The sequence below is a fragment of the Bacillus sp. TH30 genome (assembly GCF_016650875.1).
In the GTDB taxonomy this organism is placed as follows: Bacteria; Bacillota; Bacilli; order Bacillales; family Bacillaceae_G; genus Bacillus_A; species Bacillus_A mycoides.
The window spans coordinates 4,469,260-4,584,602 of record NZ_JAEKEY010000002.1; the positions used below are offsets into that span (position 1 = coordinate 4,469,260).

Annotated in this window: 105 protein-coding genes and 16 pseudogenes (2 of these 121 only partly in view); 85 read left to right on the top strand and 36 right to left on the bottom strand. The window is 34.5% G+C overall.

Annotation, left to right across the window (positions count from 1 at the left end):
* From ltaE to JFU20_RS25145, 5 genes and pseudogenes are all read left to right on the top strand, one after another.
* Nucleotides 1–28 carry the final stretch of a low-specificity L-threonine aldolase gene (gene ltaE / locus JFU20_RS25130; RefSeq protein ID WP_002014149.1) on the top strand. It extends 1,028 nt beyond the left edge of the window, so only the last 28 of its 1,056 coding nucleotides appear in the window; the start codon falls outside the window, past its left edge; its stop codon occupies nt 26–28.
* 66 nt (nt 29–94) lie between these two features.
* Nucleotides 95–829, top strand: coding sequence for a 4'-phosphopantetheinyl transferase family protein (locus JFU20_RS25135; protein ID WP_242488155.1), 735 nt, complete (start codon nt 95–97; stop codon nt 827–829).
* A gap of 100 nt (nt 830–929) precedes the next feature.
* Nucleotides 930–1,091 (top strand): annotated as a pseudogene (locus JFU20_RS30230) (acyl carrier protein); the annotation flags it as partial.
* Nucleotides 1,092–1,281: 190 nt separating this feature from the next.
* Nucleotides 1,282–2,022: a transporter substrate-binding domain-containing protein gene (locus JFU20_RS25140; RefSeq protein WP_002165303.1), complete on the top strand. Its 741-nt coding sequence runs from the start codon at nt 1,282–1,284 to the stop codon at nt 2,020–2,022.
* Between the two features lie 75 nt (nt 2,023–2,097).
* Complete coding sequence (locus tag JFU20_RS25145) at nt 2,098–3,006, top strand: VOC family protein (RefSeq protein ID WP_002014152.1); 909 nt, start codon at nt 2,098–2,100, stop codon at nt 3,004–3,006.
* A 200-nt stretch (nt 3,007–3,206) separates the two neighbouring features.
* Here the strand turns inward: JFU20_RS25145 and JFU20_RS25150 are convergent, their stop codons facing one another.
* The gene (locus tag JFU20_RS25150; RefSeq protein WP_002014154.1) at nt 3,207–3,725 is read right to left on the bottom strand and encodes a GNAT family N-acetyltransferase; all 519 of its coding nucleotides are present in this window, start codon (nt 3,723–3,725) and stop codon (nt 3,207–3,209) included.
* Between the two features lie 312 nt (nt 3,726–4,037).
* Here JFU20_RS25150 and JFU20_RS25155 point away from each other — a divergent pair, with 312 nt between their 5' ends.
* The gene (locus tag JFU20_RS25155; RefSeq protein WP_002165304.1) at nt 4,038–4,715 is read left to right on the top strand and encodes an MgtC/SapB family protein; all 678 of its coding nucleotides are present in this window, start codon (nt 4,038–4,040) and stop codon (nt 4,713–4,715) included.
* Between the two features lie 203 nt (nt 4,716–4,918).
* Nucleotides 4,919–7,834 (top strand): collagenase ColA, encoded by a 2,916-nt coding sequence (gene colA / locus JFU20_RS25160; protein WP_002165307.1) that lies wholly within the window; start codon nt 4,919–4,921, stop codon nt 7,832–7,834.
* Nucleotides 7,835–7,869: 35 nt separating this feature from the next.
* Here colA and JFU20_RS25165 read toward each other — a convergent pair whose 3' ends face one another.
* Complete coding sequence (locus JFU20_RS25165; RefSeq protein ID WP_002014160.1) at nt 7,870–8,373, bottom strand: GNAT family N-acetyltransferase; 504 nt, start codon at nt 8,371–8,373, stop codon at nt 7,870–7,872.
* A gap of 254 nt (nt 8,374–8,627) precedes the next feature.
* Here JFU20_RS25165 and JFU20_RS25170 point away from each other — a divergent pair, with 254 nt between their 5' ends.
* From JFU20_RS25170 to JFU20_RS25200, 7 genes and pseudogenes are all read left to right on the top strand, one after another.
* Nucleotides 8,628–9,026: a DUF2871 family protein gene (locus JFU20_RS25170; protein ID WP_002014161.1), complete on the top strand. Its 399-nt coding sequence runs from the start codon at nt 8,628–8,630 to the stop codon at nt 9,024–9,026.
* 135 nt (nt 9,027–9,161) lie between these two features.
* On the top strand, nt 9,162–10,553 hold the full coding sequence (locus tag JFU20_RS25175; RefSeq protein WP_201038997.1) for an FAD-binding oxidoreductase: 1,392 nt from the start codon (nt 9,162–9,164) through the stop codon (nt 10,551–10,553).
* A gap of 6 nt (nt 10,554–10,559) precedes the next feature.
* On the top strand, nt 10,560–10,907 hold the full coding sequence (locus tag JFU20_RS25180; RefSeq protein ID WP_000415340.1) for a DUF4260 domain-containing protein: 348 nt from the start codon (nt 10,560–10,562) through the stop codon (nt 10,905–10,907).
* A 24-nt stretch (nt 10,908–10,931) separates the two neighbouring features.
* Nucleotides 10,932–11,468: a GrpB family protein gene (locus tag JFU20_RS25185; protein ID WP_002165309.1), complete on the top strand. Its 537-nt coding sequence runs from the start codon at nt 10,932–10,934 to the stop codon at nt 11,466–11,468.
* Between the two features lie 187 nt (nt 11,469–11,655).
* Nucleotides 11,656–12,261 (top strand): FMN-binding negative transcriptional regulator, encoded by a 606-nt coding sequence (locus tag JFU20_RS25190; RefSeq protein ID WP_002014171.1) that lies wholly within the window; start codon nt 11,656–11,658, stop codon nt 12,259–12,261.
* A gap of 245 nt (nt 12,262–12,506) precedes the next feature.
* Nucleotides 12,507–13,618, top strand: a pseudogene (locus JFU20_RS25195) (response regulator aspartate phosphatase).
* Nucleotides 13,618–13,809, top strand: a complete 192-nt coding sequence (locus JFU20_RS25200; protein ID WP_002165311.1) for a Phr family secreted Rap phosphatase inhibitor — start codon at nt 13,618–13,620, stop codon at nt 13,807–13,809. Before JFU20_RS25195 ends, JFU20_RS25200 begins: the two are co-directional and overlap by 1 nt.
* A 733-nt stretch (nt 13,810–14,542) precedes the next feature.
* Here the strand turns inward: JFU20_RS25200 and JFU20_RS25205 are convergent.
* A pseudogene (locus tag JFU20_RS25205) lies at nt 14,543–16,008 on the bottom strand (protein adenylyltransferase SelO).
* A 177-nt stretch (nt 16,009–16,185) separates the two neighbouring features.
* Nucleotides 16,186–16,371 (bottom strand): annotated as a pseudogene (locus JFU20_RS25210) (zinc-binding dehydrogenase); the annotation flags it as partial.
* Nucleotides 16,372–16,773: 402 nt separating this feature from the next.
* Here JFU20_RS25210 and JFU20_RS25215 point away from each other — a divergent pair.
* Nucleotides 16,774–17,133, top strand: coding sequence for a hypothetical protein (locus JFU20_RS25215; protein ID WP_002014181.1), 360 nt, complete (start codon nt 16,774–16,776; stop codon nt 17,131–17,133).
* A 55-nt stretch (nt 17,134–17,188) separates the two neighbouring features.
* On the opposite strand, the pseudogene JFU20_RS30235 reads toward JFU20_RS25215, so the two are convergent.
* A pseudogene (locus JFU20_RS30235) lies at nt 17,189–17,525 on the bottom strand (YdcF family protein); the annotation flags it as partial.
* Between JFU20_RS30235 and JFU20_RS25220 the strand changes: the two are divergent.
* Nucleotides 17,518–17,760, top strand: a pseudogene (locus JFU20_RS25220) (hypothetical protein); the annotation flags it as partial. The pseudogenes JFU20_RS30235 and JFU20_RS25220 overlap by 8 nt on opposite strands.
* Nucleotides 17,761–17,854: 94 nt before the next feature.
* Here the strand turns inward: JFU20_RS25220 and JFU20_RS25225 are convergent.
* Entirely contained in the window at nt 17,855–18,085 is a 231-nt protein-coding gene (locus JFU20_RS25225; protein WP_002165313.1) for a hypothetical protein, read from the bottom strand.
* Between the two features lie 261 nt (nt 18,086–18,346).
* Here JFU20_RS25225 and JFU20_RS25230 point away from each other — a divergent pair, with 261 nt between their 5' ends.
* The 6 genes and pseudogenes from JFU20_RS25230 to JFU20_RS25255 all read left to right on the top strand — a co-directional run bounded on the left by JFU20_RS25230 (nt 18,347) and on the right by JFU20_RS25255 (nt 24,857).
* Nucleotides 18,347–19,474 (top strand): serine hydrolase domain-containing protein, encoded by a 1,128-nt coding sequence (locus tag JFU20_RS25230; protein ID WP_002014186.1) that lies wholly within the window; start codon nt 18,347–18,349, stop codon nt 19,472–19,474.
* A gap of 285 nt (nt 19,475–19,759) precedes the next feature.
* Nucleotides 19,760–20,923, top strand: coding sequence for an agmatine deiminase family protein (locus JFU20_RS25235; RefSeq protein WP_002014187.1), 1,164 nt, complete (start codon nt 19,760–19,762; stop codon nt 20,921–20,923).
* Nucleotides 20,924–21,099: 176 nt separating this feature from the next.
* Nucleotides 21,100–21,519, top strand: coding sequence for a phosphate-starvation-inducible protein PsiE (gene psiE, locus JFU20_RS25240; RefSeq protein ID WP_002165314.1), 420 nt, complete (start codon nt 21,100–21,102; stop codon nt 21,517–21,519).
* Nucleotides 21,520–21,697: 178 nt separating this feature from the next.
* Nucleotides 21,698–22,630 (top strand): bestrophin family protein, encoded by a 933-nt coding sequence (locus JFU20_RS25245; RefSeq protein WP_201039001.1) that lies wholly within the window; start codon nt 21,698–21,700, stop codon nt 22,628–22,630.
* A 394-nt stretch (nt 22,631–23,024) separates the two neighbouring features.
* Nucleotides 23,025–24,001, top strand: a pseudogene (locus JFU20_RS25250) (agmatine deiminase family protein).
* 40 nt (nt 24,002–24,041) lie between these two features.
* Nucleotides 24,042–24,857 (top strand): MerR family transcriptional regulator, encoded by an 816-nt coding sequence (locus JFU20_RS25255; RefSeq protein WP_002146419.1) that lies wholly within the window; start codon nt 24,042–24,044, stop codon nt 24,855–24,857.
* A 326-nt stretch (nt 24,858–25,183) separates the two neighbouring features.
* Here JFU20_RS25255 and JFU20_RS25260 read toward each other — a convergent pair whose 3' ends face one another.
* The 3 genes from JFU20_RS25260 to JFU20_RS25265 form a co-directional block, all read right to left on the bottom strand.
* The gene (locus tag JFU20_RS25260) at nt 25,184–26,086 is read right to left on the bottom strand and encodes a hypothetical protein (RefSeq protein WP_201039003.1); all 903 of its coding nucleotides are present in this window, start codon (nt 26,084–26,086) and stop codon (nt 25,184–25,186) included.
* A gap of 174 nt (nt 26,087–26,260) precedes the next feature.
* The gene (locus JFU20_RS30465; protein ID WP_002146421.1) at nt 26,261–26,395 is read right to left on the bottom strand and encodes a hypothetical protein; all 135 of its coding nucleotides are present in this window, start codon (nt 26,393–26,395) and stop codon (nt 26,261–26,263) included.
* A gap of 24 nt (nt 26,396–26,419) precedes the next feature.
* Entirely contained in the window at nt 26,420–27,151 is a 732-nt protein-coding gene (locus JFU20_RS25265) for a V-type ATP synthase subunit I domain-containing protein (protein ID WP_002146422.1), read from the bottom strand.
* A gap of 428 nt (nt 27,152–27,579) precedes the next feature.
* Here JFU20_RS25265 and JFU20_RS25270 point away from each other — a divergent pair.
* Nucleotides 27,580–28,296, top strand: a pseudogene (locus JFU20_RS25270) (amidohydrolase family protein); the annotation flags it as partial.
* A 108-nt stretch (nt 28,297–28,404) separates the two neighbouring features.
* Nucleotides 28,405–29,451 (top strand): agmatine deiminase family protein, encoded by a 1,047-nt coding sequence (locus tag JFU20_RS25275; RefSeq protein ID WP_201039005.1) that lies wholly within the window; start codon nt 28,405–28,407, stop codon nt 29,449–29,451.
* A 48-nt stretch (nt 29,452–29,499) separates the two neighbouring features.
* Here the strand turns inward: JFU20_RS25275 and pepF are convergent, their stop codons facing one another.
* Nucleotides 29,500–31,287: an oligoendopeptidase F gene (gene pepF, locus JFU20_RS25280; protein ID WP_002165319.1), complete on the bottom strand. Its 1,788-nt coding sequence runs from the start codon at nt 31,285–31,287 to the stop codon at nt 29,500–29,502.
* A gap of 118 nt (nt 31,288–31,405) precedes the next feature.
* Nucleotides 31,406–32,197, bottom strand: coding sequence for an arylamine N-acetyltransferase family protein (locus tag JFU20_RS25285; protein WP_002014195.1), 792 nt, complete (start codon nt 32,195–32,197; stop codon nt 31,406–31,408).
* Nucleotides 32,198–32,413: 216 nt separating this feature from the next.
* Here JFU20_RS25285 and amyS point away from each other — a divergent pair, with 216 nt between their 5' ends.
* The 5 genes from amyS to JFU20_RS25310 all read left to right on the top strand — a co-directional run bounded on the left by amyS (nt 32,414) and on the right by JFU20_RS25310 (nt 38,290).
* On the top strand, nt 32,414–33,955 hold the full coding sequence (gene amyS / locus JFU20_RS25290; RefSeq protein WP_002165320.1) for an alpha-amylase: 1,542 nt from the start codon (nt 32,414–32,416) through the stop codon (nt 33,953–33,955).
* A 533-nt stretch (nt 33,956–34,488) separates the two neighbouring features.
* A complete protein-coding gene (locus JFU20_RS25295) occupies nt 34,489–36,390 on the top strand; it encodes an endonuclease MutS2 (protein ID WP_002014197.1) in 1,902 nt (633 codons plus the stop codon).
* A 6-nt stretch (nt 36,391–36,396) separates the two neighbouring features.
* Nucleotides 36,397–36,921, top strand: a complete 525-nt coding sequence (locus JFU20_RS25300) for a GNAT family N-acetyltransferase (RefSeq protein ID WP_002014199.1) — start codon at nt 36,397–36,399, stop codon at nt 36,919–36,921.
* Nucleotides 36,922–37,081: 160 nt separating this feature from the next.
* Entirely contained in the window at nt 37,082–37,792 is a 711-nt protein-coding gene (locus JFU20_RS25305; RefSeq protein WP_033710044.1) for a histidine phosphatase family protein, read from the top strand.
* 45 nt (nt 37,793–37,837) lie between these two features.
* Complete coding sequence (locus tag JFU20_RS25310; protein ID WP_002014201.1) at nt 37,838–38,290, top strand: hypothetical protein; 453 nt, start codon at nt 37,838–37,840, stop codon at nt 38,288–38,290.
* A gap of 76 nt (nt 38,291–38,366) precedes the next feature.
* Here JFU20_RS25310 and JFU20_RS25315 read toward each other — a convergent pair whose 3' ends face one another.
* Nucleotides 38,367–39,332, bottom strand: coding sequence for a quinone oxidoreductase family protein (locus tag JFU20_RS25315; RefSeq protein ID WP_002165322.1), 966 nt, complete (start codon nt 39,330–39,332; stop codon nt 38,367–38,369).
* 122 nt (nt 39,333–39,454) lie between these two features.
* Between JFU20_RS25315 and JFU20_RS25320 the strand changes: the two genes are divergently transcribed.
* On the top strand, nt 39,455–40,342 hold the full coding sequence (locus JFU20_RS25320) for a LysR family transcriptional regulator (protein WP_002014203.1): 888 nt from the start codon (nt 39,455–39,457) through the stop codon (nt 40,340–40,342).
* 287 nt (nt 40,343–40,629) lie between these two features.
* Here the strand turns inward: JFU20_RS25320 and JFU20_RS25325 are convergent, their stop codons facing one another.
* Nucleotides 40,630–41,118, bottom strand: coding sequence for a DinB family protein (locus JFU20_RS25325; RefSeq protein WP_002014204.1), 489 nt, complete (start codon nt 41,116–41,118; stop codon nt 40,630–40,632).
* A gap of 202 nt (nt 41,119–41,320) precedes the next feature.
* Between JFU20_RS25325 and JFU20_RS25330 the strand changes: the two genes are divergently transcribed.
* Together JFU20_RS25330 and JFU20_RS25335 are read left to right on the top strand one after the other, a co-directional pair.
* Nucleotides 41,321–41,776: a DinB family protein gene (locus tag JFU20_RS25330; RefSeq protein ID WP_002014205.1), complete on the top strand. Its 456-nt coding sequence runs from the start codon at nt 41,321–41,323 to the stop codon at nt 41,774–41,776.
* Between the two features lie 278 nt (nt 41,777–42,054).
* A pseudogene (locus JFU20_RS25335) lies at nt 42,055–43,091 on the top strand (DUF4003 domain-containing protein).
* Between the two features lie 122 nt (nt 43,092–43,213).
* Here the strand turns inward: JFU20_RS25335 and JFU20_RS25340 are convergent.
* On the bottom strand, nt 43,214–43,978 hold the full coding sequence (locus tag JFU20_RS25340) for a DUF817 domain-containing protein (protein WP_201039240.1): 765 nt from the start codon (nt 43,976–43,978) through the stop codon (nt 43,214–43,216).
* A gap of 276 nt (nt 43,979–44,254) precedes the next feature.
* On the opposite strand from JFU20_RS25340, the gene JFU20_RS25345 reads away from it, so the two are divergent.
* The 6 genes from JFU20_RS25345 to JFU20_RS25370 all read left to right on the top strand — a co-directional run bounded on the left by JFU20_RS25345 (nt 44,255) and on the right by JFU20_RS25370 (nt 50,084).
* Nucleotides 44,255–45,289, top strand: coding sequence for a FecCD family ABC transporter permease (locus tag JFU20_RS25345; protein ID WP_002128403.1), 1,035 nt, complete (start codon nt 44,255–44,257; stop codon nt 45,287–45,289).
* Nucleotides 45,290–46,306 (top strand): FecCD family ABC transporter permease, encoded by a 1,017-nt coding sequence (locus tag JFU20_RS25350; RefSeq protein ID WP_002014212.1) that lies wholly within the window; start codon nt 45,290–45,292, stop codon nt 46,304–46,306.
* Between the two features lie 21 nt (nt 46,307–46,327).
* The gene (locus tag JFU20_RS25355) at nt 46,328–47,236 is read left to right on the top strand and encodes an iron-hydroxamate ABC transporter substrate-binding protein (RefSeq protein ID WP_002014213.1); all 909 of its coding nucleotides are present in this window, start codon (nt 46,328–46,330) and stop codon (nt 47,234–47,236) included.
* Nucleotides 47,237–47,614: 378 nt separating this feature from the next.
* Nucleotides 47,615–48,166, top strand: coding sequence for a GNAT family N-acetyltransferase (locus tag JFU20_RS25360; RefSeq protein ID WP_002014218.1), 552 nt, complete (start codon nt 47,615–47,617; stop codon nt 48,164–48,166).
* A 374-nt stretch (nt 48,167–48,540) separates the two neighbouring features.
* Complete coding sequence (locus JFU20_RS25365; protein WP_002165324.1) at nt 48,541–49,698, top strand: RNA-guided endonuclease InsQ/TnpB family protein; 1,158 nt, start codon at nt 48,541–48,543, stop codon at nt 49,696–49,698.
* Between the two features lie 158 nt (nt 49,699–49,856).
* Nucleotides 49,857–50,084 (top strand): coiled-coil domain-containing protein, encoded by a 228-nt coding sequence (locus JFU20_RS25370; protein ID WP_001047525.1) that lies wholly within the window; start codon nt 49,857–49,859, stop codon nt 50,082–50,084.
* Nucleotides 50,085–50,155: 71 nt separating this feature from the next.
* On the opposite strand, the gene JFU20_RS25375 is transcribed toward JFU20_RS25370, so the two are convergent.
* Nucleotides 50,156–51,481 (bottom strand): ArsB/NhaD family transporter, encoded by a 1,326-nt coding sequence (locus JFU20_RS25375; RefSeq protein ID WP_002014220.1) that lies wholly within the window; start codon nt 51,479–51,481, stop codon nt 50,156–50,158.
* Between the two features lie 416 nt (nt 51,482–51,897).
* Between JFU20_RS25375 and JFU20_RS25380 the strand changes: the two genes are divergently transcribed.
* Together JFU20_RS25380 and bshB2 are read left to right on the top strand one after the other, a co-directional pair.
* Nucleotides 51,898–52,248 (top strand): YojF family protein, encoded by a 351-nt coding sequence (locus tag JFU20_RS25380; protein WP_000407039.1) that lies wholly within the window; start codon nt 51,898–51,900, stop codon nt 52,246–52,248.
* Between the two features lie 15 nt (nt 52,249–52,263).
* The gene (bshB2, locus tag JFU20_RS25385) at nt 52,264–52,926 is read left to right on the top strand and encodes a bacillithiol biosynthesis deacetylase BshB2 (protein WP_000439465.1); all 663 of its coding nucleotides are present in this window, start codon (nt 52,264–52,266) and stop codon (nt 52,924–52,926) included.
* A gap of 227 nt (nt 52,927–53,153) precedes the next feature.
* Here the strand turns inward: bshB2 and JFU20_RS25390 are convergent, their stop codons facing one another.
* A complete protein-coding gene (locus tag JFU20_RS25390; RefSeq protein WP_002014145.1) occupies nt 53,154–53,582 on the bottom strand; it encodes a cytidine deaminase in 429 nt (142 codons plus the stop codon).
* Nucleotides 53,583–53,687: 105 nt separating this feature from the next.
* The gene (locus JFU20_RS25395) at nt 53,688–54,239 is read right to left on the bottom strand and encodes a DUF5823 family protein (protein WP_002014144.1); all 552 of its coding nucleotides are present in this window, start codon (nt 54,237–54,239) and stop codon (nt 53,688–53,690) included.
* Between the two features lie 365 nt (nt 54,240–54,604).
* On the opposite strand from JFU20_RS25395, the gene JFU20_RS25400 reads away from it, so the two are divergent.
* From JFU20_RS25400 to JFU20_RS25410, 3 genes are all read left to right on the top strand, one after another.
* On the top strand, nt 54,605–55,804 hold the full coding sequence (locus JFU20_RS25400) for a multidrug effflux MFS transporter (RefSeq protein ID WP_002165325.1): 1,200 nt from the start codon (nt 54,605–54,607) through the stop codon (nt 55,802–55,804).
* A gap of 115 nt (nt 55,805–55,919) precedes the next feature.
* Nucleotides 55,920–56,852 (top strand): GNAT family N-acetyltransferase, encoded by a 933-nt coding sequence (locus JFU20_RS25405; protein ID WP_201039007.1) that lies wholly within the window; start codon nt 55,920–55,922, stop codon nt 56,850–56,852.
* A 518-nt stretch (nt 56,853–57,370) separates the two neighbouring features.
* Nucleotides 57,371–58,762, top strand: coding sequence for an amino acid permease (locus JFU20_RS25410; RefSeq protein WP_201039009.1), 1,392 nt, complete (start codon nt 57,371–57,373; stop codon nt 58,760–58,762).
* A gap of 48 nt (nt 58,763–58,810) precedes the next feature.
* Here JFU20_RS25410 and JFU20_RS25415 read toward each other — a convergent pair whose 3' ends face one another.
* On the bottom strand, nt 58,811–59,830 hold the full coding sequence (locus tag JFU20_RS25415) for a zinc-binding alcohol dehydrogenase family protein (protein WP_002165327.1): 1,020 nt from the start codon (nt 59,828–59,830) through the stop codon (nt 58,811–58,813).
* Nucleotides 59,831–60,137: 307 nt separating this feature from the next.
* On the opposite strand from JFU20_RS25415, the gene JFU20_RS25420 reads away from it, so the two are divergent.
* The 4 genes from JFU20_RS25420 to aiiA all read left to right on the top strand — a co-directional run bounded on the left by JFU20_RS25420 (nt 60,138) and on the right by aiiA (nt 63,054).
* Nucleotides 60,138–60,467, top strand: coding sequence for a PadR family transcriptional regulator (locus tag JFU20_RS25420; RefSeq protein WP_002165328.1), 330 nt, complete (start codon nt 60,138–60,140; stop codon nt 60,465–60,467).
* Nucleotides 60,454–61,017 carry an HAAS signaling domain-containing protein gene (locus JFU20_RS25425; protein WP_002014137.1) on the top strand — a complete coding sequence of 188 codons (564 nt, stop codon included), beginning with the start codon at nt 60,454–60,456 and terminating at the stop codon, nt 61,015–61,017. The genes JFU20_RS25420 and JFU20_RS25425 overlap by 14 nt, the downstream gene beginning before the upstream one ends.
* Nucleotides 61,007–61,879: a DUF4097 family beta strand repeat-containing protein gene (locus tag JFU20_RS25430; RefSeq protein ID WP_002165329.1), complete on the top strand. Its 873-nt coding sequence runs from the start codon at nt 61,007–61,009 to the stop codon at nt 61,877–61,879. The genes JFU20_RS25425 and JFU20_RS25430 overlap by 11 nt, the downstream gene beginning before the upstream one ends.
* A 422-nt stretch (nt 61,880–62,301) precedes the next feature.
* A complete protein-coding gene (gene aiiA, locus JFU20_RS25435; RefSeq protein ID WP_002066390.1) occupies nt 62,302–63,054 on the top strand; it encodes a quorum-quenching N-acyl homoserine lactonase AiiA in 753 nt (250 codons plus the stop codon).
* Between the two features lie 41 nt (nt 63,055–63,095).
* On the opposite strand, the gene JFU20_RS25440 is transcribed toward aiiA, so the two are convergent.
* From JFU20_RS25440 to JFU20_RS25450, 3 genes are all read right to left on the bottom strand, one after another.
* Entirely contained in the window at nt 63,096–63,575 is a 480-nt protein-coding gene (locus JFU20_RS25440; protein WP_002014130.1) for a hypothetical protein, read from the bottom strand.
* A gap of 104 nt (nt 63,576–63,679) precedes the next feature.
* Nucleotides 63,680–64,144, bottom strand: coding sequence for a DMT family transporter (locus JFU20_RS25445; RefSeq protein WP_002014128.1), 465 nt, complete (start codon nt 64,142–64,144; stop codon nt 63,680–63,682).
* Nucleotides 64,145–64,157: 13 nt separating this feature from the next.
* Complete coding sequence (locus JFU20_RS25450; RefSeq protein WP_002014126.1) at nt 64,158–64,580, bottom strand: DMT family transporter; 423 nt, start codon at nt 64,578–64,580, stop codon at nt 64,158–64,160.
* 135 nt (nt 64,581–64,715) lie between these two features.
* Between JFU20_RS25450 and yeiL the strand changes: the two genes are divergently transcribed.
* The 5 genes and pseudogenes from yeiL to JFU20_RS25470 all read left to right on the top strand — a co-directional run bounded on the left by yeiL (nt 64,716) and on the right by JFU20_RS25470 (nt 67,706).
* Nucleotides 64,716–65,408: a transcriptional regulator YeiL gene (gene yeiL / locus JFU20_RS25455; RefSeq protein ID WP_012261335.1), complete on the top strand. Its 693-nt coding sequence runs from the start codon at nt 64,716–64,718 to the stop codon at nt 65,406–65,408.
* A 13-nt stretch (nt 65,409–65,421) separates the two neighbouring features.
* Complete coding sequence (locus tag JFU20_RS25460) at nt 65,422–65,775, top strand: glyoxalase superfamily protein (RefSeq protein ID WP_002014124.1); 354 nt, start codon at nt 65,422–65,424, stop codon at nt 65,773–65,775.
* Between the two features lie 42 nt (nt 65,776–65,817).
* Nucleotides 65,818–65,995, top strand: a pseudogene (locus tag JFU20_RS30610) (metallophosphoesterase family protein); the annotation flags it as partial.
* Nucleotides 65,996–66,126: 131 nt separating this feature from the next.
* Nucleotides 66,127–67,161 (top strand): flavin-containing monooxygenase, encoded by a 1,035-nt coding sequence (locus JFU20_RS25465; RefSeq protein WP_002014120.1) that lies wholly within the window; start codon nt 66,127–66,129, stop codon nt 67,159–67,161.
* A 296-nt stretch (nt 67,162–67,457) separates the two neighbouring features.
* Nucleotides 67,458–67,706 (top strand): hypothetical protein, encoded by a 249-nt coding sequence (locus tag JFU20_RS25470; protein ID WP_002087603.1) that lies wholly within the window; start codon nt 67,458–67,460, stop codon nt 67,704–67,706.
* Nucleotides 67,707–67,754: 48 nt separating this feature from the next.
* On the opposite strand, the gene JFU20_RS25475 is transcribed toward JFU20_RS25470, so the two are convergent.
* Both JFU20_RS25475 and JFU20_RS25480 read right to left on the bottom strand, forming a co-directional pair.
* Nucleotides 67,755–68,792 carry a serine hydrolase domain-containing protein gene (locus tag JFU20_RS25475; RefSeq protein WP_002014118.1) on the bottom strand — a complete coding sequence of 346 codons (1,038 nt, stop codon included), beginning with the start codon at nt 68,790–68,792 and terminating at the stop codon, nt 67,755–67,757.
* Between the two features lie 109 nt (nt 68,793–68,901).
* On the bottom strand, nt 68,902–69,105 hold the full coding sequence (locus JFU20_RS25480) for a hypothetical protein (RefSeq protein ID WP_002165333.1): 204 nt from the start codon (nt 69,103–69,105) through the stop codon (nt 68,902–68,904).
* A gap of 280 nt (nt 69,106–69,385) precedes the next feature.
* Here JFU20_RS25480 and JFU20_RS25485 point away from each other — a divergent pair, with 280 nt between their 5' ends.
* Entirely contained in the window at nt 69,386–69,667 is a 282-nt protein-coding gene (locus tag JFU20_RS25485) for a hypothetical protein (protein WP_002165334.1), read from the top strand.
* Between the two features lie 29 nt (nt 69,668–69,696).
* On the opposite strand, the gene JFU20_RS25490 is transcribed toward JFU20_RS25485, so the two are convergent.
* Nucleotides 69,697–69,987: a DUF3784 domain-containing protein gene (locus tag JFU20_RS25490; protein ID WP_002014114.1), complete on the bottom strand. Its 291-nt coding sequence runs from the start codon at nt 69,985–69,987 to the stop codon at nt 69,697–69,699.
* Nucleotides 69,988–70,205: 218 nt separating this feature from the next.
* Here JFU20_RS25490 and bla2 point away from each other — a divergent pair, with 218 nt between their 5' ends.
* The 8 genes and pseudogenes from bla2 to JFU20_RS25525 all read left to right on the top strand — a co-directional run bounded on the left by bla2 (nt 70,206) and on the right by JFU20_RS25525 (nt 78,488).
* The gene (gene bla2, locus JFU20_RS25495; protein ID WP_002014112.1) at nt 70,206–70,979 is read left to right on the top strand and encodes a BcII family subclass B1 metallo-beta-lactamase; all 774 of its coding nucleotides are present in this window, start codon (nt 70,206–70,208) and stop codon (nt 70,977–70,979) included.
* Between the two features lie 736 nt (nt 70,980–71,715).
* On the top strand, nt 71,716–73,002 hold the full coding sequence (hcp, locus tag JFU20_RS25500) for a hydroxylamine reductase (RefSeq protein ID WP_002165336.1): 1,287 nt from the start codon (nt 71,716–71,718) through the stop codon (nt 73,000–73,002).
* A gap of 583 nt (nt 73,003–73,585) precedes the next feature.
* Nucleotides 73,586–73,906 carry a PadR family transcriptional regulator gene (locus JFU20_RS25505; RefSeq protein WP_002165337.1) on the top strand — a complete coding sequence of 107 codons (321 nt, stop codon included), beginning with the start codon at nt 73,586–73,588 and terminating at the stop codon, nt 73,904–73,906.
* Between the two features lie 75 nt (nt 73,907–73,981).
* Nucleotides 73,982–74,323 carry a DUF1048 domain-containing protein gene (locus JFU20_RS25510; RefSeq protein ID WP_002014108.1) on the top strand — a complete coding sequence of 114 codons (342 nt, stop codon included), beginning with the start codon at nt 73,982–73,984 and terminating at the stop codon, nt 74,321–74,323.
* A 168-nt stretch (nt 74,324–74,491) separates the two neighbouring features.
* Nucleotides 74,492–75,253, top strand: coding sequence for an ABC transporter ATP-binding protein (locus JFU20_RS25515; RefSeq protein ID WP_201039011.1), 762 nt, complete (start codon nt 74,492–74,494; stop codon nt 75,251–75,253).
* Complete coding sequence (locus JFU20_RS25520) at nt 75,254–76,003, top strand: ABC transporter permease (protein WP_002014105.1); 750 nt, start codon at nt 75,254–75,256, stop codon at nt 76,001–76,003. It abuts the gene before it with no gap.
* Nucleotides 76,004–76,884: 881 nt separating this feature from the next.
* Nucleotides 76,885–77,021, top strand: a pseudogene (locus tag JFU20_RS30240) (L-serine ammonia-lyase, iron-sulfur-dependent, subunit alpha); the annotation flags it as partial.
* A gap of 147 nt (nt 77,022–77,168) precedes the next feature.
* Entirely contained in the window at nt 77,169–78,488 is a 1,320-nt protein-coding gene (locus tag JFU20_RS25525) for an aromatic amino acid transport family protein (RefSeq protein WP_002014103.1), read from the top strand.
* A gap of 281 nt (nt 78,489–78,769) precedes the next feature.
* Here JFU20_RS25525 and JFU20_RS25530 read toward each other — a convergent pair whose 3' ends face one another.
* Entirely contained in the window at nt 78,770–79,732 is a 963-nt protein-coding gene (locus tag JFU20_RS25530) for a helix-turn-helix transcriptional regulator (protein ID WP_002014102.1), read from the bottom strand.
* A gap of 110 nt (nt 79,733–79,842) precedes the next feature.
* Here JFU20_RS25530 and JFU20_RS25535 point away from each other — a divergent pair, with 110 nt between their 5' ends.
* Nucleotides 79,843–80,322, top strand: coding sequence for a GyrI-like domain-containing protein (locus JFU20_RS25535; RefSeq protein WP_002014101.1), 480 nt, complete (start codon nt 79,843–79,845; stop codon nt 80,320–80,322).
* Nucleotides 80,309–80,818: a hypothetical protein gene (locus tag JFU20_RS25540; RefSeq protein ID WP_033710047.1), complete on the top strand. Its 510-nt coding sequence runs from the start codon at nt 80,309–80,311 to the stop codon at nt 80,816–80,818. Before JFU20_RS25535 ends, JFU20_RS25540 begins: the two co-directional genes overlap by 14 nt.
* A 367-nt stretch (nt 80,819–81,185) precedes the next feature.
* Here the strand turns inward: JFU20_RS25540 and JFU20_RS25545 are convergent, their stop codons facing one another.
* Nucleotides 81,186–81,767: a TetR/AcrR family transcriptional regulator gene (locus tag JFU20_RS25545; protein WP_002014099.1), complete on the bottom strand. Its 582-nt coding sequence runs from the start codon at nt 81,765–81,767 to the stop codon at nt 81,186–81,188.
* Nucleotides 81,768–82,043: 276 nt separating this feature from the next.
* Here JFU20_RS25545 and JFU20_RS25550 point away from each other — a divergent pair, with 276 nt between their 5' ends.
* From JFU20_RS25550 to JFU20_RS25560, 3 genes are all read left to right on the top strand, one after another.
* A complete protein-coding gene (locus tag JFU20_RS25550; protein WP_002165338.1) occupies nt 82,044–83,303 on the top strand; it encodes an MFS transporter in 1,260 nt (419 codons plus the stop codon).
* 100 nt (nt 83,304–83,403) lie between these two features.
* Entirely contained in the window at nt 83,404–84,477 is a 1,074-nt protein-coding gene (locus JFU20_RS25555; protein ID WP_002014095.1) for an LLM class flavin-dependent oxidoreductase, read from the top strand.
* 51 nt (nt 84,478–84,528) lie between these two features.
* Nucleotides 84,529–85,467 (top strand): alpha/beta hydrolase, encoded by a 939-nt coding sequence (locus JFU20_RS25560; RefSeq protein WP_002014094.1) that lies wholly within the window; start codon nt 84,529–84,531, stop codon nt 85,465–85,467.
* A 1,047-nt stretch (nt 85,468–86,514) separates the two neighbouring features.
* Here the strand turns inward: JFU20_RS25560 and JFU20_RS25565 are convergent.
* Nucleotides 86,515–87,273, bottom strand: a complete 759-nt coding sequence (locus tag JFU20_RS25565) for an NAD-dependent epimerase/dehydratase family protein (RefSeq protein ID WP_002014092.1) — start codon at nt 87,271–87,273, stop codon at nt 86,515–86,517.
* A gap of 142 nt (nt 87,274–87,415) precedes the next feature.
* Between JFU20_RS25565 and JFU20_RS25570 the strand changes: the two genes are divergently transcribed.
* From JFU20_RS25570 to JFU20_RS25615, 10 genes and pseudogenes are all read left to right on the top strand, one after another.
* Nucleotides 87,416–88,303, top strand: coding sequence for a LysR family transcriptional regulator (locus JFU20_RS25570; RefSeq protein WP_002165339.1), 888 nt, complete (start codon nt 87,416–87,418; stop codon nt 88,301–88,303).
* A gap of 147 nt (nt 88,304–88,450) precedes the next feature.
* A pseudogene (locus JFU20_RS25575) lies at nt 88,451–88,696 on the top strand (GNAT family N-acetyltransferase); the annotation flags it as partial.
* A gap of 386 nt (nt 88,697–89,082) precedes the next feature.
* Entirely contained in the window at nt 89,083–89,757 is a 675-nt protein-coding gene (locus JFU20_RS25580) for a response regulator transcription factor (protein WP_001142154.1), read from the top strand.
* Nucleotides 89,754–91,121, top strand: a complete 1,368-nt coding sequence (locus JFU20_RS25585) for a sensor histidine kinase (protein WP_002165340.1) — start codon at nt 89,754–89,756, stop codon at nt 91,119–91,121. The genes JFU20_RS25580 and JFU20_RS25585 overlap by 4 nt, the downstream gene beginning before the upstream one ends.
* Nucleotides 91,122–91,303: 182 nt before the next feature.
* On the top strand, nt 91,304–92,284 hold the full coding sequence (locus JFU20_RS25590) for an alpha/beta hydrolase (RefSeq protein ID WP_002165341.1): 981 nt from the start codon (nt 91,304–91,306) through the stop codon (nt 92,282–92,284).
* A gap of 263 nt (nt 92,285–92,547) precedes the next feature.
* Nucleotides 92,548–92,673, top strand: coding sequence for a YjcZ family sporulation protein (locus JFU20_RS29865; protein WP_078205574.1), 126 nt, complete (start codon nt 92,548–92,550; stop codon nt 92,671–92,673).
* Nucleotides 92,674–93,443: 770 nt separating this feature from the next.
* Nucleotides 93,444–94,190 (top strand): CPBP family intramembrane glutamic endopeptidase, encoded by a 747-nt coding sequence (locus JFU20_RS25600; protein ID WP_002165342.1) that lies wholly within the window; start codon nt 93,444–93,446, stop codon nt 94,188–94,190.
* A gap of 406 nt (nt 94,191–94,596) precedes the next feature.
* Nucleotides 94,597–95,127, top strand: coding sequence for an RNA polymerase sigma factor SigX (locus JFU20_RS25605; protein ID WP_002016748.1), 531 nt, complete (start codon nt 94,597–94,599; stop codon nt 95,125–95,127).
* A gap of 3 nt (nt 95,128–95,130) precedes the next feature.
* Nucleotides 95,131–96,108: a DUF4179 domain-containing protein gene (locus JFU20_RS25610; RefSeq protein ID WP_002016750.1), complete on the top strand. Its 978-nt coding sequence runs from the start codon at nt 95,131–95,133 to the stop codon at nt 96,106–96,108.
* A 798-nt stretch (nt 96,109–96,906) separates the two neighbouring features.
* Nucleotides 96,907–97,344 (top strand): NUDIX hydrolase, encoded by a 438-nt coding sequence (locus JFU20_RS25615; protein WP_002016751.1) that lies wholly within the window; start codon nt 96,907–96,909, stop codon nt 97,342–97,344.
* 780 nt (nt 97,345–98,124) lie between these two features.
* Here JFU20_RS25615 and JFU20_RS25620 read toward each other — a convergent pair.
* On the bottom strand, nt 98,125–98,757 hold the full coding sequence (locus JFU20_RS25620; RefSeq protein WP_002016752.1) for a lysozyme family protein: 633 nt from the start codon (nt 98,755–98,757) through the stop codon (nt 98,125–98,127).
* Nucleotides 98,758–100,209: 1,452 nt separating this feature from the next.
* Here JFU20_RS25620 and JFU20_RS25625 point away from each other — a divergent pair.
* Nucleotides 100,210–100,404 (top strand): hypothetical protein, encoded by a 195-nt coding sequence (locus JFU20_RS25625; RefSeq protein WP_201039251.1) that lies wholly within the window; start codon nt 100,210–100,212, stop codon nt 100,402–100,404.
* Here the strand turns inward: JFU20_RS25625 and JFU20_RS25630 are convergent.
* On the bottom strand, nt 100,396–101,070 hold the full coding sequence (locus JFU20_RS25630) for a hypothetical protein (RefSeq protein WP_002016753.1): 675 nt from the start codon (nt 101,068–101,070) through the stop codon (nt 100,396–100,398). The genes JFU20_RS25625 and JFU20_RS25630 overlap by 9 nt on opposite strands.
* A 477-nt stretch (nt 101,071–101,547) precedes the next feature.
* Between JFU20_RS25630 and JFU20_RS25635 the strand changes: the two genes are divergently transcribed.
* Nucleotides 101,548–101,712 carry a hypothetical protein gene (locus JFU20_RS25635; protein ID WP_033710158.1) on the top strand — a complete coding sequence of 55 codons (165 nt, stop codon included), beginning with the start codon at nt 101,548–101,550 and terminating at the stop codon, nt 101,710–101,712.
* A gap of 22 nt (nt 101,713–101,734) precedes the next feature.
* Nucleotides 101,735–101,857, top strand: a pseudogene (locus JFU20_RS25640) (IS3 family transposase); the annotation flags it as partial.
* A 94-nt stretch (nt 101,858–101,951) separates the two neighbouring features.
* On the opposite strand, the gene JFU20_RS25645 reads toward JFU20_RS25640, so the two are convergent.
* Nucleotides 101,952–102,248: a hypothetical protein gene (locus JFU20_RS25645; protein ID WP_002165346.1), complete on the bottom strand. Its 297-nt coding sequence runs from the start codon at nt 102,246–102,248 to the stop codon at nt 101,952–101,954.
* Between the two features lie 1,104 nt (nt 102,249–103,352).
* Between JFU20_RS25645 and JFU20_RS25650 the strand changes: the two genes are divergently transcribed.
* Entirely contained in the window at nt 103,353–103,946 is a 594-nt protein-coding gene (locus JFU20_RS25650; protein ID WP_002165347.1) for a TasA family protein, read from the top strand.
* Between the two features lie 833 nt (nt 103,947–104,779).
* Here JFU20_RS25650 and splB read toward each other — a convergent pair.
* From splB to JFU20_RS30245, 3 genes are all read right to left on the bottom strand, one after another.
* Nucleotides 104,780–105,808, bottom strand: a complete 1,029-nt coding sequence (gene splB / locus JFU20_RS25655) for a spore photoproduct lyase (RefSeq protein WP_002165348.1) — start codon at nt 105,806–105,808, stop codon at nt 104,780–104,782.
* Nucleotides 105,805–106,068 (bottom strand): transcriptional regulator SplA, encoded by a 264-nt coding sequence (locus tag JFU20_RS25660; RefSeq protein ID WP_002014081.1) that lies wholly within the window; start codon nt 106,066–106,068, stop codon nt 105,805–105,807. The genes splB and JFU20_RS25660 overlap by 4 nt, the downstream gene beginning before the upstream one ends.
* Nucleotides 106,069–106,242: 174 nt before the next feature.
* Nucleotides 106,243–106,416, bottom strand: coding sequence for a hypothetical protein (locus JFU20_RS30245; protein ID WP_000354585.1), 174 nt, complete (start codon nt 106,414–106,416; stop codon nt 106,243–106,245).
* 272 nt (nt 106,417–106,688) lie between these two features.
* Here JFU20_RS30245 and JFU20_RS25670 point away from each other — a divergent pair, with 272 nt between their 5' ends.
* Entirely contained in the window at nt 106,689–107,051 is a 363-nt protein-coding gene (locus JFU20_RS25670; RefSeq protein ID WP_002014080.1) for a carboxymuconolactone decarboxylase family protein, read from the top strand.
* 311 nt (nt 107,052–107,362) lie between these two features.
* On the opposite strand, the pseudogene hfq reads toward JFU20_RS25670, so the two are convergent.
* Nucleotides 107,363–107,551: pseudogene (gene hfq / locus JFU20_RS25675) on the bottom strand (RNA chaperone Hfq).
* 1,120 nt (nt 107,552–108,671) lie between these two features.
* Between hfq and JFU20_RS25680 the strand changes: the two are divergent.
* A pseudogene (locus tag JFU20_RS25680) lies at nt 108,672–109,390 on the top strand (IS6 family transposase).
* 129 nt (nt 109,391–109,519) lie between these two features.
* Here the strand turns inward: JFU20_RS25680 and JFU20_RS25685 are convergent.
* Nucleotides 109,520–111,529 (bottom strand): serine hydrolase domain-containing protein, encoded by a 2,010-nt coding sequence (locus JFU20_RS25685; RefSeq protein ID WP_201039013.1) that lies wholly within the window; start codon nt 111,527–111,529, stop codon nt 109,520–109,522.
* 284 nt (nt 111,530–111,813) lie between these two features.
* Between JFU20_RS25685 and JFU20_RS25690 the strand changes: the two genes are divergently transcribed.
* The 3 genes and pseudogenes from JFU20_RS25690 to JFU20_RS25700 form a co-directional block, all read left to right on the top strand.
* Complete coding sequence (locus JFU20_RS25690; RefSeq protein WP_002014076.1) at nt 111,814–112,404, top strand: sensor domain-containing protein; 591 nt, start codon at nt 111,814–111,816, stop codon at nt 112,402–112,404.
* A 4-nt stretch (nt 112,405–112,408) separates the two neighbouring features.
* Nucleotides 112,409–114,199 (top strand): helix-turn-helix transcriptional regulator, encoded by a 1,791-nt coding sequence (locus tag JFU20_RS25695; RefSeq protein WP_201039015.1) that lies wholly within the window; start codon nt 112,409–112,411, stop codon nt 114,197–114,199.
* A gap of 359 nt (nt 114,200–114,558) precedes the next feature.
* A pseudogene (locus JFU20_RS25700) lies at nt 114,559–114,685 on the top strand (IS6 family transposase); the annotation flags it as partial.
* 146 nt (nt 114,686–114,831) lie between these two features.
* On the opposite strand, the gene JFU20_RS25705 reads toward JFU20_RS25700, so the two are convergent.
* Nucleotides 114,832–115,343, bottom strand: partial view of an ATP-binding protein gene (locus tag JFU20_RS25705; protein ID WP_002014074.1) — the 3' end only. 745 nt of this gene lie beyond the right edge of the window; 512 of the gene's 1,257 nt are visible here — the last part of the coding sequence; its start codon lies beyond the right edge, outside the window; the stop codon is at nt 114,832–114,834.

Sequence of the window (115,343 nt, forward strand, 5' to 3'; positions counted from 1 at the left end):
GCAAGATAACAATATTTTAAATAGATAAAGATTATTTAGGTTCCTAATGAATCAGAATAGCCAATTAAATAAGAAGATAGAAAAAGAGGATTTTATGAAAAAATTATTGCTAAATGAAAAAATCTTTTTAGAGGATAAAAATGTTTTCATATTTATTATTTCAATTCCAATTGAAATAGGGATAGATGAATTAAAGCAATACACCTATATACTGGATTCCGAAGAAGTAAAACAATTTAATAAATATAAGATAGAAAAAAAACAGATAGAATTTTTAATAGGTAGAATTTTATTGAAAGGTATTTTAGGAAAGGTTTTCAAAAAAAATGCAAGAGAAATCTCTTTCTCTAAAAACAAGTATGGGAAGCTTTATTTAAGTAACCAACCTCATGGTTTAAATTTTAACTTGTCACATACAGATGGTAAATTAGTATGTGGCATAACAAGGGTAGGGCGTTTAGGTATTGATGTTGAAAACACAGAAATAGATTATCTTGAATTAATGGAAATGTTTTTTTTACCAAAAGAGATTTCTTACGTAAACTCTCAAAGTGATTTTAAGAATAGAAAGAATCTATTCTATCAAATATTTACAAGAAAAGAAGCGTATATGAAGCTTATTGGTAAAGGATTCTCATTATCACCGTTTACATTTACAGTTCCGTTATGCAAAGATGTCAATCCAAATGAAGATATACTATATTATTCCTTTAATCCCTCCGCAGGCTATATGTTGTCTGTCGCAGTAGAAAAAATAGATAAAAATCAAGAAGTTATTTTCAATAAAAATTACCTTCAGATTGAGCAATTGATTCCATTGATAGTATAAAAAATTAATTAGTTAAAATAAGTGTGCTTAACTAGGAATCATGACGCAAAAATAATGATATATTTTAACACAAAAAAACGATGATGCATTCTATCAATATGTACAACTATTTGATGAAGGAATTCTTGCTTTTTTTGTACAGTATCTTTACTTAGTAGAATTCCAAGAACGTTTAGATATTGAAGAATCTATTTCTGATTTTAATTGCGATGAGTGGTTAACACCAAATATAATTATTAAGAAGTTGAGAGGTATGCGATAAAAAATAGGGATTCAGATAAGAAAAGTTTCTTAAACTGTATAATAGAAAGACCTTATTCATAATAACAGCACCAATTAAGTATGAAGGAATCAAAATCAGTAAGGGCGACAGAATCGCGCAATGCTTCCTAGTGCCAGTGAACGATCTATCGGGTTCGGAAAGAGGCGTTGGTGAGTTTGGGAGTACGGGAGTGAAGTGCCGGCTTTTTGTGTACGGTTTATTAGAAATAGTAATTTTGATGGCGTATTGTTTGTATGTGCAAAAAAATATGGATTTAATTCTTAGTTTTCTTATCGAGAGAGATGGAGGGACTGGCCCCATGAAATCTCAGCAACAGGCTAAAAAAGCTGGATATAAAGTAGAATGGAATGTTTCTGATTTTGAAGGATTATTCGGTTTATTAGATTCAGGCCGTATTGATACGATTGCAAATGAATTATCCGTTTCTCCGGAAAGAAAAAAGAAATATGACTTTTCGATCCCGTATGTGTATTCGGGTTCTGTTTTTGCGGTGAAGAAAAATAATAATACAATTAAATCGCTAGAGGATCTAAAAGGAAAGACTGTAGGTGTTGGACTTGGTACAGCAGGAGAGCAAGAGTTAAAAGCTTTAAATAAAAATAATGCTTTTACGATTAAAACGTACTCAGAGGACCCAACGGCGGAATTGAACGAAGTAGGATTCGGACGCGTCGATGCTTATTATAATGATAAAGTTCAAGTGGAAACAACAATAACAAAGGCGAAACTAGATAATGTCAAAGTTGGATTTGGCCCACTTGAATGGGGAGAGATTGCATTTCCATTTGCAAAAAAGAGTGAAAAGTTAGAAGATATAAACAAGGCGTTAAAAGAATTAGAGCAAGATGGAACATTAAGTGACATATCGAAAAAATGGCTAAAAGTTCATGCTACAAAAAAACAAAATTAAGGTGTATTCGTTGAATGGGCCTATTGCCTATCAACTTACATAAAAAACTAAAGGGAACTGGAGAGGAAGTTATTCATGGTACAAATTCATCCGAAAACACGTATTGGTCATGTTGCATTTAAAGTAAAAGATCTAGAGCGTCAAATTGCTTTTTATGAGAATGTAGTAGGGTTAGAGGTAAGTAAGCAAGAGGGGAATAAAGCATATTTAACAGGAAAAGGTGGTAAGAATACGTTACTTGTTCTTGAGCAGTTGGAAGATGCAGCGCTACAAGAACCGCGTACGACGGGTATATATCACGTTGCCTTTTTAGTTCCGACTCGTGAAGCTTTTGCTTCGGCACTATTTGGTGTTATTCGCAATAAAAAGGTAATTGATAGTCCGGCTGAGCAAGAAGGGCGTTATACATATTCAAATGAAATTTTACCAATTTCAAGGTTTAATAGCGCAAGTGATCATACGTATAGTGAGGCATTTTATTTACAAGACTTAGAGGGTAATGGTATCGAAATATATGCAGACCGTCCGCGTGATCAGTGGGGAGAAGGGCCAGGAGGAAGTACGCCACTAGATTTAAAAGAACTGGCAACGCTCGTTAATTATGAGTTTGATGGATTACCTGCTGACACTGTCGTTGGGCACGTCCATTTACGAATAGCTGATGTAGAAAAGTCACATGAGTTTTATGTAGAAACAGTAGGCTTTGAAGTGCAGCAGCGTGAAGATGATTGCTTATTTATTTCGGCAGGAGGCTATCATCACCATATCGGTGCAAATACGTGGAACGGGGTAAATAATCCACATCCACCAGCACATGCAACTGGACTAAAAGTGTATACGATAGTACTACCGCATAAAGAAGCGTTAGATGAAGTGAAAGAAAGATTAATAGAAAAACAACATGAAATAAATGAAACTTCAAATGGATTTACTGTAGTAGATCCAGGTGGTATTACAGTGCAGTTTGAAATAGAAGCAGTTTAAAGTGAAACTTTAATCAGTGGGGGTTTTGTTCATCCCCCACTGATTATTAGCCTTCACCAATCGGGCGTTTATGGGCAGTTAATCTCCCACCTAACTTCTTTGTTCCAGCTGAATTTTGAGGTGGGAGTTGTACTGCCCGTTAACGCGGGATAAAAGGAGCCAGAAAGTGTTTAATCACTTTCTGGCTTGTTTTTGATTATTTAGAGCTCAATCCAATACCTTCTCACAACATTCCCATCTTCTTCAGTGAAATCATCATCACGGAGACCGCCGTTATGTAAAATCGTTTTCTCTGAAGCGGTATTCACTTCGTCGCAAACGACAAGTGCTTTCGTGATGTTTAATTCTTTCGTTTTTTCTAATGATAACTCTAGTAACTTTGTAGCATAACCTTTTCTTCTTTCAGAAGGGCGAATACCATAACCGATATGGCCTCCAGCATTAAATAAATGCTCCGTCAAACTATGACGAATATTAACAGCTCCTACAATTTTATTTTCATTTGTAACAAGCCAATAAGTAGAATCTGGTACCCAAGTTTCAGGAATATTTATTCCGTTATGTGCGTCGTGTAATTCTTGAATCATTGCCGTGAAATTAGAAGGATTTTTTGAAATAACCCATGGAATCATCGTTTCACCGCTATCTTTCCATTCGTTATAAAAATCTAAGTATTCTTCTTGTAAATCAGTAGTAGGTGTAAGTAAAGAGATGTTCATTGTTAGTAAGCTCCTTTTATTTATGTTTATTTCACAAAAATTATGATATAAAATGAAAGCGTTTCCTGACTTTCTCAACCTCATTTCACGCAACTCATATGCCATTTTTAACTGAAAATAAGTTAGACGTTGAACTTTAAAGTTTTTTTGTATGAGAAGTAGGTTGTTTTATTTATGTTAATATTTAAAATATTAACATAAAATCACTGGGATATTAAATGTATTTTAATAAACTGCTTTTATATCGATGGGTAGATGCATGTGATAATTTTTGTTTTATCTCTCTATAATGAATAAAAGGGGGAAGTGCTCGTGAGCTTACATATTGATTTTATTATACGAATCGGTGTTGCTGGTTTGTTAGGGGCGATAATCGGTATTGAAAGGGAAATTCGCTCAAAAGAAGCTGGATTAAAAACACATTTCCTAGTAGCCGTAGGGAGTGCTTTAATAATGGTCGTTTCGAAATATGCTTTTTCGGATATTGTGTTTGAAGAACATATGGCTCTTGATCCGAGCCGGATTGCAGCGCAAGTTGTTAGTGGAGTTGGATTTTTAGGTGCAGGTACAATCATTATTCAAAAGCAGGCAGTGAAAGGATTAACGACAGCGGCTGGTTTATGGGCTACAGCAGGAATAGGGCTAGCAATTGGAGCAGGTATGTATGTTGTAGGGATTGGAGCGATGATTCTCGTTTTGATTGGTTTAGAGATTGTAAGTCGTATTTTTAAGGTGCAACTTTTATTTCCGCAAAATATAACAGTGCAAATGTGTATAAATAAACACGAAGCGGTACAACAAATAGTAGAGACGCTACGAGTGAAAGGTATTCCAATACTTTCATATGAAGTTGAAGCTTTACAGCAAGATACAGAAATAGTTTATAAGGTAGGAATGCAATTGAAAAATATATCGTCAGAAGAAAAGAATGAATTTATTCAGCATATGCAAACATTGCCGGAAATTACGTTTATAAAGTTAAAATCATAGTGTTGAAATAGAGGATAGATGTAGCAGGAATTTCGCTAGTATCTATCCTTTTTTGACATAAATCACATGTGAAGTCAAGTGTTAATTTCGCTTTGAATGGATACATGTGTGAACGTTCCCTTCTTTTTTCTCAATACAGAATAAATAGTCAGAATAGTAAAATAATGGGGCGGGACACTAAAAAATGTAAGGTAGGGGAGAGCATGAAAGGCTATTCAAAAAAAGTTTTAGTAGGGGTAAGTTTTGCTAGTTTAATGTTAGGGAGTTTTCAAGGAAGCATATTGGCGGAAGATACTAAGGGAGAGCAAGTTTCATATCGAAATGTGCTAAAAATGGAGCCGGTTGGTGTACAACTGCCCGTGGAAGAATTAGCTCATTCATCGAAAGTATTAGAAAGCAAGTCTTTTGAGAAAAGGCTACAATTTGCTGATTTATCGCAAAGACCGCCTGAAGTAAAAAAGGAAAGTAAGCAATTAGCTGTGGCGAAAACTTATACAATTGCTGAATTAAATCAATTAAGTAATCAGCAGTTAGTAGATTTGCTCGTAACTATTAATTGGGAACAAATTACGGGGCTATTTCAGTTTAATAAGGACAGCCTTGCATTCTATCAAAATGATAGTAGGATGCAGGCGATTATTGATAAATTGAAGCAGCAAGGACAAGCTTATACGAAGGATGATTCAAAAGGGATTGAAACGTTAGTAGAGGTATTGCGCTCTGGGTTTTATTTAGGGTTTTATAATGCAGAATTAAGTAAACTTAATGAGCGGAGCTATCATGACAAGTGCTTGCCTGCATTGAAATCGATTTCCCAAAACCAAAATTTCAAACTCGGTACGTTAGAACAAAATAAAGTTGTATCATCATATGGGAAATTAATAGGAAACGCTTCTAGTGATGCGGAAACGATTTCATCAGCTGCGAACATTTTCAAGCAATATAATGATAATCTTTCTACATTTATAGATAATCGTTCAGCAGGTAATGCAGTGTACGATATTATGCAAGGTGTCGATTATGATATTCAATCGTATTTGTACGATACGAATAAAGCACCGAAAGATACAATGTGGTATCAAAAAATAGATAGTTATATTAATGAGTTAAGTAGATTTGCGTTAATGGGAACGATTACAGCGAAAAACGGATGGCTTATTAATAATGGGATCTATTATACAGGTAGACTCGGTATGTTCCATAGTACAGGGACGAAAGGATTGCAAGTTGTAACAGATGCGATGAAAATTTATCCTTATTTAGGGGAGCAATATTTCGTAGCAGCTGAGCAAATTACGACGAATTATGGCGGGAAAGATGCAAATGGTAACGTTGTTAATTTAGATCAAATACGAGAAGATGGGAAGAAAAAGTATTTACCAAAAACGTATACATTTGATGATGGAGCAATTGTTTTAAAAGCTGGAGATAAAGTGACAGAAGAAAAAGTAAAACGGTTATATTGGGCGGCAAAAGAAGTGAAAGCTCAATTCCATCGTACTGTGGAAAGTGATCAGCCTTTAGAAAAAGGGAATGCTGATGATGTATTAACGATGGTTATTTACAATAGCCCAGCTGAATATCAATTTAACCGTCAATTGTACGGATATGAAACGAATAACGGCGGTCTTTATATAGAAGGAACAGGCACGTTCTTTACTTATGAACGTACACCCGAGGAGAGTATTTATAGTTTAGAAGAATTGTTCCGACATGAATTCACGCATTATTTACAAGGTAGATATGAAGTGCCAGGACTTTGGGGACAAGGTAAGATGTATGAGAATGAGAGATTATCTTGGTTTGAAGAAGGAAATGCAGAGTTTTTTGCAGGCGCAACGCGAACGGATAATGTTGTTCCGAGAAAGAGCATTATAGGAGGACTATCTTCGAATCCAGCAGAACGTTATACCGCAGAGCGAACGTTAAATGCAAAGTATGGAACGTGGGATTTCTACAATTATTCCTTTGCTTTACAATCGTATATGTACAATAAGAGATACGATATGTTTGATAAAGTTCATGATCTTATTAGGAAAAATGATGTAACAGCATATGATGCATACCGCTCTGCTTTAAGTAAAGATGCGAATTTAAATAAAGAGTATCAAGACTATATGCAAATGTTAGTAGACAACCGTGAGAAATATAATGTTCCGTTAGTGTCAGATGATTATTTAGCAACTCATGCACCGAAACCAGTTTCAGATATTGCCGCAGAAATTACAGCGGAAGCAAAATTAAGTAATGTATCAGTAAAGAAAAATAAATCACAATTCTTTAATACATTTACACTGCAAGGAACGTATACAGGTACTGCTGCAAAAGGAGAAAATGAAGACTGGAAAACAATTACGCAAAACGTTAATGATACGTTAAAACGTTTAAGTGCAAAAGAATGGACAGGCTATAAAACAGTAACAGCTTACTTCGTGAATTACCGTGTAAATGCATCAGGGCAATTTGAATATGATGTTGTGTTCCACGGTATTAATACAGAAGAAGGTGCAGTGAATAAAGCGCCGGTCGCGGTTATAAATGGTCCGTATAGCGGACATACGAATGAAGCAATCTCGTTTAAAAGCGATGGATCAAAAGATGAAGATGGGAAAATTATTTCTTATAAATGGGAGCTTGGTGATGGTACTGTAAGTAATGAACAAAATCCAACTCACGTTTATACAAAAGAAGGGACGTATACGGCGAAATTAACAGTAACAGACGATAAAGGATTAACTAATACTGCTACAACAAGTGTAACGGTTCAAAAGAAAGAAGAGAACAGTGTAGAAAAAGAGCCAAATAATTCATTCCAAACGGCAAATAAACTGCAGTTAAATCAAGTTTTACGTGCAAGTTTAGGAAACGGGGATACAAGTGATTTCTTTGAAATAAATGTAGAAACTGCGAAAAACCTTCAAATTAATGTAACGAAGGAAAATAATATTGGAGTAAACTGGGTTCTTTATTCAGAAGCAGATTTAAATAATTATGTTACGTATGCACAGCAACAAGGAAATAAATTAGTAGGTAGTTACTATACGTATCCAGGGAAGTATTATTTACATGTATACCAGTATGGTGGTGGAACAGGGAATTATACGGTAGAAGTGAAGTGAAAAAAAGGGTCGCCATTCATGGCGACCCTTTTTTGTTATGCGTTATACCCGAATAATTTTAGATCTTCTCCTGAGTCTGAAATTATTTTTTCGAATCGCAATCCTACTTTTTCTAACAGCGTGCCTGAAGCAACATTATCTATAGAAGTAATTGCTACAATTCGTTTTAGTCCGAGCTTTTGTACACCGTATTCGATTACTGCAGCAGCTGATTCATAGCCGTACCCTTTTGAACGGAATTTTTCTAAAAAAGCAAAGCCGATATCAACATCTTCTAATGAATCTCTTTTAATAAGGCCGCACATACCAATTGGTGTGAGATCTTCTTTTCGTTCAACTAAGTAAAGACCAAAGCCCATTTTATTGTACATATCGACGGGTCCATTTAAGATGTATTTTTTTGCATCTTCTAAGTTTTTAACCCCTTTATCACCAATAAATTGAATCCATGCAGGATCATTTACTAATTCAAGAATAAACGGAGCATCTTTTATATCGAGCCAGCGAAGAGTGAGTCTTTCAGTTTCAAGAACTATCAATCTATTGCACCCCCTTTAAAAGTTATAACAATTAGTATGGATTGTGCGAAATAAAAGTGCAAGTTATTTTAATTGAGAGTTACTGTTCACATAAAGTTCGATTGTTTTGTATAAAAGGATATTTTATAATTAGGATTGATTGTAAAGAGTGAGATACTTATACAATGACTCCTAGGAAACTAGGAGTTTTTACTATATAACTATCATTATTACTAAATATGACACACTACACATTCTACTTAAGGAGGTACATAATGAAGAAATTATATAATGCATCGTTTACTTATTTGATTATCGGTTTATTGTCAGGAATATTTGCTAGGGAGTATGGAAAATATAAAGGGATTTTAGGCTCTACTTTATTAAATCTTTTGCATACGCATACGTTAGTACTTGGCTTTTTCTTCTTTTTAATTGCTTTAGGATTAGCGAAAGTATTCGCGTTTCATGAAGTGAAAGGATTTAATAAATGGTTTGTTTTACATAATATCGCATTAACTTTAATGTTAGGTTCGCTAGCAGCGAGAGGACTTCTTCAACTAAATGGAGCGGACTTTAAAGGGTTAACTTATATTGTAGGGTTCTCTCATTCTCTGATGGCATTTACTTTAGTTTGGTTTATGATTTTATTGAAAAAATCGTCTAAAATATAGTTTTAAAAAAGAACTTGTAGGGAATACTGCAAGTTCTTTTTTTATATAAAACCTCAGGAATCTAACTATTCTGATTATTATGTATAAAAATGGTATAATTAATGCAGAGTAAATAATATAAAAGGAGAGTGCGTAATGGAAATAACAATTGAGCGATTAGTAAATGAATTAAAGGATGTACTTCCTGAAGATCAAGTAGTGGTTAATAAGACAGTAAGAGAGTTACATAGTAAAGATGAATCTTACCATAATAGTAGTTTACCTGATGTAGTTGTTTTTCCAAAAACGCTGGAAGAGGTTAGAGCAATAATGAAAGTAGCGAGTGAGCATAAAAAACCTGTCATTCCATTTGGAGTAGGTTCTAGTTTAGAAGGTCATATAATTCCTTATGAAAAGGGGATTACAGTTGATTTTTCATTAATGAACAAAATACTTGAAATAAGAGAGAAAGATTTTCTTGTGAAAGTACAACCAGGAGTGACTCGTTCTCAGCTCAATAAAGAATTGAAAAAGTACGGTTTGTTTTTTAGTGTAGATCCAGGTGCAGATGCAACGTTAGGAGGCATGGCTGCTACGAATGCGAGCGGAACGACAGCGGTTAAGTATGGTGTAATGCGTGATCAAGTTCGTGATTTAGAAGTGGTGCTTGCTGATGGGCAAGTGATACATACTGGCAATTTAGCGGCGAAGTCATCATCAGGTTATCATTTAAATGGTATTTTCGTAGGATCAGAGGGTACGCTTGGATGCTTTACAGAGCTAACATTAAAAGTATACGGCATACCAGAACATGTTATGGCTGCGAGAGCATCGTTTCCAACTATAAATGATGCGGTAGAAGCTGTTATTAATATACTGCAAGCGGGTATTCCAATTGCGAGAATTGAACTTGTAGATGAATTATCTATGAAACAAGTAAATCATTATAATGAAACAAGTTACAGAGAAGAGCCTACATTGTTTTTAGAGTTTCACGGTAATGAAGCTGGGCTAAAGCAAGACATTGAATTTACGAAGGAAATTGTTTTTGATCATAAATGTAAAGAAGTTGCTTTTGAAACGGAAACTGCGGCGAGAAATAAATTATGGGATGCACGGCATAATCTAGCGTACTCTTACGTGCATAGCTATCCTGGTAAAAAGCTTATGAGTACAGACGTATGTGTACCAATTTCAGAATTAGCGGGTGCAATCCAACATGCGAAAGAGACATTAGATAAAGTAGGTCTTGTTGGTGGTATTCTTGGCCATGTAGGAGACGGGAATTTCCACGTGCTCTTAATGGTTGATCCAAACGATAAAGAAGAAGTGGAAAAAGCGGATGAAATAAATGAAAGTATCGTTTTATATGCTCTTAAACGTGGTGGAACGTGTACGGGAGAACATGGTGTTGGAATCGGAAAACGGAAGTATCAAGAAGAAGAACATGGCGCGGTATTATTGGTAATGGAGAAAATAAAGAAAGCTCTTGATCCGCAAAATATTTTAAATCCGAATAAAATTTTCAAGCTAACAGATAAGGAATGATGAATTTTGGAGAAACGAATTATACACTTTGAAGGATTGGTCGTCTTATTAGCTGCGATTTATATATATGCATTATGTGGATTTAGTTGGTTATTATTTATCGTATTACTTTTTGCACCTGATTTAGCAATGGTGGCGTACGCTATTAACAAACGTGTTGGTGCACAAATTTATAATCTATTTCACACATATATCATATCAATATTACTTGTTTTAATAGGGGTCTATTTAAAGATGGATACAATTTTAATGGTTGGTTTAATATGGACAGCACATATTGGAATGGATCGAATGCTTGGGTATGGATTGAAGTATGAAACTGATTTTAAGGATACGCATATTCAGAGGTTATAAAAGTGATTTGAGAAGGGTGGTCAATTGAAACGATTTATTACTGTTGAGAAATATAATACACAATGGGAAAGTGAATTTTGTAAATTACAGACGTTGATTAATAACGTAATGGGAGAACTCATTTTTTCTATAGAGCACGTTGGGAGTACATCTGTTAAAGGCCTTGCTTCTAAACCGATATTAGATGTCGATGTTGTAATAGAAGATTATGATGTTTTTCCGAAAGTAATAAAGAGGCTTGAACAGATAGGTTATTTTCATCAAGAAGAGTGGAGTTTTAAGGGGAGAGAAGCTTTTGGGAGAAAGGATCAATATGTTCCGAGGGACGGGAAGAATACAATTTGGATGGAACATCATTTATATGTATGCGATAAGAATAGTGAAGAGTTAAGAAGACATGTGGCGTTTCGTGATTACCTTCGTGGAAATCCAAACGTTGTTATTGAATATGGAAAGCTAAAGAAAGAATTAGCAGAAACGGCGGAAAATCGCTTAAGTTATAGCTTAGGCAAAACGGAATTTATTGAAGCTGTATTAGAAAAAGCTATGAAGGATAGTTGAATAGAAGAGTTTGTATCAATACGAAAATAGACTAAGGTGGCAGAAATCATATAATGCCACCTATTGTTTTTGAAGAAGAGGTTTTACTATATGAACTGACCTTATAAAACAATTACAATCTGCCCCTGCCAAATAATAAATCTCGTAAATATAATGAGAAATAAGAAGATAAGAAAAGAGGGAGCTTATGTACATACCAAAACATTTCACTATACAAGATGAAGAGACGAAGTACGAAATTATTGAACAAAATAGCTTTGCAACTTTATTTTCTCAACATAACGGAGCACCGTACGCAACGCATTTACCGTTATTGTTAAATAGGGAAACACTTACTTTATCCGGGCATTTTGCACGTCCAAATGAGCAATGGAAAGATAGTGAAAATCAACAAGTGTTAGCTGTTTTTCAAGGACCACATAGTTACATCTCTCCGTCATGGTATGAAACAAATAAAGCAGTACCAACATGGAACTATGTTGCGGTGCATGTATATGGAGAGTTAGAAATTGTTGAAGATGAACAGGAATTAATAGATTCTCTTCAAGATTTAGTACATAAATATGAAAACTCAAAGAGCACCTACTCACTGAAGGATGTAGATCCGAATTATATGGAAGGATTAAGTAGGGGAATAGTTGGGTTCAAAATAAAGATAAATAATATAGAAGGAAAAGCGAAGTTAAGTCAAAATCATTCTGGGCAAAGACGGAAATTAGTTGTGGAGGAACTTGAGAAAGTTGGTAGTGAGGGGAGTAGGGGGATTGCAGGGTTGATGAATAAGGGTGTTTAAAATAATGGTGGGGTGTGAATACACATTTATAAAGTGTCAATATATTGTATTTATAGATTTTTATAGTGATTTAGACGCTGTATTTATGGGGGGCAATTTTCTTTAGTGTTTTAAAAAATTTACAGCATGTGATTAATTTAATGGATTTAATGTTAAATAAATGTTGAGAAATATTAATGAGATATTTATATCTTAATATCTATTTGTTATTATTTATGTGAGAATATTCAAAAAAGGGGGATCTTATGAACATTCCAGTGAAGGGAAGCGAACAGGTTACAAAGCAACTTAATGAATGGTATCAAGCAATGTTACAACAACAATTGTCAAAAGCAACTAATTTAAAACAAGAAATTGATAAAAATATTGATGTTTTGAAACAAGAATCAAATAAAATGTTGCAAGAACAAAATTTATTATATTATTTCTTACTAGATTTTCGTTATAAAACGCTTGTTGATAGATTTAGTATCACAAAGAGAAGCTTTGACGAAATAGATTCTTTTAAAATTCCGACGGATGGTTTCTTGTCTTATTATTACCATTTTTGTAAAGCGGTATATGCTACTATAATTAAAGATTATAAAGAAGCGAAAAAATATTATGAAAAAGCAGAGTTTTTTTGAAAGACGTTCCAGAAGAAATTGAACAAGCTGAATTTCAATCTAAGTTAGCCTTATTCTATCATAATAATAATGAACCACTTTTAGCTGTTCACTATGCAACTATTTCAAAAGATATCTTCTCTAAACACCAAGGTTATGAAAGTAATACTGCTTCTTGCGAAAATACTATTGGAATGAGTTGTGTATCTCTAAAACAGTTTGAACAGGCCGAGGAACATTTAAATTCTGCATTAAATTTATTACAAAAAAATAATGAAGAAAGATTAATTTCATTCGTGCGGCACAACTTAGGGTGGCTATATGCAAATCAAAACCTTTCTGAATTAGCTATCCGTCACTTATCAGAAGTAACAGAGAAAATACCTAATCATTTCAAAGCTGTTTTTTTACAAGCTAGGGAATATTCTAAGTTAGGTGAAACAAATGTATCTTCTATCCTTATTGAAAAAGGATTGGAACTTTGTTTAGAAGTAGAGAATGAAGAATATACACATCATTTCAATATTTTAAAAGCATTAAATAATAATGTGACTATCGAGGAATTAAAAAGGGTAATTGTTACAGGGATTTCTTATTTCAAAGAAGAGAATCTTTCTTATTATGTAGAAGAATATGCTGAGGTGATGGCAGCTAGGTTATATGAGGTGTGTGATTATAAAACGTCTAGTGAATATTTTTGTTTAAGTCTTGAAGCAAGAAAAACAAATTTAGCTAAAGGGGCGTTAAAATAATGAAGAAACTGAGTTTAATGGTAATGAGTTTAGCTGTTACAGGTATTACAGTTTTTACGATAAATACTACTCCAAAGATTCAACAAACAGCAACCGCAAATACTGTCGTCAATAAGTTACAATCGACTCACGGAGAAGGGTGGTCTCCAACGAGACCTGAGTTAGTATACTTAGAGGGAAGACAACTCTAAAGTATTATTTTAAGAGTGCTAGCTTTAGTTGATATTATTTACTGGCTTGTAAACATTAAAGGTTTACAAGCCAGTTTTTTGTTGTTAGAGCTACCTTCACATTATGTTGAAAGTAATCCGTCATAATTTTAAACTATTGTAATGAATTTTAATAAAAGATTGTTGAGGAATATAGTGAAGATATTGGAACATACAAATTCTCATTAGTTATATTAAAATGGATTCATTCTCTTCTCCTTTATTTTTTATCAACATTTGTACAATAGCTGGATTTTTATATTCGAGAATAGTTGTTCCTTATCGATGTACCTGGATTTAATAAGAAAAAATGAAGATTGAATAGAAGAATTTTAATAGAACAGTTACCAAGTTAACGCATTAGGAAAGAAATAGGTAGGAAGTAAGGAGCTCTCCTTTGTTCGTGACAGCTTGTTTGGTGTATGTATCTTTTTCGCATGGGAGGAAATTGATAGAGGTGATAATATACAACTGTAATCACATAGAATATGCTAACGATATGTAATACATAAAAGAAACGCAAACTAGAGTATTAAATTACGTTTTTTTTTTCACAAGATGGAGAAAAAGTAGAAAAGGTGTTTTTATACGAAAACACCTTTTCTACTTATAATGTTCCTTTATGGAAAATAACGAATTGTGTACTTGAATTTAGTGGGAATTACACTAATAAATAATACAATTAGGAGCAGAAAAACAGTCTTAGTGCTCTAAATCACGTCCCGCAAAAAGTCCTATAAGGACGATTAGTCGGCGCTGGAGGCGTGCAGTAATCCGCTTGTTCTTGAGAATATTCATAAGGATTTGCTAAAGCTTGAAGAAGTTTCTCCATTACGCTATATTCTCCATTTTTAACAGCTGCTTCTAGTGCTTCTTCTACTCTGTGGTTTCGAGGGATGATTACTGGGTTGTTATTTTTCATCAACTTGTAGGCATCATCTTGTGATTCTTTTTGTCTTTCTAACCGAGATTGCCATAGCTCGTACCATTCTTTAAATTCAGGACTTTCAAATAAAGGTGCATTTTCTAATGTAGTGTCAGTTAATGCACGGAATGTATTTGTATAATCTGCTTTATATTTTTCCATTGCTTTTAAAAGTTTCTCAATAAGTGATTGATCTTGCTCTTCATTGCTAAATAGTCCTAATTTCTTCTTCATTCCGAGGAACCAATTGTTTTCGTACTGCACGCTAAACTTCGAAATTTCATCTTGTGCAATCTTTAGCGCTGCTTCTTCATCTTCATGTAGTATCGGTATTAAAGATTCAGCTAAACGTGCGAGATCCCATGCAGCCATATATGGTTGATTTCCATATGCATAACGGCCTTGTGTGTCAATAGAGCTAAATACTGTTCCTTGGTTATAACTATCCATAAAGGCACATGGACCGTAATCAATCGTTTCACCGCTAATCGTTATATTGTCAGTGTTCATTACGCCGTGAATGAAGCCAACGAGCTGCCATTTTGCGATAAGGCTTGCTTGTCTCTTAATGACTTCTTGTAGTAGTGCGACATATGGATTTTCAGTAGATTCAACCTCTGGATAATGTCTTTTTATCGTATAATCAGCTAAAGCTTTGAGATCTTCGATTGAGCCTCGAGCTGCGGCGTATTGGAATGTTCCAACGCGTATATGACTGCTTGCAACTCTAGTTAAAATAGCTCCAGGTAACTTCGTTTCGCGATAGATTGGTTCGCCAGTTGAGACTACTGCTAAACTGCGAGTAGTTGGAATATCAAGCGCGTACATCGCTTCACTAATAATATACTCACGTAGCATTGGACCGAGTGCAGCACGACCATCACCGCGGCGTGAATATGGAGTTGGACCGGAACCTTTCAATTGAATATCAAACCGTTCGCCTGAAGGAGTAATTTGTTCTCCAATTAAAAGGGCACGACCATCTCCTAACATGTTGAAATGACCAAATTGGTGCCCAGCATACGCTTGAGCTAGTGGATGAGCTCCTTCTGGAATAGTATTACCAGCTAAAATGGCGATTTCAGCGTCCTTTTTTAGTTCCTCAGGATTAAAGCCAAGAGATATTGCTAAAGAATTATTTAGTTTAATTAACTCCGGTGAGTGTACAGGAGTTGGGGGATTTCTGTATAAAATGATTGTGGTAATGTAGCATAACTCGTTTCTAAATTCCAACCAGCTTCCTTATTTTTAGTCATTTTATCTCCTCCTTGTTTATTTTTTTATTATGTATTTGTACGTATGTATTCTTTGTAAAATTAGCTAAAAGTATAATATGATATTTCCCCTTGAAATCTATTGTAAGGACTTCATTGCACTATGTCTATTTAACAGCAAATAATAAAACTCCATTTTAAAAAAATGGAGTTTTGTTATTATTTGATTTTTACAATTATCTTTCCTTTTGCTCTTCCAGACTCTGAATATTCCATTGCTTTTTGAGTATCTTCAAAAGGGAAAATGCGATCGATTATAGGTTTGATTTGTCCAGATTCAATATACTTTGCAATTATACGTAATTGATCTCCGCTTGGTTTCATAAACAAAAACGAATATTGAGAAAGAAAATCGAGACGAATCAATTTTTACGTATTGAAAATTATGGAGTATTTATTATGGGTAATAGAAAAATATTTTTATATTGTAATTAATGGAGTTAAAAGGTAGAAAATGATTTAACAATGCGTTGTCTGCGGAGGGTAAAGGGTAGCCATTTAATAATAAAATAAACGGTCGTAACCTTGTATAATTTATAGGGTTACGACCGCTTATAATGTTTTTATTATTTTTGATGTCTACATCAGAGAATAGTTCAAAGTGAAATAGGCCCTTTTTTTTATCCTTTAATACACACATAAATTAAGTGACTTGTAGATGTACTAAAGGATAAAAGTAATTTGGAGCGTAATCTATCTATATGATAATATATTGTTTGTTATATTACACATAAAGGGCTGAGCGTTATGAGAAGAAAAGGTTATTTTATAGACAATGAAAGTAAGCGATTATACAACAATGAAATAGTAGTTTCAAATAAAGTGTATCCTAATAATCCTACGTTAGAAGAACTGCAACAAATGGTTTTTAACGGTGGAATAGAAGAAGTGTTTATATCCCATTATTTTGACGATCAAAAAAGTAATTTAGAGCGTGAATCAATAGATGATGTGAGGGGAGAATGGGATACAAAATATCACTATAATATTTGCCTTACTGATGAACCAGTATCTTTAGAAGATTTCCCAAAAGAGTATCTTTTCTTTGTTGAAATGTGGGGAAATGAAAAAGGAAAAGTGATTTTAGTGTTATTTATGCATCATTAGAATGTTCGGGAAGCCTTTATATTGGCTTCCCGATATTTTTTTATGTTGAAAAATATTATGCAAGATGTCGGTAATATGATACGTATTTTTCTAATCCTTCAATCTCTTTCTCAGGTGGCTCAATACCACCTTTTTGGCCGTAGCAAACATTTCTTAAGTACTCTCCAAAATCATAGAACGACTTTTTTTATTTTCCATCCAATTATATCTATTAATAACAAATTCACCATCAAAGTTTGTATCAAATGTATAAGGAATACAGGCTATGTTTTGGGGTAAATGTTTTTTTATACTCTATATTGCCGGCCGGCTCCTAAACTTTTACATACAAACAGTAAACTATTAATTGTTGTAAAATCAAAACTCTTCTTAGCTTCAATTACATTTGCGATCGGTTGGTTTAGTCTTTTTATGGTCGAAGTTGCTGAGTCTGCAAGTGAGGAATCAGTAGGGATGACAGTGGGTTTTGCGCTTACATTAAATCAAATTGCTATTATCTTTGCACCTGCTTTGTTTGGTTATATAGTAGATGGAAAAGGCTACACATATGCATGGATGGGGATAGCTGCATTACTAAGCGTCTCAGCGGTGAGTTTATGTAAAAGTAAACGAATATTAAAAATGTAAATCTTTTATGAAGAAAATCTAAAGAAATGTCATGGGAGTGACATTTCTTTTTTAATATGCTGTATAATCAATTTAGAAATGAGATTCGTTTTCATTAACGCTCATTTCCTCTTTTGAAATTACCTGTAATTTTAGCCATAATAAGTTGTTTTTCTTTTTCGTTATTTGTCCGATTTATTTTGTTTAAAAATTTTTCAACGTCATTTCCTTTTAAAATCATAATTTGTTTTCCGTAATATTCAATTAAAACTATATTGTTATTTTTTGTTGCTCGATAATGAAACATCATATCATCTAAACGATTGTGCTTATCGGTATTTTTCAAATTAACACCCCCATTCTTGTTAATTTGTAACGAATGTTACATAAAAAATTCAAATTAAAGTTGGATGTATCCGATTGTAAGGTGGAAATTTTGTAAAAAAGAACTACAATAGAGAGTAGTTAAAATTTGAACGTTAGAAAAAGGAATCTAGTTTACTATGAGGAATAATAGAGTAGATAGATTATAAGATATTTAAAAACTAAAAGATATAGAATAGAATGGAAAAGTATAAAGTGAAACTAGATAAAAGAGGGTTCCCATATGTTTAAGAAATGGTTAATCGCTTTCTTTGTTTTTGCTATTTTTTGTGGGAGTGTCGCTGCACTCATACATGCAAATAAAGAAAAGAAATACAGTTTGAAGGCATTTTCAAATTTTGAGGATAAAGTTGGAAATGTTCAACCGAAAGTTGATGCGAATCAGCAAAAACGTTATGATATTGCAGCAACGAAACTCGATCAATATTTAAAAGATAAAGGATTTAACGGAACGGTTCTCGTAACGGATAAAAATAATGTGGTTTTACGAAAAGGCTACGGGTATGCGAATGTAAAAGATAAAGTTTTAACAACGCCAAGAACAAAATATCGCATCGGTTCCATAACGAAAACAGTAGTTGCAATATCTATATTACAGCTAAGAGAAAAAGGGAAATTGAATATTGAAGACAATGTAAATAAGTATATTCCATCGTTTCCAGCAGATAAAAACATTACGTTACGAAATTTGTTAACACATACGTCCGGGTTACCAGATCAGGGACAAGGTAGTGTTGATGCGGCATCACGTTTAAAGTTAGTAACGTGGATTGGAGCGCAAAAGTTGCAATTTCCTGCAGGGACAGGATGGAAATATACAGATTATAATTATATGGTACTTGCGTATATTGTAGAAAAGATATCGAATAAACCGCTTGCTGAATATGTGAAAGAAAACATTTTTACTCCTGTTGAAATGAATGAATCTGGTATGGGTGCAACTCTCCCTGAAGATATTTTCTTAGCAGAAGGTTACACGAAAAAAGATAATGAGTTAATAGCTGCACCCCGCTTAAAAATGAACTGGCTGTATGGTTGTGGTGAAATGTATACGACCGTTGAAGATATGAAAAGATTAGATGAGGCTATTATGGATGGAAAGCTGATTTCTAAACAAAGCTTATCAGATATGTTTACAGTATCACCTGCGAGAAAATATGGATTTAGCTTCTATATTTACCCAGATTATTATCATAACCATGGTGTATTAGCTGGCTGGAACACTTTTAATAATTTTAACTGGGATAAAAGAACGTTTGTAATATTATTCTCTAACGTACAAAATGGTATGAATGATACATTTAATCAAGAGTTTAGGAAATTAGCGAATGATTTAATAGAAGGAAAATAATTATTTAAAAATCGGTATTGATATAAAATTATCAATACCGATTTTTTTATTTAGTGAACAAGCATGTATGAGAGGGGATTAGTATTAGAATAAATTTATGAAGGAAGTTAAATGATATGGATGTTAAATATAGGAAGTGTATTTTGTGAATGTCATCTATTTGTATTGAAATTATGTGATTATCATGCGGAAGAATAATTGGTAATTTTTACATTGATGAAAAAGCTTGAGCTTCACACTATGTTAAGCCTTACAGTATTGTAGACATGAACAGGAGGTTGAAAAATGAAAAAAATAGTAAAGTTTTGTTTAATAGCTACATTATCTACAACGATTATTAGTGGATGTTCTTTTGAAGCGAATAATGAAAATGCCAAAGGGAAAGAGAAAGAGGATAAAAAAGTAGAGGTACAGAAAAACGCTGGGAAATATACGATGCCGGATGAAAAAGATAAACATGAAGGTACATGGCTACAATGGCCTCATGAATACACATATGGTCAAGAGTATAAACAAGAAGTTGAACCTATTTGGATTAAGATGGCAAGTGCTTTAACTGAGGGTGAAAAAGTCCACATTGTTGCATATGATGAGGAAGAGAAAGAGCGAATCAATAAGCTTTTAATAGATAAAGGGCTGAATATGGATAAAGTTGATTTCTTTATCGCTCCTACTGATGATGTGTGGGCAAGAGATAGTGGACCGATTTTTGTTTATGACAATAATAAAAATCTGAAAATATTAGATCCAGCATTTAATGGTTGGGGAAAGAAAACTCCATATAAAAATGATGCCCGTATACGTGAGAATGTTAGTAAACAATTAGGGATTGAAAGAATTGATTGGGGGAAATTTGTCCTTGAAGGTGGCGCAATTGAATTAGACAGCAATGGGACTGCTTTATTAACTCGAAGCGCAGTAACGAATAAAAATAGAAATCCTGATTTATCAGAAGCTGAAATTGAAAAATATATAAGTGACCTTGGGGTGACAAACTTTATTTGGTTAGATGGAGTGCCTAATTTAGATATTACTGATTTTCATATTGATGGATTTGCTAAATTCCATGATAAATCTACAATCGTAACGATGGCAGAAGATGACTTGGCTGAATGGGGCTTGTCAAACAAAGATATGGATAAATTGTTAGATGCAAAAAATGCTTCAGGACAGAAATATAAGTACGAATACTTACCGCTTAGTAAAGATAAAGTTACTTTAGAAGGTGGAAAAACTCTAGATTATAAGGGGTCATATATCAATTATTATGTTGGGAATACAGTTATATTGGTGCCTAACTATAATGATCCAAATGACAAAATCGCAAACGATACGATTCAGAAATTATACCCGGATCGTAAAGTAGTGGGAATTGATGTGAGAGAGCTTTATAAAAATGGCGGAATGATCCATTGTGTGACACAGCAACAACCGATTCAATTGAAGTAATCGATTATAGTTTCGTTATGTTGCTTTATAGACAAAATAGGTGAAATGCTATCTTTACTTATTTTGTCTTGTTTTAACATCTGTAACAAGATAGGAATGTATAATTTTAATGTAACGATAATTAAATAAAAGTATATTGTCATTATTGTTTTATATGGAAAAGGAGAAAAATGTTTGTGTTAAAGAATTTAAAAAGAGTATTTTCGTTTTTCCCTATCGTTCTACAGTACATTATAAATGTAGCTTTGATCTGTTTGGGAATTGTTTTAAGTGTGTTTCTTATGAAAGAAGTCATTCAATTTATACAAGAACTTAAATTAAATAGTGAGGAATCTAGTTATCATTTAATTGATAGCATTGTCGTATTCTTTTTATATTTTGAATTCATCGTAATGATTATAAAGTATTTTCAAATGAACTTTCATTTTCCATTACGTTATTTTATATATATAGGTATTACGGCTATTGTTCGTCTAATTATTATAGACCATGATAGTCCAATGGATTCATTGATATATGCTTGCGCGATTCTTGTATTAATTAGTGCTTTATTCATTGCAAATTCTAAAATAATGCGTCGTGATTTAGAAGAGTGAACGTTTGTTGTTTAAATCAAAAAAGATGTTTTATCTTTTGGTAAAAAGGAGTAACAGTATTGAAAGAAATAATCTTAACCAGTTTTATAATAATAGGGTTTATGATTCTACTATTTAATTGTATACTTTCATAATTTAAAAGAATAAAAGGTTAATAAGGAAAGAGGTTTTTGTAAATATGGTTCATTACAATAATCAAAATAGTTTACATCAAATATTTACATTAAAGGGAACAGTTATAAGAGATATTTTCCCGCAAATTTTATTATATATATGTATTTCAACGATAGTAACTGTGATTAATTATTATTATGTAGAAATAAAAATTAATCAAACTCCTTGGGTAATTGTTGGAGGAGCTTTAGGTCTACTGTTAGTTTTTCGTACTAACACTGCCTATGATAGGTATTGGGAAGGTAGAAAGTTATTTGGCACGGTTGGTGCTTGTACTAGAAATTTAGCAGTTAGTTTTTTATGTCATTGGGAGTCTGAAGGGAAAAAGACGGATCAGGAAAAGCTAAAATTTTTACATTTATTAATTGCTTTTCCAAAGATAGCGAAAGGACATTTGAGAGACGAAAAAGATTTATCCGAAATAAAAGCATTGTTTGATATTTGTTCTGAGAAGGAAAAAGAAATGTTGACTGATTCTATTCATTTACCGATTAGTATAGTTTTTATGTTAAAAACTATACTATCAAAAGGTTTGAAAACGGGTCAAATTCATCCAAATGCAATAATTAATATGGAAGCTGATTTGAATACTCTACTTACGGCTGTGGGTGGATGTGATCGGATCAAAACAACGCCCATTCCTTTTGCATATTTTGCTCATATTAAAATTTTACTGCTCATATTTTGCGGGACTTTATCGATTGGTCTTGTTGATAGTCTTGGATGGTTTACAGTACTTGCAACTACGTTTATAAGTTTTGCATTTATAGGGATTGAAGCAATAGGAGTTGAAATTGAGGATCCATTTGGTCAAGATCCAAACGATCTTCCGCTAGAAGGGATTTGTATAGGGGTAGAAACACATTTATTAAATTTATATAATCAAAACGGTCTGTTCGAAGTAATGGATATGAATCTTGATAAAAAAATCATCTAATCGTTAATTGTGTACGATGATTACATTTTTAATATTGTCATGAAATACTTCATTTTAAAATCTTGTCAAGAGTCAATTTACGGCTTAACGACAGCTTTATCCCGCTATTTGTGGGCAGTAAAGCTCCCAGCTCAAAACCTGGCGGATGCAAGGAAGTTAGGTGGAAGGTAACTGCCCGTAAATGCCCGATTGGTGAGGGCTGATAATCAGTGGGGATGGACAAAACCCCCACTGATTAAAGTTTCACTTTATATTTTTTATATAAATATATAAAATTTCTCCGTGCTATAATCCATTCATGAAAAGTGCACGTTTCAAAAATTGTAATGAAAAGAGAAATAGATGGCTTATTGAAATCAGTTATTCAATCATTATTAAAAGCGAGGTAAATAATATGGAACAACAACATAATGGAATTATTTTTACTGCAATACCAGACGAATCGAATGAATATTATCAACCATTTTATGAAGACATTATTTACTTTAATGAATACTTAAATGAAAAAAATCATTTACCGATCAACTTATATCTTTATCGGTTGAAGAGCAAGACTTTCATACAAGCTTTTTTGAGTATGATGATATTTGGCTAAGAGATGTTGCACCAGTTGTAACAAATCATCTTGTTAAATTTAAATATCGACCAAATTATTTACCAGATGATCAAGGACGATATTTAGATCAACAATTTAATAAATGGTTGAAGAAAAATGACTTTGAGTATGTGAAATCACCATTAATATTGGATGGTGGTAATCTTATTTGGAATAAAAAAGATACCGTTATATTAACAGAACGCATATTTGATGATAACGATGATTGGACAGAAGAGGAAATAATTGAGCAATTAGAGTGGGATTTAGATGTGAGCCGGGTTATTATTATTCCTGCTGAAGAAGGAGATGTACTTGCACACGCAGATGGAATGGTTAAATTTATTGATGAACATACAATGTTTATTAGTGATTTTTTAGGAGATCATGAATTTAGATATAATGTTCAAGAGATTATTCAAGAACAAATGCCAGAAGCTGAATTTATAGTTGTTCCTTCTTCATATACAGAAAAGGGGCAATATGATCAAGAAATAGCATCGGCAAAAGGGTTATATATAAATATGTTAGAAACATGTGATACGATTTACATTCCTAAGTTTGGATTAGCTAAAGATGGGGAAGTTTTACGATATATTCAACAACATACTAAGAAACAAGCTATTCAAATTCATGTAGGAGAAATATCGACAATGGGAGGCGCAATGAATTGTTTAACGTGGTATTGTCCGAGTCATTTGTTGCCTTCGAAAATGAAAAAATTGAGCAATCAGAATGAAGGTTCTTCAATTAGAAAAATTTTTGATTGGTTTTAATAAATAAGCTTATAAGAAAATGTATTCAAGGGGTATTTATATGTATACAATTACTGAATTTTCGCGGATTTGTAAAATGAGTACACGGATGCTAAGGCATTATGACAAAGAGGAGATATTAAAACCAGCATATGTGAATCCGATAAATGGATATAGATATTATGAGCAAGGGCAGCTAGAAATAGCATTGAAAATTAAAAAGCTGAGGGAGTACAAGTTTCCTTTACCGAAAATTAAAGTAATTCTCCAGTCGGCAGATCAAAATTCATTTATTAAACATATGCAAGCGCAAATTATAGAGTTGTCTCATGAGGTGAAACAAAATTTACAGGTTATTTCTGAAATGAATGAAATGGTAAGTATGAATAATGGTTTAAATATTGCTCGTCATAGAAGTTACGATATATTAATTGGCATGAGAAATGAAATAACGGTAATTGCTCAAAGATTACAAATAGATATAGATGATATGGATGATTATTTTTATGACTTATATGAAAAAGTACAAAAAAATAGCTTTCAAATAGTCGGTTCTCCATCCGTAGTTTTTTATGATAAAGAGTATATTCCAAATCACAGTGATATTGAATTAAGAATTCCGGTTATGAATGAAGACAATAAAGGCGTATTACAAGAGTGCGAAATAAAAAAGCTAAATCAGCATCAAATTGTTACTACTATGCATTATGGCAGCTATGACTATATAGGTTATGCTTATATGGCATTAGAAGAGTGGGTGGAAAGTAATGGCTATATAATAGATAGTCACCCATATGAAGTTTATATAAAGGGACCTGAATGTGATTGTTTAGTAGAGGAGTATGTTACACAAATTTGTTTTTTAGTACGAAAATAGAATGAGAATAAGGATTGACATTAACATTATGTCAATCCTTATTCTATATACGAAAGCAATTTATCATAATAAAAAGGTGAAAGAGTATGAAAAGAAAAATCTTACTTATTTGTCTGGTTCTTAGTATGGAAATGATTTCTTCTACAATCAAATCATAACAATTCGTCAGTCTCCGCTAAGACTTTAGAATAAAACACGAGTTGTTTGCAAAAACGCTCTCGTTTAGGTTCTTCTAACGCCGCATACGTTTGTTGAACTTCTTGTGGAGTAACATGTGCGTTTATTGAACGAAGAAAAGACCGCCTATTACAGGCGGTCGAATTTTTTTATTTTTTTACTACTCCGCCAGCGACACCAGATAGAGTCATAGCATCCGCGATTGAATTTACATTTGTTTCTGGGGTTCCATAGAATGCATCTAAAGCCCCGATAAACCAATCAGCATCAACTGTAACTGTGTAGCCATTAGACTTCCAGTTACTAATTAGCCGGTTTGTTAATGTTCGTTTCTCTGCCTCGGATAATTTTAGCCACGCTTCGCCCTTACTATTTGCATCAACAGTTGTAGTCTGAACTCCATTTTGTTTAGGTTGTTGCGCTTCTTGTTGTTCTTGTTCTTTTTTTATTTTAGCTAGTTCTTGTTGTGCTTCTTGTTCAGAAAAGCCGTTTTCAATAGATATTATATTTTTTGTGTCAATGTCAATTTTATATTTATCGTAAGAAATATTGCGAATTTTCACTAATTTATCTTCGCTATATTGTTTTTCTACTTCATATCTACTTCCAAGTTTATCAATGAGATGTTTATTTTTAGAAGTATATTCTGCAGTTGAAACATCAATAAGTATTTTCACATAGTATTGTCCGTTTTCGACAAGCTGTGACGGGGAAATAGTTGTTTGTAATTTACCATCTTTAAATACCTCACTACTTGTAGCGGTATAATTGTATTCATCTGATTTTTTTGAACTGTATACTTTTATGGTTGCTTTTGTAGAAGCAGGAATATTGGTAGTTAAGGATAAATTGAGTTTATTTGTCTCCTTATTATAATCTAACGTATCTAATTGTGCGGATAGTTTTTCTTTTTGTGGTTCAGAGGTAGCATCTTTAACTTTAGTAGATGACTCTGTATTCGATGCCGGTTTATCACCGAATATTACTTTAATAGAGAAACAAAAAATTATAGCTATAAAGACAACTAATATGACGGTTCTAGTTTTAATCAAAACTTCATCTCCTTTTTAAAATTTAAAATACATAATTAACGAATATAATAATATAACGTTTTTGAATTGAAGTAAATATTTCCATGTGTTTTATATAAAGATAGTTAAGTAATAATAATCTGAACTTTAGGCAATATTGAAAATGATTTTATCCAATGTTTTCTTGAAAAAGCCCTATAAAAGAACGTAAGTTCGTATATTATAAGAACTTACGTTCTGTATAATTAGGAGTGATTGAATCATCATTTTCAAATCTACCCCTGTTATAAGAAGTACAGGTATCGTTAAAATTAGTAATTTATGTTTCATTAACAAATAACCCTTCTCTAAAAATTAGCCTTCTACTTTTCTTATTTCGTTTAGTGTCAAACCCATATCATCTATATACCCATACATAGCTTTTAAACTTGAATTAGCCTTTTCATTATCTTTTTCATCTAAACCTACAAATATTTGGTCTATGCATATTTCAATTATTTTCACATCGTCTCTTAGTTGCTCTTGGAAATAATGGTACGCTTTAGGTGGGTCAAGTTCTTTTAACTTCCTAAGTTCTCCCTTGACTACTTCAAATTGTTTCTTTAACTCCACTTGATTTGTTTTTAATGTTTGATCCTTTGCAAATATCGGTTTTGTAGCTTGTAGCTCCCTTGAAAACTGATTAAAAAGTGTCTCCATCTTTTCTTGATACTGTTTTATCGTTATAGGGTTATGAACCTCTGTTATGGTGTCTTTATCTTTACTTTCTCGTTCTTTGATTCCTGGTTCTTTAACTACTTTCTTCTCTAATTCATCTTTTTCTTTGCGTAGTTTATCTACTTCTTTATTTGCGGTCTCTAAAGCCCTTTTATCAGATTCCGCTTCAGCTACTTTTTTCTCTAATTCATCTTTTTCTTTGCGTAGTTTATCTACTTCTTTGTTTACAGTCTCTAAGGCCCTTTTATCAGATTCCGCTTCAGCTACTTGTAAACTATCAGCCTTTTTCCTTTCTGTAACGTCTTTTGAACAACCTACTCCACTAATTAGCAAAATTGGTAATGCTACTGATAACACTTTATGTTTCATTACTAGTCCCCCAATGACTTATTCTTTATCCCGTTTTTTCCTTTGTTGTACCTAGCGCGTTTGCTATACCGCGGTATTTACTTCTGTATTTGATTCCTGATTTTAAAAATAATCTACCCCAAATAACATGATTGATATGACTATGTATACTCTTTTTGAAAATTATTGTAATTAATTAACATATGAAACTATAACATAAATTTTAAAAATAATATATATAAATTTTAAACCTTAGGAGGGATCTAGTAAGAAGAGATATTAAAGAAGAAATGCGTGTATTATCTAAACAAAAAAGTGCTAACAAGTTTGCAAACGAACTTGCTAACACCTATACGGAATAGAAGTAAAATATCGCTGATATGTCGCCTTCAATAATAGTCAAAATCAATTAGAAAGCACTAAATCGAAATGCTTATAAAATTAAATGTGATATTAATAGTACAGCTAAAATATTAGAAAAATATAAGTTTGAGTGGTTTAAAGGAACTCCATATGGTTTGAACTATATCCCAGAAGAAAAAATGAAATGGTGGTTGACTGAACTCAATAAAATTGGTTACGGTGCATTGATTCAAGCGATTGGAGACGGCGGGGTAAGAGAGAGTTTAAATGCAATTGAAGCAGCGAAAAAAGAAGGGGCGAATCAGCCTTATACGCTTACGCATGTGGAAATGGTAGAAGATAGTGATATAAAACGTTTTGCTGAGCTAGGTATTAGCGCTGATTTTCAAGTAGGTCATGATTTTGCAGAAGATCCTAAACAAAGCTGGGCAAGTACGTATTTTTCAGATCAACAGATGAAACGAATTATGCCGTTAGGGAAAATTTGGGGAACGGGCGCGAATGTATCACTTAGTAGTGATTGGGATGTAAACGAACTGAATCCACTTGTGACAATTTCGAATGCATTAAGTATTGATGAGAAAGGCTTGTCTGATGTACATGAAGCTATCGATGCTTATACAATTAAGCCAGCTAAAGCATTAGGTCTTGATAATATTACTGGCTCGATTGAAGTAGGGAAATCAGCGGATATCGTAGTACTAAATGAGGATATTACTAAAATGAGTGTCGATAAGATTCCAAATGCGAAAGTTTTAATGACTGTTTTACAAGGGGAAGTAGTTTATCATAAGGAGAAATAGCGAGTGATCTTATAAAGTTTCCGCAAGTAAAATAAAGATATTTCTGTTGACCTTAACACGATGTCAAAGTTTAAACTGAACTTACATTCAAAGAAGGGGTGAACATGTATGATGAATATACAGAATAGTTTGTTTCATATGCCTGCTGAGTGGGAAAATCATGAGGGGACATGGCTTCAATGGCCTCATGATAGAACTCATAGAGGTGAAGGTTATAGAGCTAAGTTAGATGGTATTTGGGTAGCGATGGCTAAGGAGCTTCATTACGGAGAAAATGTGCATATAGTTGTATTTGATGAGGAAGAAAAAGTACATGTCCAATCGAAGTTAATGGAAGCGAAAGTGAATATGGATAAAATTGATTTCTTAATTCAAGAAACTGATGATATTTGGATAAGAGATAATGGACCGATCTTTGTCAAAGATAAGGAGGGGAGTCTCTGCTTAACACACTGGATTTTTAATGGTTGGGGGGATAAATATCCGTATGAAAATGATGCTGTTATTCCGGCCGAAATAAGTGAAATATATAGCATTCCAAAAGTTGAATCAAGTGTCTGTCTAGAAGGTGGAGGAATAGAGATAAACGGAAATGGAACCTTAATGGCGGCAAAAACTTCTATTATAAATGAAAATCGAAATCCCACACTAAGTCAGGAAGAGATTGAAATGGAGTTAACGAAGTATTTGGGAGTAACGAATTTCATATGGATAACTGGTATTCGCGGTGAGGATAATTATGATGAAGATACGGATTACCATATTGATGGGGCAGCGCGTTTTGTAAATGAAAATACGATTCTTTATGAATATGATCCTTTTGGGGAAGGAGAGTCTTACCTTTTGGAGGCGCAAGAAAAGCATTATCAAGAATTGCGACAAGCGAGAAATATAGATGGAAATCCATTTCAACTCATCCCAGTACCGGTAACAAGAAGTGTTGTAAAAGAAGCAGACTGTAAGGGCTCATATTTGAACTTTTATATTGGAAATGAAGTTGTATTGGTTCCTATATATGGTGATGAACATGATAAGTTAGGACTTCAAATCATTGAAGGGCAGTTTCCAGGAAGAAGGATTGTTGGGATTTATATAAATGAATTGTATGCGTATGGTGGGATGATTCACTGTGTGACGCAGCAGCATTTAGCATAACGTAACCGAAATGAAAAAAGCATGCAGAGTATACACTCTGCATGCTTTTTATAATGCTGAAAACTCTTCAACAAGTTGAGTAAAGCGATTTAATGCACTTTCAATTGGTTCTGGCGTAGTTAAATCAACACCGGCTTTTTTCAGTAGGTTTAATGGATAGTCGGAACTTCCGCCTTTAAGGAATTCGATATAGTTTTTCTGAGCATTTGGATCACCGCTTAATAATTTATCGGCGATTTGAATGGCAGAAGCGAATCCAGTTGCGTATTTGTATACGTAAAATGGACGGTAGAAATGAGGGATTCTAGACCAGCCATATTTTACTTCTTCGTCAAATACGATGGAGTCGCCATTATATTCTCTAAATAAGTTTTCGTAAATTTCACTAAAGACTTTGGCATTTAATGGTTTACCTTGTTCGGCCATTTCATGTGTGATTTTTTCAAATTCTGCAAACATGATTTGTGTAAAGAAAGTACCTTTAAAGCTATCGATAAAGTAGTTAATTAAATGATTACGTACGTTCGTTTCTTTTGCTTCTTTTAATAAATAATGAATTAATAACACTTCATTTACTGTAGAAGCGACTTCTGCAACAAAGATAGTATAGTGTGCAGAAATTCTTGGTTGGTATCCGTGTGAGTAATGCGTATGCATACCGTGCCCGCATTCATGAGTAAGGGTGAAAAGGCTATTTAAATCATCATGATGATTTAAAAGAATGAAAGGATGAACACCGTATACACCAAAATTATAAGCACCAGAACGTTTTCCTGGTGTTTCTCTCACGTCTATATAGCGTTTATCTTTAAAGCTTTTTAATGTTTTGATATATTCTTCACCTAAAGGAGCTAGTGACGCGATCATTATATCAAACGCTTCGTCGTATGGAATGTCTTGTTTTACACCTTTTACTAAATCAACACTCAAGTCGTATTGTCGTAGTTCATCTACATTTAATTTTTCTTTTCTAAGTTCATTATACGTATGTAATGATTGAATGTTTTTTTTCGTTGTCTCAATTAAATTTTCATATACTTCTTTCGGAACCATGTCGCCAAATAATGATTTTTCTAAAGCTGATGGATATTTTCGTAGCTTTGAGACAGTAACATTGTTTTTAATAGCTGCGGACAAAGCAGAAGCGATAGAATTCTTTAATTGAACGTATGGTTTGTAATAAGCTTTATAGGCTTCTTCACGTTTCTCACGATTCTCATCTTCTATTAGCTTTGAATACATTCCACGTGTTAAGTTTACTTTTTCTCCATCATCAGTAGTCACTTCACCAAAAATTATATCTGCATTATTTAACATGCCAAATGTATGCTGCGGGGAGGAGAGTGCTTCACCCATTTGTGATAAAATCTCTTCTTGGTCTTTATTCAAAACGTGTTTTTTATAACGGTATAGCTCAAATAAGTCTTCTTTATAATAGTGTAAGCCTTCGGTTTCTTCTATGTAAGAATGTAATGTGTTTTCATCTACACTAAGTAAGAATGGGGAAAAGAAAGATTTAGCCGCACTTACTTTCACGTGTAATTGTGATACTTTATCGACAAGGGATTGAGCGTCAGTATCGCGTGTATCAAGATCAGATTGTAATCGTGCATAAGCGAACATTAAAGATATTATGCTAGATATTTCTTCACTCTTTGTTAAATAAGCTAATAAACTATTGCCATCGTGAATATTTCCATTAAACTTGTGTAATTCATTCGTTAATACTTCAATTTTATGAAAATCGCTTTCCCAATCTTCAATTGTATGGTAAATATCCGTTAAATCCCATTTTTCTTTATCAGCTACTTGTAGTCGATCTTTAAGTTCAGTCATAATCATTTCCTTTCTAAATATGTAGTTATATTCCTATATAACTATGAAATACAACAAATTGCAAAAAATCCCTGCTGGAAAATGAAAAGCCTTGCCGGAAATGGCGAGGCTTTAAAAGTTATAATGTAATTCCGAATTTTGAATGTAAAAGATTTTTATATTGTGCATCTGTAACATTTTCTTTCGTTTTTTTACCGTTTTTTTCTATTGTCAGACTATCCTTTGTTAAAGATGCATGCCCATCTTCAGTTAGTTTTACAATAAGAGGTGCTTTATTAAATGGTGAGCCCTCATGTTCAACGAAAATTTCTTGTGCTGCATTTGCTTTTTCTTCATCCACTTCTTCTATATAAAATGCATAGCCTAACGTCCAATCATCAGCAGAAGATTGATCCAAAAACTCATTGTTTTTACGCATTTCCAACATGTAGTTTCCTTTTTCGGTCATTTCTTTACGAATACGATAATCTCCTGTAACGGAGTGAATGACTTCACCTGAGAAAGGAACAGGGGAAAGGGGTAAATATGATCCGAAACCTACTTCAATTAAGTAAAGTTCATTATGATGTTGTAAAACAGTTGCGATATGCCCTGAATCTACAGCCCATATAGAATTTGCAGCGTTATAAACTGTTCCTGAAACGAGATGGACATCGAATTTAGAGTCTTTAAGGAAGTAATACATAGCCGGATTCAATTCATAACAAAGGCCGCCACGGTTGTTTATTAAAATTTTTTCTTTTAGATTTTCTTTTGATATTTCTTTAAAGTTGTTTTCGAGAATATTTAAGTTTTCAAAAGGGATAGTTTGTGCCATTGCGTACATAATGTTAGGTAAATCTTCAAATGAAACTTTGTGTTTTTCTTCTATATTTAATCTTGCAAAAAATTGTTTTTGAAAGTCGGTCATAGAAATCCCTCCGTTATGCTTTTATAGATAAATTGTAAACAATTTTGAATCCGATGTGAATTTTAAACTATATGGGGTACTTGTGGAATAGTTGAATTCATATTTTGAAAAATAATGTGAGAGATTAAAAGATTGTTACTTTACTAACTGTAGAACGAATATTATAATAACTTTAACAAATTATGCAAACGTTTTCTTGAAAGGGATGGTGTAAATATGTTGAAAAGGATTACGGTAGTCTGTTTATTGTTTATTTTGCTTTTTCCCAATATATATGAGGGAAATAAGGCAGAAGCAGCAACAGTGAACAATGGAACATTAATGCAGTATTTTGAGTGGTACGCTCCGAATGATGGGAATCATTGGAATCGTTTGCGTTCCGATGCTGAAAGTTTAGCTCATAAAGGAATCACATCTGTATGGATACCACCTGCATATAAAGGGACTTCGCAAAATGATGTAGGGTATGGGGCCTATGATTTATATGATTTAGGGGAGTTCAATCAAAAAGGAACGGTGCGGACGAAATATGGGACAAAAGCACAGTTGAAATCTGCAATTGACGCATTACATAAGCAAAACATCGACGTATACGGTGATGTAGTTATGAATCATAAAGGTGGGGCTGATTATACTGAAACCGTAACAGCTGTTGAGGTAGACCGTAACAATCGAAATATTGAAGTATCAGGTGATTATCAAATTAGTGCATGGACGGGGTTTAATTTTCCAGGGCGCGGAGATGCTTATTCTAATTTCAAATGGAAATGGTATCATTTTGACGGAACGGATTGGGATGAAGGAAGGAAATTAAATCGAATTTATAAATTTAGGGGTGTAGATAAAGCGTGGGATTGGGAAGTGTCTAGCGAAAATGGAAATTATGATTATTTGATGTATGCAGATCTTGATTTTGATCATCCTGATGTTGCGAATGAGATGAAAAATTGGGGAACATGGTATGCGAATGAATTAAATTTAGATGGCTTTCGTTTGGACGCTGTTAAACATATTGATCATGAATATTTACGCGATTGGGTAAATCATGCCAGACAGCAAACGGGGAAAGAAATGTTTACAGTAGCTGAATATTGGCAAAATGATGTTCAGGCTTTAAACAATTATTTAGCGAAAGTCAATTATAATCAATCTGTGTTTGATGCACCGCTTCATTACAATTTTCATTATGCTTCAAAAGGAAATGGGAATTATGATATGAGAAATATTTTAAATGGAACAGTAATGCAAAATCACCCTGCACTCGCAGTTACTCTCGTTGAGAATCATGATTCTCAACCTGGACAGTCATTGGAATCTGTAGTAAGTCCGTGGTTTAAACCGTTGGCATATGCATTTATTTTAACACGTGCAGAGGGCTATCCTTCAGTTTTTTATGGTGATTACTATGGGACAAGCGGAAAGAGTAGTTATGAAATTCCAGCGTTAAAAGATAAAATTGATCCGATTTTGACGGCACGAAAAAACTTTGCATATGGTACGCAGCGTGATTATTTAGACCATCCAGATGTGATTGGCTGGACAAGAGAAGGTGATGGTGTACATGCTAATTCTGGTTTAGCGACATTACTCTCGGACGGACCAGGAGGATCAAAGTGGATGGATGTTGGAAAGAATAACGCTGGGGAAGTATGGTACGATATTACGGGTAATCAAACAAATACTATAACAATTAATAAGGACGGATGGGGGCAGTTCCATGTAAGTGGAGGCTCAGTTTCCATATATGTTCAACAGTAAATTGGTGATGAAAAAGAAGAGGTAGACTGAAATATAAGTTTTCTTCTTCTTTTTTACATTCTGCATAGTTATTAAAGTATGACACCTTTACTTCTTATAAAACATATAGTATGATGATTTCAATAAATTAGATTTCAATGAACATAAAATATAAATTAATGAGAGGTGCTTTTTGTGAGTGCGGTAGGTACTAAATAGGAAAAATTTAATGAAATAAATCGGATAAGACCAGGGGATTTTTATGTACATCATACCCCTAATTTTGTCATGGATTTATTTCGAAACCTATGAAGATACCTACAATACTTTATAAAGCGTGTAATAAGGGGATTGCCATCTGTTTTTTTATGGCTTATTTCCTCATATGTTATTACACTTGCCTTGTAAATGTAAAAGCTGCGGTATCCCCGCAGCTTTTTTGTATATGTTTTTAATGTATAAAAATGGTGATTGAATAATGTAGAATTCATTGGAATCTAATGAGTAGGTATCTTCATTGATGATAGAAATCAATCATAGTGAGGAGAAACAAAATGAATACGATGACTTTTGAAAAGTTACAGTATAACGAATTAATGGAAATAGTGAAATCTTATTGTGTAAGTGGATTAGGTAAGGAATTATTAAATAAATTAGAGCCGAGTACGAGTATAAAAGTAGTGAGAAATCGCTTAAATGAAACGACAGAAGCACGAGCTATAGTAGATGCAGAAGGGCACGTTCCTTTCTTCGGAATTTCTAATATTGCTAGTACAATTCAAAAATTAGAAAAAGGGATGATTTTAGATCCAGCAGAGTTAGTGAGTGTTTCAGACTTTTTACGTGGATGTAGAAAGATTAAAAAATTTATGTTAGATAAAGAATTCTTTGCGCCAGTATTATCTTCGTATGCAAATTCAATGACTGAATTTAAAAGTATTGAAGAGGAAATTAACTTTTCAATTAAAGGAAATAGCATTGATGCAGCGGCTAGTAAAGAGTTAAAACGAATTCGAAATAACATTGATTCTGTAGATGGAAAAATAAAAGAACGTTTAACGAAGTTTTTAAATAGTAGTGCAAATAAGAAATATATTCAGGAATTCTTTATTAGTAAGAAGGACGATAGGTATACGATTCCAATTAAATCTTCTTATAAAAATCAAGTTGCGGGAAGTATTGTTGAAGCATCTGCAAAAGGTTCTACTGTATTTATAGAACCACATACGGTTACAAAGTTAAATGCGGAACTAGCAAGTTTGAAAGCAGAAGAAGCGATGGAAGAGTATCAAATTTTAGCGACATTATCAGGAATGGTATTAGAAAACATTTATCATATAAAAATTAACATGGAATTGATTAGCCAATATGATATGGTATTTGCGAAAGCGAAGTTTAGTAAATCAATCGATGGAATAGAGCCGAAATTAAATGATCATGGCTACATTCATTTAGTGAATTGTAAGCATCCGCTTTTAAGTGGGAAAGTAGTACCATTAAACTTTGAAATCGGTCAAAACTACCGAAGTTTAATTATTACAGGACCAAATGCGGGCGGGAAAACAATTGTGCTAAAAACAATCGGATTGTTAACATTAGCGACAATGTCAGGATTGCACATCGCTGGAGATAAAGAAACGGAAATTGCTATTTTTGAAAATGTGTTTGTAGATATTGGTGATAATCAAAGTATTGAAAACGCACTAAGCACATTTTCATCTCATATGAAAAATCTGTCTGAAATTATGAGGATGTCAAATAATAATACGTTACTACTATTTGACGAAATAGGAAGCGGTACAGAACCGAATGAAGGTGCGGCGCTTGCGATATCTATTTTAGAAGAATTTTACCTTGCGGGATGTATTACAATTGCGAGTACGCATTACGGTGAAATTAAGCGCTTTTCAGAAATGCATGGTGATTTTATGAACGCGGCAATGCAATTTAATAGTGAAACACTAGAGCCACTTTATAAATTAGTTATCGGTAAATCAGGCGAAAGTAATGCACTTTGGATTGCGAATAAAATGAACGTAAAAGAACATGTACTGCAAAGAGCGAAAGAGTATATGGGAAATAAAGAATACGCTATAGAAAAAGTGAATGAAAGTAAAATTAGAAAACCGAAATTCGTACAAGAAAAAAGAGGAAATGACTATGAATATAAAATTGGCGACCGTGTGAATTTGTTAGATCATGATGATTTCGGAATTGTATATAAGGAAAAAGATAATTTCTATAATGTCGTTGTATATTATAACGGTGAATTTATTGAAGTGAATATAAAACGTATGAACTTAGAAGTAGCAGCGAAGGAATTATACCCGGAAGGATACGATTTAAATACACTATTTGCCGATTATACAGAAAGAAAAATGCAGCATGATATAGAGCGCGGATCGAAAAAAGCGCTTCGTAAAATCCAAAAAGAAATAAGGAAGAATAGAGGATAATATAGAATGGTAACGATTAGACAAGAACAACAAAATGATTATAGTAAAACTGAAGAAGTTGTAAAAGCAGCATTTTTAAATGAAGAATTCAGTGATAAAACAGAACATGAACTTGTGAGTCGTATTAGAAAATGTGACGCGTTTATTCCTGAATTATCAATCGTTGCGGTAGATGAAGAAATTGTTGGGCACATTCTGTTATCAAAAATAAAGATAGAACAAGGTGCAACTTCTGTAGAATCATTAGCACTTGCACCAGTTTCAGTAGCACCAAGCCATCAGAAGAAAGGAATTGGTGGAAAGCTTATCACGGCTGCTTTAGAAAAAGCGAAAGAATTAGGATACGGGTCAGTTGTAGTATTAGGGCATCCAGAGTACTATCCGAAATTCGGATTTAAAAAAGCAAGTGAGTGGAATATAAAAGCACCATTTGAAGTGCCTGAAGAAGTGTTTATGGTAATGGAATTAACAGAAAATGCTCTTGAAGGTGTAGAAGGAATTGTACAATATTCGAGTGCTTTTGCTGAGTAGGAGTATCGGTTAAGAAATGTAATCATAAAAGATGCTATCTTTTTGTAGGGATATACAGAAAGATAGCTTTTCTTATTAAGCAAATGCACTTACGTATATTTTGCTCAATGAATAATTAAGGTGGTAAAATTGATATAGAAATGTAAAGGGAGAGAATATGATGAAGAATCGAGAAACAGATAGAAATGAGAATGTAGTTACGTTATATGTTACAAGACACGGAAAAACAATATTAAATACGAATCATCGCGCGCAAGGCTGGGCAGACTCCCCGTTAGTAGAAAAAGGTGTGGAAGTTGCCTCTAATTTAGGAACGGGATTAAAAGATGTTCATTTTATGAATGCATATAGTAGTGATAGCGGCCGAGCGATTGAAACTGCTAATTTAGTATTAAAATATAGTGAGCAATCAAAGTTAAAACTTGAGAAAAGAAAAAAATTACGAGAATTAAATTTTGGTATTTTTGAAGGTGAAAAACTTGAAAATATGTGGGATGTGGTTGGAAAAGCTGCAGGCGTTGCATCACCAGAAGAACTTATGAAGTTCTCTATTCAAGAAGTGATTAATCTTATTAGAGCAGCAGACCCTACGAAACAAGCGGAAGATTGGGAATTATTTTCTACTCGCATAAAAACAGAGATTGATAAAATTAGTGAAGAAGCTGCTAAAAATGGAGGTGGCAACGTTTTAGTTGTCGTTCATGGGCTTTTGATTACTGCCTTAATAGAAATGTTAGACAGTAGTAAAACAAAACTGGGAGTAGAGAATGCAAGTGTAACGAAAGTTGTATATCAAGATGGGGAATATACAGTAGAATCGGTTGGAGATATGAGTTATGTTGCAAAAGGGAAAGAAAGTGTGGAAATTTAACAGGGTGTATTACGATTCCTTTTAGATTTTCAAAATGGGAGAATAATGGATTTTCAAGATTTGATGGAATTTAAAGGATATATATATTTAAACAAATTGTTTGAACCTGAAGAAAATTTATTGAGGGTACTTATTGATAGGTGCAAAGTTAATAAAACTAAGGGACTTATGAAAATTAAAGATGAGGTTGAAATAGAAGCATCATCCATTGATGTTGATGACAATCTGCCAATTGTGCAATTGGATTTTGAATCGTATATTGCTTACTCCGTTACTAATGAATCGTTTACTGTAATGGATGACTACGAAATTTCAGAAGGTAGAATTTTTAGAGTTTACTCAAAATCAAGATATTTGGATTTTGTTAAAGCAGGAACAATTGCTGAATTTATATTTCCTGAAGAGCAGTTCGTTCACTATCAAATTCCTTGTTTGAACCATATCATCGACATTATTTCATATGATGAGCCGAAAATTACTGGAATAAAAAGAAACTAACAAAATTCCATACTAAAAGAGCATCGGAATCGATGCTCTTTTATATGCTTATCTTTTCTTTTTTTTATTGTAAAGATTACGGAATTAATAAAATCTTCCCAGTACTTTTTCGGCTCTCTAATAATTCATGTGCAAGAGCACCATCTTGTAAAGAGAATGTAGTAGGACTCGCGATGTTTAATTTTCTACTAGCAATCCAATCAAATAATTGAGCGGAGCGCTGCTTACGTTCCTCAAAAGTAGTAAGTACATTCCAAAGGTCTCCACCTGTTAAAGTCTTTGAAGTATCCATAAGCATACGTGGATCTACAGGTATAGGATTACCGCCGGCCATTCCGTAAAATACGACAGTACCGCCAATTTTAGTAGCGTTAAAACTTTCCACGAGTGTAGAACCTACTGATTCATACACAACATTTACTCCGGCACCATTAGTCACCTCAAGTACTTTCGTATGCCATGCTTCAGTATATAAAAATACGTGATCAGCACCAGCTAACGTAGCTACTTGTGCTTTTTCTTTTGATGATGTAAGACCGATTACTGTTCCGCCCAGTAGTTTAATCATTTGAACGAGAAGTTGACCAACGCCACCAGCTGCAGCGTGTACTAAAGCTATATCGCCTTGTTTTATTTGATAGCTATCTTTCGTTAAATAATGTGCTGTTAGACCTTGCAATAAGACAGAAGCGGCTGTTTCAAAAGAAATAGAGTCTGGAAGTGTAATTGCTTTTTCAGATGGAACCGCAACTAATTCTGCATTTGAGAATGGAACGTCAGCAAATGCAATGTGGTCTCCGGGATTGATAGTAGTAACGTTAGCTCCTACTTTTTCAACAATACCAGCGCCTTCATAACCTAATATATAAGGCGGGTTACCAGCGAGATGATAATCGCCGCGGCGTCTATAAATATCAGCGAAGTTTAATCCGATTGCTTGCATGCGAACAAGAACTTCATTTGGATTTATGATTGGATCATGTATTTCTTTATATTGTAGTACATCTGGACTTCCAAACTGTTCGAAACAAAGTGTTTTCATATGGAATACCTCCATTTTATTGTTTGTCGATGCTATTTATCATACAATACAAATATCAATAGAAAAAGAGGATTATTTCGATGAAATCAATCGGAAATACCGATTGAAAAGAGGGATGATAAATGGAGATAAAACAATTAATTACATTTAAAGTAGCAGCGGACACTTTGAACTTTACGCAAACTGCGAAGAAATTGAACTTTGCTCAATCGAGTGTAACGGCGCAAATTAAAACGTTAGAGGCTGAGCTCGGTACGCCATTATTTGAAAGATTAGGAAAACGTCTTTTCTTAACTGAAGCAGGCAGGAAGTTTCAACTATATGCTGATAAGATGATTGCACTCAGTAACGAAGCGAAAATGGCTGTGAAAGATGATGAGGAAATAGCGGGTACGTTAATAATCGGTGCACAAGAAAGTCAATGTACATATAGGCTTCCATCTATATTAAAGAAATTTAAAGCACAATTTCCCCAAATAAAGCTTATATTTAAACCTGCACATTCCAATAAAGATACGAAGGAACAATTGATGGAGGGGAAAGTAGATCTTGTATTTATTTTGGACGAATGTAAAACAGAGGATGTTTTACATGTGGAGCCACTTATGAAAGAAGAATTAAAAGTAGTAGCTGCTCCTACGCATCGTTTACTTGAACAACCTTCCGTTTCTACAAAAGATTTAGAAAGCGAAACACTTTTACTAACAGAACTAGGTTGCTCGTATCGGACTTTATTTGAAGAGTTATTCCGTGCGGAAGATGTATACCCAGCAAATAAGATTGAATTTGTTAGTGTCGAGGCAATTAAACAATGCGTTATTGCAGATTTAGGTATAGCTGTGTTACCAGCGATAGTAGTAGAAAAAGATATACGAGAAGGAACGATAAAAGAGTTACATTTAGAAAATACAATCGCTCCGATTTATACGCAAATCGCTTGGCATAAAGATAAATGGATGACATCGCCACTGCAGCAATTTATTGAGGTAACGAGGGAATCTTTTAATTAACAGGTGTTATAGGTGAGGAAGTAATATAATAAACGATTAACTTATTTACGGAAAGAAAGAGCATGTTTTGAAAAATATTAATCAAAACGGGCTCTTTCTTTTTGTGTTTATCCCGCTATTTGTGGGCAGTAAGACTCCCACCTTAAAATTTGGCTGGAGCAAAGAAGTTAGGTGGGAGATCAACTGCCCGTAAACGCCCGATTGGTGAAGGCTAATAATCAGTGGAGGACGAACAAAGCCCTCACTGATTAAAGTTTCACTTTATTAAGTTCAGTTGCAGTAATTAACTAACTAAGGTCTGTGTCAGGAGGAGTGTATCCGAGGTGACGAGCCATTGATACAATTTGACCTTTATGATGAAATTCATGTGTTTCCGTATGAGTTAAAAGCCATAGAGGAGTTGTGCTCCAAGGTTCTTTTTGCCATTTCACTTTATTTGCTATATTTTCGAGCCAACGGTCATTGTATTCATCTAAAAAACGCATTACAACCTCATCGACTAACTTAAATCTAGCACGAGCTTTCTCGACATCTGCATGCTCAATTTCATAATCACTAGCGAATGAAAAATCTGCTCGTTTTTGCTTGAATGCGAATGATCCAAGCCAGTATCGGTAGCAATCAGCTACATGAATATGGGTTTTTAAAATGCTGCCACTTCCGAAATTAGGAACTGTGCTGTGCAATTTTTCTTGTGGGATTTCTTCTAAAAACGAAAATAGAGTTTCTCTTGTAGAGCTAATAAGATTATATTGCTGTTTTAAAACATGTAACATGCAACTACACTCCTCTTTTATTTACTAAACTATTTGTGTAGTAAGTAATTCTATATTTACGAGGGGTGAACCTTTTATTATTTTTACTAAGCATATTAGATGTTTTTCTTAATTGTTTCTGATAGATTAAACAAGGTGAAACTTTAATAAGTTTAACATCCTTAGTTCATAATAAATTGTACATAAAAAAGGAGACGATAAAATGAATAGAATAATTGGTTTAAAACAATTTGAAATAACGCGTGGGGCATTACTTCAATTTATGGAAACGTTAGATGATAAAACTGCGGATACGCAGCCGGAGGGCTTTAACAATACAATTCGCTGGCATATCGGTCACGTGTTAACGGCGGCAGAAACTTTCATGTTTGGAAGAGAATTTAAACAATTACCAACTGAATATCCAGGTATGTTTGGATATGGTTCAAGACCATCTAAATGGAAAACAGAAGGGCCATCATTAGAAGTGTTAACGGTTCAATTAAAAGAACAAGCGAAGCGCATTCAAGAAATTCCAGCAGAAGCATTTGAAAATAAACTTCCAGAGCCATTTTTAGGGTTGGAAACAGTTGGAGAGCTTTACGGTATGATGCTTTATCATGAAGCAGACCATATTGGGCAAATGAAGGCGATGGAACGTATTATTAAGGCTCTTTAGTTTTTGGTAATGTTAAATAATATATAGACAAAAAAGGGTAGATAATTTATTATCTATCTTTTTTGTTGTTGAACTTCTTGAAGGATTAAGGATTATGAACGCTAATCATCGTGATGCTGATGAAGAAGGAAAGAAAACCAACCAATTAGGATAAAGAAACATCCTAAGTTTTATGGTAGTTATTATTTTTTTTGTATTACTTAATAGAAAAATATTGAAAATAATACAGAAGAAAGTATAAGGTTGCAAAATCTGTATGAAATAGGGTATTCCTAAATATGGAATATACGTATAATAAAAGAGAGGAACTAGAAAATGGGGGAATACTATGATTACATTGGAACAAAAGTTGGAGCAATACACACATACATATGCACAGTTAAAGGGAGAACTAAAATGGAAAACGAGTGATTCTCGAACAGGTATGATGATTGCTGCTATGTATGCAGGTAGTGATAAACTGTTTGATCTCGGACGTTTTTTAGAAATTAGTAGTTATATTAAGAATCAGGTAGGGATGTTTTCATACTTAAAGTCTTATCATCGCTTTGTGGTGTCCGCAACATTAGATATTCACTTTACAGATTACAAGGAAGCTTTTCAGAGGCTTTTAGATTTATATGAACAATTGGTCGCTGGTGGCTTTAGCCGGAGTATATTTACTTATCTCGCAGCAGCTGTGCTTTTAACAGAAGAAAATGAACAGCAAGGTACGCACATTCAGCGTTCGATACAAGTATATAAACGCATGAAAAAGGATCATCTCTTTCTTACAGGTACAAATGATTATCCGCTCGCGGTTTTACTAGCAGGACAATCAGAGAATGTAGAAACACTTATGGACCGAGTAGAACGTCTTTATCAGAAACTAGCGAAAGCTGGTTTGCGTAAAGGGAATGATCTTCAATTTTTAAGTCATATTCTTTCACTAAAGAAGGATGTCCGTGAAGAAATATTAGTTGCAAAATGCACAAACATATGGAAGTTATTAAAACAAGAAAAGGTAAAAGTGAAACAGATGCATTATCCAGCTATCGGGCTACTAGCGTTACTTGAGGATGGAGAAAAAGAGATTTATTCTATTAAAGCATTGATTGAAAAATTGCAGGGGGAGAAATTATTCCGTTGGCATACAGATACGAATATTCTTATTGCTATTCAACTGTTTGTAAGTCAGAAAGGTGAGGAGAGTAAAGCTACCAACACAGGTTTACAAACTATGATAGAAGTCCTCATACAAGCACAACAGGCAGCTATGATGGCAACGATTGCCGCTTCATCTGCAGCAACCTCTTCTGCTAGTACTAGTTCATAATGTGCAACTGCTTATGCTCTCGTAAATTATGATGAACCTATAATGCCTTTGATGAGGATGGTTTAAAAAAGGCCCATCACTCTCTAATGAGTGATGGGCTAACTGTTTTTACATAATCAGCATTATCTTTTCGACTGCTTCAAATGTTTGAGTTGTGTAACAATCATAATGCTAATAGCAACGAGTAAAAACCATGAGCTAATTTTGCTTAAGTGAACGAGGCTCCATGTTTCCCGTTGATTTGGATATTGCCATGCTCCGAAGAAGGTAGCGATGTTTTCTGCAATCCAAATAAAGAATCCGATAAGGAAAAATGAGAGTACGAGCGGCATTTTATATGTAACGCCTCGTAATGAAAATTCCACAAATGTGCGAAAGAAAACAATGAATAAAATTAAAGTTAATACCCATCTAAAGTCATATAGAAAATGATGTGTAAAAAAATTAAAGTAAATCATTGCTCCTAGAGGTATTGCAAAAATAGCTTTCGGCCAATGATGCATTTGTAAATGCAATCTTCTCCACGCTTGGCATATGTAACTTGCGACACTCGCATACATAAAACCGCTGTAAAGCGGAACTCCGAAAACTTTTGAATACGCCTTTTCAGGATAGCTCCATGAACCGAAATGTACTTTATATATTTCTAGTAAAAGGCCGATGAGGTGGAAGACAGTAATTACTTTTAGTTCATCTTTTGTTTCAAGACCTGTTTTGTACATAATCCACTGCATAAGAAGACATACGATGAGTATGAAATCATATCGGTACAGCCCTGGAATCGAAATGATTTTTGAAAGAGCAAGTGTTAAAAAAATAACGACAGGGAACAAACAGGATAATGCTTGTTCATAAGTAAAATAGAGTAGTTGTTTTACATAAAACATGTTTTCACCTTCAGGATTATTATTTGAAAAATCAAAATAATAACTTAGTATACTACAAATTTGAAAATAAAACAGTACGTCATTTTGCATGTATTTGGAAGTTTTAGAAGGGAATTGTAATAAGTATTTTGATAGTTTAACAAAGTAAAAAAATAGTTTGCTATTTAAAAAAAGTGGGGATATAATATCTAAATGAAAATGATAATTATTATCAATAATGATTATAAATAAAAAATAATTATAAAAAAGAACTGAATATAAAGGATGAAATGAAACATGTTACATAAGTCTACTGTACATGCTGGCAATAATCGCTGGATACATATTAAGTTCATATGTTTCATGAGCTTAACAATTATATGTTTAATTGGAGCTATATTTTTAGCCGTTGCATTTGGTGCAAAGGATATCCATTTGCAAACTGTGTGGGCAGCGGTTTTTGATTATAATCCGAAATTAACACAGCATCAAATTATTTATGAATTAAGGCTCCCAAGGGTAATTGGCGCAGCAGTTGTAGGAGCTGCTTTTGCAGTCGCTGGAGCTGTTATGCAAGGGGTAACACGAAATCCTTTAGCTGATGCAGGTGTACTCGGAATAAATGCAGGTGCGATGTTTGTAGTAGCACTTAGTTTTGCTTTTTTCCCGCATATGCCGTATTCCTATTTAATGATTGTCTCCTTTATTGGAGCAGTTTTAAGTACAGTACTCATTTTTATTATTGGATCAGCAACATCAGGCGGGCTAACGCCGATGAGGTTAACGATTGCAGGGGCAGTTATGGCCGCGCTTTTACATTCGTTAAGTTCAGGTGTCGCGATTTATTATGACTTAAGCCAAGATTTAGCATTTTGGTATGCTGGTGGTGTTGCGGGGGTTAAGTGGGAACACTTGAAATTTTTAGTGCCTATTATTCTCATAACAATTGTTTTTGCGACAGCGCTAGGGCGATCTATTTCACTCATATCCATGGGGGATGATGTCGCTACAAATTTAGGTGTAAAAACGAACCGAACGAGAATACTCGGGATGATTATGGTAGTGATTCTAGCAGGTGTTTCTGTTTCAGCTGTTGGTTCCATTGGATTTGTAGGATTGGTCATCCCGCACATTGCTAGAAAATTAGTAGGTGTTAATTATCAACTTATTATTCCTATGTCAGCATTATTAGGAGCTATTTTATTAGTTTTAGCTGATTTAGGAGCAAGAACAGTAAATCCTCCTAAAGAACTTGCGATAGGAATTATGGTAGCTCTTGTTGGAGTTCCGTTCTTCCTTTATATAGCACGTAAAGTTGGGAGGGAGTTATAAGTGAAGGATCTTTTTAGCACGGATAAAAAGAGAGCTATTACTGTAACTACAATTTTCGGATGTATAAGTATCGCTGTAATTTTGATTAGCTTAAATACGGGAACGCTGAGCATCGCACCGCTCAAAGTAATTCAAACGCTTTTTGGCTATGGTGATTTTGAGAGTGCAACCGTGCTATACGATTATCGTATGCCAAGAATTATAATCACAATGTTAGCAGGTATTGGCCTTGGGGTTTCCGGTGCGATTTTGCAAGGATTATCTCGGAATGCTCTCGCAGATCCTGGTATTCTTGGATTACACTCGGGTGCATCTTTCGGGATTATTGTATTCGTTACTCTCTTTCATTCTATTAACGAGAGTGCATCGATTTTAATACCGTTATTTACATTTGGCGGAGGAGTGTTAGCTGCATTTCTTATTGTTTTGCTTGCGAGTGATCGGTCGAAAGGTTTACTTCCCATTAGACTTATTCTTGTTGGTATTGCAGTTTCAGCTGGTTTTAGTGCACTTTCGTTATTTTTCTCGCTCAAGTTAAATGATGAGACGTATACATTCGCTTCTAGGTGGTTAGTTGGTAACGTGTGGGGAAGAGATTGGATTCATGTCCTAGCGTTATTACCTTGGATTTTGATACTAACTCCGTACGCATGGCTGAAATCCAAAACGTTAAATGCACTGTCACTAGGTGATAGTGTAGCAGCAGGACTTGGTGTATCTGTTCAAAAAGAACGGTTACTGCTTTTAGCTACAGCGGTAGGATTGTCTTGTGCAAGTGTATCAATGGCAGGGGGAATTGGCTTTATCGGCTTAGTTTCTCCGCATATCGCAAGAAAGTTAGTAGGTAGTACATATCAACATTTCCTTCCGTTAGCTGGCATAATTGGAATGATTATTTTAGTACTCGCGGATACGATAGGGCGATCTTTATTTGAGCCAAACTCTATTCCAGCTGGCGTAGTAGTAGCGGCTTTAGGTGCGCCATATTTTCTTTATTTACTTACAAAAACAAAATAAATACTTCAAAGAGGAGAACATATGAAAAAGAAACTTACTATTTTATTTAGCATTATGTTTATTTTAGTATTATCAGCATGTGGTCAAACGAAATCTAGTGAAGAGGCAACTAAAAAAACTGAAAAAAGTAATGATCCAAAAATTGCTTCTATGTCTATTCATTTAACGAATAACTTACTTGCATTAGGAATTACACCGGTAGGTTCTGTAATTGGTGGAGATTTAAAAGATTTCTTACCTCACGTGAAAGAACAGTTGAAAGATACGAAGAAACTGGGCGTTGTAACAGATCCGAATATGGAAGCATTACTACAATTAAAACCATCTGAAATTTATGTGGATGAAAAATATGCTGGCAAAGATTTAGCGAAATACGAAAAAATTGCAAAAACACATACTTTTAATTTAGATGAAGGTACGTGGAGAGATCATTTAAAAGAAGTAGGTAAACTTGTAAACCGTGAGAAAGAAGCAGATAAATATATTCAAGACTATGAAGAACAATCAAAACGAGTAAAAAGTTTAATAGATAAAGAGTTAGGTAATAACGAAAAAGTAATGGCAATTCGCGTTACTGCAAAAGAATTACGTGTATTTAGTACGAAAAGACCGATGGGACCAATTCTATTCCAAGACTTAGGATTACAACCTGCAAATGGTGTAGAGAAAATTGATGGAAACCGTCCTTTCGAAGTAATTTCACAAGAAGTATTACCTGACTTTGATGCGGATGCTATTTTCGTTGTCGTAAACAGAGACGATAAAGCAAAAGCAGCATTTAAACAACTGCAAGAAACACCAATTTGGAAAGACTTAAAAGCTGTTAAAGGTAAGCACGTATACATTATTAATGATCAACCATGGCTTGACTATTCTGCTTTAGGTAACAAAATGGCAATGGATGAAGCAGAGAAAATGTTTACGAAATAATACAGTTTTGCTATTAGGAAAGGCCCTCTAAATTTGGAGGGTCTTTTTATTGTTGTTATTGTTAGAATAAATGAAAAATTATACAATGAAGTTAATTCAATGCAAGGGAGATGTGCCAATGTCAGCGCTTATTGTAAGTATCCCGTTAAAAAAACAGTTTATGGAACACGGGGATAAAGTGAAACTTTAATCAGTGGGGGTTTTGTTCATCCCCCACTGATTATTAGCCTTCACCAATCGGGCGTTTACGGGCAGTTGATCTCCCACCTGACTTCTTCGCTCCAGCTGAATTTTGAGGTGGGAGTCTTACTGCCCGTTAATGCGGGATAAATAGGCTAGAATTATTGTCCCTGCTATTTAAAAAAGGGGGAGTTTTAGATGACGATGAATCTTTTTCAAAATAAAACTATTAAATTATCAGCTGTTAGAGAAGCAGATGCTGAAGTAATGGCTATGTGGCAAGAGGATAGTGAGTACTTAAGAAATGTAGATACAGACTTGGCATTCCCGCAATCGTTACATGAAATAGCGAGTGATGGGCTATTAAAGGGACGGAAATCGAATAGTGTTTCTTTCATGTTAAGAACAGTTCAAGATGATCGCTTAATTGGTTTTGTTGCAATTCATGGCATAGAGTGGAATAACAGAACAGGTTTATTAGCAATTGGTATAGGAGATACAAAAGATAGGGGAAAAGGATATGGGAAAGAAGCAATACATCTTATTTTAAAGTATGCCTTCTATGAAATGAATTTACACCGCGTCGGTCTGGATGTTATTTCTTATAATAAAGCAGCCATTGCGCTATATAAAAAGATGGGTTTTCAAATGGAAGGTTGTATGAGAGAAGCAGTTCAAAGAGATGGAAAGTGTTTTGATCGAATGATTATGGGGATATTGCGGGATGAATGGATAGAGCTGCAAGATTAAAAGTACATTCCATATTATATATGTAGTATGCAGGAGATATAATGATAATTGGCGAAAATTTACAGCGCACTGATTGGATTTATAAGGGGTATTTAACAGTAAGTTAAAAATCTGGTAATCATAGACATGTGCATTAAAATATAATTATGAAACAATAAAAGTCGAAAGAATTTTTAGAAATGCTTAACGTTTCCGTTAAAACATTGCAAAGATGGGGTAATCAAGTTTTTTTAACTGCTTACGGAAACACAAAAAGAAAATGAAAAATGATCTCCAGAAGAAGAACTTGTTCAAAATTTGCTATCTATCATTCATGTATGTATTCGTAGGATATATGATTGAGAAAATACAAAAATGTCGAGGGATAAAGAGATATGAAAAGAGCATATTTTATAGAGATAAAACCGACAAATGAACAAATAATCAAAATCAATCAAACAATTGGAGTGTGTAGGTACGTTTACAATCTGTATCTCTCCAAAAACAAAGAGATGTATGAATCAGAAGGAAAGTTTTTGAGGGGATATGATTTTTCTAAATGGCTAAACAATGTCTATACAAAAGAATGTAGCCAATGGATTAAAAAGGTATCTAGTAAAGCGGTAAAACAGGCAATTATGAATGGAGATAAAGCTTTTAAAAGATTTTTTAAGGGTTTATCTGGATTTCCGCGTTATAAGAAAAAGAAGAATCAAGATGTGAAATGCTATTTTCCTAAAAACAACAAAACAGATTGGACAGTAGAAAGACATAGGGTAAAAGTCCCAACGATTGGTTGGATGAGGTTAAAAGAATATGGGTATATCCCCAAAAATGCGATTGTAAAAAGTGGAACGATAGGTAAAAGAGCAGGAAGATATTTTGTGTCTGTGCTTTGCGAATTGGAAGAAATAGAAACGAAGCCAACTCTCAATCAAACAGGTGTAGGGATTGATTTAGGGGTGAAGGATTTCGTTATACGTAGCGACGGTATCGTTCATGAAAACATTAACAAAACAATACAAGTAAAAAAGATAGAAAAACGGTTAAAACGTGAGCAACGTTCTTTATCGCGTAAATTTGAAAATATAAAAAAGAGAGGTGAACAATCTGTTACTAACAAAAGAGCGAATATAGATAAAAATATTCTTAGGGTGCAAAAACTACATGGCAGGCTAGCAAATATTCGGTTAGCGTATGTAAAGTCTATTGTAAATGATGTGGTGAAAACCAAGCCAACGTTTATTACAGTGGAAGATTTGAATGTGAAAGGTATGATGAAGAATAAACATCTATCTAAAGCAGTTGCTAAGCAGTGCTTTTATACATTTCAAACATGGTTATTGACGAAATGTGAGGAATATGGAATCGAACTACGTCAAGTAGATACATTCTATCCCTCGTCAAAGTTATGCTCATGTTGCGGTCAAAAGAAAGTAGACTTAAAGCTATCCGACCGAGTATATGAATGTGACTGTGGAAATGTAATAGATAGAGATTTGAACGCGTCAATCAACCTTTTACAAGCAAAAAAATATACAATACTAACGTAAATAGATTGTATATATGTACGGTGGGCTACATCGGAATTTACGCCTGTGGAGTGTTACAGCAAACTGTAGTAGCGAGTTAGTGGCGAGACAGGACACATAGAGGCAGGAATACTCTAAGAATATACATTTGTCTATATTTTTAGTAGCAGTTATGCGAGATGAACTTAGAAAAAAGTAAGCCAGTAAACGAAGAGGTCGCTGAATTAAAAGAATTAATTAAAGAATTGCACGGAAGTGTGCACCAACTTCAAAGTGAAGTGCAGCAACTAAGGCATGAAAGACCGGTTGTTGAAGTGAGAAAAGGTGTTCAACTATCACCAACAATCGTCGGACAAATTGGTGGTATGATTTTAGGTGGATTAGCAATTATAGGTATATTTTGGTGATGAAAAAAGGTTTGTAGCATAGTGCTGCAAACCTTTTGTATTTGATGATATAATTTCGTACACTACAATTTCTACATTAAATAACGTAAATAAATGTAAGCATGTGATAACAATAGCGCAATGATCGTTAAGGGGAAACCGATTTTTAAGAAGTCCATATAAGAGAATCCATGTCCTTCACGTTTTGCAATACCAGCAACGACTACGTTTGCTGATGCTCCAATTAATGTTCCGTTGCCTCCTAGGCAAGCTCCAAGTGATAACGCCCACCATAGTACTTCAATTTGCGGAGAATCGACAGATAGTCCGAGTCCTGTAGCTAAATCTTGAATAAGTGGAATCATCGTTGCGACAAATGGGATGTTATCAATTGTCGCAGATGCGATGCCAGATACCCATAAGATAAGTATAGCAGCGAAACCGATATCGCCATTTGTTACGTCGAGTACTTCTTTTGCGAGTGAAGAAATAAGTCCGATATCAATTAATCCGCCAACGAGAACGAATAGTCCAGCGAAGAAGAAAATTGTTACCCATTCAACGTGGGCAAATACATCTTCAATATCATGTTCTTTCACACCGATTAACATAAGAAGTGTAGCACCTGTCATCGCAATAACGGCAGCGTCTACATGAATAATAGAATGAAGTACAAAGCCTAAAATAGTTAGTCCTAAAATCGTAATGGATTTTAAAAGGAGGCTCTGATCTTTAATATAATCTTTTTCATTTAATGCCATTAGCTTTTCGATTTGCTCAGGCGTTGTTTTTAGTTTGTTGCGATACATGAAGTAAATAATGCCAAGTGTAACGATAGAAATAATGATTACGATTGGAGCTAAGTTTAGTAAAAAGGCATTAAAGTCTAAATGCTTATTAGCTGATCCAATCATAATGTTCGGCGGGTCACCAATTAATGTTGCTGTTCCGCCTATATTTGAAAATAGTACTTCTGAAATTAAATAAGGAACAGGATTTACTTTTAAAATACGTGTAATGGATAGCGTAACAGGTACGATTAATAATACGGTTGTTACGTTGTCCAAAAATGCAGAACCGACAGCGGTTAATAGGGATAGTAATAATAAAATGCGAATTGGTTTTCCGCCAGCTGCTTTTGCTGCTTTTATGGCTACAAATTCAAATACGCCTGATTGACTCGTAATATGTACGAGAATCATCATCCCAATTAAAAGGGTAATCGTTTCCCATTGAATATGCGATGTGAAAGCAGTATGTAAATCTACAATTCCAAAAATAATCATAATAGCAGCACCGAATAGTGCGATTACAGCACGATTCAATTTCTCAGAAATAATAAAACCGTACGTGACTAAAAATACGGCAATTGTAAAATAATATTGCCAATTTGCTACTTCATGTGCTGATTGTTCCAATCATGTCACCTTCTTTAAAGTATGTATTCAATTGTCGAAATGTATCTCGCTGTATTAATACGGGATAAAATATATTGTAGCAAATTCAAAAAAGAAAGAAAACTATTTAACAATGTGAAGGAAAAAATGTGATTTTTACATATCATATAAAGTGAAACTTTAATCAGTGGGGGTTTTTGTTCATCCCCCACTGATTATCAGCCCTCACCAATCGGGCATTTACGGATAGTTGATTTCCCACCTAGCTGACGTGTATTCGCTGGATTTTGGGGTGGGAATCTTACTATCCGTTAATGCGGGATAAAAAATATAAAAAACACAGTGCAAATTATTAGGAAAAGTGGGCGTTGTCCTCTAATATAGAGATAGCAATTTACATTATTTTTGCGTAAAATGGTTTAAAGAGGTGAATTCCGATGGAAATAGTAAAAGATAGTTCTCTTATTCAAAATGAAATTGAACGTTTTGTAAATAAAGATGTATATATTCATTTAGAAACGACGAATGGAGCGTATGCGTCACACTTTAATGAAAAGATGATGACAGTAGGAGCATTCATTCGAAATGCAATTATTCGCTTTGAGCGTGGGAAAATAACTGGAACAAACCCATACCGAGTTGGTTTGAAAATGGATCATGGCTGGGTATATGCAGAAGGCATTACGCACTGGGAAGTAGACGATAAAGAGCGTTTATTACTAGCAGGGCATGATAACCAAGGCCGCTTAGCGGTAGCGCTTGAGCTAAGCTTAACGCCATTTAAGTAAGAAGGAGGGAAACTTATGGAGAGACATGTACTTGTTGTATTTCCGCATCCAGATGATGAAGCATTTGCTGCGGGAGGAACAATTCGCTTATTAACAGATCAAGGAGTACCTGTAACGTACGCATGTGGTACTCTTGGACAAATGGGACGTAACATGGGGAAAAACGTATTCGCTAACCGTGAAACGATTCCAAATATACGTGAAAAAGAATTAAAAGATGCATGTGAAGCGATGGGGATTCAAGATTTAAGAATGCTCGGTTTCCATGATAAAACGTTAGAATTTGAAGATGTTGATTTTGTTGCCGATAAAATCGAAGCGATTATTCAAGAAGTAAATCCATCTCGAATTATTACATTTTATCCAGAACACGGCGTACATCCGGATCATGATGCATTTGGCCGCGCTGTAGTTCGCGCTGTATCACGTATGCCAAAAGAAGAACGTCCAGCCATTCATGCGGTTGCGATTACGAGAAATCGCGAAGCAGTACTCGGTGAACCGGATGTTGTAAATAATATTAGTGAAGTATTTGAACATAAATTAGCTGCACTAGGCGCGCATCGTTCACAAACGGAAGCGATGCTAGAAGAAACGCATGCAAAAATAAAAAACAAAGACGCAGCAACATTAAAATGGCTGCAACTTGAACAGTTTTGGACTTATAAATGGGAGTAGGCTAGAAGGGTATCTTCTAGTAGCTCTTACATATAAAAAGCGCCGTCATTTGTGACGGTGCTTTTTTAGTGAATAACCTTTATTCTCCGCTATTTGCGAGTACCTTCACTTTATCCCGCATTAACGGAGTAAGCCCACCACCTCAAAATTCAGCAAAAGCAAAGAAGGTAGGTGGGGGTGGACTGCACGTAAAAGCCCGATTGGTGAGGGCTGATTAAAGTTTCACTTTATCTCGTACTCCATTCTTTTGCGAATTCATCATGATATGCTTCGCTCCAATGGTATGGCTGCAATTCTTTTAATGGTTTAAAAATGATATCTTGTTTCGAATTTGTAATGGCGCATAGTACTTCTGGTCCCCAATAAAATAAACGTTCTTGGCATACACCACAAGGCGATAATACTTTTAATTCAGAATGCTCATGTTCTCTTGCAAGACAAATAGAATGTGTAACTTTCTTATGAAATTTATGCGCTTCTAAAATTGCACCTGTTTCCATACAAAGTTCTGTTGAAGCGTTTATTACGTCAGGGGCCACACTTGTATAAATGGATCCATCTTCTACACGAATTGCTGCAGCTCCGCCCCAACCATGTGGATATCTTTGGTTAATTAAATTTTTCACTGCATCATATAATTGTTGTTCAATGCTCAATTGTAGTCCTCATTTCTGCTTAATTTTCGATTCAATGACTGTTATTTTTTTAGTAATACCGTTAAAAAAGAATAGACACTCAATTTCAAACTATAAATTCAAGAATTACTTTTCATCTGCATACTTTTCCTCTAAGGCAATTAATAGAGGAATTGATACAGTTACAAGAATGATTAAAGTGGTTATAAAAGATTTAGAAAGAGAAAAAGAACCTTCGATTAAAGGTGATAAAAACTTGAATGAAAGTATACTTGTTATTAAGGAAACTATAAAAAAGCTAAAAAGAGACACATTTTTATTTTTGATAGATGTTTCTATAAAATCTTTAAGACAGCTTATGACGACAAATATAGTTAATATAATAAGAGAAATAAAATAATGTGTTAAATTTGTCATACTAATAGTAGGGTCGTCTATTATGTAAGCAAGTAACTTAGATACTAACATACCTCCAAACAATAAAATAATAAAAGCAAGTAATCCTTCCGATATATATGTGCTGAAATTATCTTTCTTGTTAAAGAGTTTATAGTTTAGAGTAGATTGGATTATTTGAATTAGGAATAGGGTAATAATCCATACATAATATACAAGTGGTAATTCTCCTGAGAATAGAGCAATTAGGAAATTTATTACTGTCCTTAAAATTTCAATCATTACAAAAGTCCTCCTGTTTGTAAGCTTTACGACATTACAAATATGCTAGTCTATCGTGCAATAATTCAATCTATCAATTCAAACTATTCCTAATTATTCCATAAAATAGTGATGGTATCAAGTTATCCTTCTAACAAATCCTCCAAAGCTCAATACTAGAAAAAGAAACGCAATATGTAATATAATTGAAAAAGTATATTTTAAAATCAATGTTAATATTACCCTCCTATAAGTATTAACATACGTAATTGAGGTGTTTTCTTTGTTGTTTTATGATCGAATTTCTATAATGGCCCCTCCTGTTCCATAGCTAAGGAAAGTCTATTCATTTCTGAGATTTTCAAAGTTATAGGAGGGTATTAAAAGTGAAAAAAGTCTCAGTACCATCACTTTGGTTAATGATTATTCTTGTGGCATTTCCACAAATTAGTGAAACAATTTACACACCGTCTTTACCGGATATTTCAAAGGCGTTGCACGTAAGTAATAATGAGGTACAGTTAACGCTTAGTGTTTATTTTGCTGGATTTGCTTTAGGTGTATTTTTTATTGGATGGTTATCAGATATAATTGGTCGTCGCCGGGCGATGTTATTTGGAATTGTAGTATATGGCGCTGGAAGTTTCTTATGCTATATTGCAAATTCTATTGAATTTTTATTGTTTAGTCGTTTTATTCAAGCATTTGGAGCAAGTGCTGGTTCAGTTGTGACACAAACGATTCTTCGTGAAAGTGTAGAGGGGCATAAACGTCATGTTATGTTTGCTCAAATTTCGGCAGTCATTGCTTTTACACCAGCGATAGGTCCACTAATTGGTGGCTTTCTTGATCAAATGTTTGGATTTAAAATAGTATTTTTAAGTTTAGTTGTTATGAGTGTTGGGATTTTGTTATATACGTTTGTTTCTCTTCCGGAAACAAAAACGGAATCAGTAACGGATAAAATAAATGTGTTTTCCGTAGCGAAAAGGTTGATTACAAATCCGAAAGTAGTAACGTATGGATTATTAATTGGAGGAGCAAATGGTGTTTTATTTAGCTACTATGCAGAAGCGCCGTTTATCTTTATTGAATACTTTCAGTTATCGCCTAGTATGTACGGATTTCTAGGAATTGTTGTTGCTTCCGCTTCTATTATTGGAGCGAAAGTTTCAAAGCGGTTACTTGCTACTTATAAAGCAGAGAAAATTATATATATCGGTTGTCTTGTAATGACAGGGGGAGCTATCTTCTTAACTGTTATTACTTCATTTGGATCAAATCCAAACATAATATATATGATTGGATTTTTAGTAGCGATGTTTATATTGCTATTAGGAATTGGGGTAGCATTACCTAACTGTTTAAGTTTAGCATTAGTAGATTTTCAAGATGTCATTGGTACAGCTGGAGCATTGTTTAGCTTAGGCTACTATGTAATTGTAACGATGACAATTTGGGGAATGAGTCAGCTACATACGGGCTCGTTGATGGTGATGCCACTTTATTTTCTGGCTATAGTAGTTATAATGTCAGTGTTTACTAGGGTGTTTATTTTTAGTAAGAAAGTTGAAAAAGCAGTTTAATTATGTAATAGGAAAAGAGTCTCATTGGAAAATGAGACTCTTTTGTATTATTTGTTAACTGATTGTTCAGATAATGATAAAATTTAACTAACTCAAAAAAGGAGGTAAGTACAATATGAACGGTCTAAATGTTAAAGTAACTACACAAGAAGATTTACAACAAATTTTAAAACTATGTACAATTTATGATCAAGCTATGTACGGTGAAATTGATACAACGGTAGAGGACATTACTAACTCATGGAAAGGTATTGATATTAGTAAAAGTTCTTATGTTGTTATGAATGAAGATGAAATAATCGCTTATGGAATTTTGACAGGGAATGAAGGGCAGTTTCCATCTGCCGTATTTGTAAACCCTGATTATTTGAATCAAGAAATTGAACATGTAATCTGGTCAAAGCTTGAAGAGCGTGCTACGGAGCTTGTTAGTAATTCGTCTTGTTTGAATTGCACGATTGTAACACAAGCAAATAATTTCTATGAGGAAAAAGTGTTAGGAGAAGCTGGTTTTATTCCAACTCGTATTTGGTGGGGGATGGGGATTGAATTGCATGGAAATGTTTCATCACCAATATGGCCAAATGGTGTTACGGTGCGCCATTACATACAGGATTTGGATGATGAGAGGTTACATAAAGCTTTTAATGAAGCCTTTGCAGACCACTGGAATTCGCAACCTTCAACTTTAGAAGAGTTTTTGCAGCGTACTGAAAGAGAGGGATTTCATCCTACATTATGGTCACTAGCAATGGTTGAAGATGAAGTAGTGGGTTTTATCTTTAGTAAAAAAGGTACTGATAATAAAGCTGAAATTACTCACCTAGGTGTAAGGTGTTCTAATCGGAAACAAGGCTTGGCATTAGCGCTATTACATCATGCATTTGGCCGACTTTACGAAGAAGGGATTTCAAAAGTGCAATTAAATGTAGACTACGAGAATATTACAGGTGCACCTCGCGTATATGAAGCAGCTGGAATGGAAGTAAAGAGTAAATTCGTTCGCTTTGATAAGGAAATCCGTGCGAAGGATGTATATGATATGTAATTTTACTGATATATTATATTTCCAGGTGAGATGTTAATAGAGCGTTTAGAAAGCATGAAAATATATTTTTAAAATGGTAGTAGAAATGGAAATGAAATTCTTTTAAAGTACGTTATCAACTATAAATATTGAGGTATATGATATATGAAACCGAGGTAGATAGGATCTCCTCGGTTATTTATATTGTAATAATATTTATACCGGAATCATATTGAATAGATGTATTTTATTGTTAATTTAGTTAAAAATTAATCAAACTAATATATAATAATTTACTGAAAAAATAATTGAACTTTTCAGATAAATGAATTAATATGAAGTGAGCAATTTTAAATTTTATAGAAAATAGGAAGATGAGGGGTTTTGGAAATTTTATAAGAGGCAAAATGAGATTTTAGGATAGCTTTAAAGTTAGTCTAAAATGACGTTTGTTTCATCATTTTCAGGGCCAAACAGGAATTAGGGTACACCATCTTACTTTAAATGCGGCTATGAATCATCTAAGAGGGGGAAATGAAGTGGCAAACAAAGAATTGAAACGAGGTTTAGAAGCACGACATATTCAAATGATTGCTTTAGGCGGAACAATTGGTGTTGGTTTGTTTATGGGGTCAGCCAGCACGATTAAATGGACGGGTCCGTCAGTAATGCTTGCATATGCAATCGCAGGTGTTTTCATCTTCTTCATTATGCGTGCCATGGGAGAAATGTTGTATATGGAGCCAAGCACAGGTTCATTTGCGACATTTGGTCACAAATATATTCATCCGTTAGCTGGTTATATGACAGCGTGGAGTAACTGGTTCCAGTGGGTTATTGTTGGGATGTCAGAGATTATCGCAGTTGGAGCGTATATGAAATATTGGTTCCCGGATTTACCGGCTTGGATACCTGGTATTATCGCGATGGTTATTCTTGGTGCGGCCAACTTAATTTCTGTTAAGTCATTTGGTGAATTTGAATTTTGGTTTGCGATGATCAAAATCGTTACGATTCTATTAATGATTATTGCGGGATTTGGACTTATTTTCTTTGGAATTGGTAACGGCGGAGAAGCGATTGGCATATCTAATCTTTGGGCAAACGGCGGTTTCTTTACAGGTGGTTTTTCAGGATTCTTCTTTGCATTATCACTTGTGGTTGGAGCGTATCAAGGTGTGGAATTAATCGGGATTACTGCTGGTGAAGCGAAAGATCCGAAGAAGACACTTACTAGAGCAATTCAAAGTACAATTTGGCGTATTTTAATTTTCTATATTGGTGCTATTTTCGTTATTGTAACTGTTTATCCTTGGGATCAATTAAGTTCAATTGGTAGTCCGTTCGTAGCAACTCTTGCGAAAGTTGGTATTACGGCAGCTGCGGGACTTATTAACTTCGTTGTTATTACAGCCGCAATGTCTGGTTGTAACAGTGGTATTTATAGTGCTGGACGTATGCTTTATACACTAGGTGTAAATGGACAAGCACCGAAATACTTTACGAAGATCTCTAATAACGGTGTACCTTTATTCGGTACAGTTGGTGTAATTATCGGTTTAGCGGTTGGTGTTGTTTTAAGTTATATTGCTCCGAAAAACTTATTCGTATATGTATATAGTGCGAGTGTACTTCCTGGTATGGTGCCATGGTTTGTCATTTTAATTAGTCAAATTCGTTTTAGAAAAGAAAAGGGAGCAGAGATGAAAGATCATCCATTCAAAATGCCATTTGCTCCTGTTACAAACTATTTAACAATTGCCTTTTTAATTATGGTATTAATCGGAATGTGGTTTAACGATGATACTCGTATTTCACTAATTGTAGGTATTGTTTTCTTAGCTATCGTAACAATTAGTTTCTATGCTTTCGGAATAGGGAAACGAGCTCCGTTAGACGTTAAAAATGATCAAGAGGTTTCAAGTAAATAAAGGTAATAAAAAAGTCCGATTTCTAAATAAGAAATCGGACTTTTGTTATTAAAACTTTTCTAATACAATCTTTCCAATTGTACGTCCACTCTCAAGCAATGCATGTGCCTTTTTAAGATTTTCTGCATTAATTGGTGTTAACGTATCATTTAAAGTAGTTTGAAGAATACCTTCATCTAATAGCTCGCGTACTTTATTTAATAGTTCGTGCTGAGTACTCATATCACCAGTTTCATACATCGCTTTTGTAAACATAAACTCCCAAACGAATGTGGCACTTTTATTTTTTAAAATCCCCATCTCAAGAGGGTGCTCATTTTCTACGATAGAGCAAATTTTTCCTTGTGGTTTAATTATGTCACCCATCGCATGCCAATGCTGATCAGTATTGTTTAAGCAGAAGATATAATCTACATCTTTTAGCCCAAATTCTAATATTTGATCTTTTAAAGGTTGGTGATGATTAACTATATAATCGGCACCGAATTTTTCCACCCAGTGTATAGTTTCGTTGCGGGATGCGGTTGCGATTACATTTAGTCCAGCCCATTTAGCTAACTGAATAGCAATCGAGCCAACACCACCAGCTCCGCCGATAATTAAAATGTTTTTAAATGAATTTTCATCTTTCTTATTATAATCAATCCCTAAACGTTCAAACAAACCTTCCCATGCGGTAATGGCTGTTAAAGGAAGTGCTGCAGATTCAGCATCACTTAACGTTTTTGGTTTTTTACCAACAATTCTTTCATCAACTAAATGGTATTCACTGTATGTACCTTGTCTCGTAATACTTCCAGCGTAAAATACTTCATCGCCTTCTCTAAATAATGTACAACCTTCGCCAGTTTGTACGACAATACCACTAGCATCCCAGCCAAGTATTTTCGCTACTTCTTCTTTTTTATCTTTCGGAGAGCGGACTTTTGTATCGACTGGATTAACGGAAATAGCGTTAATTTTAACAAGTATATCCCTTCCTGTGGCAACAGGTCTTTCAACTTCAATATCAATTAAACTGTTTTCTTCTTCAATAGGTAAGTATTCATGTAAACCAATTGCTTTCATTTTTATTCCCTCCATTAAAGTAAGAGTCTTTTTCTCTTTTATTATAGTAGGTAAAGTGTCATTATGTAAAAAAGTTGAGTCCTTTCCATTTTGTTAAAGGCTGGTTTCAGCCTCATTTAGAACTTTGTAAATGGAGAGGAGCCATCGTTTTGATTTTATAAGCGTCGGGCGAAAGATATACTTATTTTTCCAGTGTACCTTGCAATGAACAATACCAAGTGTTATATTATACTTGTAGTTACTTATTATAAAACAGTACTAAACAATAAATAGTAGTAGATGCCAATTAGAATAGGGTGAATGAATATTGAATGTACAATTTAAAAAAGGAGTTTTAGAACTTTGTGTTCTTGTCTTACTTGATAAGCAAGACCGTTATGGGTATGAATTAGTTCGAAGTATTTCCAATCAAATTGAAATATCAGAAGGGTCTGTTTATCCTCTACTTCGTAGATTAACTAAAGAAGAATATTTTACAACGTATTTACAGGAGTCTTCAGAAGGGCCTTCAAGGAAGTATTATAAACTGACGGATAAAGGTAGAACGTATTTGTACCAACTTTTGGAGGAATGGAATGAGTTCTCACAAGGTGTCAATCAATTAATAAAAGAAGGTGTACGTAATGACGAAAGATAAATTTTTACAACAATTAAACGTATCTCTAAAAAGATTATCTGAAAAAGAACGTGCAGATATTTTAAAAGATTATGAAGAACATTTTACTTTCGGATTAGAGGAAGGAAAAACTGAAGAAGAAATTACAGCTTCATTAGGTTCGCCAGCTCAAATCGCCAAAGAGTTATTAGCAGATTATCATATTGAGAAAGTAACAGCGAGTGCAACAACAGGAAATGTTTTTCGGGCAATTTGGGCAGTAATTGGATTAGGATTTTTCAATTTAGTAATCGTGCTTGGACCTGCAATTGCAGTAGCCGCATTAATTTTTTCGGGGTGGGCTCTAGGAATCTCATTTTTGTGTTTACCACTGCTTGTTATTGTTGATACCATTGTGCATCCAAATACATTCTTACTTTTTAACCTTTTCGTTTCTTTAGCACTTTGTGGACTTGGATATTTCATTGTAATCGCTATGTTATCTTTAACGAAGCTAGCAAAGAATGGATTTGTTCGTTATTTAAAGTTCAATATAGCACTAGTAAAAGGTGGTTTTAAGCATGATAAATAAAAAGAAACTTTCAATCATTGCAGGTATTATTTTCATTATTGGGATTGTGGGAAGTCTATTCACTTATCGTTCAATTGCCACAGTACCAATTTCAGAAGAAAAGGTCATTAACAATAATAATGTGTCAAGCGTCATTATCGATACGAATAACGTGCGTGTTAACATCAATCCTACAACAGAAAGTAACATGAAAGTAACATTAGATGGGGAAGTAAATCCTAACATAAAAAGAACATTAGCTACGGATGAAAAAGATTCAACGCTTCTCATTTCTTACAAAGAAAAACAACAGAGTTGGTTCAACTTCAACATTTCTGAAGTATTGGTCCCATTAACATTAAATGTCTATCTGCCTGAAAAACAATATGATTCATTAAAAATTTCCAATAACAATGGTTACGTTTCTGCAAAACAACAAAATACAACGCATTTTGATATCAATACAAGCAATGGGCGTGTTGAATTAAGAGAGATCAATTCGCAAAAAATTAATGCGGAAACAAATAATGGAAGTATGGACTTTAAAGATATAACGGCGCAAAATATTCATGTGAAATCGAATAATGGACGAATAATGCTAGATCATGTTGAAGGTGAACTAGAAGGGCAATCTAAAAACGGAAGTCTTTCTCTTAAAACAAATGAACTTGATCGAAATCTCAATTTTACGACTCACAATGGAAAAATTAATATTGAAACTGAAAAAGAACCAACTAATGTTCAATTTAATGTCTCTGTCGACAATGGAAAAGCGAATATCCTGAATAAATATAATGGAAATACCGTTATTGGGAAGGGAGAAAATCAAATTAAATTAAACACACATAACGGAAGTATTTCAGTGAAAAAGCATGGAAACTAAAGTAGCATATTACTCTTGAAAATTTTCGCTCATCACATATAAAGAGCATGCAAATCAATAATAAATAAGCAAAATAGCCGACTCCTTTTTTAAAACATGTAGGTAGTCGGTTATTTTATGTCTAAAATTCGTTTTAACGTCTTGGTTTCGACGACTCAATTATTTCTCTGAAAATATCAAATGTATTCTGTTTTCAGAGAACGGTAGTGTTATTATAAGAAAAAGTGATACTTTTATCTTATATACTTAAAGGAGGATTGGATTTCTGCATAGGCTTTCCAGTATCACTGGATTTGGAATGAAAAGTTGTGAACAATTGAAAAGATAATAGTTGAAATAATGAAAGGTGAGAAGGAGTTTATTTCTCATAAGCGAAATATAGTATTGTTTTATCCTAAATTATTTGTAAAGGTGGATACATAATGACAGTAAAGAAGCTTTATTTCGTCCCAGCAGGTCGTTGTATGTTGGATCATTCGTCTGTTAACAGTACATTAACACCAGGAAAATTATTAGACTTACCGGTTTGGTGTTATCTTTTGGAGACTGAAGAAGGACCTATTTTAGTAGATACAGGTATGCCAGAAAGTGCGATTAATAATGAAGGCCTTTTTAACGGTACATTTGTTGAAGGACAGATTTTACCGAAAATGACTGAAGAAGATAGAATCGTGAATATTTTAAAACGTGTTGGTTATGAGCCGGAAGACCTTCTTTATATTATTAGTTCTCACTTACATTTTGATCATGCAGGAGGAAATGGTGCTTTTACAAATACACCGATTATTGTGCAGCGTGCTGAATACGAGGCGGCACAACATAGTGAAGAATATATGAAAGAATGTATCTTGCCAAATTTGAAATACAAGATCATTGAAGGGGATTATGAAGTCGTACCAGGAGTTCAATTATTGTATACACCAGGACATACTCCGGGGCATCAGTCACTATTCATTGAGACAGAGAACTCTGGCCCAGTGTTATTAACGATCGATGCATCGTATACGAAAGAAAATTTTGAAGATGAAGTGCCGTTCGCTGGATTTGATTCGGAATTAGCTTTATCTTCAATTAAACGTTTAAAAGAAGTTGTTAGGAAAGAGAACCCAATTGTTTTCTTTGGACATGATATAGAGCAGGAAAAGAGCTGTAAAGTGTTCCCTGAATATATATAAATAGAAAAAGTCATGGGCCTAGTAGCTCATGACTTTTTCTATTAAATAACCTTTTTAAATAAGTTATATACTTTTTTCGAATTACCTTCATTTAATTGATAATAAGTAAGGTCTACGTCATCAGGAGTGTTTTGATGGGCAATCATAACTTCACTACTGTTGTTATCTACTATCCAAATTAAATATTGTTTATAAGTTCCATCTTGGAAAGTAATCCACATGTTACAATCTACTAAATCAGAACCTTCTTCATCTAGCGTTAAATCGCCTTTTTTTGCTGTATCCATACTGTTAATGAATGTTTTTAATTCATCTGTTTTTGTAAGGAAGATAGATTTTTTTGTCTTAAGCGACTCTACATGTATATCTTTTATTTCCTGTTTTCCTAAAAAAACAGGAGGTGCATCTGGGTCTCTTTGAGTTGAAATAATAGTAGCTTTCTTCTTTGGTTTACTTGCTGTATAGAGATCTTGAATAGATTTTCCAGAGTTTAAAAACCATACGGTTCCAAAAACAATCAATGCGCTACCTAGCAGTAAAATGATTTTCTTAATAGAATATTCTCCTCTCTATGGCTTCATGTGAAGAGCTTTTCTATTAATATATGATAGGTAAGCGTAAAGTATTATAGTTGAACGTGGTTATGCTTCACGGTTTTTATAGGGCGATCAACGAGTAAATTGTAAGTAAGCCCTATTAATACGAGAATTCCACCGATAATTTTTCCGGTTGATAGTTCGTGTGACAGGAAGAAATCGATGATAGTCCCCGTAAACAATTGTCCGATAAAGATGAGTAACGTTAAATAAAATGCTGATATTTTAGGAGTAATATAGTTTGATAATGAGATGACGATAACGCCTACTAATCCGCCTAAGTATACAGCGATAGGTATGGATTGTAACGTATGACTAGAAATATACAACGAATCTGAACTGAAAATTAAAAATAACATGGAGAAAAATAATCCAGTAATATAGTTGAAAAATGTGCCTTCCCAATTTCCAATTTCCTTTGCTAAATTCGCGTTAATAATTCTAGCAACAACGATAGAAACACCAGCTAAAATAGCGATACAAATATATAACATTTTCTTACCTCCATTAATAAATTGTCATGACTATAATTCCAGAAGCGATGAATAATAATCCAATTAATTTTTTCTTATCAAACTTCGAAACTTTCATTCCTAATAAACCGAAATGATCAATAACTATGGAAGCGATGGATTGACCAAGTAAGCTTAATGCAATCGTAATAGAGGCACCAAGAGCAGAGAAACTTATATTATTAAAAAGAACAGTGAATACTCCAATTGCTCCAGCGCTATATAAAAAAAGTGGAATACCTTTATCAAAATGGAGTTTATTTTTGTTAAGGATTAAAACGAAAATAACTGCTATTAAACCGACAAGATGAATGACAACACTCGCTGTATAATTACCGATTATTTCAGATAAAATCCCATTCAATGGGAGCATAATGGCAATAAGCACACCAATAAAGACAGAAAGAAAGTTATACAATGTAATATCCCCTTTTTATATTTCATATTTGTAATGACTGTATCATGCTGAAATTGTGTATTACTATGACATATGTCATAGTGAGAGAAGAAAATTTTGTTTACAATGGGGAGTAGTCGTAAAGGCGGGGGAACTATGAAGAAAGTATGTAATTCTAATAAATTAGCAGAGTATATGAAACAAAATAATATTGATTCATTTTTTAGTAGTGATATGAAACCATATATGGAACTTATATTTTTTAAAAAGAATGAGTTCATTTGTAGAGAAAACGAAGAGATAGATTATTTATATTTCTTTGTTGAAGGAAAAGCGAAAGCGTTTAACACATTAAGTAACGGGAAATCTGTATTATTATGTTTTTATGACAGTTTGCAGTTGCTAGGAGATGTAGAGTTAATTCACTCTCAAAGAATCAATTCAAACGTACAAGTTATGGCAGACTCATATTGTGTTGGGCTACCTTTAGGGAAAGTGAGAAACCAATTATTTCATGATGCGAAATTTTTAAGATGTATTTGCGGTTCTTTAGCCCATAAATTAAATCGACTTTCAAAAAATAGTACAATTAATTTACTGTATCCACTTGAAAATCGACTTGCGAGTTACATGTTAGCAGCAGGGGAACGGGCGGTTCAGCACGGAAATAGAATTGTGTTTAGTGGGAATTTAACGGAAATAGCTGAATTGTTAGGGACGAGTTATCGGCATTTATTACGTACATTAAATGTTTTTTGTGATAAAGAAATTATAAAGAAAAGCAATGGTTGCTTTGAAGTCATGAATGTAGATGTTTTGCGGGAATTGGCGGCGGATGTTTATAAATAGGAGGGTATTATAAATGATTACACCTATATTTAGAATTTTTGATATTGAAAAGGCTCAGTTATTTTACTTGAATTTTTTAGGGTTTAAACTGGATTGGGAACATCGGTATGAGGAAAATATGCCATTATATATGCAAATTTCGTTAAATGATACTGTAATACATCTATCTGAACATCATGGGGATGCTTCACCAGGCGGTGCAATTCGTGTGAAAATAGAGGATTTAAAAAGTTATTATGCTATTTTATCAAGTAAAGATTATGCGTATTCAAAACCTGATATAGAGAGAACACCTTGGGATACAATTGAATTAACTGTGATTGATCCGTTCTCAAATAGAATTACATTTTATGAGGAAAGGGTTTAGAAATTGAGGTGTTATAAATAATTTATCAAAGTAGGGGTTACAATGAAGAGAAAAATAGCGATGATTTCAGATATTCATGGGAATAGTCACGCTTTAAAGGCGGTATTAAAAGATATTCGAAATGATAATAAATTTAGGTGATAGTGTGTATGGGCCGTTAGATCCTTTGGGGACAATTGAAATATTAATGAGTAACGAGATGATACATATTAAGGGGAGTTTACTTTATAGTGAACTGCTCTTTTTTATTTTGGATAGATATTGAATTATAAAAAAATAAAATGTTATGATTATGGAAACGTATGAACATATGAACATGTATTCATGTGTTTGTGAGAAGGAGGAATTGGAATGAAAGATATAATTATCGTTGGAGCTGGTCAAGCTGGATTAACAATGGGATACTACTTGAAGCAGGAAGGATATAGTTTCTTATTACTTGAGGCGGGAAACCGAATTGGCGATTCTTGGAGAGACCGCTATGATTCTTTGCAGCTCTTCACACCAAGGGAATATAGTAGTTTACCAGGTATGATATTAAAAGGAGAAGGGAATGGATTTCCATGTAAAGATGAAATTGCAATTTATTTAGAAGAATATGCAAGGTATTTTCAATTGCCGGTACAATTACAGACTCAAATTTTAAAAATAAGAAAAGAGAAAGAAATATTTGAATTACACACTCCTACAGAAATTTTACAATCGAAAAAAGTTATTATCGCATCAGGTGGTTTTCAGCAACCATTCATCCCCTCATTTTCACAACATCTTTCATCACATATTTTTCAAATACATTCATCACAATATAAATCACCATTACAAATTCCAAAGGGAAAAGTACTTGTAGTAGGTGGTGGGAATTCAGGCATGCAAATAGCAGTAGAACTTGCAAAAACTCATGAAGTTACAATGGCTATAAGTCATCCGTTAACCTTTTTACCGTTATATCTTTTTAGAAAAAGCATTTTTAATTGGTTAGAAAAAATGGGTTTATTGTATGCCGAAATACATACAAAGAGAGGAAGGTGGTTTCAGAAGCGAAAGGATCCCATTTTTGGTTTTGAAGGTAAGGAACTTATTCGTAGTGGAGCAATAAAACTACAGGGAAAAGTGGTAAGTGCATCAGGAAATAATATTATGTTTCAGAATGGTGGCACGTATAGTGCACAAAGTATTATATGGTCAACTGGTTTTGTTCAAGATTATAAATGGATTGAAATAGAAAAGGCAGTGAATATGAATGGATTTCCTAATCATACAAAGGGAATGAGTCCAGTAAGAGGATTGTATTATATTGGACTGCCGTGGCAATCTCAAAGGGGTTCTGCGCTTATTTGTGGTGTAGGAAAGGATGCGGTGTATTTGCTTTCTGAAATCAAAAAATAGATCAGTAGCAACAGCTACTGATCATCCATATGTACATGAATTAGGAGAGGTCAAACATTTCAAACGTTTATTAGCTTTAGTATAATAGATTTTCACGAAATAAAAAACTGAAAATTATAATTTTTTGTTGAGAAAGTTTTTTGTATCGAAATATATAAAAAAACGGGGATTTCTATTGAAAGAAAATATGATATTTATATTTTAGTAAATTATGATATAGTCTATATAAGATTCTTTTCCTTAAATTAGGTTTTTTGTATAGTAATTACATTCGCAGTTGGAAAGGGGAAAAAATTGTGAAGTTTGATGATCAACGTCTACTAGGAATACGATTAGGTTCTGTACTCATAACAGAAGAAAATCAATATTTAGTAATTAAGAAGAAAGATCATTATGCACTATTAAACATACATAATTTAGAATGCACACATGTCGAAGTGCAGTTAGAGCATATTGAAGAACTGTTGCATGAGGATTTCCAAGAAAGTATAACGGAAATTATCGCACCAGAACATATTAAAATTGTGGTGAAAAATGTTATATAAAGAAAGAAGCTGGGAGAATCAGCTTCTTTCTTTGTTTTACTTCGTTAATTATAAGGATAACATTTTTGAAATCTCACCAATAATTCCATCCTTTTGATGAACACCTAAATCCGAGTTCGTCATAATAACAGCGCCATTACCTCGGTATGGATTACATACCATCATACATTGAAATCCAACACCCCAGCCAAGTGAATGAATTTGTAAGTCTTCATTAGAATACTCTAGAAAAACACCTAACCCAGTCCATTTGGTGCATCCTTGAGGAGAAATCATATCTTGTACTGTTTTTTGAGAAAGTTCCAGTTTGCTATTTCCCTGTAAGGACTGAATGATTTCAATAATTAAAGTTGATAAGTCAGTTGGTGTTGTCCAAATGCCTGAAGCTGCTGCGAATGGATAAAATGGATACTTCTCATTTGTTACAGTTCCATCTTTATTATGCCCGCAAGCAAAAGCATCGGTTTTATCTATGTCTTCGGGAGAGAAGAGTGTACTATTTTTCATTTGTAGTGGCTGAAAAATAAATTCTTCAAGTAAAAGGTTGAACGATTTTCCAGTAATATCTTCAAGTAGTTGTTCGATAATACAAAAATTTGCGTCAGAGTAGTGGAATTGGCTTTCTGGTGCATAAGTTACTTCTATAGGTACTGGGCAATATAATGTTTTACCAGCAAGGAGCTCATCCATTTTAGGTAGTCCTTGTGCAAGTGTATAATGTTCAAAACTATTGGGAGGATCAATGATTCCAGATTGGTGACTTAATAAGTTTCGCAGCGTGACTTTTTTCTGTGAAGTAAATAGATTGGTAGGGATGTTCCAAGATGTGAGTCTATCATTTACGTCTTCATCTAAATGTACGATTCCTTGATCTGATAACGTTAGTACAAGCATTGAAGTGATGAATTTGCTAATAGAACAAGAATTGAATATGGAATTCGTAGTGACAGTTCTAGTTGTTCCAGATTTAAGTGTTCCGAAAGCAGTAGCTTCATCAAGTTTACCGTCACGTATAACGGCAAAGCTTAACCCTGCAACAGAATATTGGTTCATTTTCTCATATATATTGTTACTTTTTAAGTTCATAGTGACTCCTTTCTTTTAAAAACAGAATATTAATTTTATTATACATGAGTAAATAGAGAGAAGAAGAGCAAAAGAAAACACTTCATCATTTTTGATGAAGTGTTTTCTTTTATTTTGCAGAAATTCGCATTATAAATTGAAGTAATTTATCTCTATACATATACATTAGCCATAGAGTTGATATGTAGGAAATAAGTGTTCCTTTATTTTCAATTGGTGCATTGAAAACAAACCAACCAACTATATCAAATAACAAATGTAGTGCAATTGAAAGAACTACAAATTGTAGTAACGTCTTAAAAAATCTTTTCATAAAGTGTCCCCCTAAAATAAAAGGTTTTATCCCCATTAACGGGCAGTAAAACTCCCACCTCAAAATTCGACTGGGGCAAAGAAGTTAGGTGGGAGTCGGGCTGCCCGTAAACGCCCGATTGGTAAAGACTAATAATCAGTGGGGGACGAACAAAACCCCCACTGATTAAAGTTTCACTTTATCAACAATGTTGTATATTACTATTATACATTAAATGTGTCCTGTGGTAAAATTTACATAAGTTACTTAAATAAAACAATGCTAGTGAGGAGGAACAGTCTTGGAATTTTGGATTGTCATACCGATAGCGGCCTTTGGATTTATGTATCTCGCTGAAAAATTAAATAAAATCGAAAAGAAAACAGATACGTGTTTAAAGAGGATGGAAGATAGATTACAATTAATTTCGAAAGAAATGGGAATTGTAGATAGAGAACCTGAAATTAATAAAGAATTACGCCAGCTTGTGGAAGATGGAAAAACGATTACAGCAGTTAAGAGAGTAAGAGAAGCATTTGGTTTTTCAATACTAGAAGCAAAGCAATATGTCGATAAATTATGAAAAAGATCATCCATTTGGATGATCTTTTTTTACTGAACCATACGTGTATTTACATATACGGCTATTATGACGTGTCCAATTACAATGATAGGAAATACGATTTTTGCATTAGGGGTAGTGAAGACACTACCAATTGTGGCGATAATACCGGCAATTAAATTATAAAAACCAACTATTTTTGATAACTTCACTTTGTCAGGTACACGGCGTTCATTGAATCCTGATAAGAGCCAAGTGCATTGTTTTACTCCGATGAAATAAGCTAATGCAAATGAAATGATTGCTAGTATGAATAATGATGGGGAAGCGAAGAGAGTCATTAAAAGCACCTCCGTTAAAGGGTTATAAATAAATTATAGTATGAATGTTATAATTTTTAAAAAAGTAATTGTAATTTTAAGTTTTAAAGCGTACAGAATTTTGTACGCTTTTTTATTAACTGCATGAAAAATATGTAAGTGAATATGGAACAAACTGTTAAGTTGAATTGTCTATTTTAGGTAATAACCATTTAATTTGAAAGAAAGGATTGATAAAAATGAAAAAGAATACATTGTTAAAATTAGGGGTATGTGTTAGTTTACTAGGAACAATTCAATTTGTTAGCACAATTTCTTCTGTGAAAGCGGAACAAAAGCTAGAGCAAAAAGTAATAAAGAATGAGACAGGAACTATTTCAATTTCTCAGTTAAACAAAAATGTATGGGTTCATACTGAGTTAGGTTATTTTAATGGAGTAGCAGTTCCTTCGAACGGTCTAGTTCTTAACACTTCTAAAGGGTTAGTGCTTGTCGATTCTTCTTGGGATGATAAGTTAACGAAGGAACTAATAGAGATGGTAGAAAAGAAATTTCAGAAGCGCGTAACGGATGTCATTATTACACATGCGCATGCTGATCGAATTGGCGGGATAAAAACGTTGAAAGAAAGAGGCATTAAAGCGCATAGTACAGCATTAACTGCGGAACTAGCAAAGAAAAATGGATATGAAGAGCCACTTGGAGACTTACAAACAATTACGAATATGAAGTTTGGAAATATAAAAGTAGAAACGTTCTATCCAGGGAAAGGGCATACAGAAGATAATATTGTCGTATGGTTACCGCAATACAACATTTTAGCTGGAGGCTGTTTAGTGAAATCTGCGGAAGCTAAAGATTTAGGGAATGTTGCTGATGCATATGTAAATGAATGGTCGATATCGATTGAGAATGTATTGAAACGATATGGAAATATGAACTTAGTAGTGCCTGGTCATGGAGAAGTAGGGGACAGAGGATTACTTTTACATACATTGGATTTGTTGAAATAAGAAACAAGAAATAAAGTAATAATGAAGCGAATTGTAGATTTAAGAAATTTTTGGAATACAAAAGAGAGGAGAAAACTATTTCCTCCTCTTTTTCTTTTAACTATATTGAAATGCCGAAGCTATTGATTACGCCTAAATATGTTACTGAGATTTTAATTCTAAATATACAAATACTAGTACCGTCATAATTGCTATAATAACGTAAGTAACATCAAGCATTATAAGTGTCTTTAATGTTTCAGTCATCCTAATTCACCCCTGTTATAAAAATATAACATGACCTCTTATCAATTAAATAAGAGATCATAAAGATAACAATGTACATGAAATTTCTTAAGTAGTTTCTATATAAATATATCATATAAATAATGTAAAAAATGTTAAGATGGTGTAAATATATTGTAAATAAAGAGGTTTCCTATAAAATCTTTAATCAAAAAATTGATAGTTCTTCAAAATGAAAAAACGCTATTCTTTCTGTTGAATGATAGAAAGAATAGTGTTTTTGTATGCTTATTAGTTGCTAATAGTTCTCTAAATCAATTATCTAGCTATTTGAAAGCATCAACAAAGGTGTCCATTTTTCTGTATGTTTTTTAGTGTCAGTAAAAATATTATGTCAACAATATGAACTGTCACAAATTTATATATATTATTGTGATTGATATCACATCCTTTTTTCCTAATGGGTATTATGCTTGATTTGTAATGAATGATTGGGAGAGGGTGGGATGATATGTTTTGTTATCAATGTGAACAAACGCCAACAGGCGGATGTAAAGTGATGGGTGTTTGTGGTAAGAATGAAACAATTGCAAGTTTACAAGATACGATTGTGTTTGGATTAAAAGGAATAGCGGCTTATCGTACGCATGCTGCGCAGCTAGGGTATACAGATGCATTTGTAGATGCTACAACTCAAGAAGCGCTATATATGACATTAACAAATTCTAACTTTAATGAACAAGAACATATTGATATGGCTATGAAAGTAGGGAAATCGGCTTTACGAGTAATGGAGTTATTAGATGAGGCACATACGAATCACTTTGGTGTTCCGGAGCCTGTTCAAATTACGCAGAACCATGTAGAAGGTAAGGCAATTGTAGTTACTGGTCATAATTTATTTGCATTAGAAGAGTTATTAAAGCAAACAGAAGGAAAAGAAATTAACATTTATACGCATTCTGAAATGCTACCAGCACACGGATATCCACAACTGAAAAAATATAAACATTTAAAAGGAAACATTGGTAAGGCATGGTACGATCAACGACGACTTTTCGAAAAATTCACTGGTGCTATATTAGCTACAACGAACTGTGTTATGCCAATTAAAGGATCATACTCTGATCGATTCTTTTCATATGATATTGCAGGCTTAGAGGGCGTACAAAAAATTGAAAATGACGATTTTACACCAGTGATTCAAAAAGCGCTAGAACTTCCAGAAGTACATATGGAGTCGGATGAACAGTTAGTAACAGGGTTTCATCATAATACAGTATTATCATTAGCTCCAGAAATTATTGAGGCAGTAAAGGAAGGGAAAATTAAGCGTTTCTTTGTTATCGCAGGTTGTGATGCACCAGGAAAAGGCGGGGAATACTATCGTGAATTAGCAACGTCGCTTCCGCCAGAAACGGTTATTTTAACAACTTCTTGCGGGAAATTCCGCTTTAATGATGTGAGTTATGGTGTTGTACCTGGTACGGAGATTCCGCGTTACATTGATTTAGGACAATGCAATAATTCAATTTCTACAGTGAAAATAGCGGCCGCTTTAGCAGATGCTTTCCAATGTGAAGTGAATGAATTGCCAGTAAGTATTGTCTTATCATGGTTTGAACAAAAAGCGGTTGCTATTTTACTTGGGCTATTTAGCCTTGGTATTCAAGATATTCGCATTGGTCCAAAGGCACCTGAATTTATTTCACCTGGTGTGCTTGATGTATTACAAGAGACATTCGGTTTAAAACTAATTACAACCGCAGCAGAAGATATGAATATGATGTTATCGTAACAAAAAGGATGTCCTATATGTAGAGTTGACTTTATAAAGAGTTTGTATGTATTCGCAAGCTCATGTATTAGATGCACAGGTGCATTAGTAGAAGAACAAAAAAAATGATCCGTCTTTTTAATAAGGAGAGCTATCTACATTCATTAACTTCGGAATATTATAACGCCCAAAATAAAAATGCGGAATTTTTGTTTTGGGTATTTCCTTTTCTTAGCTGGATAGGTATGTGGTGAGATTTCTTAAGAAGAAAATAGGCAGTATCCAATAGATAATAGCGGATTTAAGAAAAAATTTAAAAATCGAGTTGACATTCTATCTACATAGTCATACAATGTAGTGGTAATGAGTAATACTGAATAGCGTAGTTTTTAAAAATATATTCAGTATCCAATAGGCAAAAGCGGATTTAAGAAAAAATTTAAAAATCGAGTTGACATTCCATCTACTTAGTCATACAATGTAGTTGTAATAAGTAATACTGAATAGTGAGGTTTCTCAAAAGCTATTCAGTAAAAATTAGCCTTAGTACTCTGTGATACTGAATATAAGTCAGACAGAATAGGGGGTAAAGGAGGATCAGAATATGGAAAATTTAACTGAAATGTTGAAAGGTTCGCTGGAAGGATGTGTTCTGGAAATCATTAGCCGCCGTGAAACTTATGGCTATGAGATTACCCGCCACCTTAATGAGCTTGGGTTTACTGAAGTCGTGGAAGGAACGGTCTATACCATCCTTGTGCGATTAGAGAAGAAAAAACTTGTGAATATTGAAAAGAAACCGTCAGACATGGGGCCGCCTCGCAAGTTTTATTCACTAAATGAGGATGGCCGTCAGGAGCTTGAATCATTTTGGAGAAAATGGGATTTTGTATCATCAAAAATTAACGTCTTGAAGTCAAACTAGCCTCATAAGATTAAATATTCGGCCGATATTTTGGGAGTTTCTTGTTCTGCTTTATAAAAAAGGAGGAAAAATAATATGTTGGAAATGTTCAAAAAATTAATTGGTGATAAAAAAGAGTACAAAATGATGATGGCACGTGTTGGAGCTCTGCCAGAGGACTATCAGTTTGTGTTTAAGAAAATTCAAAACTACATGTGGAATTTCTCAGCTGGTAACGGGATGGATATGCTACACATACAGTATGAACTAATCGATTTGTTTGAAGCCGGTGCGGCGGAAGGCAGACAAGTGCTAGAAATCACTGGGGAGGACGTGGCATCCTTTGCTGACGAACTAGTGGCAAATGCTAAAACTTATGTTTCCAAGTATCGTGAAGATTTGAATGAAAGTATCATGAAGCAATTGAGAAAAAAATAAATGCAACAGGTAATACCGACTGATTAGCTGGTTACAAATGTGAATTGACGCCATTGCTATTCAGTTATATTTTTAAATCAGTACTAAGTAATACAGATTATCAGTAATACTAAATAGAGGGTGTAGGCAGTCTATCTTTACAAAACATTTTTTAAGGAGGAAAAAAGCATGACCAATACAGCGATTTCTGTAAAAGGATTAAAAAAATCCTTTAAAGATAAGGAAGTGTTAAAAGGGGTAGATTTTGAAGTGCAGCGTGGCTCCATTTTCGCACTGCTGGGCTCAAATGGAGCGGGCAAGACGACGATAGTCAATATCCTCTCGACGCTGATGAAGCAAGATGGCGGCGAAGTAGGTATTTGTGGTTTTGACGTTCAGCGTCAACCGGATCATGTTCGTCAAAGTATCAGTCTGACAGGGCAGTTTGCAGCTTTAGACGGAATGCTTACGGGGAGAGAAAACTTGATAATGATTGCCAAGTTGCGTGAAGTTTCTAGTCCTGCTCAAGTCGCTGATAATTTGCTTGCAAGATTCAGCCTGACTGATGCAGCCAACCAGAGGGCAGACCAGTATTCAGGTGGGATGAAGCGCCGGCTTGACATCGCGATGAGTTTGATTGGGGCGCCAGCAGTCATTTTTCTCGATGAACCGACGACAGGGCTTGACCCCGAAGCGCGGATTGAAGTGTGGGATACCGTCAAGGAACTTGCCGGCGGCGGCACAACCATCTTGCTCACGACCCAGTACCTCGAGGAAGCCGAACAACTGGCGGACCGTATCGCTATCTTGCATGGCGGAAAAATTATTACGACTGGTACTCTTACAGAACTTAAAGAGATGTTCCCGCCAACAAAAGTGGAGTATATCGAGAAGCAGCCGACATTGGAAGAAATTTTCCTTGCGATCATTGGCAAAAAGGAGGAGATGTAAATGAAGAGCAAAACAGGGGTATTATTAGGACGCTTAATGCGCAACATTATGCGCAGTCCAGATACAATTATTACAGTAGCGATTACGCCGATTATGATGATGCTGTTGTTTGTCTACGTATTTGGCGGCGCCATAAAGACAGGAACGGATAACTACGTCAATTATTTATTGCCGGGAATCTTGCTGATGGCTATCGCATCCGGTGTCGCTTACACTTCCGTACGGTTGTTTACGGATGTAAAGAGCGGGCTGATGGCACGTTTCATTACTATGCCTATCAAGCGTTCGTCGGTATTATGGGCTCACGTATTAACATCACTTGTTGCTAATGTGCTTACTATCGTGGTGGTTATTCTTGTTGCGCTCTTAATGGGCTTCCGTTCCAGTGCTAATATTCTGGATTGGCTTGCGGTAGCTGGAATACTCGGGATGTTTACGCTGGCGCTGACATGGCTGGCTATCATTCCTGGGTTGACAGCGAAGTCTATGGAAGGGGCGACAGCCTACTCGTACCCACTAATTTTTCTGCCCTTTATTAGTTCGGCCTTTGTTCCTACCGAAACTATGCCAAAAATTGTTCGTGCGTTCGCTGAAAACCAGCCTGTGACTTCAATCGTGAATGCGATTCGTGCCCTCTTATATGAAGGGACTGTTGGCAACGATATTTGGATTGCACTTGCTTGGTGTGTGGGCATTATGGTTATCGCTTACTTCTTCGCCGGCAAAGCATTTAAACGTCAGTTAGGGTAACACCACCAGTTCGGTGCACAATGGCAACTAAACCTTCTGGAATAATATATATATATGGGAAAGTGGATTTAAATCACATTAATCTTAGTTATTGCTATAATTGTTAGTATTCTTACTGGTTACTCAGTTGGTACGTAAGTAGGTTCAGACGTTGAGAAAAATCAGCCTGAGAGAGTTAAAGGGAAGAGATAATATTTTGACCTCAATTCTAATTGCCATATAATAAATGCAATTTCTATACATGAAAAGCCCACCTATTTTCGTAGGTGGGCCATATCTTTATTACACAATACGAAAGTAGACTCTCTTTTTCTAAATATGAAATTATGCATATTTAGAAAAAACTACACTTAATAAATATTACATATAGTAAATGGAAACTTATGGTGTTATTCTTTTGAAAGGCGTAACATGTCAATCATTATAGAAGATGTGGTGGCTCCTTGGTAAAGAAGTTCTTTTTTTCTGAAAAATGAATATTAATTCGATATTAGTTATAATTATTCGGTTAGATGATTTTATGTTTTCTTAATTTATTCCTTTATATCTACAGTGATTATTTATTATAACAGTTTTTACGTCTAAAATAAGATATTTCAGCAAAGGGGAATATAACTATCTTTATAATGAGTTCCCAATATAATTAACGTGTTAACAAAAATGATATCTGTATTATTTTCCCCTTTTTGCTAACTAATACAGCTTCAAACAATGGACACAATTGCTACATAGCAATTGTAATTTATTATCTATTCATAATTCTGTTTATTCTGTCTTTCTAAAAATAAAAAAATATTAGACTCGTAAATATAAACGTTATAATGAGGGCGTCGAGAGGTAACCGATTACCTACGGAGAAAATATCAAACATTTTTAAATTGGACAGACTGAAACGATTAATTGCAGAAAGGTGTGTGACCAGAAGGGGAATTTCTTCAAAATAGTTTAGTAGCAGTGGACATCGTATTAGCTGGTGTAAACAATATCATCAATGCTGACGAAGTATAGGGTTGGAGGATAAATGCCTCGCACATTAAGAGAGACAGCTTTAGGTGGAATCGTTTACAATATGGTGCATCAAGTAAGCGGTTCATTTTTTAAGAATGGTCTATATTCTTAAGCCTAAAAAGAGACGTAAGAATAGGATACAAGGGGGATTTATTATATGAATGGGAATACTGCAAAAAAAATAGAATTTCAAGCTGAAAACACTGCAGTGAAAAATGAGAAATATCTAGATCCTAAAAAGTGGCATAAACAAGATACTACCTGGGCATTGAGCCTTTTTGGAACAGCAATTGGAGCAGGGGTGCTCTTTTTACCGATTAATGCAGGTTCAGGTGGTTTATTATCATTACTACTAATTACATTGCTTGCATATCCAGTTATGTATTACTCACATAGGGCACTTGCTAAAATGATTTACACTTCTAATTCTGCTGATGAGGGGATTACAGGCACAATAAGAGAGTATTTCGGAAATAAGGCAAGTATCATTTTTAACATCGTATATTTCGGCTCAATTTATACAATCGTATTGATGTATTCGGTTGCGCTTACAAATACCGCAAGTAGTTTTATCGTGCATCAATTGCACATGCCGGAGCCTCCAAGGGCCATTTTATCTCTTGTATTAGTGCTCGGCCTTATTGCTATACTAAATTTTGGTCAAGATATTACTGTGAAAATCATGAGTATGCTCGTATATCCTTTCATAGCTTCTCTACTTTTCATCGCAATATCTTTAATTCCACAGTGGAATACGTCAATGCTTAGCTTTTCAAGTGTTTCTACTGCTTCAACAGGAACAGGATATTTTGGAACGATATTAATGATTCTACCAATCATCGTATTCTCATTTAATCATTCACCTATGATTTCATCATTTGTTGTGAAACAGAAGGCTACGTATGGAATAGAAGCTACTGATGCTAAATGTGCACAAATACAAAAAGTTTGTTATATCATGACATTCGTTGTAGTTATGTTCTTCGTTTGGAGTAGTACACTGAGTTTGACTCCAGAGGATTTAAAAATGGCAAAAGAGCAAAACTTATCAATCCTTTCATATCTTGCTAATGAGCTTAATTCGCCTGTAATCACTATTGCAGCTCCAATCATTGCTTTTGTGGCTATTACAAAGTCTTTCCTTGGCCATTATATAGGAGCATTTGAGGTAATGCGTGACATGATTATTAAGTTCGGTAAAACACGTGGAAAAGTTATTGAAGAAAAAACAATTAAGACAATGATCCTTACTTTTGTTGTATTAACATGCTGGTTTGTCGCTTATACAAATCCAAGTATTCTTGGAATTATTGATTCTCTGAGCGGTCCATTAGTTGCTGCTATCTTATGTCTATTACCGATGTATGCGATTAGTAAAGTACCAGTACTAGCTAAATACAAAGGGAAAATGAGCAATGTATTTGTTATTGTTGTAGGTGTACTTACTGTTTTAGCAAGTATTAAGTCATTATTCTAAGTCATTATTGTTGGTTTTAGTTCAAAAATAGTGGAATATGAAAAAAGAATGAAAGATCTTATGGATAAGATAAATCCACACTCGAATTTTAACGAAGGTTAAACTCTAATATAAAAAGACATGAACAAAGATTAGTTCATGTCTTTTTTGTGTTCGCGTTATGACTAGAAGAGCGTTTAAAGCAGCGGTAGTAAATAAAATATTTTCTCTATTTGCTTGAAAATAGGGGTAACTGGCATCTAGTCAAACTCAATATTATTTTAGGTGTAACGGGTCACTGCTTATGGGCAGTATAAACATAATCTCTCTTTTAAACCTTCTAACACTTCTTCAGGCACTTCCCTAATTTTGATATCTTTACCTAGGAAAAGTAGCCAATTTGTTATCTCTGTTAATTCATCGAGATCGTTAACATTGATAAAAGTCTTTAGAATGGCTGTGGATTGGTAAGGATTTGTATAGGAAATAGAAATTTTTATAGGATGGTATTTTTTGAACTGGGCAATCGCTTTTGGACCAAGTTCAAGTACAAGGTTGATTGCTTCGTCCTTCTTACTGAGTTTTTCTAAAATTTTTTTCTTACTTAATCTATTTTTCGTCGTATAGGGTTCGAGATTGATGAGATGATCGACAGGGAGCATCTTCTTTTTTTCTTCTTTTATGTCAAAGCCTTCAATTATCCAATGGCTTTTTTCTTGATAAAGGTGCAGTAGATAAATTGGATAAGACTTGGTTTCCTCCTCTTCTTTTACGGTAATCAATAAATGGCTATCTAAAAGAAGGATTTGGATGAGTTTTTCTAACATAGGATGGGGGAGGTCAGAAAGCTCAAGTAGGTCAGGATTATGAGGGTTAGTCCCTTCAAAAAGCAAGATTTGATTTAAAAGAACAAGGTCATCCTGCTGGATTTCTGAGATGAGTCCTAGTAGTTTTTCGGCTAAAGACTGACGACTTTTTAGATAGGGAAGTTGTTGATTTCTTGTGGCCATAAAGGCAATAAAAAGAGCTTTGACCTCATTATCAGTAAAGCGAACAACGGGCAGGATAGAGTTATGCATGACAAAATATCCTCCATCCCTTCCAACTTCAGCGACGAGCGGCATCCCCATGGCTTCAATTTCTCTAATGTCTCTAATAGCTGTCGATCGTGAGATGTTAAATTCTCGTATGATTTCAGAAATTGTAAAGTGGGAGCGGTTGTTAATATAGCGCATGATCGTATTAATCCGTTCAACTTTTTTCATGTTAGTCTCCTAAACAGTATCATTTTTTGACATGATTTAAAGATATTATAAACTCATCAAGTGAAAAGATAAATCGTTTGATTAATTTAAAAGTGAGGAAGGTTTTAAATATGAAAAATTATACAATAGAAGAAAAAGATAGCTTTATCGTGTTAGGTATTGGAACTGAACTTAAGAGCCACTATACAGACTTTGCGGGCATAAACAAGGAAAAGGCAGACTTTTGGCTGGCCGTCGAACAAGATGGAAGGTTGGACACTTTAAAAGCTTTAGCTACAAATGATTACATTTTTTCTGTGAGTGAAGCGGTGAATAACAAGATGATGTATTACGCTGGTGTCATGACAGAGGCAACGATACAAGAAGAATCTAGAGTTATCCAGTTTCCGAGGGGAGAATACCTAGTAGTTAAAGGGGAAGGTAATACAGCTGAGGAGCTAAGTAATAAGCTTACTGGCATTGCATTTGGTCAAGCATTAGCAGAAGTAAAAGATTTTTCCTATGTTGGTGGGCCAAATACAACAGTTGAGATGGGGCAGCGAAACGGCTTAGTATTTGGTGAAATATGGATTCCAGTTGTTAGGAAGTAAAGTGTTAAAAGGAGAGATGGAATTGTCCTGTATCGTTGATTTTAAAAATGTAACTAAAGCTGGCTTAGAGTCTTCACCTGTAGCAGAAGCGCTTGCTGGTTTACGCGCCCATGAAGCTCGTTACTTTATGAACAAATACAAGCATGAATTTACGGTTGTACCAGCTAATGAAAGCGGGGAGACTCTTGATTATGTGAATCGCATTTTGAAAGAAGAACGTGATATTGAGTTTGCGGCCATACCTTTAGAAACATCACGTTTTCAAGTAGAGAATATCAAATTTGCGTACGTCTTCTACGAGGATGGTCTTGCAGTCAACGTCATGTATACGTTGGATAACCCAAAGAAGCGGGCCGTTGGATTTAAGCTTTCTGAGGGAATGGAGATACCAAAGGAGTTAGAAGAGAAATTTAAGTTTGCTAGGCAGAAGTCTAAACTTGCTGGAACAATTCGGGGTTCGTTTTTTGTAATAAAAGGAGAATATAGTGCAAGTTGAAGAATCGATCATTTGTTATATTGAGTTATTTTTTAAAAGGCGCGATTAAGGCTAACAATCTTGAATTGTTAGCCTTTTTTTACATAAGTATAATATTCATAGTCTGCTACACACTACGTTCAGATAAAATAAAACGAAAGGAAATTACTGTAGGGTGGTGGTATGAGATTTTGAGTCGATGGGCATGTGGTGCTCCCCATACCCATCAACTTAAGAATTCAGAATTACCCCGAAATGAAAAAATGAGCATTTTTGTTACAAGTTAGCACAAAATTTCGTTCTGGGGGTACTATAAGATTGTAGCTTGATGGAGATTTGACGCTACCCCTATAAAGGTATAGTTTTCGTACTTTCATATACAATCATGTCACTTAAGTAATGTGAGCGTCGCTGCTATTACATTGTCGACAAATGAACGTTGGGGGCGAGATTTCATCATAACCGTTAGGCCGATTAACGCTACAATCAGTGCCTGTGCCAAAGACTTTGCATCTGTGTTGACTTCCAGCTCACCTGATTGGATTCCACGTTCGATCGTCTCCTGAAAAATGACGGCGAGGTACATTTGATGTTCTCTGGTCAAAATTTCAAATCGCTCATCATGAGGTGCTAGTTCAACCATTGTATTGATACAAAAACAACCTTTACTAAGATCTCCTGCGTATTCTTCATTGACGACATCGGCAAAGAAAATAGAAAATGCCTCTTTTACAGAGGAGTGACTTTGAAGCCTAGTTCGTGTATCAGAGGCCCGAGACATTGTATATCTGCGAAGTGCGGCTTCAAACAATTCTTTCTTATCTCCAAAAGCTGAATAAATACTAGGGCGTTGAATGCCCATTCTAGAAGTAAGATCACTTAATGAGGTAGCCTCATAGCCCTTCTCCCAAAATAACTGCATTGCTGCATCTAAAACTTGATCCTCATCAAATTCACGAGTTCTTGCCATTAAGAATTCTCCTTCTCAAACTTTGATTTTATTAATTGTTTTAGGATAGGTGTGTAGGTAATTACAATTGTTGTTTTTATTACCAAACAGTATGTAATTATTATATAGTTAGCCATTATCTATGTCAAACCAATCTCCATTCATTTAATACAACATTAACTTTAGTGCAAATAAATCGTTGACATCATGAATGAGACTAAGTTATATTTACCAGTAATCATATTGTACTGAACGGTATGTTATGATTAAAAATCTAATGTGATTGGAGGTTAAGGTATGTTTAAAACAGAGACAAATATAGAAGATGATCCACTCTACACTAAGATAAGTCATAAATCTTCCATAACAAAACCTAATTTGAATCAACAGCCATCCATGTCTCACGCTTTGGCATTATTGTTTGCGGCTGCCTGTGGAATGTCTGTTGCCAATATTTACTTTGCACAGCCGTTGCTTGATCAACTATCTAATGAGTTTAGTATTAACCATTCCATTATTGGTGTTGTTATTACCGTTACACAAATTTTTTATGGAGTGGGCTTACTGCTACTCGTACCGCTTGGAGATTTGCTAAACCAGCGACGTCTAATTGTCGGTCAGATGCTATTATCTACAACAGCTCTGGTTATAGTTGGTACTGCTTCCTCCAGCATGGTGCTTTTCGCAGGTATGGCTTTGGTGGGTCTGCTTGCAGTTGTGACACAGACTCTCGTGGCGTTTGCAGCGACCATCGCTTCCCCTACAGAAAGAGGGCGTGTCGTTGGCATTGTAACAAGTGGGATTGTTATTGGCATACTTCTCGCACGTACTTTTGCTGGTATATTAACAGATGTTGCGGGATGGCGTTCTGTATATCTATTTTCTGCTGCGCTCATGCTTTTGATGGTTTTTATGTTTATAAAGATGTTGCCCAATGTTGAGCGCGAGGTAAAATCGCTATCCTACCCTCAGTTGATTAGATCGGTGCTTGCTTTGTTTATTCAAGAACGAACGTTACGCGTTCGCTCCGTTCTAGCTATGCTGATTTTTGCTGATTTCAGCATTTTGTGGACTTCACTAGTACTGCCACTTAGTACACCGCCAATTTCTCTATCTCATAGTGCAATTGGCGCATTCGGTCTTGTAGGCGTGGCTGGAGCCTTAGCTGCGGCACGGGCAGGGAAATTGGCCGATCAAGGTTACGGACAACGAACGACAGGTATTGCTTTAGCTCTATTATTGATTTCATGGTTGTTCATCAGTTATATAGAGCAGTCATTAATCGCGTTAGTGATAGGGATAGTTCTACTTGATTTGGCCGTACAGGCAATACATGTCACGAATCAAACCATGATCCTTCCATTGCATACAGAAGCACGGAGTCGACTTACTGCTGGATATATGGTGTTTTATTCTATCGGCAGTGCTGGTGGTTCAATTGCGTCGACTCAAATATACGCACACTTTGGCTGGGGAGGGGTTTCCTTACTCGGAGCCTCTGTCAGTGCTTTCGCTCTTCTTTTTTGGGCTATGACCAGACGAGTTAAGATTTCATGAAATAAACGTGTGTTAGCCAATATGAGAAACACGTTACTACCATAAAGGAAATGATTAATTTTTTTGACTTAAAATCTAATTGGACTAGGAGAGATAACAAATGGAAATAGGTATTACGTCTTTTGTAGAAACGAAACCAGATGTACATAGTGGTGAAGTGATAAGTCACGCACAGCGATTGCGTGAAGTTGTTGAAGAAATCGTTCTTGCTGATCAAGTAGGACTTGATGTGTTTGGTGTTGGTGAGCACCATAGGAAGGATTATGCAGCATCCTCTCCAGCGATGGTTCTATCAGCCGCGGCACCACAAACGAAAAAGATACGGCTCGCGAGTGCAGTAACTGTGCTTTCTTCAGCTGATCCTGTGCGCGTTTTTCAGGATTTTTCCACACTGGATGGCATTTCAAATGGACGCGCAGAGATTATGGCGGGTCGTGGTTCCTTTATCGAATCTTTTCCATTGTTTGGCTATAACTTGAAGGACTATGAAGAACTGTTTGAAGAACATTTGGACCTACTGCTCAAAATACGTCAGTCCGAAAAAGTGACTTGGGAAGGCGGACATCGACCAGCAATCAATAATTTAGGTGTGTATCCAAGACCTGTTCAAAATCCTTTACCGATATGGGTTGGTAGCGGTGGAAATCAGGAGTCTGCTATCCGTGCCGGTTTTCTGGGATTACCACTTATGCTGGCGATTATTGGTGGTAGCCCAATGCACTTTGCACGAATTGTACAGCTATATAAGAAAGCGGCGGCTCACGCTGGTCATGATGTATCAAAACTTCAGGTGGGATCTCATTCGATTGGATTTGTTGGAGAGAATACGGAATTGGCAGCAGATACATTTTTCCCGTCCACTCAGGCAGGCATGAATAAACTTGGTAAAGAGCGGGGGTGGCCTTATTATGATCGTTCCAGCTTTGATGCTGCACGAAGTTTTGGAGGGGCATTGTATGTTGGTGATCCAGATACAGTCGCCGAAAAAATCATCCATCTACGTAAGCATGTAGGGATTACACGCTTTATGATGTATGTACCATTAAGTACCATGCCACATGATCAAGTCATGCGTGCCATAGAATTGCTTGGAACAGAAGTTGCCCCTCGTGTAAGAGAGGAAATTGCCAAATGGGAAGCTGAAGGAGAACAGGAGACACATCTATTCCGTTAATTATTCCATAAGGATTGCATCAAGTCTCATTATTTAACTGGAGGAATTTATATGAAAATTGACAGTCGAGTATTACCAGAATTAAAACAGGCTTTCTCACAATTTCCAGGCTTTCAATTAGAGGGGGATCTAGAGGCGAGTCGAAGTCTCTTGTCGAATCCACATTTGGAAAAATCAGAGCTTGTACACATGACCAAGCGAATGATTCCTGGCGCTGCTGGCGAGATGTTAGTTAAAATTTACGAACCCGTTGAGAACAATCTTGATAAACTTCCAGCTATGCTGTGGATTCACGGTGGCGGATACGTAATGGGACACCCCGATATGGACGATGTTTTGTGTGAACGCTTTGTTCAGAATGCTAAATGCGTTGTTGTGTCTGTCGATTATCGACTTGCTCCCGAACATCCTTATCCAGCGGCCATCGAAGATTGTTATGCAGGCTTGGTTTGGATGACAAATGAGGCAGACTCGCTGGGCATTGATGTGAATCGAGTTGCGATCGCCGGTGCAAGTGGAGGCGGTGGACTAACAGCAGCGCTTGCGTTAATGGCTCGGGATAAAGGAGGTCCATCTATTATATTCCAGATGCCGCTGTATCCGATGCTTGACAACCGCAACATAACACCATCAAGCTATGAGATTACAGAAGACCACGCAACATGGAATAGAGCAAACAATTTGGCGGCTTGGAGTATGTACTTGGGCAAGGAGAAAGATTCCAACGAACTATCTCCCTATGCCGTACCTTCGAGAGCAGAAAACTTAGCAGGGCTACCGCCAACTTATACATGTGTAGGTCAACTCGATTTATTTCGAGATGAAACTATTGAATATGTAACACGACTTGCACAAGCAGGAGTAGACGTTGAATTTCACCTCTACCCCGGTTGCTTCCATTGTTTTGAAGTATTTGTGCCTGAAGCCGTAGTAAGTCAGCGTGCCAGTCAGAATTATTTTGATGCGATGGCACGGGCACTTCATCCATAATTTATCTTAGCTCAGTCATCAGGGTGTTCAACTGAAGGCATGAGTGATAGCTCTAGGTTTATTCGATGAGCAAAGATTACAGGACAAAGTACAAATAGTGCCACCATATACTTTGAATTTTGCCCTTACTCATTGATTAAAAACAGGAAATACTTCAAAGTTGGAATAGTTAACCAAGGTTTCAAAATAGTGTGCTAGCAATTCAACTTTTTACTGCAGTTACGATGATAAGCACAATCAACACTTTGGAGTGTTTTTTTCGTAAGTCGAGTTACTTTTTTAATCGCATTCATACTAAACAGCAGCAGGAAAGGGCGCCAATTGAACATTGGCACCGTTTATAAGAAGCGATAGACTGCATCCTTAGCTGGATCTTCATTTCAAGCTCGGAAAAAATAGAATTAAGTTCTTTTGGTAGTTGATGATATTGGTTATTTTGAGCTATTGTAGTTAAGGCACCTCTTCTGTGGTAGTGATTTCTAGGTAATCTCACTATACCAAGGATTGAGGTGTTTTTCATTTTACTCAAGTTGTACAGTACACAATTGATAGACTCTAAATTCAATATAGCTAAATCTCCCCGCTTATTTTATAGGTGCGAAAGTTGAGTTATGTAATTCCCATCTTAATGAAGAATTATTGAACTATATTTCTCCATTAGAATGGGAACACATTAATATTCTAGGAAAATACCGATTTAGTATAAAAGAAATTGCATCAATAGACTCCCTACGATCACTACAAACAACTTAACAGTAAAAAGCCAGTTATTCTCTTAGAGTACCGGAAATCGGCTTTTTCTTATGAAATTTTGCTTAGCGTACGAAATTCGCGTTTTGATGGTGCTACCCCATTATGTTGAAAAGGAAAAGAACATCTGTGGAACTAGTGGTGACAATAGAGTTGTTCCACAAATGAGACAGAAGAATAGTGTGCTCTATCCGGGAAAATTGGAATATTTATGATTATAGAAACTGTAGCTATTGAAAATAGAACAAATAAAAGCTAAATAACAATAATATAATCTCTTTTCTAGATATGCCTTTATCAAGAATCAAAAAACTTAATACCACTTAGTACAAAAGCATCAGAACTTGGGCTATAACCAACTAACTTTCTTGTTCCTTCAATATCAATTCGTTTAAACCTGTTGTTAGATACACCATGTAAAATTGAAAATGGAGGTAAGTTCTTTGCCGTCATCGACTTTAAGAGAAGGTCCATAAAATCTTCTGGGCTTAAGTATGCACTCATATCTCTAGCTGTTAGTGGTTTACCATATGGATTATAATCATCATATGCACCTATACGAATAGCAAGACTTTGTAACCCTTCTTCATAAGCAAAATAAGAAGCAACAGCCTCTGCAAAACACTTACTTACCCCGTACATATTTTTGGGCCTCGTGGGTGAATAAGCATGTGGTTGATAATCCAAAGGATAGCCTTCAATTGTTTGAGCACTGGAAGCAACTATCACTTTGGATACATTATTATCACTAGCAGCTCTAAAAATATTATAGGTTCCCTTTATATGATTTTCTAATAAGGAGCCATAAAAATCAGCATTTGGCGAAGGATTACCTGCCAAGTGTATAACTATATCTATACCTTTCGTAAATTCTTGACAAGCAGCTAAATCAGAAACATCTAAATATATGATTTCATGATTTGTATCTTTAAAAGTTTCTAAAGCAGATAAGTTAATATCTGCTAGCCGTAACTGGTAATTCCCTTGCTTATCTAGGAATCTTGTAACATCTTGGCCAATCTTACCTGCAGCACCTGTAACTAAAATTTTTTGCATTTCACTTCATCCTTCCATAAAAAATACATCCCTTGTCAAGGGTCATATAATAGAGCATGCACTTATTGTATGTTGGTAATGGCATTAAATAAAACGAAGAAATATAATGGAGACATGAATAAAATTCATGAGGAGGACCATAGTGACTTTAACAAAATATGAAATATTTAACAAAGTGGCAGAACTCAATAGTTTTACAAAAGCTGCAGAAGTGTTAGGTTTCACCCAATCTGCTGTAAGTCATGCAATTAGCAGTTTGGAAAAAGAGTTGTCCTTTCCTTTATTTATTCGTAATCACTCTACTTTAACATTGACCAAAAATGCAGAGGAGCTTTTAATTACCGTTCGGAAAATTTTATACTATAACAACATGCTGAAGCAGGAAGTAGCCGCTATCAATGGGTTCCAAAAAGGAACAGTAAGAGTGGGGGTTTTTTCGAGTATTTCTAAAAACTGGATTCCTGGTATTCTTAAAAAAATGGAGGAAAAGTTTCCAAATATTGAAATCGAATTACTGGAAGGAAACTATGCTGAGGTTGAGAATTGGTTACAAAACGGGAGATTAGATTGTGGATTTATTAATAATGATACTTACTTTGAATCCTTTGAAAAATCCTTTGAAATCGTACAATTGAAGAGGGATCGACTTTTATGTGTTGTATCTAACCAATCCCCATTATGTAAGGAAAACCAAGTATCAATGCAACAAATAGAAAATGTACCTTTTATTATGCCAACATATCAGTGTTATGATGATATTCAAAAAATATTTAGGGAGAATAAAGTTAGTCCCAATATTAGATTCGAAAATATGAATGAATACTCAGTGATCTCCATGGTGGAGAATAATCTAGGAATTAGTATATTGCCAGAAATGATTATACCGACATCAAAAATTTCTTTTGCAGCCATTCCACTTGAAAGTGATAGCTATCGAACTATTGGATTAGCTATAAGAAAACCAACCTCACTCGCGACTAAGAAATTTTCTGAGATTACTAAAAGGTGGGTATCATTTGAATCAATTTAATTTTGCCAAAATCTGAGTTATTTAAACTGATAGGGTTCTTCTTGAACGGAGCAGATTAGTTCAAGAAGCAATGAGAAAAAGTTATATATTATGTGTTGATGTAGAACTATAATATACGAAAATCAGGAGGTAATTATATAATAATATATAAATTATACGACAGAACACCCTAATAACTTTGACTAATTACTAAACCTATATGAATCTTTATGGTGGAATTCACTTAAATTAACAAGTAATGATTTGGAACGAATGTGCAATCAAAGTTGATACGCCATTTACGCATTTGATGAAAAATAATTAGTGGGTATGGGACGTGTTATTTCAGATGGTGTAATTACTGGAGTAGTTTGGGGAATATGCGTTCTACCAATCTATCTGTCCGAAGGAATCGCCGCCATGTACAAATAGCGCTGGGCAATTGAATCATTTTTCCGCTGGATTTAGCTGAATTTGAACGTTCCCGTATTGTTTGGCACAACATCCAATGCGTTGTTCAATCAGTTATTCACAGCTATAATTGCCTATGCTTTGCTGAAATTTCTTCGTGCACAAGGCCAAAAGACAAAATAAACGCTTGTCATTTGCAGGTTTCACACGCCTGTTTCTTTGTGAAGCCTTGTCAATTGAGTGACAAATTAGTTTGAAAGAAACACTTGAATTCTACAGGTCGATAAATCAAGAAACTGTATTACTTTGGTTAATCAACATACGTGTTAATTTATAGTATAATGATTGCTTGAAATAATGCGGTGGAAAACAGGGAAAAGAGGGAACCGATGCCTACTATACTAGTTGCTGACGACGATGCGAACATTCGCGAACTCGTCTGTTTATTTCTACGCAACGACGGATTCGCAACAGCTGAAGCAGCGGACGGCAAGGAAGCACTGGCCGTCTACATCTCAACGAATGTCGATCTTGTCGTACTTGACATTATGATGCCGATTATGGATGGTTGGACGTTAAGCAAGGAGCTCCGAAGAGCCAATCCTGATCTACCTTTACTTATGCTGACTGCGAGAGGAGAAACATGGGAGAAAGTGAAAGGTTTCGAACTTGGGACGGACGATTATTTAACCAAACCATTCGATCCGTTAGAGTTGACGGTTCGTGTTAGGGCACTACTCAAACGATACAAGATTGGCTCCACGCAGACGATCCATTTAGGGAACGTCATCCTTGATCGACAGACCTATAAGGTGATGAAAGGGACGGAGTCGCTTACGTTGCCGCTAAAGGAGTTCGAATTGCTGTATAAGCTCGCTGGAACACCCGGACAAGTCTATACGCGCGTGCAGTTGATCGATCAGATTTGGGGTATCGATTACGCCGGAGATGATCGAACGGTAGACGTACATATTAAACGGCTGCGTGAACGGTTCGCGACAACACCCGATTTTCGGATCGAAACGGTGCGCGGGCTTGGGTATCGGCTTGAGGTTTATGAATGATCAGATCCTTATATATACGTGTTGTCCTGACATTTTTAGTCTCCATCATCGGGGGCACGATCATTTCTTTTTTGGTGTCAACTTGGATATTCGAAGATAAATTGAACGAAAACGCTCAAATCAACTTACGTAACTTTGGCCAAGACATCGTCCGGATTTACAAGACCTTTCCGTTACATGAAGCGGACTTGTTCGTAAGTGAAATGAAGCAGCTCGATTCTTATTATATTCGAATTTACGAAGCAACGGGTCAGTTCAAGTCTTACGGTAAACTTCACGGACACAAACCTGCGCCTGTGACGATGGAGCAACTAAAGAAAGTATTAGATGGAGGTGTTGTTCAGGACACTCCTAATGGTATTGCCACGGTCCTCTTAGGGTTGCCGTTGAAAACGGAAATGGGAACGAAAGCGATATTTTTGGAAGCGCTCGCCCCTCCTTCAGCCTCTTTTGTCACAAAATGGGCATTGGTCTTTGCAACATGTTCGTTGATTACAGGAAGCTTATTGATTCTAGTTGCCTCTGTATTCCTGGTAAGACCGATAAAAAAGCTGACAAAAGCGACCAAGCGGATAGCATCTGGAGATTTCAACGTCAAGTTGAATATTAAGCAAACGAGTGAGCTGGGTACTTTGGCTCGCAGCTTCGAAGAAATGATGCACGATCTGCAGCAACTTGAGCGGATGCGCAGGGAATTCGTAACGAACGTGTCGCACGAGGTTCAGTCTCCGCTCACTTCGATATCCGGTTATGCTCTAGTGCTTAAGCAAGTTGACCTTTCAGAATACGAACGAAGCCGTTATCTTGATATTATCATCGCTGAAGCGAAAAGGATGTCCAAAATGAGCGATAACCTGCTAAAGCTGAGTTTTCTTGAATCGCAGTCAAAGCAACTGCGGCTCGTCACGCTCAGCCTCGATGAACAAATCCGACGGATAATCGTGGCGCTCCAGCCACAATGGTCTGCTCGCGATATACATTTCGAGCTTGATTTACAGACAGTTAAAATAACGGCTGATCATGACCTGTTAAATCAGGTATGGACGAATATCCTCAGAAATAGCATCAAATTTTCCGAGGATACCGGCGTGATTAACGTAAGCATCAAACAAGATATCAAAAACGTCACAATCCTAATATCCGACACTGGTATTGGTATTCACCTTGACGACCAGAAGCGTATATTCGAGCGTTTTTTTAAGGCCGATCGTTCCCACAGTCGTAAGTATGACGGAAGTGGTATGGGACTCGCTATCGTTAAACAGATCGTGTCGCTTCATCAAGGTGACATCCGAGTGAAAAGTGAACTTGGTCAAGGAACGACCTTCATTGTCACCTTGCCAATCACTACACCAACAGATTAGTTAGATTCATTCTCTATGCTACGACTCATATGCAAGCTTACTTGCATATAGAGCCGTAGCATTTTTTTTGGCAGTTCATATTCAGTTCATATTGTCGTCATGGTGAGTACATCTTCATTGGTTAAGTTTTCATTACAGGCACATGAAGGAAGGCAAACAGATCAGGACAGGAGAAGATGACAGTGACACAACAAGAGGAAAAGAAAACGCTGAGTGGAATGAAAATAAAGAAAGTGCGAAACATCTTACTTAAAATCATAGGAGCAATCGTTCTAGCCATTGTACTTTTTTTAGGTATTGTTTATATCGCAAATGTGATGAGTAGTCATTCGGAGCAAAAACGAATAGTGCCCTACGGGCAGCACGTATCTGTAGACGGGAGAAATATGAATGTGTTAATTCAAGGCGAGGGCGAGGAAACGATCGTGCTCCTGCCTGGTTATGGAACAGCTACTCCAGGGCTTGATTTTAAGCTTCTTATCGATGAATTATCTCCATTTTACAAAGTTGTTGCGGTAGAGCCTTTCGGTTATGGATTAAGTGATGAAACTGTAAAAGAGCGAACCACGGAGAATATGGTAAGTGAAGTTCATGAAGCTCTACAGCAGCTTAATATTAACAGATACATGCTCATGGGCCACTCCATTACAGGTATTTATGGAATTGATTATGTGAACAAATATCCAAACGAGGTGACTGCATTTGTCGGAATCGATAGCAGTGTTGCAACACAACCGGGTATGGATATCAATTTCCCATTAAAAACGTTTGCATATCTCAAAAAATCAGGTCTCTTAAGATTGGCTATGAAAATCAGTGCTGACCCCTATGCTGGACTGGCATTTGATGAAAAAACCGTAGAGCAAATGAAAATGATTTCGAATAAAAACATGTATAATGACACAACCTTGAATGAGATGGATCATATTTCGTCTAATTTTAAAGGGGCTCAAGGTTTAATCTTCCCTAAATATCTTCCACTTCTTCTCTTTGTACAAGCGAATAATGAAGATGTAGCAGGATGGATACCTCTGCATGAAGGGCAGATCAAAGACTCGGTACATGGAAAAGTAGTAACCATGGATGGATCACATTATTTACACCATACCAAATTCAAAGAAATCGCTGAAAACGTTAGACTATTTATTAAAGAAGTAAAGTAAGTGTTCAGAGAAAGGTTCATTCGTTATTTTATGCATTTGTCTACAGTCTGCAAGACCATCATTTCGATGGTCTTTTTTATGTCCAAACAGTTGTATATTTCCAAACCAAGATTATACTTTCGCCTGAAAGACATTGGGTTTCATTTTCATATTAACTAACGAGGCAGGTGTGCGGTCGAGCCTAGGTCGTATCATATAACGGGGGGGATTCCCGTCGAGTAAGAACTAGCCATTCGCTCGTAGCGAGTCTTGGAGGGCTAAAGATAACTTTAGTCTTTAAGCGTAGACAGTTAGGTGGCGGATTTGCTTTACTGATCGTTCTATTCATCCTGTTAATCATTATAGGATGTAGTTGTTGGGGCGGCGGTAGCGGCGGATTCGGTTACTAAAAAAAGGGGCACTCATAAGAGTGTCTTTTTTCTCAATATAAGAACTCTAAGAATATGATATTATTTTAATGCAAATTCCCTTTTGTGCAATGAGATAGTAATGCCCAACAAAAAACCCACCTATTTCCGTAGGTGGGCCTTATCTTTATTACACAATATCAAAGTATACTCTCTTTTTCTCGTAAATTTTATGTAATTATACATATTTGTAAAAATTACATAAAATAAATATTACATGTAGTAAAATATAAATTGTGGACACGTTCTATAAAGCTGATTCTCCGATTAGAAGGCGTAACACATCTCAACCATATAGGTGTGGCGTTGCGTTGCTTTAATCTAGCCAAACAAACGATCTCGATTCTCTTGTATTTGTACACTAACAATCTGTTGAAAATAAATGATTCTGTTTTATAGGACGTGTTTACTTAATGTCTAATACATATTATTAAATTAAAGTGGTTCAAGTCGGAGGAAGGCACCTTAGGGTGTCTTTTCTTTATGGGGTCTCACCACATCGCCATCAACTAAAAAAATATATAAAACTCCCAAAAAGGAATTTTATATATTTTCAATTTGAAGAGATCAATTTTCTCGTTTGAGGTATTTGTTTGCCTTATCATGAGGACAATAAAGTGTTTTATGCTATATTTTTTGAAATATCAGTAAATTATTTGGTGAATTAATAAGTTACTATTAATCTATAAATAGTAACAGTGCAGTAATCCAAAAGAAAAATGCTCAAATCGATAAATAGGGGAGGATTCTAGATGAAGGTAAATCAGAATATTGTTTTAAAAATTATTGGGTTAGAATTTTTATTAATGATTTTTTACATGCTTAACGGGGCCTATCAAACTATTACTAAGCCATTCAGTCCAGTATTACAATTTATTGGACTTGTTCCTTTAGCAGTGGGAATTTTAATATATTTAACAATAAAGAACAAGTGGAAATTCTATTTCTTTGATATTAAGTTAAATAATTCAATGAAGAATACCATTTTATTAAATTCCCCATTAGTGCTTGTTCTATTAGTAATACTACTTGGTAATAAAGGATTAAACACAACATCGGTATCTGACTTATTTTTTATGTTTATCATGCAATTTTTTGTTGTTGCATTTATTGAGGAAATCTTTTTTCGTGGATTTATGCTCAAAATGTTGTTTTCAAAGGGGATAAAAAAATCAGTTTTGATTTCAAGTTTTTTGTTTGGTATCACCCATTTATTACAACTAATTGGTGGGCAGTCTATTGAAGATACCATTTTACAAATCATATATGCTTTTTTAGTTGGACTTGTTCTGTCCTTACTTATCGTAAATAAGCAATCAATTATTATCACCATTATTTTCCACGCTTTTAATAATTTCTTTAATTTTATGGGGAATGTTCAAGCCTCGTCGCTTTTTGCATATATTATTATTGCAATTTTATTCTTCTACACCATATATTTATGGAAACGTGCTAATAAAAAAGAGTGTATTCGACAGGAAATAAATATAGCAGTTTGAGTTGTGATATTACCTTTTCAGTATAGAGGGCAGCCTGGTACCACAATACTAGCTTTAAAGGAGCTTGCTGCATGCTCATCAACTTAAGAGATTAATTGTTCCCCTAAAATGAAAAAATACGTTATTCTTTCTGTAGAATCATAGGAAAGGATGGCGTTTTTTTCATTCTAGGGGTCATTTCTTTTTATTAGCTTAATAGCGATGTGGCGGTACCCCATTAATAGAAAACTACTGCAAGAGTTATAGTTTTATGTTTTCATTTCCCTTTTGGCATTTATCTTTTAATCAGATGAATGTTTTTTTTTTAGTACATAATAAAAAAATAACCAGAAAAACTGTCACAAAATCCGTTTTTCTGGTTTCTCCATAATACAGGCATCAAATTGAAAGTGAGGTTTAAACTAACATGTTAACCATAGAAAATGAAGAAAGTCATGCTTCTGATATGCCTTTTGAAGATTTATTTAAGCAGTACTATGCTTATGCTGTGAAACAGATTATATGGATTGTTAAAGATCAATCTATCGCTGAAGAGTTAGCACAAGAAGTGTTTTTACAATTATATCGTAGCGACTGGAAAGTAATTGAAAACATACCTGGATGGTTGATTAAATCTTCTACTTATGTAGCTTATAACCATTTGCGATCTGAAAAAAGGCAACAAGCGAAGATTGATAAAGAAATACAATACCATGAAGTACAAAATGTTTCATCATTAGACGATGATTGGATAAGAAAAGAAGAAATTACAAAGGTACAAACGATACTAAATAAAATGAATGATCGAGAACGAACCCTTTTACTAATGAAATTCTCTGGTTTTCAATATAAAGAAATTGCAGAAATACTTCAAATTGAAATATCTTCTATTGGAACATTATTGGTCCGAGCCAAAATGAAATTTCGCAAGATTTATAAACAAATGGAGGAGGCATAACAAATGAAATGTTATGATATCGGATTTATTCAAACATATATTGATGGAGAACTTTCTCATGATATAAGAAAGGAATTCACAAAGCACCTAGATACATGTGAAGCATGCCAAGATTTATTAGTAGAAATCAGTAAATTAAATCAATGGGAAAACGTAATGCTAGATGAAGAATCTGCAAATTCACCACAAGAAATCAAAATTGATATAGAACAAGCATGGAAAACATTTGAAAGTCGTTCCAAGCTAGACAATGTTTCTAATATAAATCACAAAAAACAACAGAAGAAGGGACTCTTTACAAACATGAGTAAAAAATCAAAACGTTTCATGTATACAGCAGTAGCTGCAGCAGCACTTTTCACAACAGCAATGATTCCACAAGTACAAGTAGCGGCTACAAATGTTGCCTCATATTTTTCTGATGCAATTACAAATGATAAAGTTGTAAATGAAGGAATACAAGATGAAAATGGTGTCACACAAGATATGATGAAGAATGGTAAATATATTCCTATTGATGAAAAAATTACAGATCAAGGTATTACTGTACATTTCAAAGAATTATATATCGCAGATTCACGTATATCAGTTCATTATAGAATGGAAAAAGCTGACGGAAGTTTAGTACCATTTGAATTTGATACATCAGGATTAGAGCTCGAAAGTGATGGTAAAATTAATGGGCAACAAGAGGAAAACCCTGAGATTAAACATGAAGGGAGACTATCATTTATCCATGATTCAGATGACCGTCTTCCTTTTGAACTTATGGCAGCAGGTAAAAAATTAAATGATGTAGGCATTCGTGATAATGATAAACCCGAAGGTGTTGCTACATTTGTTATAGTTACTGGAGGAAAAGACGATTTTAAACAGCCCCTTACTTTAGATGTAAATATAAATAGAATTGGAAAAGTAATTGGATCTTGGAAAGGTGAAATTCAAATTGATACTTCACATCTGAAAAATAATACTAATTAAAATGAAAAAAAGAATAGAACAATATGTATCTAATGCTCAGTTTATATGTTTTCTTGTTTTCGTTACATTTATTTCTTATATAGTTCTTACTCTATCTTTTATTTATGATTTAAGTTTATAACCTTAAATCAATCATTTAAGACCATTACAAGAAAAACCTCCCTAAAAAAGTAGGAAAATAAATAACCGGTCCCTTAACGTATAAGGAATCGGTTATTTTGTATCTAAAATGTGTCTAAACTTACAATTTTCTTTTTTGATATGGTGCCCCTATAGAGAAAGAATTTTTTCGTTTAGGGGTACTTCAAAACCTTAACTTGATGGCGATGGGGTCCCGCCAACATAACGCGAATTTCGTACGCTAAGGAACTTTTTATTTAAAAAACTTGGTTTTCCGTACATTAAGAGTGTTCCATAAACGGTATTTGATGTTTGATATAAAACTTTGTTTTTGGTAATGAGTTTTTGAACTGAATTTTAAACATATTTCAGTCAGTTTTGATAGATATAAATAAAGTTCCTTAAACGAACGTTTTAGGGACTATTTGGACTGGTTAGTCAACATGTGATACCGCCAGCATTTCGAAAAAAACACGCTAAGCAAATTAAATAAGAAATAAGCAGGTTTTTATCACGTTAAGAGTAAACCTATTTATGAAAAATAAAATTCTTAAAAAATGGAGAGCCAATACCATAAACCTGCATTATTAATGTAGAATTTTGATGTTGGCTCTTTATTTACTAAAATAGCAAGTTAGTGAATAAATTGTTCATATTTTTTCGAGAGGAGGTTAAGCAATGAGAGCGCCGTATCAAGTATTGATATTTCCTTATATAAAAACTGATGATGCCATTCAATATGGCATTTTTAATCGAAGTGATTATGGTTATTGGCAAGGAATAGCTGGTGGTGGAGAAGATGGTGAGACTCCTATTGAATCAGTAAAACGGGAAGCGTTTGAAGAGGCTGGTATTATAAGAGAATGTCCATATATAAAACTAGATTCTGTGTCTTCACTACCAGTAGAGGATGTAGTTGGTGAATTTCTTTGGGGAGAAGATGTTTATGTAATAAAAGAATTTTCTTTTGGAGTTAAAGTTCCTACAAAAAATATTAAATTATCTAAAGAACACTTCAAGTATAAATGGTTGTGCTTTGAGGAAGCCGTAACGCTTTTAAAATGGGATAGTAACAAAACAGCTTTGAGGGAATTAAACAAAAGGCTGTTAAAATAATTTAAGTGTTAGTTAACAAAGCCGATAATAGAAATCACACATTAAACATATATTTATACGCGTTGTTACTACACGCTAAGGAATAGTAATAAAAAGATGATGCCGATAAAACTATATAAAAACCAAAAGAATCCTAAGATGGGGAATGTTTTATGAAAATTAAGCATGGTAAACCTCCTTGGGTATATAAAGGATTATAATACATCGTTGGTCTATTTAGAATACTAACCATGAATTGGATGGCATTAGGCATGGTTAAACTAATAGAAATGATACATTAAACGTATTTAATGAGTCTGCTAGGTATAAAGATAATTGATAATCATATAATGATATGGAAGGGCCTTTTCTAACGTGTTAGTTACCTCAACGTATATATATCTCTTGGCGCCTGGGCGAGGGTGCTTTTTTTATTGCACATTATAATATGGACAAGCATAATATTATGTAACAGGACGAGTTCTTCGTGTCCTATTCAATGCTCAGGATAAACCCCAATTCACATTGAGAGCACCAATAGCGAGGGTGCTCTCTTTTTATTGAATCTACATTTATTTTTATGCCTAATGAATTCGCTAAGTGGATACTATTTCATGTAAAAGGGTGATTTTATTTATATTCTGGATAGATTTCTTGCGGAATATGTAACTAGATCCGTATTTAAATTGAAATATGATACGATAGTTGTATATATACATTTAGATGGTAAGAGGGGATAAAAGTTGATGAAAAACCATATAAAAGTAAATGGAAAACTCCTTCAAACAAATATATACAATTTTAATTTTTTTGGAGGCGTTCTTCAATCAGTTTTGCTTTTTCATTCACTTTTGTTGTATATGTGAAATCACCGTAACAATATGGATATCTAAAATTTTGTTTATTTCCACCACAAGTGTATGTAGCTGGATTCTGATCAACTTTCAACTTAGAAAACTGTTTAGCTGTATCTTCCGAGTGTTGTTTAGCTTCTTGATTGGCAATAAAATCAATATAGCCTGGCCCCATATTATAGCTTTGAATAATTGTATCCATACTAACACCTTTTTCTTCCCCATATCTATACATTTGAACAAAGTGCTTTACCCCTTGTTTAATGCTCAAGTTTATCTCTTGGATTTCATTTGGCTTTAATCCAAGTGATTCGGAAGATTGCATAGGGTCGTTGCCCTCACCCCTACTCTCGTGGTACATAATTCCTAGTAAAATTGCTGTTTTTTCTCCCAAATTATATTTTTCTAATTCTGTTTTCATGATGGGCTCATATTGCAATAAACGTTCCTCGGTAGCAAACGCTTTATTTTTTTGAGTATTGGTTTTGTCATTAAAATATAGTATCCCGATTATTGTTCCTAACCCTAAAATACTAATAAAGAATAATATAATAGTTTGTATTTTTCTCTTATTCTTCAAATATTACTCCTCCTTTTACAAGAAACCCTATTTTCAATGGTGGCTGGTTATTAAAAAAATTCAATAATTCTCTATTTCCCAGCTTTTTTAGACTCGAAAATTTTTTTCTAAATGCTAAGTTTAATAGAAAAATTTAAAGATAAGGTAAAGATAAGATAAAGATAAAATAAAGTCTGTTTTTTAGGGTATCCATTATGTGTTCTAAAGGCTTCAGATTCAAGAGATATATTATCTACATAACCCATAAGAGAGAAGGAGGTAAGCAAAATGTCACTTGAAACAGACATAATTCTTTCTTTATTAGATATAAAACTGTGGATGGCCCATCATTCGGAAATTAGTCGCTTAAAAATAAAAAAAAATTAAAATCAGAACCGTACCTCAATAAGTCTTCAAGTGTTAATAAAAGAAAACTATATAAGGTGAGGGAATAAAGATTCAACACCAATGATTATCAATAATTGAAGTGCTAATGATTATAATAAAAAAGAACCTTCAATAGGTTCTTTTTTATAGTTGGTAAATACGTTATCAACAATAGATGGTAATAAAGATAGAAATTTAGACACTTTTTATTAATGGGCTAAGTTTTCTTAGGAAGAAATCTATTTCTCATGACTGATCGCTAGATATAACAGGATATATCATTTATTAATTTGGGTGGGTGATTTAGCTTTTTGAGTTTACCACACTAAAATTTAAATTTTGTTTAGGGACAAAATGTTAAAGTGTTACATTCTGAATTAACAGAAAATTAAGGTGGTAAAAATCCTATTAAATCTTTTATCAGGTAACTCATATTTCTTTGGCCTTATTTTCATGGTATTACCGAACGTTTATATGTCTCTAAGGGAAAGAAATACTTTAAGTTTTATTACCATCTAATGTTTGATTAAGATGGTAACATGAAAATAAAACGTTTACAACCAGAAAATAAAGAAAAAATATAAAAATTCGACTTTTTTCGACATTACGACTATGAGAGAAAGAATCTAAATTAAGTAAATCTTATATTTAGAGGGGATATTTACCTTATACATAACGGTTAAAACATTTGCAAATGTTTCACGAGTAATTAAAAACGTCGAATATAAAATTAGATTGTGACAATTTTAAACGAACATACTTTATAATTCATACTTAGACTAATAAATTAATTACTAATAAATTAAATACGCTATATTTAATAGAGTATAATACGGAATATTTAACTTTAATATTCCATATTATATATAATTATGAATCATTTAACATATTCGTTGCGGAAAATTTTGACATAAGATATTTTAAATATTAAGCACAGAAACATTTCAAAGAAAAAGAGCTATTTTAAAATGTACCCTAAAAACGTTTTTCCTAAAAAGTAGTAAGATTTTGCAAAACGTTTCTGTGCCTAATTAGATGAAAATAATATAATAAATTATTTAAAAGAGATAAAAATAAGTTACTTTTATGGAGAAATATACATCCCATACTATTAGAATTATGTCAAATTGTAGTTTGCAAATTACATTTCAAAGTATAAAAGGGGCATGTATTGCAGCTCGAATATCTATTACTGATTTATTGCATAAAAAAGTAGCTGCACAAAAGTACAGCTACTTTTTTCTTGAAAACATTATTATGCAAATAGCATACTTAACGTAAACTTGCGCTTAACGGTACTTGTGAATAAATTGTGAAATTGCTACCATAAGTACCGTGTCTAGAGAATGAAGAAGAAATTGAACTGTTCCAACTTTTGTAGGTAGATCCAGACATATATGCTCTTAGTAGCACGTTTGAAAAGCTAGCTTGGCTAACAGAATTACGTCCAGTATCTTCAACCCCCTGAACCATTTTTACTGTTTCATATTGAGAAAATGTACCATATATAGGCTGATTTATGTATCTAGGGCTTCCATTTACATACATAGTAACCGTACCATTTCCGTTATTAACTAATTTAAGATTTACTCGATCACCATCTTTAATTGATGTATCATACTGTGTATTGCAATACTTACTGTTTTGACCGGATTCATTATATCCTGAATTAAGAAATACTTTATATCCACTTGGTGTTTTTGAAATACCACCTTCAACTTTAGACGCTCCAATACCTAAATACCAATTGATATATCCCCCCTTAACAACAACTGACTTTGGTAGATTTATATCAGCTGCAATCCCGGTATAGTTACTATTTGTAACACTTTTTACAGCACCTTCTGTAGCTGCAAAGCTTGTAGTTGAAAACATTGATAGAGAAATTAGAAGTGAACCAACTAGATACATCATTTTTTTCTTACTTTTCTTTAATACTTGATTCATTTTAGGTCCCCCTTACTTTTTATTGTTAAATTGCATTGAAAGTTGGCCAACTAACTATGACTTACAAAGCAAAGATACATCAGGTTTCATTAAAGGTATATATTTTCCTGTTATAAGTCATTGAAATGTCAAGTATATTAGATGTTTCATATTTATCAATATAGATGGAGTTGACAGTTCAAAGTGGCATGTCTATTTAAATTCAAGAAGATTTTGTTAAAAATACTATTAAGACCTATAAATGTGTTGGATATAATATGTACTACGATTTATTTGCGAGAGATAAATATGGAATGAATACAGAGAGGATTTTTCAAAGGGTATATCTGAATTTTTAGATATATAATAACGATAAATGAAATAAATAAACCGTTTTTGTTAAGGAGTTTATTGGTTCGTAGGTGGAAGGAAATATTTGATTTAAAAGGCGTGGATTTCCTAGATTTCCTATATGAAGAGAAGAAAGGAGGTCCAGCTATGGAAAATATAAATACAAAATCAAAGTTAAATATTGTAGCTATTGAAGTAGAGGCATTACAAGAAGAAAATGAACGTTTACGTATGGATATTGATTATTTAAAAAAGTTAAAGGCCTTAGTTCAAAAAGAGAAGAAATTACAGAACAAGACAAGGCGAATGTAATTTATCTTAAAGAATTTGAAGTATGGAACATTATAAGATGGAATCAGATAATTATATAGATTTTTATAATCACAAAAGAATTAAAGCAAAGTTAAAAGGAATGAGTCCAGTACAATACCGGACTCACATTCAAATAGCCGCTTAATTTTTTGTCTAAATTTTGGGGCCAGTTCATAATAGGTGGTCGGTTGTTTGTTACGCTTAGCGATTGTGAGTTTTTAACTCATTTCATATTGCGTTTAGTTTAAGTATTGAGAGTAAAAGAATAGGAATAGAAAAATTAATGTTTTGCCAAATAATCTGTTAAAGAAACTTAAAGGAATAACAAGTTCTCCTATTGTAAGGATTTTAAGTTTATTACTATTTGGTCTTTTTATTAATTCTTTAAATGTTTCGAAGTTTATTCTATTAATGAAAGACCAACTTGGCACAGCTTTTGTATCCGAACCTATTTTGAAAATGATATGAATACTATGTGCATGAAAACCGCTTATAATTAAAATAAGCAAAAATCCTAAGATAATAAACCAAGTCATTTTTCAGCACCTCCTTGCAGTATTTAATATTAAAATATTAAAACTGCTGAGAAAGTGTGCTATTGTCCATGAAAAATATTGAGGAATTGTTGAGGGAACGTTGAGAATGTTGCAATGCTATTGATTGTTGAGGATTTAATTATACTTTTTCATTTTATATTTAAAAAAAGAAAATAAAAAAGAGAACAGCTGCGTAGACTGTTCTCCTAAGGAGCGGAAGTGCTGAACATTTTCAATGACAATGATTCAAGCATTCCGTTAATAGCATGTGCATATATTTGCAGTTCATACAAGAAGGTAGCTAAAAAATAGCTACCTTGCCTCAGGGGAAATTCAAGAAAATCAGAGATTCATTATGGATACAGATTGGCTGTTACCAATCTATTCGTATTATCGGAAAGGATTCCATAAATTATTCATAAGTTAAAATCTTACTTCATTATAGGGTCAGTGGCTGGCAAAGTAAAAAGAGCACTTTTGTAAAGTGCTCTTTTTAAGATGTGCATTAGGACTTGAAAGAGGCACTAATGACAATTTAAAAGGAGATATCTCTATACAAAATATGGAGGTGCAATGGAAAGGTGACGATAAAAAGAAAAAGAGCAGTTAGAATAAACTAACTGCTCAGCTCCAGGGGAATTTGAGACTTGGTTATTTATAGTTTTGTCGGAACTTTGGGGTAGTATTTAATAGTAGATGTAAATGATACATTTTTAGAAAAAATCAAAAGGTATACGTAAATTTTGAAGTGTACCAGAAATATTTTTTATACCTTTTGAAAAGGGGATTTTAGTAGCTTAGTTATACTCCCAAAAAGTGTACCTTTTGAAGTGTTAGAATACTCCGGAAGAAATAAATAATTCTAATCATAAAGGGTAGTTAATATTAATTTGTTTTTGGCAGAGGTTTTGATAATTATAAATTCAACTTTTCTATTTTTGGGACGTTTCATTTACAGAAGATAGATAATAACATAATTTTCTCAATAAGGAATTTTCTGCTTTTAATATAATTTTTTCACAATTCATGATATATCTGTATTAAGGGGACCTTTTCGGTTGATTAGGGAGAAAGATTATAAAAATGATATGGGAGGAACAAAAAATGTCATTGAAAAAGAAATTAGGTGTTGGAGTGGTTTCAGCCGCTCTTGGCTTATCTTTAATTGGTGGGGGAACATATGCATATTTTAGCGATCAAGTGGTGACAAATAATTCATTTGCTGCAGGTACATTGGATTTAGCTATGCAACCAACTACTTCACTTAACTTAGAAAATTTAAAACCTGGGGACAAAATATTAAAGAAATTCAATTTAACAAATAGTGGTACATTAGATATTAAAGATATCATGATGAAAATAGACTATACTGTAAACGATTTAAAACAAAATAACACTACAGAAGATTTCGGTAAACATATTAAAGTACAATTTCTTTTGGATTGGGATCCTGCGAAAAGCCCTGTATACGAGACAACTCTTGCAGAACTAAAATCACAAAGCCCAGAGATTGCCTCCAAAAAAGTATTTTATTCTAAGTGGACTGAAACAGGGGGATTAAAACCTGGGAAAATGGATTGGTTTTGGATAAAGTTTGTATTTGAAGACAACGGCACAGATCAGAACGTGTTCCAAGGGGATAGTATTGCGCTAAAAATGGAGTTCCAAGCCAATCAAACAGAGGGACAAGAAAGATAAATTTAAGAGCATATTACGGGTAAAAAGTAAAATTGAGCTTATGCCTTTTAATTATTTAAAATGAAAAACAAAAAGAACTTGTAGGAAGCCCTACAAGTTCTTTTTCAGATAATGTATAAAAAGTGAATCAAACTATCTCATTACTCGTAACGGGGAAACCATCTTACATATGGCTTGATTTCATTATATATCAAAAATTAATATCTACAGATTTTTATTTCGAAAATTATGTTAATTAATAAAATAGAATGGTGTATCATTTTCTTTTCCTAAAAAATCTATTTAGTTATTTTGTATAAATAACTTTAAACTAATATCTACATCGTAATTAATTAGTGAAAATATAAGTATAGGTAAATAGAGAAGAATGTAGCGTTCTTATAGAAAGATAAATAACTATATTTAAAAATAATATAGTTATTTGGAATGTACATATAGTTATACGTAACTATTAATCGTAAGAATAACCCTCTTCTTAAATATTATTCTCCATCATTTTTTTTATTGGCTCAATTATGAATTAATGTATAATTTACATATAATAAAGAAAAAAGCACCTACTATTATAGGTACTTTATTGTATCTGACTAATTGTGTATCTGGTTGCAATTGCGATTGCCCTTAAAAGTAATATGCCAGCTATTACTTCTCCTGGTGTTGTCCAATTAAACATACCTTTCAAACCCTGCTCTAACAATACAGAAAACATTTTGAATTTATTTTATATTAATGTTTCATTTTTATTCATTATTGTACAGAATGGGGTAGCACCATATGTCCATCAAGATAATTTGTGAAAGCCCCATAACGATTCCAACATATTTTTTCGTTTTTTATGTGAAATATTCTAATTTTGCATTAGGAAAGAACTGTTTCATATAGGAATACAGATGATTTTTTATATCCTCTTCTTCTTCTTTTTGATAAATGTATTTTCCGATTCCATATTTCCCCCATTTATATCTTCTTTTCTCTTCATCTAATTCTAATTTTGTCATCGGGTAGTTTTTTTCAATCACTCTTTTAGCTGGCTTTGTAAAACGATGTTGAATAAATTCGAATGTAATATCATCCCGTGCGTCAAGAGGTAATTCAGCATTCAGGCGTTCAAACATATGATAGTATCCATCCTGCCAGCCTTCATGAAGATATATAGGCGCTACAATGAAACCAAGTGGATATCCTGCTCTAGCTACTTTTCCTGCTGCCTCAATTCGTTTCGCTAAGGGAGAAGTTCCTGGTTCAAAGCTTTTAATCACATAATCAGCGTTTACACTAAAACGAAATCTTGTTTTTCCATTATGTTTAGCATCAAGTAAATGATCTACATGGTGGAATTTCGTAACAAACCTCAATTTCCCATATTCAGATTCTCCAAAATGCTCGATGGCCCGTTTAAGGGTATGCGTTAAATAATCGATTCCTACAATATCCGAAGTACACGACGCTTCAAATCTTGTTACTTCAGGTTCACGCTCCTTCATATATTTGTCAGCAGCATCTAAAATTTCTTCAACATTTACATACGTTCGTATATAAGGCTTACTACCCATCGTTGTTTGTAAATAACAATAATGACAATGTCCCATACAGCCCGTTGCAAAAGGAATTGCATATTCCGCTGAAGGCTTGGAAGTATCAAATTTCAGAGTTTTTCTAACACCAACAACAAGCGTAGATTTGGCTACTCGATACTTTTGAAAATCGTTATCGCCTGGCAAATCTCTTACTTGATTATGGGAAGTAGTATGTCGAATTTCAACATCCATCTTTGAAAACTTCTCAAAAAGTTCTTTCCCCAAAGGATAATCTAATGCTTTAGGTTCAAAATATACAAGCTTAGGCATAAATGGCTTATTCATTCCAATATCCCCTCTGAAATATCACCATAATAGTAAGTGTACGCTTGGTTTGCCTCATCTTCTGTAGCATATACAGCCATCTCATTTGTTAGTGGATAATATGTTTCGTAAAGAAATAGTGCTAATTCATTAGGCCTTTCAGGATTATTTACAACTGCTGCAGCTTGTATATTAGCTACATCCTGCGTGTGAGGATTTCGATAAAAAATATAGACAATGTCACCAGCATTATACGTGTTACTTTCAGAAGAAAATTCCATTCCATCACCATCTCATTTCATATAATTCAATGCGCAAAGCTTTACTTTATAGTTTTCCTGTAGTGTAACTATTTAATTTCATTGATAAGATTACGTCATACAAATATACTTTGAAATATGAATAATAATTGCACTACCAAAAAGGCAAGCATATATCAATGCTTGCCTTTCGTTCTAACGACGATGTTCAACAAGATCAATTACACCTAAAACCACGTGAGCTAAACCAAAACCAAATACTGTATTTGCAATCATTTTATTAGTTCCACGAGTTTGTTTAAGAGCATAACCTGCTGCTGTCACTGCTGTACCTAGAGCTGTTGGAATTAATCCTTCACGAATGTCCACAGTGATGCCTCCTTGTATCGTAGTTAGTAAATTCGTTTCAATGCTTTGAAGTAAAGCATTGAAACAAGTATTAGTATTTTTCTTTTTAGTAAAATTATGTGGAGTTTTCATGAATAAATCTTTCGGAGTCAGTACAGCAATAGAGATTGAAGAAAAATATAATTCACTTTTCTTTTTAACCTGTTTTCTATTACCAATTATGATTAATCAAAATTGTTTAGGCCCATACTAATCTGTGTTTAATACATGATAGATATGGAGCTGAATATAAGATGGAACATAAAGGTAGAAATTCAATAGAAGATGCACTACTTCAGTACAAATATGGTTTGGGAGTATTTGCTGAGAAGATGCCGAAGCTTACTGAACAATTTAATTCATTTACGGAAGAGTGCTTTAAAGATGGTGCACTATCAAAAAAGCAAAAACAATTGATTGCATTAGGTATTAGTCTTTATTCTCAGGATGAGTATTGTATTATATATCATACAAAGGGATGTATCGATCAAGGAGCTTCTGAACAAGAAATCCTAGAAAGCATTGGTGTAACGGCAGCATTTGGCTGTGGCCCTACCATGAGTCAAGCAGTCACACTTGTTCAAAAATGTATAGAAGAATTAAAGAACATGAATTAATTAGAATAGGATCGCTTGCATGAAAGTTTAGATCTTTCATTTTTGAATTCGTAATACAAAAATGAGCATCCCTATAACGAGGATGCTGCAAAAGGAAAGAACAAATATATAATTATAAAAAGAATTAATCATATTATAATTTAATAATGAGATGGATAATATCGAGAAAATTATGAAACAATTGAATGCTCCTATATAATTGATTAAGAGTTGGAGTAGTATTCTGTCATTTGTCCCTTTTTTAAAGAAGATTGGTCTCAATCTTCTTTTTTCTGTTTTTGTCTCTCTTCCCTCCAAAAGAAGAAGAGGAATTACTTAATAATTGTGGAAATCGCTTGTTTGTAAACCAGTTGTTGCTTACCATGAACCATCACAAGGACAGTGAATTTATCTGTTGAGAGGATTTGTCCACGTATGGGAACACCACTTTTCAAAAATATAGTGCAGTCCCTTTTTTAAAATTTAAATTGTTCATACGTATCTTCTTGTAAGTTATACATGAAAATCGCTCTCTATTTATATATATTGCCCTTTTAATCCTTCCTGCTATATAACTATCGTATCATATTTAAATCAAAATACCGCTCTAGCTACATTTTTCGTAATAAATTTATCGGAAATACAGAAAGAATATTATCGTTTTTAAACGTGGATTTAATTTTTTATAAACGATAATGATGTTATTGTAGTAACAAATAAAAGGAAAATATGAACTGTAGCAAATATCATCAAAGATTAAAATGGATAGCGTTAATCGGTTTATTTGACTATTTATTCCTAGAAAGAGTACGGTCTAAAGGTACTCTTTTTTCATTTTAATTAGCTTGTCATCACTTAAAGGAATATGCATATATTATGTATGTGAGGCTTTTTCACTCATATGATCCTCCCTAAAAAGAGTACTTGTGTACGGTGCTCTTTTTTGGCACCTAAAAATTTTTTCAACATCCGACATATAGAATTAATAAATTGTATTTTGTATTATATAAGTAACTTCAACGCAAACTTTACTATTAATTTTATTCCTGAAAGGGCCTACCCTTACAACAGGCCCTTTTTAAAGAAAGATTCTACTTACTAAAATAGAATTTTATAAAACATTTCATATATTCAAAAACACACATGCAATATAGGGTACCCTTTACCAGTAAGATTAACTTCGTTTTAGGAGAGCTTAAAAGCAAGTAATTCTTTTTATTCACTTTATTAGCTAACATACATAGGAAATATTGCTGTCACATTTTCACTTTTTAATATGAGGCTTGGTCAAGAATGCTTTCCCGGGCGTTCTCTTTCTGTTAAATATGGATTTTATTTAAAAACATATATACTCCAAGTACTCATATACTCCTATAGGTGTTGTTATTAGCGTATGGAGTGCTCTGGTCAAGCACTCCTATTTTTACGCTTACTAAACGGGGTCACCATATCATTTCAGGAGAATTTTATATTTAGACATATTCTTGATACAAAATAACCGATTCCCTGTACGATTTAGGAATCGGTTATTTATTTTATATTAGATGATATGGTTCTGGTGCAAAAACTTTGAAGTATATGAAAATGGTCTATTAAACTTGGACATACTGATACTAGCACCCTAAAAAGGATGTGATTGGTATGGAAAATCAAAATCAAAATCAAAATCTATTCAAGTGGAAACATTATCAACCGGATATTATTTTATTAACCGTGAGATGGTACCTACGGTACAACCTCAGTTTTCGTGATTTAGTCGAAATGATGGAAGAACGTGGGCTATCTCTTGCTCATACAACTATCATGCGAGGGGCTCATCAATATGGTCCCGAATTAGATAAGCGCGTACGATGTCATCTTAAATCAACCAATGATTCTTGGCGAGTCGATGAGACGTATGTGAAAGTCAAAGGTCGATGGATGTACCTATATCGTGCTGTTGATTCAAAAAGAAATACAATTGATTTTCATTTAAGCAAAATAAGAGATCATAGGGCTGCAAAGCTTTTTTTAAGAAAGCTTTGCGGCCTTTTCATATTCCAAAGCCCCGTGTGATTACAGTAGACAAAAATCCGGCCTATCCTATAGCGATTGAAGAGTTAAAGAAAGAGAAAAAGATGCCTGTGGGCATCCCAATAAGGCATATGAAATACCTTAATAACATTGTAGAGCAAGATCATCGTTTTATTAAAAAGAGAGTTCGTTCAATGTTGGGATTGAAATCTTTTCGTACAGCTAAATCTATTCTTTCAGGAATAGAAGCGATGCATATCATTAAAAAAGGCCAACTTATTTTACGGGACAAGTCTGTCCAAAATGAAATGAAGTTTATTCATCAACTATTCGGAATGGCTACATAAGAATAGATTCCAGTAGGAATCTATATGCCTCTTTCAAATAGATGCAATCTTTGCACCAGAACCCTTTATCTTTATGCTGATGGGATACCCCCCCTAAACATTTGCCATGATTCATGCTTAGATGAATGCTTACTTCTGTTTAATAGGCAGTGCATAATAGCCAAAAGCCAAATCGAGCAAGGCGCTCGCTTCTTGACGTAGTAACAGATCCTTCGGACGGAAGGTAAAAGATCCGTCAGTGTTGATGGTAGTATCAGGGTCTATGATGCCTTGTGAGGCAAGGGATTGAATGGACTGGACCGCCCAGGCATCCGCAGTTTCGAGCAATTTCACATGATTGGCTTGGTCAGGTTGAATCTGCTTCAAGTTTTGAATCATGGTTGCTGCAACTTGTCTGCTAATCGGAGTCGCGCGGTCATATCCTGGTATACCTGCTATAAATTGCTTCTTAATCCCTTCGGCTTGACCCGGGAAAATGTTCCATCCATGTGCCAACAACAAGGCATCCGTAAATTCTCCTTGTGTCATCGTGCCCATCGGATCGAATAGATTATCCGCTTTAGCATCCATGATGTTTAAAGCATGAAGATTGTCGATATGGCTTCTATAGTTACTCTTTTGCGGGACGTCTGCAAAAGGTCGTTTGATATTGATTTTCTGAGATTGAGCAACAATGCCTAGGCCTTTAGGACTGGTGTAATAAAAATATGCGATTTCTCCGGCCGCATTTTTTTGGAAAGCAATCTTATTTCCTTCTGGATCCTCAAACAACAAAGGGTGAATCATTTTAAGGACTTGTTTGCCAGCTGTTTCATCTTCCATGACCAACGTTCCATTCTCATAGGTAAAGTGGGTACGAATCGCAAACGCACGTGTGTTTTGGTACATGCCCAAGTATTTTTGGGCTTCTTTTTCCTCTAACGAGAGATATACTGTTTTCTCCGCCTTGGGAGCAGGGAAATAATGGTCCATGAACGCTTCATACACTTCTCGACTCATCATAGAATCATTATTGTAAGACATGAAGAATGCAGTTTTTTGCTCAGGTATCAAAACCATCAATGCAGAATGTCCTGGCATATTCCCGCCCTTTAATACGACATGTTGACCGTTAGCAAGGTCATTGAAATATGTTTCAAATCCAACTGTCGCAATAGGAATCGTCTTATCTGCGAAAACTTGGTAGGCATGCATCATATCCATGCTTTTTTTACTTGCGATTTCTTTACCTTCAAACTTTCCATTCTGTAGCTGCATAATCATGTACTTTGACATGTCTTCCCCGGTGGACAAAATGCTTCCTTGTGGTCCATCAGTTGGAGCGTGCCCATTTGTTGGATGAGGATCGCCAGTGGGACCGTAATGTGTAGCCATTCTTTTGAGAAGGTCAGGCGTAAAGCGCACACTTGTAGACTTCATGCCTAATGGTTTGAAAATATTCTTTTCCATATATCGTGAGAAAGATGTGCCTGTAACATTCTCCACTGCAAATCCTGCGAGTAAAAATGCAAAGTTGTCATACGTATAAGTTTCACCGGGCGGCCGTACCACTGTCGGCATATGTTTAGGTAGAAACTCCCTAATAGATATATTTTGATTTACATATTCAGGCCCGATTAGCGTGGTGATATCGGGCAGGTCTACGCCGCTGGTATAGGTCAACATATCAAACAGGGTGAGGGGTTTTCCTGTTTTATTGGGGATTTTCAATCCACCGAGATATTGTTGTACATCTTGATCTAGTTTAAGCTTTCCTTTATCAACTTGTTGCATCACGGCCAAGGCGGTAAAAGTTTTCGAGACTGAAGCGATTTGAAAGACCGTGTCCTTATTGACGGGAATCTTCTTTTCTTTATCTGCATAACCATACCCTTTATTGACGACGACCTTTCCATCATGAACGACGAAAAAACTTGAACCGTTCACATTGTACTTCTTCATTTTTTCTTCGAATAACGGATCAGCAAAAGATTCTACTTCTTTTTTGTTATTAGGTGCTTTCGTCATTTTGATATTGGTTGCAAGTGTTGATGACTTTGATTTTCCAACTTCTAATGATTGTTGGGAACATGCAGAAATCATGCTTGTAGAAGTGAGCAGAATTGCGACGAGCCCCAGTTTATTGATTGCTTTTTTCATTTTTGTACACTCCTTTATGAGATTGAAGATTTCTTGTTTGCACAACGAGTTGTCAGCTCGTTAGTGTATGAACCGAGTGTAGCAAGTAGCAAGTCATAGTAACTAGTGACCTTTCGTCATATTCATGCATGACATAAAAAATAGAGCGTAGTACGGCTAGTTTTATACCCACGACCTACAAGTTATGACATTTTGACACTACTGTGTGTGACAGATGAAAAGTTAGAATCGAAGGGCGACTCATAGGGTATTAGCAAAGAAAAGAAAATGGAGGAGAGAATCTAATGACAAAAGAATCGGTTCAAAAAAGCTTGCAAGATTTCTACTTTTTGTTGTTTACCTTTGGATCTGGATTATTTTACTTTTTCTTTTATTTGGTCAGTATGACATTTGCATTGGTGCTGACGGTTATCTTCATAGGTATTCCTTTGTTGGCATGGGTGCTGCAAACAACTCACACGTTTGTCCAGTATGAACGCATTCAGACGAAAGCTTATACGGGTATATCGATAGAGCCAATCTTGCCAATGACAAAAAATGAAGGGGATAAATGGATTAAAGCGAGAGAGGCAATTCTTAATAGTAGCAATTGGAGAGCTATTTTTTGGCTCATGCAAAAATCTTTTGTTGGAGTGATTAGCCTTATATGTGCCGTTATATTGTACGTAGCTCCGTTTGCATTTACCTTAACACCATTTCTTTTTCAATATTTTGATATATACTTATTGGGAATTGTTGTGAATTCATGGCAGAAGGCTATTTTTGTCATGATTGTTGGGTGTATTCTCATCTGGATATGTATTTGTATTGGAAACAGCTTAGTTCGAACAATTGGAATGTACACGCGTTCCATGTTTAAAGCTATTAAGGGGTGATAATTTGTTTAAGACCTTGAAACTATGGCTCTGGTATGATTGGGTATTACTTTGTATACGCTTTATCATTTGGCTATCATTGATGGTAACGACTATCCAACACCGAGACCATTTGACTATACCGCTTTGGATCATTATCCTTTGGGAAGTCACTTCATTTTCAATACCATGGATTTGTTTAATGTTCAGTTATCGCTATTATCTATTTACTGAGATAATTTTATTTGGCGGAGTATGCTTCTACTTAACTTTATTATTTCCGTCAGCGTACCTTGCTTTTTTAATGCCGACTTTTATGATTGCGGCAAATAGTGCTCATAAATCATACCGTTGGTCGGCTTCTATCACAATTGTTTTATTTCCGTTGCTCATTGCAATATTTTCCCATGGAATAGATGTATGGGTGATTATTCTACAAATCGGTCTGGCTTTTGCTGTGGGTTCTTCCTTTCGTTTACTAGTTGTCAATTACCGTCAAAGTGAAACGATTCGGAACCAAAAGCATGTATTGGAACAGTACGTATCTCAAGTTGAGCGGATTACTTTACTGGAGGAACGTGACAGGATCTCAAAAGATTTACATGATACGATGGGGCATTCTTATACCTCAATTATTATGGGGATGGAAACATTACGTACGGAATTAAAGACTAAAGAAGGAGAGCAAAAGCTCGACTCATTATTACAATTGGCCCGTAACAGTATGGAAGAAGTAAGAATGTATTTACATCAGATGGACTTACCACAAGAATCGCTTGCTTTAACTCTCACATTACAACAATTGACAGAGGAATTTGAGAAGCATGCAAAAGTAAATGTACGTACTCGAATAATAGGAGAAGAGTATACGGTCTCCAAGCAATCAAAACTGACAATGTACCGGAGTTTACAGGAATCATTAACAAATGCGGTTCGCCATGGACACTCCACCGAAATCATTGTGTCACTTCATTTTGAGCCGCAACAGATAAGATTGGATGTGCAGGATAATGGCTGCGGGGTAGAGGAATGGAAGGATGGCTTCGGATTAAATGCGATGAAAGAGCGCGTGAGTCAGTTACAAGGGAGAGTTATTGTTTACTCCAAAAAAGGAGAAGGGACGTTAATTTCATGTGCGTTACCGAGACTTGTACAATTGTCCAATGAACCAATCCGCTTGTGTATCGTCGATGATCATTCTTTTATTCGAGAAAGTCTTCATACAATTTTGGATGGACAGGATGGCTTGCAAGTAGTGGGAATGGCTGAAGATGGAGAACAGGCTGTAGAATTGTGTGAAAGACTGAAACCAGATTTAGTATTAATGGATTTAGAGATGTCCAATCTGAATGGGATTCGTGCGACCAAAATAATTAAGGGGAAATGGCCAGAAATTCGTGTCCTCATTCTTTCAACGTTTCAGGATACCAAAAGGGCGAAGGAAATCATACGAAATGGAGCTGACGGTTATTTGCTGAAATCCATAGATTCTCGTGAACTAGCTGAATCGATTCGCCTCATCTATCGGGGAGGCACGATGATTGACCAAGATTTGTTCCATAAGATGTGGGATGGAAATGATGAGGAAGAGTCAGTCGAATTGAAGTCAGATGGAAAAGAGTATGGCTTAACGAAACGCGAGTTAGAGGTTTTGAATCTTTTGTCTCAAGGAATCCGTTATAAAACAATTGCTTCGAAACTTTACTTATCAAATGGCACAGTTAGAAATTATGCCTCTACTCTTTATGACAAGCTAGAAGTCAAAAATCGAGAAGAAGCCGTGCAAAAAGCAAGAGATACAGGATTACTCTCGTAAGAGGGAGTGCTGTCATCTGCTAGGGGTACGTGAATAATTCGAGGTTTCGGGGACCACACTTCAAAAAATGTAATTTGAATGTCTGTTATAGGCGATTTTATAGATTCTATAAATAATGTTTAATTTTCGATAAAGACAATCATATAAAACCCAACATAATCGATCTTATGTCGGGTTTTATAGTGAACATTAGCTTTGTAACCCTTATACATGGAATTAATTTAAAGGATGGCCCCCATACCCCGAATCGGTCACATACCTAAATAGGGTTCTGGTGCAAAAACTTAAGGATAATTGCAATGAATCTATAAATCTTGGACATACTGTTACTATTACTTTAGAAAGGGTGCGTGATTGGTATGGAAAAGGGAAATGTATTCAAATGGAAGCATTATCAACCAGACATCATCTTGTTAACGGTACAACCTTAGTTTTCGTGATTTGGTGGAAATGCTAGAAGAACGGGGTTTATCGATTTCTGATACGATTCCGTTAGGAATATATGTGCTTTATTCTACTGTATTTTATTTTTGCACCAGAACCATATAAAAAGAGGACGAATAGTTACGTCTTCTTTTTATATGGTTATATTAGCTACAAAATAATATCATTTAAATAAATCTTCTATTATATTAGCAGGGGATAGTGATAGAAAAGTGTGTTCCTTTTCCTAGTTCACTTTCTATCTCTATATCTCCGTTTAATTCTTTAATAATACTGTACGCAATCATAGTACCAAGCCCAGTACCTTTTTCTGTTGTTGAATAAAATGGCAAGGCAATACGTTTTATTTGTTGGGAAGACATTCCTATTCCTGTATCAATAATATCAATTACAATATTACCTTTTATTTTTTGTATATTTATTTGTAATACGCCACCATTTTTCATAGCTTCAATTCCATTTTGTATGATGTTGGTTAGACATATTTTAAATTTTTCAGTATTAGCATTTATGTAAAGGGAATCTGTTGTAATATGCTGTTTTATTTCAACATTATATGAAAGAGCGAGTGGTGAAATATTATCTTTCACTTGATTTAATATGTAATTAATATCTAGTTCCTCTTTTATAATGTTTTGTGGTTTGGTTAAAGATAAATAGTTATTAATAGTAGATTGTATTTGCTGCATTTCAAGTAACA

Coding starts and splice junctions, on each gene's coding strand:
- JFU20_RS25135 (WP_242488155.1), top strand. CDS start 95: ATGAAAAAATTATTGCTAAATGAAAAAATCTTTTTAGAGGATAAAAAT.
- JFU20_RS25145 (WP_002014152.1), top strand. CDS start 2,098: ATGGTACAAATTCATCCGAAAACACGTATTGGTCATGTTGCATTTAAA.
- JFU20_RS25150 (WP_002014154.1), bottom strand. CDS start 3,725: ATGAACATCTCTTTACTTACACCTACTACTGATTTACAAGAAGAATAC.
- colA (WP_002165307.1), top strand. CDS start 4,919: ATGAAAGGCTATTCAAAAAAAGTTTTAGTAGGGGTAAGTTTTGCTAGT.
- JFU20_RS25170 (WP_002014161.1), top strand. CDS start 8,628: ATGAAGAAATTATATAATGCATCGTTTACTTATTTGATTATCGGTTTA.
- JFU20_RS25175 (WP_201038997.1), top strand. CDS start 9,162: ATGGAAATAACAATTGAGCGATTAGTAAATGAATTAAAGGATGTACTT.
- JFU20_RS25190 (WP_002014171.1), top strand. CDS start 11,656: ATGTACATACCAAAACATTTCACTATACAAGATGAAGAGACGAAGTAC.
- JFU20_RS25200 (WP_002165311.1), top strand. CDS start 13,618: ATGAAGAAACTGAGTTTAATGGTAATGAGTTTAGCTGTTACAGGTATT.
- JFU20_RS25215 (WP_002014181.1), top strand. CDS start 16,774: ATGAGAAGAAAAGGTTATTTTATAGACAATGAAAGTAAGCGATTATAC.
- JFU20_RS25230 (WP_002014186.1), top strand. CDS start 18,347: ATGTTTAAGAAATGGTTAATCGCTTTCTTTGTTTTTGCTATTTTTTGT.
- JFU20_RS25235 (WP_002014187.1), top strand. CDS start 19,760: ATGAAAAAAATAGTAAAGTTTTGTTTAATAGCTACATTATCTACAACG.
- JFU20_RS25245 (WP_201039001.1), top strand. CDS start 21,698: ATGGTTCATTACAATAATCAAAATAGTTTACATCAAATATTTACATTA.
- JFU20_RS25255 (WP_002146419.1), top strand. CDS start 24,042: ATGTATACAATTACTGAATTTTCGCGGATTTGTAAAATGAGTACACGG.
- JFU20_RS30465 (WP_002146421.1), bottom strand. CDS start 26,395: ATGAAACATAAATTACTAATTTTAACGATACCTGTACTTCTTATAACA.
- JFU20_RS25265 (WP_002146422.1), bottom strand. CDS start 27,151: ATGAAACATAAAGTGTTATCAGTAGCATTACCAATTTTGCTAATTAGT.
- JFU20_RS25275 (WP_201039005.1), top strand. CDS start 28,405: ATGATGAATATACAGAATAGTTTGTTTCATATGCCTGCTGAGTGGGAA.
- pepF (WP_002165319.1), bottom strand. CDS start 31,287: ATGACTGAACTTAAAGATCGACTACAAGTAGCTGATAAAGAAAAATGG.
- JFU20_RS25285 (WP_002014195.1), bottom strand. CDS start 32,197: ATGACCGACTTTCAAAAACAATTTTTTGCAAGATTAAATATAGAAGAA.
- amyS (WP_002165320.1), top strand. CDS start 32,414: ATGTTGAAAAGGATTACGGTAGTCTGTTTATTGTTTATTTTGCTTTTT.
- JFU20_RS25295 (WP_002014197.1), top strand. CDS start 34,489: ATGAATACGATGACTTTTGAAAAGTTACAGTATAACGAATTAATGGAA.
- JFU20_RS25300 (WP_002014199.1), top strand. CDS start 36,397: ATGGTAACGATTAGACAAGAACAACAAAATGATTATAGTAAAACTGAA.
- JFU20_RS25305 (WP_033710044.1), top strand. CDS start 37,082: ATGAAGAATCGAGAAACAGATAGAAATGAGAATGTAGTTACGTTATAT.
- JFU20_RS25310 (WP_002014201.1), top strand. CDS start 37,838: ATGGATTTTCAAGATTTGATGGAATTTAAAGGATATATATATTTAAAC.
- JFU20_RS25315 (WP_002165322.1), bottom strand. CDS start 39,332: ATGAAAACACTTTGTTTCGAACAGTTTGGAAGTCCAGATGTACTACAA.
- JFU20_RS25320 (WP_002014203.1), top strand. CDS start 39,455: ATGGAGATAAAACAATTAATTACATTTAAAGTAGCAGCGGACACTTTG.
- JFU20_RS25325 (WP_002014204.1), bottom strand. CDS start 41,118: ATGTTACATGTTTTAAAACAGCAATATAATCTTATTAGCTCTACAAGA.
- JFU20_RS25330 (WP_002014205.1), top strand. CDS start 41,321: ATGAATAGAATAATTGGTTTAAAACAATTTGAAATAACGCGTGGGGCA.
- JFU20_RS25340 (WP_201039240.1), bottom strand. CDS start 43,978: ATGTTTTATGTAAAACAACTACTCTATTTTACTTATGAACAAGCATTA.
- JFU20_RS25345 (WP_002128403.1), top strand. CDS start 44,255: ATGTTACATAAGTCTACTGTACATGCTGGCAATAATCGCTGGATACAT.
- JFU20_RS25355 (WP_002014213.1), top strand. CDS start 46,328: ATGAAAAAGAAACTTACTATTTTATTTAGCATTATGTTTATTTTAGTA.
- JFU20_RS25360 (WP_002014218.1), top strand. CDS start 47,615: ATGACGATGAATCTTTTTCAAAATAAAACTATTAAATTATCAGCTGTT.
- JFU20_RS25365 (WP_002165324.1), top strand. CDS start 48,541: ATGAAAAGAGCATATTTTATAGAGATAAAACCGACAAATGAACAAATA.
- JFU20_RS25370 (WP_001047525.1), top strand. CDS start 49,857: ATGAACTTAGAAAAAAGTAAGCCAGTAAACGAAGAGGTCGCTGAATTA.
- JFU20_RS25380 (WP_000407039.1), top strand. CDS start 51,898: ATGGAAATAGTAAAAGATAGTTCTCTTATTCAAAATGAAATTGAACGT.
- bshB2 (WP_000439465.1), top strand. CDS start 52,264: ATGGAGAGACATGTACTTGTTGTATTTCCGCATCCAGATGATGAAGCA.
- JFU20_RS25395 (WP_002014144.1), bottom strand. CDS start 54,239: ATGATTGAAATTTTAAGGACAGTAATAAATTTCCTAATTGCTCTATTC.
- JFU20_RS25405 (WP_201039007.1), top strand. CDS start 55,920: ATGAACGGTCTAAATGTTAAAGTAACTACACAAGAAGATTTACAACAA.
- JFU20_RS25415 (WP_002165327.1), bottom strand. CDS start 59,830: ATGAAAGCAATTGGTTTACATGAATACTTACCTATTGAAGAAGAAAAC.
- JFU20_RS25425 (WP_002014137.1), top strand. CDS start 60,454: ATGACGAAAGATAAATTTTTACAACAATTAAACGTATCTCTAAAAAGA.
- JFU20_RS25430 (WP_002165329.1), top strand. CDS start 61,007: ATGATAAATAAAAAGAAACTTTCAATCATTGCAGGTATTATTTTCATT.
- aiiA (WP_002066390.1), top strand. CDS start 62,302: ATGACAGTAAAGAAGCTTTATTTCGTCCCAGCAGGTCGTTGTATGTTG.
- JFU20_RS25445 (WP_002014128.1), bottom strand. CDS start 64,144: ATGTTATATATTTGTATCGCTATTTTAGCTGGTGTTTCTATCGTTGTT.
- yeiL (WP_012261335.1), top strand. CDS start 64,716: ATGAAGAAAGTATGTAATTCTAATAAATTAGCAGAGTATATGAAACAA.
- JFU20_RS25460 (WP_002014124.1), top strand. CDS start 65,422: ATGATTACACCTATATTTAGAATTTTTGATATTGAAAAGGCTCAGTTA.
- JFU20_RS25465 (WP_002014120.1), top strand. CDS start 66,127: ATGAAAGATATAATTATCGTTGGAGCTGGTCAAGCTGGATTAACAATG.
- JFU20_RS25475 (WP_002014118.1), bottom strand. CDS start 68,792: ATGAACTTAAAAAGTAACAATATATATGAGAAAATGAACCAATATTCT.
- JFU20_RS25480 (WP_002165333.1), bottom strand. CDS start 69,105: ATGAAAAGATTTTTTAAGACGTTACTACAATTTGTAGTTCTTTCAATT.
- JFU20_RS25490 (WP_002014114.1), bottom strand. CDS start 69,987: ATGACTCTCTTCGCTTCCCCATCATTATTCATACTAGCAATCATTTCA.
- bla2 (WP_002014112.1), top strand. CDS start 70,206: ATGAAAAAGAATACATTGTTAAAATTAGGGGTATGTGTTAGTTTACTA.
- hcp (WP_002165336.1), top strand. CDS start 71,716: ATGTTTTGTTATCAATGTGAACAAACGCCAACAGGCGGATGTAAAGTG.
- JFU20_RS25505 (WP_002165337.1), top strand. CDS start 73,586: ATGGAAAATTTAACTGAAATGTTGAAAGGTTCGCTGGAAGGATGTGTT.
- JFU20_RS25510 (WP_002014108.1), top strand. CDS start 73,982: ATGTTGGAAATGTTCAAAAAATTAATTGGTGATAAAAAAGAGTACAAA.
- JFU20_RS25515 (WP_201039011.1), top strand. CDS start 74,492: ATGACCAATACAGCGATTTCTGTAAAAGGATTAAAAAAATCCTTTAAA.
- JFU20_RS25520 (WP_002014105.1), top strand. CDS start 75,254: ATGAAGAGCAAAACAGGGGTATTATTAGGACGCTTAATGCGCAACATT.
- JFU20_RS25525 (WP_002014103.1), top strand. CDS start 77,169: ATGAATGGGAATACTGCAAAAAAAATAGAATTTCAAGCTGAAAACACT.
- JFU20_RS25530 (WP_002014102.1), bottom strand. CDS start 79,732: ATGAAAAAAGTTGAACGGATTAATACGATCATGCGCTATATTAACAAC.
- JFU20_RS25535 (WP_002014101.1), top strand. CDS start 79,843: ATGAAAAATTATACAATAGAAGAAAAAGATAGCTTTATCGTGTTAGGT.
- JFU20_RS25545 (WP_002014099.1), bottom strand. CDS start 81,767: ATGGCAAGAACTCGTGAATTTGATGAGGATCAAGTTTTAGATGCAGCA.
- JFU20_RS25550 (WP_002165338.1), top strand. CDS start 82,044: ATGTTTAAAACAGAGACAAATATAGAAGATGATCCACTCTACACTAAG.
- JFU20_RS25555 (WP_002014095.1), top strand. CDS start 83,404: ATGGAAATAGGTATTACGTCTTTTGTAGAAACGAAACCAGATGTACAT.
- JFU20_RS25560 (WP_002014094.1), top strand. CDS start 84,529: ATGAAAATTGACAGTCGAGTATTACCAGAATTAAAACAGGCTTTCTCA.
- JFU20_RS25565 (WP_002014092.1), bottom strand. CDS start 87,273: ATGCAAAAAATTTTAGTTACAGGTGCTGCAGGTAAGATTGGCCAAGAT.
- JFU20_RS25580 (WP_001142154.1), top strand. CDS start 89,083: ATGCCTACTATACTAGTTGCTGACGACGATGCGAACATTCGCGAACTC.
- JFU20_RS25585 (WP_002165340.1), top strand. CDS start 89,754: ATGATCAGATCCTTATATATACGTGTTGTCCTGACATTTTTAGTCTCC.
- JFU20_RS25600 (WP_002165342.1), top strand. CDS start 93,444: ATGAAGGTAAATCAGAATATTGTTTTAAAAATTATTGGGTTAGAATTT.
- JFU20_RS25605 (WP_002016748.1), top strand. CDS start 94,597: ATGTTAACCATAGAAAATGAAGAAAGTCATGCTTCTGATATGCCTTTT.
- JFU20_RS25610 (WP_002016750.1), top strand. CDS start 95,131: ATGAAATGTTATGATATCGGATTTATTCAAACATATATTGATGGAGAA.
- JFU20_RS25615 (WP_002016751.1), top strand. CDS start 96,907: ATGAGAGCGCCGTATCAAGTATTGATATTTCCTTATATAAAAACTGAT.
- JFU20_RS25625 (WP_201039251.1), top strand. CDS start 100,210: ATGGAGAAATATACATCCCATACTATTAGAATTATGTCAAATTGTAGT.
- JFU20_RS25630 (WP_002016753.1), bottom strand. CDS start 101,070: ATGAATCAAGTATTAAAGAAAAGTAAGAAAAAAATGATGTATCTAGTT.
- JFU20_RS25635 (WP_033710158.1), top strand. CDS start 101,548: ATGGAAAATATAAATACAAAATCAAAGTTAAATATTGTAGCTATTGAA.
- JFU20_RS25645 (WP_002165346.1), bottom strand. CDS start 102,248: ATGACTTGGTTTATTATCTTAGGATTTTTGCTTATTTTAATTATAAGC.
- JFU20_RS25650 (WP_002165347.1), top strand. CDS start 103,353: ATGTCATTGAAAAAGAAATTAGGTGTTGGAGTGGTTTCAGCCGCTCTT.
- splB (WP_002165348.1), bottom strand. CDS start 105,808: ATGAATAAGCCATTTATGCCTAAGCTTGTATATTTTGAACCTAAAGCA.
- JFU20_RS25660 (WP_002014081.1), bottom strand. CDS start 106,068: ATGGAATTTTCTTCTGAAAGTAACACGTATAATGCTGGTGACATTGTC.
- JFU20_RS25670 (WP_002014080.1), top strand. CDS start 106,689: ATGGAACATAAAGGTAGAAATTCAATAGAAGATGCACTACTTCAGTAC.
- JFU20_RS25685 (WP_201039013.1), bottom strand. CDS start 111,529: ATGAAAAAAGCAATCAATAAACTGGGGCTCGTCGCAATTCTGCTCACT.
- JFU20_RS25690 (WP_002014076.1), top strand. CDS start 111,814: ATGACAAAAGAATCGGTTCAAAAAAGCTTGCAAGATTTCTACTTTTTG.